The 115,343-nt window shown below is 52.8% G+C and carries 68 protein-coding genes, 1 tRNA gene and 1 other RNA gene (1 of these 70 running past the window's edge); 39 read left to right on the top strand and 31 right to left on the bottom strand.

Annotated features, from left to right (window positions below; translation table 11 throughout):
• Nucleotides 1-6,495, top strand: the 3' portion of a protein-coding gene (locus P8N76_05185; protein MDG2381045.1) for a lamin tail domain-containing protein. Its footprint begins 45 nt before the window's first position; 6,495 of the gene's 6,540 nt are visible here — the last part of the coding sequence; its start codon lies off the left edge, out of view; the stop codon is at nucleotides 6,493-6,495.
• 134 nt (nucleotides 6,496-6,629) lie between these two features.
• On the opposite strand, the gene P8N76_05180 is transcribed toward P8N76_05185, so the two are convergent.
• From P8N76_05180 to P8N76_05165, 4 genes are all read right to left on the bottom strand, one after another.
• Nucleotides 6,630-8,318, bottom strand: a complete 1,689-nt coding sequence (locus tag P8N76_05180; protein ID MDG2381044.1) for a fatty acid CoA ligase family protein — start codon at nucleotides 8,316-8,318, stop codon at nucleotides 6,630-6,632.
• Between the two features lie 15 nt (nucleotides 8,319-8,333).
• Nucleotides 8,334-8,924 (bottom strand): DJ-1/PfpI family protein, encoded by a 591-nt coding sequence (locus P8N76_05175; protein ID MDG2381043.1) that lies wholly within the window; start codon nucleotides 8,922-8,924, stop codon nucleotides 8,334-8,336.
• 143 nt (nucleotides 8,925-9,067) lie between these two features.
• The gene (locus P8N76_05170; GenBank protein MDG2381042.1) at nucleotides 9,068-10,291 is read right to left on the bottom strand and encodes a DUF1444 family protein; all 1,224 of its coding nucleotides are present in this window, start codon (nucleotides 10,289-10,291) and stop codon (nucleotides 9,068-9,070) included.
• 12 nt (nucleotides 10,292-10,303) lie between these two features.
• Entirely contained in the window at nucleotides 10,304-12,646 is a 2,343-nt protein-coding gene (locus tag P8N76_05165; GenBank protein MDG2381041.1) for a DUF1343 domain-containing protein, read from the bottom strand.
• A gap of 217 nt (nucleotides 12,647-12,863) precedes the next feature.
• On the opposite strand from P8N76_05165, the gene murQ reads away from it, so the two are divergent.
• The 3 genes from murQ to P8N76_05150 are packed head-to-tail and all read left to right on the top strand — an operon-like array spanning nucleotide 12,864 to nucleotide 15,752.
• On the top strand, nucleotides 12,864-13,754 hold the full coding sequence (gene murQ / locus P8N76_05160) for an N-acetylmuramic acid 6-phosphate etherase (GenBank protein MDG2381040.1): 891 nt from the start codon (nucleotides 12,864-12,866) through the stop codon (nucleotides 13,752-13,754).
• A 33-nt stretch (nucleotides 13,755-13,787) separates the two neighbouring features.
• Nucleotides 13,788-14,720: a BadF/BadG/BcrA/BcrD ATPase family protein gene (locus P8N76_05155; protein ID MDG2381039.1), complete on the top strand. Its 933-nt coding sequence runs from the start codon at nucleotides 13,788-13,790 to the stop codon at nucleotides 14,718-14,720.
• Nucleotides 14,721-14,723: 3 nt separating this feature from the next.
• On the top strand, nucleotides 14,724-15,752 hold the full coding sequence (locus P8N76_05150) for a sugar nucleotide-binding protein (GenBank protein MDG2381038.1): 1,029 nt from the start codon (nucleotides 14,724-14,726) through the stop codon (nucleotides 15,750-15,752).
• Here the strand turns inward: P8N76_05150 and P8N76_05145 are convergent.
• Together P8N76_05145 and P8N76_05140 are read right to left on the bottom strand one after the other, a co-directional pair.
• The gene (locus tag P8N76_05145; GenBank protein ID MDG2381037.1) at nucleotides 15,737-16,867 is read right to left on the bottom strand and encodes an aminopeptidase; all 1,131 of its coding nucleotides are present in this window, start codon (nucleotides 16,865-16,867) and stop codon (nucleotides 15,737-15,739) included. The two genes, P8N76_05150 and P8N76_05145, sit on opposite strands and share 16 nt — an antisense overlap.
• A gap of 12 nt (nucleotides 16,868-16,879) precedes the next feature.
• On the bottom strand, nucleotides 16,880-17,422 hold the full coding sequence (locus P8N76_05140) for an NUDIX hydrolase (GenBank protein ID MDG2381036.1): 543 nt from the start codon (nucleotides 17,420-17,422) through the stop codon (nucleotides 16,880-16,882).
• A gap of 202 nt (nucleotides 17,423-17,624) precedes the next feature.
• Here P8N76_05140 and P8N76_05135 point away from each other — a divergent pair, with 202 nt between their 5' ends.
• Together P8N76_05135 and P8N76_05130 are read left to right on the top strand one after the other, a co-directional pair.
• The gene (locus P8N76_05135; GenBank protein ID MDG2381035.1) at nucleotides 17,625-18,740 is read left to right on the top strand and encodes a site-2 protease family protein; all 1,116 of its coding nucleotides are present in this window, start codon (nucleotides 17,625-17,627) and stop codon (nucleotides 18,738-18,740) included.
• Between the two features lie 14 nt (nucleotides 18,741-18,754).
• Nucleotides 18,755-19,249, top strand: a complete 495-nt coding sequence (locus P8N76_05130; protein ID MDG2381034.1) for a hypothetical protein — start codon at nucleotides 18,755-18,757, stop codon at nucleotides 19,247-19,249.
• 230 nt (nucleotides 19,250-19,479) lie between these two features.
• On the opposite strand, the gene P8N76_05125 is transcribed toward P8N76_05130, so the two are convergent.
• Nucleotides 19,480-20,814 carry a Gfo/Idh/MocA family oxidoreductase gene (locus P8N76_05125; protein MDG2381033.1) on the bottom strand — a complete coding sequence of 445 codons (1,335 nt, stop codon included), beginning with the start codon at nucleotides 20,812-20,814 and terminating at the stop codon, nucleotides 19,480-19,482.
• 249 nt (nucleotides 20,815-21,063) lie between these two features.
• Here P8N76_05125 and P8N76_05120 point away from each other — a divergent pair, with 249 nt between their 5' ends.
• A complete protein-coding gene (locus P8N76_05120) occupies nucleotides 21,064-22,071 on the top strand; it encodes an FAD:protein FMN transferase (protein MDG2381032.1) in 1,008 nt (335 codons plus the stop codon).
• On the opposite strand, the gene P8N76_05115 is transcribed toward P8N76_05120, so the two are convergent.
• The gene (locus tag P8N76_05115; protein MDG2381031.1) at nucleotides 22,054-23,691 is read right to left on the bottom strand and encodes a M20/M25/M40 family metallo-hydrolase; all 1,638 of its coding nucleotides are present in this window, start codon (nucleotides 23,689-23,691) and stop codon (nucleotides 22,054-22,056) included. The two genes, P8N76_05120 and P8N76_05115, sit on opposite strands and share 18 nt — an antisense overlap.
• Nucleotides 23,692-23,807: 116 nt before the next feature.
• Here P8N76_05115 and P8N76_05110 point away from each other — a divergent pair.
• Nucleotides 23,808-23,894, top strand: a tRNA-Ser gene (locus P8N76_05110).
• Between the two features lie 159 nt (nucleotides 23,895-24,053).
• Here P8N76_05110 and P8N76_05105 read toward each other — a convergent pair.
• Nucleotides 24,054-25,640 carry a cytochrome c peroxidase gene (locus P8N76_05105; GenBank protein MDG2381030.1) on the bottom strand — a complete coding sequence of 529 codons (1,587 nt, stop codon included), beginning with the start codon at nucleotides 25,638-25,640 and terminating at the stop codon, nucleotides 24,054-24,056.
• Between the two features lie 498 nt (nucleotides 25,641-26,138).
• On the opposite strand from P8N76_05105, the gene P8N76_05100 reads away from it, so the two are divergent.
• Complete coding sequence (locus P8N76_05100; GenBank protein ID MDG2381029.1) at nucleotides 26,139-27,044, top strand: PilZ domain-containing protein; 906 nt, start codon at nucleotides 26,139-26,141, stop codon at nucleotides 27,042-27,044.
• Between the two features lie 425 nt (nucleotides 27,045-27,469).
• Here the strand turns inward: P8N76_05100 and P8N76_05095 are convergent, their stop codons facing one another.
• From P8N76_05095 to queC, 5 genes are all read right to left on the bottom strand, one after another.
• Nucleotides 27,470-28,000: an adenine phosphoribosyltransferase gene (locus P8N76_05095; protein MDG2381028.1), complete on the bottom strand. Its 531-nt coding sequence runs from the start codon at nucleotides 27,998-28,000 to the stop codon at nucleotides 27,470-27,472.
• 227 nt (nucleotides 28,001-28,227) lie between these two features.
• Complete coding sequence (locus P8N76_05090; GenBank protein MDG2381027.1) at nucleotides 28,228-29,121, bottom strand: RNA polymerase sigma factor RpoD/SigA; 894 nt, start codon at nucleotides 29,119-29,121, stop codon at nucleotides 28,228-28,230.
• 203 nt (nucleotides 29,122-29,324) lie between these two features.
• Nucleotides 29,325-31,346 (bottom strand): 30S ribosomal protein S1, encoded by a 2,022-nt coding sequence (locus P8N76_05085; GenBank protein MDG2381026.1) that lies wholly within the window; start codon nucleotides 31,344-31,346, stop codon nucleotides 29,325-29,327.
• A gap of 291 nt (nucleotides 31,347-31,637) precedes the next feature.
• The gene (locus P8N76_05080) at nucleotides 31,638-32,300 is read right to left on the bottom strand and encodes a lysophospholipid acyltransferase family protein (protein ID MDG2381025.1); all 663 of its coding nucleotides are present in this window, start codon (nucleotides 32,298-32,300) and stop codon (nucleotides 31,638-31,640) included.
• A gap of 19 nt (nucleotides 32,301-32,319) precedes the next feature.
• The gene (queC, locus tag P8N76_05075; protein MDG2381024.1) at nucleotides 32,320-33,015 is read right to left on the bottom strand and encodes a 7-cyano-7-deazaguanine synthase QueC; all 696 of its coding nucleotides are present in this window, start codon (nucleotides 33,013-33,015) and stop codon (nucleotides 32,320-32,322) included.
• A 214-nt stretch (nucleotides 33,016-33,229) separates the two neighbouring features.
• Here queC and P8N76_05070 point away from each other — a divergent pair, with 214 nt between their 5' ends.
• The 8 genes from P8N76_05070 (at nucleotide 33,230) to P8N76_05035 (ending at nucleotide 50,152) form a co-directional block, all read left to right on the top strand.
• Nucleotides 33,230-33,799, top strand: coding sequence for a hypothetical protein (locus tag P8N76_05070; protein MDG2381023.1), 570 nt, complete (start codon nucleotides 33,230-33,232; stop codon nucleotides 33,797-33,799).
• Between the two features lie 172 nt (nucleotides 33,800-33,971).
• Nucleotides 33,972-35,360: an Nramp family divalent metal transporter gene (locus P8N76_05065; protein ID MDG2381022.1), complete on the top strand. Its 1,389-nt coding sequence runs from the start codon at nucleotides 33,972-33,974 to the stop codon at nucleotides 35,358-35,360.
• Between the two features lie 221 nt (nucleotides 35,361-35,581).
• A complete protein-coding gene (locus tag P8N76_05060) occupies nucleotides 35,582-36,859 on the top strand; it encodes a glycosyltransferase (GenBank protein ID MDG2381021.1) in 1,278 nt (425 codons plus the stop codon).
• Between the two features lie 40 nt (nucleotides 36,860-36,899).
• Nucleotides 36,900-37,832, top strand: coding sequence for a methyltransferase domain-containing protein (locus P8N76_05055; GenBank protein MDG2381020.1), 933 nt, complete (start codon nucleotides 36,900-36,902; stop codon nucleotides 37,830-37,832).
• A 127-nt stretch (nucleotides 37,833-37,959) separates the two neighbouring features.
• Nucleotides 37,960-40,761, top strand: a complete 2,802-nt coding sequence (locus P8N76_05050) for a PD-(D/E)XK nuclease family protein (GenBank protein MDG2381019.1) — start codon at nucleotides 37,960-37,962, stop codon at nucleotides 40,759-40,761.
• Nucleotides 40,758-43,949 carry a UvrD-helicase domain-containing protein gene (locus P8N76_05045; GenBank protein MDG2381018.1) on the top strand — a complete coding sequence of 1,064 codons (3,192 nt, stop codon included), beginning with the start codon at nucleotides 40,758-40,760 and terminating at the stop codon, nucleotides 43,947-43,949. Before P8N76_05050 ends, P8N76_05045 begins: the two co-directional genes overlap by 4 nt.
• 113 nt (nucleotides 43,950-44,062) lie before the next feature.
• Nucleotides 44,063-46,390 (top strand): ankyrin repeat domain-containing protein, encoded by a 2,328-nt coding sequence (locus P8N76_05040; protein ID MDG2381017.1) that lies wholly within the window; start codon nucleotides 44,063-44,065, stop codon nucleotides 46,388-46,390.
• A gap of 447 nt (nucleotides 46,391-46,837) precedes the next feature.
• Nucleotides 46,838-50,152, top strand: coding sequence for an Ig-like domain-containing protein (locus tag P8N76_05035; protein ID MDG2381016.1), 3,315 nt, complete (start codon nucleotides 46,838-46,840; stop codon nucleotides 50,150-50,152).
• Here the strand turns inward: P8N76_05035 and P8N76_05030 are convergent.
• Nucleotides 50,149-52,050: an SLC13 family permease gene (locus P8N76_05030; protein ID MDG2381015.1), complete on the bottom strand. Its 1,902-nt coding sequence runs from the start codon at nucleotides 52,048-52,050 to the stop codon at nucleotides 50,149-50,151. The two genes, P8N76_05035 and P8N76_05030, sit on opposite strands and share 4 nt — an antisense overlap.
• Before the next feature lie 172 nt (nucleotides 52,051-52,222).
• Between P8N76_05030 and P8N76_05025 the strand changes: the two genes are divergently transcribed.
• From P8N76_05025 to P8N76_04980, 10 genes are all read left to right on the top strand, one after another.
• The gene (locus P8N76_05025; GenBank protein ID MDG2381014.1) at nucleotides 52,223-52,834 is read left to right on the top strand and encodes a flavin reductase family protein; all 612 of its coding nucleotides are present in this window, start codon (nucleotides 52,223-52,225) and stop codon (nucleotides 52,832-52,834) included.
• A 229-nt stretch (nucleotides 52,835-53,063) separates the two neighbouring features.
• Nucleotides 53,064-54,410, top strand: a complete 1,347-nt coding sequence (gene hflX / locus P8N76_05020) for a GTPase HflX (protein ID MDG2381013.1) — start codon at nucleotides 53,064-53,066, stop codon at nucleotides 54,408-54,410.
• A 7-nt stretch (nucleotides 54,411-54,417) separates the two neighbouring features.
• Nucleotides 54,418-55,209, top strand: coding sequence for an SDR family NAD(P)-dependent oxidoreductase (locus tag P8N76_05015; protein MDG2381012.1), 792 nt, complete (start codon nucleotides 54,418-54,420; stop codon nucleotides 55,207-55,209).
• Between the two features lie 178 nt (nucleotides 55,210-55,387).
• Nucleotides 55,388-56,836: a Gfo/Idh/MocA family oxidoreductase gene (locus P8N76_05010; GenBank protein MDG2381011.1), complete on the top strand. Its 1,449-nt coding sequence runs from the start codon at nucleotides 55,388-55,390 to the stop codon at nucleotides 56,834-56,836.
• Nucleotides 56,837-56,962: 126 nt separating this feature from the next.
• Nucleotides 56,963-57,679 (top strand): RNA pseudouridine synthase, encoded by a 717-nt coding sequence (locus P8N76_05005; protein MDG2381010.1) that lies wholly within the window; start codon nucleotides 56,963-56,965, stop codon nucleotides 57,677-57,679.
• Nucleotides 57,680-58,180: 501 nt separating this feature from the next.
• Complete coding sequence (locus P8N76_05000) at nucleotides 58,181-58,936, top strand: ATP-binding cassette domain-containing protein (protein MDG2381009.1); 756 nt, start codon at nucleotides 58,181-58,183, stop codon at nucleotides 58,934-58,936.
• Nucleotides 58,933-61,167 (top strand): ABC transporter permease subunit, encoded by a 2,235-nt coding sequence (locus P8N76_04995; protein ID MDG2381008.1) that lies wholly within the window; start codon nucleotides 58,933-58,935, stop codon nucleotides 61,165-61,167. The genes P8N76_05000 and P8N76_04995 overlap by 4 nt, the downstream gene beginning before the upstream one ends.
• 405 nt (nucleotides 61,168-61,572) lie before the next feature.
• Nucleotides 61,573-67,212, top strand: a complete 5,640-nt coding sequence (locus P8N76_04990; GenBank protein ID MDG2381007.1) for a lamin tail domain-containing protein — start codon at nucleotides 61,573-61,575, stop codon at nucleotides 67,210-67,212.
• Between the two features lie 318 nt (nucleotides 67,213-67,530).
• On the top strand, nucleotides 67,531-73,968 hold the full coding sequence (locus tag P8N76_04985; GenBank protein ID MDG2381006.1) for a lamin tail domain-containing protein: 6,438 nt from the start codon (nucleotides 67,531-67,533) through the stop codon (nucleotides 73,966-73,968).
• Nucleotides 73,969-74,369: 401 nt separating this feature from the next.
• Nucleotides 74,370-74,768 (top strand): toxin-antitoxin system HicB family antitoxin, encoded by a 399-nt coding sequence (locus tag P8N76_04980; protein MDG2381005.1) that lies wholly within the window; start codon nucleotides 74,370-74,372, stop codon nucleotides 74,766-74,768.
• A gap of 142 nt (nucleotides 74,769-74,910) precedes the next feature.
• On the opposite strand, the gene P8N76_04975 is transcribed toward P8N76_04980, so the two are convergent.
• Nucleotides 74,911-75,852 carry a PEP-CTERM sorting domain-containing protein gene (locus P8N76_04975; GenBank protein ID MDG2381004.1) on the bottom strand — a complete coding sequence of 314 codons (942 nt, stop codon included), beginning with the start codon at nucleotides 75,850-75,852 and terminating at the stop codon, nucleotides 74,911-74,913.
• A 270-nt stretch (nucleotides 75,853-76,122) separates the two neighbouring features.
• On the opposite strand from P8N76_04975, the gene P8N76_04970 reads away from it, so the two are divergent.
• Complete coding sequence (locus tag P8N76_04970) at nucleotides 76,123-76,629, top strand: YfcE family phosphodiesterase (protein ID MDG2381003.1); 507 nt, start codon at nucleotides 76,123-76,125, stop codon at nucleotides 76,627-76,629.
• Nucleotides 76,630-76,639: 10 nt separating this feature from the next.
• Here P8N76_04970 and rnpB read toward each other — a convergent pair.
• An RNA gene (rnpB, locus tag P8N76_04965) (RNase P RNA component class A) lies at nucleotides 76,640-77,025 on the bottom strand.
• A 210-nt stretch (nucleotides 77,026-77,235) separates the two neighbouring features.
• Between rnpB and P8N76_04960 the strand changes: the two genes are divergently transcribed.
• Nucleotides 77,236-78,525, top strand: a complete 1,290-nt coding sequence (locus P8N76_04960; GenBank protein MDG2381002.1) for a hypothetical protein — start codon at nucleotides 77,236-77,238, stop codon at nucleotides 78,523-78,525.
• Between the two features lie 10 nt (nucleotides 78,526-78,535).
• Here the strand turns inward: P8N76_04960 and P8N76_04955 are convergent, their stop codons facing one another.
• The 7 genes from P8N76_04955 to P8N76_04925 all read right to left on the bottom strand — a co-directional run bounded on the left by P8N76_04955 (nucleotide 78,536) and on the right by P8N76_04925 (nucleotide 94,153).
• Nucleotides 78,536-78,937, bottom strand: coding sequence for a DUF423 domain-containing protein (locus P8N76_04955; protein ID MDG2381001.1), 402 nt, complete (start codon nucleotides 78,935-78,937; stop codon nucleotides 78,536-78,538).
• A 26-nt stretch (nucleotides 78,938-78,963) separates the two neighbouring features.
• Nucleotides 78,964-80,049 (bottom strand): membrane dipeptidase, encoded by a 1,086-nt coding sequence (locus tag P8N76_04950; GenBank protein ID MDG2381000.1) that lies wholly within the window; start codon nucleotides 80,047-80,049, stop codon nucleotides 78,964-78,966.
• 2 nt (nucleotides 80,050-80,051) lie between these two features.
• Nucleotides 80,052-82,022, bottom strand: a complete 1,971-nt coding sequence (locus P8N76_04945; GenBank protein MDG2380999.1) for a hypothetical protein — start codon at nucleotides 82,020-82,022, stop codon at nucleotides 80,052-80,054.
• On the bottom strand, nucleotides 82,015-82,308 hold the full coding sequence (locus tag P8N76_04940) for a hypothetical protein (protein ID MDG2380998.1): 294 nt from the start codon (nucleotides 82,306-82,308) through the stop codon (nucleotides 82,015-82,017). Before P8N76_04940 ends, P8N76_04945 begins: the two co-directional genes overlap by 8 nt.
• A 63-nt stretch (nucleotides 82,309-82,371) precedes the next feature.
• Nucleotides 82,372-89,355 (bottom strand): hypothetical protein, encoded by a 6,984-nt coding sequence (locus P8N76_04935; protein MDG2380997.1) that lies wholly within the window; start codon nucleotides 89,353-89,355, stop codon nucleotides 82,372-82,374.
• Nucleotides 89,352-92,750 (bottom strand): hypothetical protein, encoded by a 3,399-nt coding sequence (locus P8N76_04930; GenBank protein ID MDG2380996.1) that lies wholly within the window; start codon nucleotides 92,748-92,750, stop codon nucleotides 89,352-89,354. The genes P8N76_04935 and P8N76_04930 overlap by 4 nt, the downstream gene beginning before the upstream one ends.
• Nucleotides 92,751-93,361: 611 nt before the next feature.
• The gene (locus P8N76_04925) at nucleotides 93,362-94,153 is read right to left on the bottom strand and encodes an inositol monophosphatase family protein (GenBank protein ID MDG2380995.1); all 792 of its coding nucleotides are present in this window, start codon (nucleotides 94,151-94,153) and stop codon (nucleotides 93,362-93,364) included.
• Nucleotides 94,154-94,532: 379 nt separating this feature from the next.
• On the opposite strand from P8N76_04925, the gene P8N76_04920 reads away from it, so the two are divergent.
• The 6 genes from P8N76_04920 (at nucleotide 94,533) to P8N76_04895 (ending at nucleotide 99,179) form a co-directional block, all read left to right on the top strand.
• Nucleotides 94,533-95,279: a hypothetical protein gene (locus tag P8N76_04920; GenBank protein ID MDG2380994.1), complete on the top strand. Its 747-nt coding sequence runs from the start codon at nucleotides 94,533-94,535 to the stop codon at nucleotides 95,277-95,279.
• Between the two features lie 71 nt (nucleotides 95,280-95,350).
• Nucleotides 95,351-96,628 (top strand): glucuronate isomerase, encoded by a 1,278-nt coding sequence (locus P8N76_04915; protein ID MDG2380993.1) that lies wholly within the window; start codon nucleotides 95,351-95,353, stop codon nucleotides 96,626-96,628.
• 362 nt (nucleotides 96,629-96,990) lie between these two features.
• Entirely contained in the window at nucleotides 96,991-97,236 is a 246-nt protein-coding gene (locus P8N76_04910; GenBank protein MDG2380992.1) for a hypothetical protein, read from the top strand.
• A 131-nt stretch (nucleotides 97,237-97,367) separates the two neighbouring features.
• Entirely contained in the window at nucleotides 97,368-97,802 is a 435-nt protein-coding gene (locus P8N76_04905; protein ID MDG2380991.1) for a hypothetical protein, read from the top strand.
• Between the two features lie 368 nt (nucleotides 97,803-98,170).
• Nucleotides 98,171-98,458: a hypothetical protein gene (locus P8N76_04900; GenBank protein MDG2380990.1), complete on the top strand. Its 288-nt coding sequence runs from the start codon at nucleotides 98,171-98,173 to the stop codon at nucleotides 98,456-98,458.
• Between the two features lie 145 nt (nucleotides 98,459-98,603).
• Nucleotides 98,604-99,179, top strand: coding sequence for a sigma-70 family RNA polymerase sigma factor (locus P8N76_04895; GenBank protein MDG2380989.1), 576 nt, complete (start codon nucleotides 98,604-98,606; stop codon nucleotides 99,177-99,179).
• A gap of 154 nt (nucleotides 99,180-99,333) precedes the next feature.
• On the opposite strand, the gene P8N76_04890 is transcribed toward P8N76_04895, so the two are convergent.
• Nucleotides 99,334-99,654 (bottom strand): hypothetical protein, encoded by a 321-nt coding sequence (locus tag P8N76_04890; protein MDG2380988.1) that lies wholly within the window; start codon nucleotides 99,652-99,654, stop codon nucleotides 99,334-99,336.
• Between the two features lie 291 nt (nucleotides 99,655-99,945).
• Here P8N76_04890 and P8N76_04885 point away from each other — a divergent pair, with 291 nt between their 5' ends.
• A complete protein-coding gene (locus P8N76_04885) occupies nucleotides 99,946-100,971 on the top strand; it encodes an alpha/beta fold hydrolase (GenBank protein MDG2380987.1) in 1,026 nt (341 codons plus the stop codon).
• 2 nt (nucleotides 100,972-100,973) lie between these two features.
• On the opposite strand, the gene P8N76_04880 is transcribed toward P8N76_04885, so the two are convergent.
• Entirely contained in the window at nucleotides 100,974-102,218 is a 1,245-nt protein-coding gene (locus P8N76_04880; protein MDG2380986.1) for a PQQ-binding-like beta-propeller repeat protein, read from the bottom strand.
• A 543-nt stretch (nucleotides 102,219-102,761) separates the two neighbouring features.
• On the opposite strand from P8N76_04880, the gene P8N76_04875 reads away from it, so the two are divergent.
• Entirely contained in the window at nucleotides 102,762-103,265 is a 504-nt protein-coding gene (locus P8N76_04875; GenBank protein ID MDG2380985.1) for a hypothetical protein, read from the top strand.
• A 331-nt stretch (nucleotides 103,266-103,596) separates the two neighbouring features.
• Entirely contained in the window at nucleotides 103,597-104,934 is a 1,338-nt protein-coding gene (locus P8N76_04870; GenBank protein ID MDG2380984.1) for a YihY/virulence factor BrkB family protein, read from the top strand.
• Between the two features lie 33 nt (nucleotides 104,935-104,967).
• On the opposite strand, the gene P8N76_04865 is transcribed toward P8N76_04870, so the two are convergent.
• The 4 genes from P8N76_04865 to P8N76_04850 all read right to left on the bottom strand — a co-directional run bounded on the left by P8N76_04865 (nucleotide 104,968) and on the right by P8N76_04850 (nucleotide 112,973).
• Nucleotides 104,968-105,930, bottom strand: coding sequence for a ThuA domain-containing protein (locus P8N76_04865; protein ID MDG2380983.1), 963 nt, complete (start codon nucleotides 105,928-105,930; stop codon nucleotides 104,968-104,970).
• A gap of 200 nt (nucleotides 105,931-106,130) precedes the next feature.
• Nucleotides 106,131-109,487: a c-type cytochrome gene (locus P8N76_04860; protein ID MDG2380982.1), complete on the bottom strand. Its 3,357-nt coding sequence runs from the start codon at nucleotides 109,485-109,487 to the stop codon at nucleotides 106,131-106,133.
• A gap of 466 nt (nucleotides 109,488-109,953) precedes the next feature.
• On the bottom strand, nucleotides 109,954-111,900 hold the full coding sequence (locus P8N76_04855; GenBank protein MDG2380981.1) for a S8 family serine peptidase: 1,947 nt from the start codon (nucleotides 111,898-111,900) through the stop codon (nucleotides 109,954-109,956).
• Nucleotides 111,901-112,154: 254 nt separating this feature from the next.
• Entirely contained in the window at nucleotides 112,155-112,973 is an 819-nt protein-coding gene (locus P8N76_04850; GenBank protein MDG2380980.1) for a class I SAM-dependent methyltransferase, read from the bottom strand.
• Between the two features lie 323 nt (nucleotides 112,974-113,296).
• On the opposite strand from P8N76_04850, the gene P8N76_04845 reads away from it, so the two are divergent.
• Complete coding sequence (locus P8N76_04845) at nucleotides 113,297-114,733, top strand: PEP-CTERM sorting domain-containing protein (GenBank protein MDG2380979.1); 1,437 nt, start codon at nucleotides 113,297-113,299, stop codon at nucleotides 114,731-114,733.
• A 409-nt stretch (nucleotides 114,734-115,142) separates the two neighbouring features.
• On the opposite strand, the gene P8N76_04840 is transcribed toward P8N76_04845, so the two are convergent.
• On the bottom strand, nucleotides 115,143-115,343 hold a 201-nt coding region (locus P8N76_04840; protein ID MDG2380978.1), incomplete at its 5' end, for a hypothetical protein.

Genomic DNA, 115,343 nt, shown 5'->3' with positions numbered 1-115,343 from the left:
ATCGCCGAGGTCATGAGTTCGAACGATGAGACGCTCAAGGACGAAGATGGCTCCACGCCCGACTGGCTTGAGATTTACAACAACGGGCAACAAACTGTCGATCTGTTGGGCTGGCATTTGACGGACCAGATCAATGATCGCACTAAGTGGACGATGCCTGCTGCGGAATTGGAGCCGGGTGAATCGATTGTTGTGTTCGCGTCTGGCAAAGATCGGGCGGATCCCGCGGGTGAACTGCACACGAACTTCAAGCTCGGCGACAACGAGTATCTGGCCTTGTTTGAACCCGATGGCCGTACTGCGTCGGACGAGTACAACACGCTGCCGGATCAGTACACCGACATTTCTTACGGGATTGAGCAGGGAGTCGAGTTGCGAGATTTCGTCGCCGAAGGTTCAGGGATTTCGGTTTTGTTTCCAGGATCTGCTGGTGAAGACGTACCAACTGCGACCTGGACGGGAGCCGATTTTGATGATGCAGCCTGGGATACACTCAATTCGGGGATTGGTTTTGATGACGATCCGACCGATGGCGATTTCAGTTCGCTGATCCATGCCAATGGGGATGCGAGCGCGATGCAGGGAAAGACCGCATCCGCTTATCTTCGCAGCGAGTTTGAGATTCCCGGCGACGTGTTGCCGACCTACAAGTCACTCGATTTTACGATCAATTACGATGACGCTTTTGTCGCCTTCTTGAATGGTGAGGAGATTGCTCGGGTCAACGGTCCCGATTCATTGGCATGGGATTCGGTCGCGACAGCCGAGCACGGTGGCATTGCGGAAGCGATTGACTACTCCGATTTTACAAACGCAGATAGTCGAGATGATTTCACCCTGTTAGGCGACGCCAAATGGGCGGGCGATGTTTTACGGTTGACGGAATCCGTTGCCGATCAGACTTCCGCGGCTTGGTTGACCAACACGGTGAGTTTTGGGCCTGATTACACCTTTTCTGCCTCCATGACCTACGACATTCATTCGCCCAACGGCGATTTTGCCGATGCGGATGGGATTGGAGCGGAAGGTTTAGTGTTTGTGCTTCAGTCCAATGACAACAATGTGTTGGGAAGTGCCGGAGGAGGGTTGGGCCTTGATAATACCGGATCGACCTTCCTGGCAATTGAGTTGGACAGTAACGCAAATGGTTCGTTTGATGAAGGTATCGCCCTGGCGAGTCACATCGGGATCAATACGAATGTAGCTGGCAGCGTGGAACGCAAAGGGATCCCTCGATTCAACGGCAATGCAATCTTCCCCAACATTCCGGGGCCTGGTGTCAACCTGATCAGCTTGTGGGTCGATTACTCGGGAGAAACTAACCAGCTGGACGTTTACATGTCCACCGATGGTGCGAAACCTGCCGAGGCGACCATCTCGACGTCGGCCATTAAGATGGCCGAACTTTTCGGGGGGGCAACGGAGCTCTTCGCTGGCTGGACATCGGCGACAAGTGGCGCGACCAATGCCCACGATGTCTTAGATTGGGATATCATCACTGGCATTGGTGAAATTGGTCGAGAGTCAGAATCGTTTGACATCACCGCGCATCTGGAATCGCTGAAAACCGGCACGAATGTGTTGGCGATTCAAGGCCTCAACATTAATGCGGCTGATGAAGACTTCCTTATGGTGCCTCGCTTGACTGCTGAAGAAGTCGTGGCTGGCGAACGGCTCTACTTCATTGAGCCCACTCCGGGTGCCTTTAACGGTGACGGAGGAGCCCCACCGGCAGGGGACGTCATGTTCTCTCACAACAGTCAGGCGTTTGTTGATTCCTTTGATGTCGAGATCAGAACGGATTCAACGACTGCGGCCATTCGATACACGCTGGACGGCACCCTGCCTGATGAGACTTCCACGTTGTACGAAGGTGCGATTAAAGTTGACGAGCCGACGAGGCTTCGTGCTCGTGCTTTTGAAGGTAATCGTAGTGCCGGTCCGGTAAATACGGTCGGGTATATCCAGCTTGATAATAGCCTCGCGAAATTCGAGAACAATGAAGTCTTCACTTCTAACTTGCCTTTGATCGTCTTTGACTCCTTCGGGGATCGTGCGGTGGATTCCGATTCGAATCGATTGGTTCCGACCGTTGGTTTGTTTATCGATCCGGGCGAAGATGGGCGAGCCAGTTTGTTGGATGAGGCTGAATATGCTGGCCGAACGGGCGTTCGCATTCGTGGACAAAGTTCCCAAGGTTGGGCCAAAAAACAGTATGCTGTCGAGATTTGGGAAGAGGAAACGGACGATTCCGAACGGCAGTACGCTTACGCCGTTTCCGATCGAGATGTCTCGATCTTTGGCCTGCCGGCCGAGTCGGACTGGGTCTTGAACGGTCCTTATTCTGACAAAACGCAGTTGAATAATTTCCTGACCTTCAATTGGTACCGTGACTTGGGACTCTACGCACCGCGTACGCGGTTAGTGGAAGTCTTTGTCAATGCTGACCGCGATCCGAGTAAATTGAATTTCTCGAAGGATTATCGCGGCACCTATGTGCTCTCGGAAAAAATCAAAACTGGCGACGATCGGGTCGACATCTCCGATGCGGACTCTACCGCAACTGCTGAGGATCCCGCGATCACAGGCGGTTACATCTGGAAGAAAGATAAGTCGGGGGCGAATGACAGGCCGTTCAGAACCAGTCGAAACCAAGAGTTACGAATGGTAGAGCCGGGCGATAAGCCACGTCGAGCCGAGGATGGTCCTCAATATGTGACGGATGTCCAAAAAGATTGGCTCAAATCACACATCAACGAATTCGAAGCGGCCCTTTATGGCGCTGACTTTGCAGATCCGCAGGCCGGCTATGCAAAATACATCGACGTCGATTCATGGGCCGATACTTGGCTGATGGTCGAGATGACGAAGAATATCGATGGTTTCCGGCTCAGTACCTACTATCACAAAGATGTGGGTGGCAAGATCAAGCAAGGTCCAGCTTGGGATTACAATCTCTCACTTGGTAACGGTAACTATCTGAATGGTGCGAATCCGGAGGGTTGGTACCACAGCGGCATCAGCCAAGATCAATATCCTTACTGGGACCGCTTGTTTGAAGATCCCAATTTTGAGCAAGCCGTTTCCGATCGCTGGAATGAGTTGCGAAAAGATGAGCTCTCGACTGAAAAGTTGATGGCTGACATTGATGCAGCCGTCCAGCAACTGTCCGATGGAAATCCAAGGCTCGCGAATCCTGCTGCCAATGAGCCTTCGAATCCGATTTCTCGAAACTATGATCGTTGGACATCCGGCGGTTATGGCCTGAATCGATATCACTGGCCCAATTGCTTCTTCGGTCAAGGGGGCTGCCCTCGGTCGCCATTGCCTCGATCGATGTCTTCAAACGGTCAGCCGAATAGTTACGATGACTACATCTACATCATGGAGTGGTTCCTGCAGAATCGCGTTGAATGGATGGACAGTCAGTTCCCGGCACCCGTGGATATTTCACCGGTAGGCGGAGTTGTCGAGGAGGGAACGCTTGTCACCATGACGGCGCCCGCTAAATACGAGATTGCTTACACGCTAGATGGAACTGATCCCCGGCAGCCGGTGATTGTCGAAGATGAAATTTCCTTGTTGGATACCGGAAAGCCAGTTCAGTTTCATGTGCCAAGTGATGGCACGCTAATCGATAAATGCGATGATGGAAACTTTTTGCAAACGGCGGACGTTTGTTTCATCAATCGTGCGTACACAGCTGGTGCCAACGGTGAAACTTGGACAGACGTTACGTTGCCTGTTGGTTTCGACACGCAAGGAGATTACGACGCACTGATTGCGACAGATGTCGAAGGTCAAATGCTGAACAAGAACGCATCGGCTTACATTCGTGTGCCCCTTGATTTTGATCAAGCCACGAAGGACGCTGCGGATGGATACAAGCTAAGCGTGAGTTATGACGATGCATTTGTGGCCTACGTTTGGTGGCAGTCTTTGAAGACACCTGTGGAACTTGCTCGTTCTGCAAACGTTCCCGGCGAGGCGAAATCGAGACCGATTAATGCGTTGGCCTACAATGAGTCGGCGACAGAAACGAATCCGGATGAATTGGCGACGAATTATCTCGAATACGATATCTCGAAAATCCGGAGTTACTTGAGCACGAATAGTCAGAATTACATCGTGTTCCAGGTTCTGAATGAGAATGTCGCCAGTGACGACTTCCTGTTCGACGCCAAGGTCTCGGCGATTACGAGTCGCGTGATTGTTTCGCCTAGCGTAAAGATTTATGACGGTCCGATCTCAATCGGTGCGAACACACAGATCATCGCACGCGGGTTTGATTCGCAGCAGCAAGAATGGACCGGGGCAACCACCGCCAATTTCCTTGTGGATTCTCCGCAGATCGCAGTGACGGAGCTCAACTACAATCCGCACGATCCGACTGCGGGTGAATTGCAAGTGAATGCCGAACTCAATAACGACGATTTTGAGTTTGTTGAAATTCAAAACGTTGGTCCGGAGCCGGTTAATCTGTTGGGAAGCTATTTTGACGGTTTCCAGTTCACCTTTGGTGATGTGGAATTGGCCGCGGGTGGCCGTGGTGTGATCGTCAAGAACCAAGCCGCATTCCAACTGCGTTATGGAAGTGACCTGCCGATTCTCGGGGAATTCCTCGATGGGGGTCTCAGCAATAATGGTGAACGAATCCAACTGTTGGATGCTGCTGGCGGAACGCTCGTCGATCTTAGCTACGACAACAACAGTCTGTGGCCGGAAAGTGCCGATGGTCGAGGGGGAACGCTGAACCTGGTCAATCCGGCTTTCACGCCAGGTGAAGATGCCAGCAAGTATTACCATTGGAAAGGCAGCACCGAATTTGGTGGGTCACCCGGAAACGCGGCCGCTGCTCCGATCGGCGTTGTGATCAACGAAGTGTTGGCCAATTCCAATGCACCCGTTCCACAGTCGGATTCGATCGAATTATTCAATCCAACAAGTGAACCGATCAATATCGGCGGCTGGTATCTGAGTGATTCGGTCGGCGAATCAACGAAGTATCGTATCCCGGCTAACACGGTAATTGGTGCGGGAGATTATGTCGTTTTTGACGAAACACAATTCAACGCAAATCCCGAGGATCCCAATAGTTTTGCACTCAGCAGTCTCAATGGAGATGACGTCTGGCTGACCATTGCCAACGAAGATGGTCAAATTGAGTCGTTCGTCGATGATGTTCACTTCCGCGCTTCATTGCTCGGTGAATCCTTTGGGCGAGTTCCCAACGGGGAGGGGCGATTGACGCCCATGCAACAACTGTCGCTCGGCGCCGTCAATGGAGATGCTCGCGTTGGCCCCGTTGTGATTACGGAAATCAATTACGCTCCAGGTGAACCGACGGCTGCTGCCCTCGCCATCGATCCTTCGCTGGATTCGGCGGATCTCGAATTCATTGAAATCCACAATTCTGCTCTGCAAGTCATCGATTTGACTGACTGGAGAGTTCGGGGTGGGATTGATTTCAACTTCGATCCAAACGAATCGCTCAACAGCGGTGAAACGATCGTGCTGACAGGATTCGATCCAGAAAACGCCGGAAACGCATCGCGGCTTGCGGCTTTCCGTTCGCATTACGGCTTGGGTGAACAAGTTCGGATTCTTGGTGGCTATGGTCAACAGTTGAGCGGTTTGGGCGAACGAATTACCTTACTCAGTACGGACATTTCCCTGATCGACGAACCGATCCAGTTGCCGCGTGTGCAAGAAGACGAAGTGGTCTACGACAACCAACAGCCCTGGCCAACGCAAGCAAATGGTGACGGTGCGTCAATTCATCGTCGGGCTGCGGATGCCTACGGCAATAACGCCGCATCCTGGTTCGCGACAGGCCCGACCCCAGGTGTCGTTGAATTTGGCAATCCGCCCGGTGATTTCAACCAAGATGGTCAGGTAAATGAAGCTGATATCAATTTGTTCTTTGGAGAGTTGAATTCAGCCAATCCTGATCTGACCTATGACCTCAACGGTGATGGATTTGTCAATAACGAAGATCGTAATGAGTTAATCGAGTCGGCGATCGGTACGTCTTACGGAGACGCAAATCTTGATGGTCTCTTTGATTCCGGTGACTTAGTTGTCGTATTCCAAATTGGCGAATACGAAGATCAAATCGACGGAAATTCGACTTGGGGTGATGGCGATTGGAACGGTGACGGTGAGTTCTTATCGGGTGACCTCGTGCTCGCCTTCCAGCGTGGGACTTACGCAGCCGCCGTGCCAAACGCGGCCGCCATTGTCCAGCCCAACCTGTCACCAATTATTTCCGCGTTAGAAGCGGATGTCGCGTTGGCGAAACGTCAAGGAGAAACGGTGACGACCCAGCGCACCAAATTGACGCGATTGGTTGCATCCGAGGATGTGGAGGTCGTGCTCGAAGATTTTGATTTTGCCACGCGATCTTTTGATGAAAGAGATCGTGCGTTGGAAGCAGGATCAACGGGTGATGAAGCAGTTGATGATGATCTGCTCGATCTGCTGACGGCCGAATAGTCGAGCGGGCGGAACGTCGAAAAACGAGTTGTTGTGTGAGGCCGGGGGACTCTTCTTTCCGGTCCACACCAACTCGTTTTGTTGCGGCGCACGGATGGTTTGCCTGCAGGCGACAACGCCAGGAGGCTAAAGCGTTATGCGTCCAATTCTTTCGCGGCCCATACGGACAGCTGTTCGCGAAAGATCTTTGCGTTATGGCGAATGTCGACCGGTAAGGCGGCTCGTAGCAAAATGTGATCGAGTCGGATGTTGGACGTGAGTTCGTTCTTTTGTCCGAGTTCGTGCAATTCTTGTCTGAGCTGTTGCTGGGCAGACTCATCGTTCGAAAGTTGGTCCGGCCAGGGCTCGGCAATGAGCACGGGGTGCTGGCGAGGGGCTTGCCCCAGACCGACGAGTGCTGAGCGATAGATGGCCGGGTGCTGATTGAAAATCGCTTCACAGCGAATTGTAAACATGGTTCCGCGTTCTGTGACCAGGCGATGCGCCTTGCGTCCACAAAACCAAAAGCGATCAAGTTCGTCGAGGTAGCCGACATCTCCCATTCGATGCCAAATCGTTTCATCGTTGATCTTTGCCAGTAGATTACTCTCGGTTCGTGTCACATATTCGGTTGTGACGACTGGACCTTGCACGATCAGTTCGCCGATTTCGCCTTGGGGTAATTCTTCGACTTCATCGATCGCCTGGATGGGATCGTCGTGAATGCGAATTACTTTCCATTTGATTTTCGAGAAACGTCGGCCTACACAGGTGCCCGCTCCTACTGCCGTTTGCTCGGCGGTTGACTCTAACACTTCGGTTCCGGAGATCGTTGCGACGGGTAACGCCTCCGTTGCACCGTAAGGTGTGTGGATGTCTCCGTCGACGGCAATTGCGCCCTTCAGTTTCTGGAGAACGTGATTGGGAACAGGAGCGCCTGCCGATAGGACACGACGTAGCGTGGGCAGCTTGATATCGTTGGCTTCGCAGTGTTTGCCAACCGCGTTCCATAGTGCGGGTGAGCCAAAAGCTTGAGTGATTTTCCAGTCTTGGATTGGTTCTATGATGTTCGCTGGATTTACCTCCGCGGGACGTGTTGGGTCCATGTCGGGAATTACCGTGGTGACTCCCATCACGCTATTAAACAAGGCGAATAAAGGAAAGCCAGGCAGGTCGATTTCGCCCGGTTGGATCTCGTACATGTCCCGCAATTGTTGTACCTGTTGCGAGAAATTCCCATGTCGATAGAGAACTCCTTTGGGAGGACCAGTGCTACCGGTCGTGAAAATAATGGCCGCTGGATCATCGGCATTCACCGCCGGTGGCTGGAACTCCTCGGCCGAGTGGAGTCGCAACTGTTTTAGAGTTGGGCCTCCCCAGCACCAGCGTCGCCCGACGGTGACATTGAGTCGGGCGTTTGGGAAGTTGCGACGGTAGAGGATGCGAGCGGCTTGAGCGATTGAAATGCCGACGAACCCATCTGGCTCCGCATCTGACAAACATTGGATCAGATGATTTCGTCCCATGCCGGGATCGATTAAAACCACGGTTGCTGCAGCTTTGAACAATGCGAACGTCAAGGAGATGAAATCGAGACCCGGTCGGACCATCAGCACGATACGCTGTGCCGGCTGCAGGCCCAAAGACTGCAAGGCGGCAGCGATCCGATCACTATCCTCGTTCAATTGCTGAAATGTCAGTTCGTCGTAACAGCGACGGCCCTGATTGACCCGTTTATTCGGTGCCGCAACGGCGATTTGATGAGGGCGATCAGCGGCTATCACCGAAAGTTGTTGACCAATGTTTTTGCTCAGCTGGATTGCGGAAGCTGATGGCGTTTGCATCGACATCGATTTCCCCTAATCAACACTCACGGGAGTACCCAATACGCGCAGGAATTCACGGATCCAAGCTGGATGAGCGGGCCAAGCCGCAGCGGTGACCAGCTGGCCATCAACGTGAGCGCTATCAAATGACTCGGAAGGAGGCACATATTGGCCACCTACGGCAGTGATTTCAGGCTGGACGGAGGGATAGGCGGAGCAGGACTTGCCTTGCAGCACACCGGCGGCCGTGAGGATTTGGGCTCCGTGGCAGATGGCAGCGATCGGTTTGTCCTGTTCTGCGAAGTGCTGCACGATCTTTAAGACGCGATCGTCTAAACGGAGGTACTCGGGTGCCCGACCGCCAGGGAGTAACAATGCGTCAAAATCGCTGGGATTTATCTCATCGAAACTGGCGTTCAGGACAAAGTTATGTCCTCGTTTTTCACTGTAGGTTTGATCGCCTTCGAAATCGTGAATCGACGTGGGCACGTAATCTCCGGCTTGCTTGCCCGGGCAGACAACGACGGGGTCATGTCCGACCATCAGTAGCATCTGAAACGGGACCATGACTTCATAGTCCTCGACATAGTCTCCCACAAGACACAGAATGCGTTGCTTGGCCATGGTTGGGGTCCTCTGGCTCGGTCTGCCACCGTTCGTTTCGGGTGACCATCGTTGCAGTTAGAGTGGTTCGAGGGGCAACCTAGGGTGCCTCGAAACAAGAGACCTAGACTATCGCATAATTAGCACGTCAGGAAAATAACCCGTCAGTTGGGATCGATCTCTGATAATTCTTGCGCGCTTGGGAAATTGCGAACTCGGTAGCGAGGTGGAAAAACATCTTCAGAAACAAGTCGATCACCAAATGCTGTTTGGACGGTGCTCCAACTGGCATTTGGGAGATCGGTTGATCGTCTTGGTTGATTGGAATCAGAGGCGTTGAAGAAAATACGATCTGTTTTGGGTAACAGGCATTCTCGGTCTTGTGACCACACGCAGTAGCTAATGAGTTGTTGGGGCCGTTGGCCTTGCGTGATGCAAAAGTCGCTGATTTCGACATCGTCGTACCGACTTTCACACCAAGCTTGCAGAATTGGCTGTTGATTGGCGTAGTCTCGCGCGATCGATTCTACGTGTAACGCCGTCAATTGTTCTGCGGCGGGGTGCGAAGCAGGCGGGAGCCAGGGCGTCCATTCATCGTCGTGTAGTCGAAAGGCGATTCCGCAGAGCGGACGTGGTTTCTTGAGGTATTCACGGCTCAGATTTGCCAGCAATTGTAAGCCTGCCTTTGATTTGCTTCCCGTTATCAGCAGTGAATCACGGTTAGGCACCATTGCCACGGGATCCCCCATTACATCGAGCTCACGAATCAAATCGGCAACGAGCATGCGACTGGCATCGTAGTGATCTTCGGTGGCAGAGACGTAGATCTCGCCCTCGACAGTGGCAAAAGCTGCTTCTAACTCTGCTAGGTTATTTTGCGCCGTTTCGATTGCCTCGTAATATGAAACCCCCCAAGCTTCAAGCTGGCTGCGCTGCAACATCAGCATTGCTTCTGGTAGATCATAGACCAAGCCCACTGCCAAATGTTCGGCGATGGGCGAATGGGGCCAGGCAAAATTCTGATCGCCATCTACCCAATTTTGTAGTTCGGTAAGGCTGTAGTACGATCGGTTTCTCAGCGACAGCAACAGGTCGGGGCTTGCCGAGTCGAAATCACTGGGAGGCCTTTTATGGGACACCAACAAGGATCGCACCGCGTTTTGTAAAAAAACACGACGACTGCGTACTGGCCTTGTTAAAAATTCGTCGTACAGATTTGAGAGGTTAACGTTGCCGACGTTTTTTTTGCGGTGACTGAACGTGAGCTGAAAGGCTTGTGAGTCATAAGTTGCCTCGCGTGTATCGCCTGCTGAAACGAGATCGCGCATCACGATTCGCGCAAACTTGTCTCGGCTGGGTGCGATCAACAGATAATCAAAAAACTTCATCGGAATCGATACTCAATCGTAGAGTAAAAATTTTGCTCGTCGGTGACGGAATTCGTTTAACTCGTCCTGGAACGAGGCTCGAATGGCGGTTCGTGAACCGCCTGCGTGAAGGAGTTTCATCACTTTGGCGTCCGCAAGAAGTCGATCATAGGAGTCCGATTTCCATTGTTGTGGGTACATTGCACGCAGACAGATTGCAATTTGAAAGCCTACATCAAGTGGGTTAATTTGTGAACGGTCGGTAATCAGCAGTTGTACACCTTGGCACTTTTTCCCTTGATGCACACTTGATTCCGGTTGAAACCGAACTGGTGTGAAACGAACGCCGGTCAGCTTTGCTGAATTCAATTTCGCGGCCAGTTTGTGCCCATTGATCCATGGGGCGCCAATTCGTTCAAACGGTGTATCCGTCCCGCGACCGACCGATAAGTTAGTGGTTTCTAACAGCCCGACTCCTGGATAGAGAATCGCCTGATTGAGATTGCGCATGTTGGGGGATGGATTGACCCAGCTTAAACCCGTTTCATCGAAATAGGTCGATCGTTGCCAATTTTTCAATTTGATGACGGTTAAATCAAGGTCCAGATTGAGTTCTGCCTTGAACAGAGTTGCAATTTCGCCGATTGTCATTCCATGCCGGACGGGCAGCAGGTGGAAGCCGACGAACGATTCTCGCCCTTGATCTAGAACGGGTCCATCGACGGTGATGCCGTCGATAGGATTGGGTCGATCGAGCACAATAAAACGTTTGCCATGCTCGGCAGCGGCTTGCATTGCCAAGCCCATCGTAGAGATGTAAGTGTAGAATCGCGTGCCAATGTCTTGGATGTCAAAGACTAACGTATCGATCTCTTGCAGTTGTTGTGCGGTAGGTTGACGAGTTTTTCCATAGAGGCTGAAAATCTTCAGGCCCGTCGATTCTTCGGTGGAGTCGGCGATGTTGGTCACATCCAAACTTCCCGCGAAACCATGTTCGGGACTGAAGAGAGCATTGAGCTGAACGTGCGGGAACTCGCGCAAACGCTGCAGGTTTTGGCGTCCCGCTTGATCGATGCCCGTATGGTTGGTGATGAGACCAATGCGTTGATTGGTTAACGCCGAGCATGAGGAGGCACACAGTTGATCAAGGCCCGTTGATATTGGAGAGACGGTCTGCTTTTCGGCAGCGGGGCGCCGCAGTAAAGTGTCATCGATGGCGGCCGATGCCACGGTGGCAATGCGTCCCGCAAGGGAATTGATATTGCCTTTCCCATTGGGATGTACCCGGTTACTGAGGAAGATGAAAAATAAATCCAGTTCCGGGTCGATCCAAAGCACCGTTCCGGTGAATCCGCCGTGCCCGAAGGCGCGCGGCGAAAATAGCTCAGAGCGATTCGATGAATAAACGCTCAGCTTGTCCCAACCCAAGGCTCGCTGATTTCCCGATACAGAGCGACCTGCTGTCATCGTGGAAACCGTTAATGGGCTTAAGATGCGCACGTCATGATATTGTCCCGATCGCAGCATCATCTGGGCGTAGACGGCCAAATCTTGGGCGGTGGAAAACAAGCCCGCATGGCCCGCAATACCACCGAGTTCAAAGGCGCGAGGATCGTGGACTTCGCCTTGCATCCATTCGTTTGCTCGGATTTCGGTCGGTGCGGCCCGTTTTCGCTGGGACTCAGTTGGAATAAATCCCGTATCGGTCATATTCAAGGGGCCGAATAGATTCTTTTGCGTGAATTGGTCGATGTTCTCACCCGTCGTGCGTCGGACCATTTCGGCGAGCACAATGAAACCGACATCGGTGTAAACAAATCGGGTGCCAGGCTCGACGAACGTTTTCAAGTCATTGATTCGTTGAAAGGCCAGTTGAGGGCCGTCCAGGTAATCCTTCAGTGCGTTGTCCGGGATCAGTCCACCATGGTGAGTCAGGAGTTGTGTGATCGTGATGTCCTGTTTCCCATTGGCAGCGAAGTCGGGCAGGTAATCGGAAACTCGGTTGCGGAGTCGAAGTTGACCGCGTTCCACCAGCATCATGACACTGGTGGCGGTTGCCACGGGTTTCGTGATCGAGGCCATGTCAAACACCGTGTCGATCGTCATTGGGCTGGTTTCTGGCTCGAGATGTCGATTCCCGTAAGCACGTTGGAAGGCAATCTTGCCATGGCGGCCGATCAGGATCACGCAGCCTGGCATTTTCTTGGCTGCCAAGCCCTCGGCAACGAGTGCATCAATTCGAGCTAAATCACTCGAACGCATGCCCACCATCTCGGGGACCACTTGAGTCAGTTTGGGGGGAGCCGCAAATCCGAGATTGGTCGATACCACCAACAGACTGAGGAGACCGGCGACGATCATTTTGGCAAACCACATGAAAATTCCTCGGTAGGCAAATGATTTAATGCAAGAAGGATGCTCTCTATTGTGATTCAGAATTAGGCGATGTGCCATCCGACTTTGTCTTTTACGGCGGGACTCCGGGTCGATTTCCATGGCCGATGATTGTTCAGCGGTCCCTGATTTTGTCGCTTTCGCCCCCAGTTTGTTCGGGTCGGTTGTTCAAACGCGATGAAACGATCAAAATCAAGGGATGCTCGAAAAACTTACCACCGAAGGAAGAAATCCGGCCGCTCAGCGAATCGATGAGTTGACGTCGCTCGAAATTGCCCAACTGATGAACCGTGAGGATCGTCAGATCACGGTGGCAATTGAAAATGAATTACCATCCATCGCAGCTGCGATCGACGTGATTGCAGATTGCCTGCAACGTGGCGGGCGATTGATTTACATTGGTGCTGGCACAAGTGGCAGGTTGGGCGTGCTCGACGCTTCCGAATGTCCTCCAACATTCAACACGGACCCTGAACAGGTCGTAGGAGTCATTGCAGGAGGATATGGAGCGTTGACCCGATCGATCGAAGGCGCGGAGGATCATCCCGAATCTGCCGTTGCGGATCTTCAGGAAATCGGATTCTCGCCGGCAGATTGCCTGGTGGGGATTGCAACAAGTGGGCGAACCCCTTACGTCGTCGCCGCTTTGACTCATGCCCAAGAATTGGGAGCTGCGGCGATCGGAATTGCCTGCAATGCCGATTCTCAGTTGTCTTCGGTTTCAGACATTACGATCACGCCCGTTGTCGGACCGGAGGTAATTAGCGGGTCCACGCGATTAAAGGCAGGCACCGCGACCAAACTCGTCCTCAATACTCTGACCACGGCCGCGATGGTCCGATTGGGAAAGACCTACGGGGATTTGATGGTCGATTTGCGAGCTACCAATCAAAAGTTGAAAGTGCGTTCGAGGCGCATTGTTCGTGAATTGACCGATCTGAGTGAAGCGGCGGTCGATTCGTTGTTGGATGACTGTGAAGGTGAAGTCAAGACGGCAATCGTCGTCAACCGACTTGGGATTTCGCCTGCGGAAGCTCGAACCCGCTTGCAGAAATGTCAGGGGCATTTACGAACGGCGATCGAAGGTTGAATCGGCTGATCGGTGGAACGAGAGTGTTCGCACATGCAAAGAAAATTATTGTTCGGCATCGACGGTGGAGGTAGCAAAACCACCGCCTGCTTGGCAGAAAGCTCGCAGACCGGACCGATCATTTTATCTCGTGCGACGACAGGTTCATCGAACCTCGTTGTTGAGGGTGCAGAGCTGGCCTTGGGAAATCTCGAGGCCGCGATGCGAGAGGCCTTCCTGAGCTCGGCGATCGACTGGCAGCCCGTGTCCAGCATCTGTTTTGCCCTAGCGGGCAGTGATCGACCTGGAGTGCGACAGACGGTTGCGGGCTGGGCGAAGTCCTGTCGGTTGGCGGAGCATATTTTGATTGTGAATGATGCCGAACCGTTGCTGCAAGAGTTCGCGGGGGAGATTGGCCAAGTTGCATTGATTTGTGGTACTGGCTCTTTCGCCTACGGGCGGTCTGTCGATGGTCGAATTGCTCGTGCTGGTGGATGGGGGCCTGTTATCGGTGATCAAGGTAGTGGCTACTGGTTGGGGGTTGAATTGCTTCGCAGTGTGTCATTGGTCTTCGACAAACAGCGTCAACCGTCAATGTTGATTGACCGTGCCCTTGATTTTCTCCGGCTGTCCGATCCTCGCGAGTTGCCGCAGATTGCGGCTAAGCGAGGTCGATCGTTCATTGCATCGCTGTCAAAGTTAGTCGAAGCTGCCGCAGTTGATGGTGATCCGTTGGCGATTCAGCTTTGCCACATGGCGGCCGGTGACCTTTATCGACTTGTCCAATCGGTCGCATCGCAATTGCAGTTTGCGACCGCTGGTTTCGACTTGATTCTTTCCGGTGGGCTGCTTCAAAATCCATCGGTTGTTGCTCGCATGCTTGATGAAGCATTGGCCGAAGCGAATGTTTTTCCACGTGCGATTCATCGGTCATGTGATCCCATACTCGGTGCGGTACGGTTGGCCTATTTGAAGATGAGTGAGTAATCGATGATTTGTGAAATTGAGCAACTTCCCGATCCACCACTGCCTTTGTTGATCACGGGAGTTGCGGGGGTGGCTGGTTACGCAGCATTGCATTATTTTCGAGCGCGGTATCCTGGCCAGGTGATTGGAATGCGCCCCGTTCGTAACTGGCGTTTAAAGGGAGATGGTGTCGTCGGCTGCGACGTGGAAAATCAAGCGATGCTGCAACAGCTCTTCGATCGTCATCAATTTGCTTCAGTACTCGATTGTGCAGGCAGTTGCGCGTTGAAGGCTTGCGAGTTGGACCCCGCGATGGCGTGGCGGATCAATGTGCAGGGCGTTCGTGAATTATTGAAGGTGATGCAGGGAAGTTCGACGAGGCTGGTTCATCTTTCCATCGATCTGGTTTACTCCGGTGTGGGCTCGGGGCGGCACGTGGAAACCGACGCAACGGATCCGGTGAGCGTATTTGGTAAAACCATGTCGATCGCCGAAAGCCTAGTTCAACTCGCGCGTCCCGAGGCGTGTCAAGTTCGGATTTCGTTGCCGATGGGGATTAGTTTTAACGGGCACGCCGGCGCGATTGATTGGATTCAATCACGTTACAAACAGCAAAAGCCGGCGACGCTATACTTTGATGAAGTTCGCACACCGACCTATACGGATTGTCTCAATCGAGTACTGCAGATCATGTTGGCTAACCGTGAAAGCGGCCTGTTTCACGCGGGAGGGCCACGGGCACTTAGTCTGTACCAAATCGCACAAATCGTAAATCGTGTCGGAGGGTACGACCCGCGAAATGTGATGGGTTGTTTGCGAAGCGAGGCGGGGCCGATCCCTCCTCGAGCTGGGGATGTTTCAATGGACTCAACACGCCTCGAACAAATGCTTGGCTTCGCGCCGTTCGATCCTTGGCCATTTCACTCGAAATTTGTTCCCACCCATCCTGAGTGGCATTGGGATCGGTCCGAGTCGATCAAAGGCTCGCCGGAGCTGCTCAGGGAGGTCCTTTATAAGAACCCCCGATTGTCAACAGCTCATGCCAAGGGTTGAGGGAATGCGGGGTTCAGGAACTTGCCGTTTTCGCTGATCAGTTCGCCATCGACAAAAATTTTTCCGCCTTGCCGCAGATCACAGACCATATCCCAATGCAGGCCGGATTGATTCTTACCACCTGACTCTGGGTAGGATGAACCAACGGCAGCGTGGAACGTGCCACCGATCTTTTCGTCGAAGAGCGTGTTCTTCGTGTACTCGGTGATCGAATAATTCGTGCCGATCGCGATCTCTCCCAACACACGTGCACCCGCATCTTGATCAAGCATGGCGTGGAGAAATTCCTCGCCTTTGGAAGCCGTCGCTTCTACCACTTTGCCATGCTTGAAGGTAAAGCAGATGTCATTGACCTCCCGTCCGCCATGAACGGCGGGAAAGCTGTAACGAACGACTCCCTCGGTGGCGTCTTCAACCGGGCCGGTAAATACTTCTCCGTCCGGAAAGTTTTCGTGTCCATCACAATTCAGCCAACGGCGTCCACTCACATCGAGCTTTAGGTCGGTTCCCTGTGGAGTTACAAATCGTAATTCTTTCTTGCCATTCAAGAATTCGACAAGATGCTGTTGCTGTTCACTAATCGCTCGCCAAGCCTCTGCTGGCCGATCGCGATCCAAGAGGCCGGCGTGAAACACGAAATTTTCATAGCTGGCGAGGGACATTTCCGCATCTTGGGCGGAAGAATTGCAAGGGAATTGAGTGCCGACCCAACGAAGTTGCCCATCGGCAGCCCGTTTCAGATAGGTGTCTAAGTAGCGCTTTCGAGCTTGGCTGACTTTGGCCTGACGTTCCGGAGAAACTTCCGTCAATGCTTTTGAATTCGTTTGACCCCAGATCGCGATCAAGACATCGATGTTTTCAATTTGAAATTGGGCAACGGGATCTTCGAAAGTGAGCTGCTGCTCAGAACCCTCGGTCAAAAGGATTTCTTTGCATTCTTCTGGTTGCATCGAAATGACTGGATGGCCGCCAACAGAGACGACTTGGCGATAAATGGCTGAAACCAATGGGCTGGTGAGTGGTGGGCCCGAGATCAAAACCAAATCACCTTTTTTGACTTCCGTTGAATAGCCGACAAGCACATCTGCCAAGTTATCAATACGTGGATCTCGCATGTCCTCTTCCTTTTATTCCCATGATAGATGCCGTGTTTCGTCTGATTGAAATTGCTGGCACCAAAGTAAACCCACGATTGTTTTGGCATCACAGATTTCACCGGAGGTGATCATCGAGATTGCCGCCGGCAGTGGCAGCACCAGGTTGTCGATTTCTTCGCCAGCTTCACGATTCGGCTGACCCTCCACCAAATCATCGGCGACAAACAGATGCATCAACTCGTCCAGGATACCTGGAGCTGCATAGAAGCGGGTTAGCTGTTGGATCGCACCTGCCGTATATCCCGTCTCTTCTGTGAGTTCCCTTTTAGCGCAGGCAAGTGGTTTCTCATTGGTCTCCAGTGTGCCTGCCGGTAACTCGATGAGAGGCTGGTCAACGGAGATCCGGAAATTTTTGATCAAGCAGATCTGACCGTCTGGCAACCGCGGAATGATGACGACCGAGCCCGGATGCCGAATGACTTCACGTTGGTGGAGCGATCCGTTTGCCAGCATACGCTGGCAGCGAGCCACCTGGAATCGATCGGCCGTTAACAGGATCTCGTCAGCAGACACGCAGTAACGCTTTCTTGACGTGTAAATGGGATTTCTTGCTCTCAGCACGATGCGAAAAACCGCTTGGCAAGAAATTTGGAAAAACTTTGAAACATCCTAGGGCAACTTGTCGTAGTTGAACAGGCACGCGGCTGTTTATCCGTCACGAAAAGATTGATCCCCCCGTTTTTCGTTGATACGCTAGAGGGTGAAGCCTGTCTTGATGAAACTTCTCACTACTCGCTCCAGCGAATGGCTTTTCCAGTGGATAAATGTCCCGATGAATGATCAAGGCATCTGGAGTCTCAGAATTGGTCGTTGGAGGGGCATCAACGTTCGTCTGCACATGTTTTTTGTGCTGTTTGCGGCTTTCACTTGCTATCTAAGTTGGCTTGACGCGACACTTGGCAAAGCGGATGGTCTGATCTGGAATGGCCCTCTGCTCTTGATTGTATTGTTAGTCAGTGTGATTGCTCACGAAGTTTGCCATATTGCGGTTGCGAACCGACTTGGAGGTCAGGCCGATGAAGTTGTGCTGGGGCCGTTGGGCGGATTAGGTCCAGCACCTTGGTTGCCTAGCCCTCACAGTGAACTTGTATCCGTGGCGGCGGGGCCCCTCGTCAACCTAGGGATCTGCTTGGTCGCGGCGGTTTTACTGGCGTTGCGAGGTCATCTCGAGCTGGTTGGTTTGATGTATCCGCTCGCGCCACAGGCACTTGAGGTCGGCGATACGTTAAGTGTCGTTTTGAAGATGATTTTTTGGGTCAATTGGCTGCTGGTTCTTGTGAATCTTATCCCTGCTTTTCCGTTTGATGGTGGGCAGGCGTTGAAAGCTGCTCTCTTCTGCAGGCGGCCTGACATGGATCCGCAGACGGCCTGCTTGACAGTCTCCCGTGTGGCTAAGCTAATCGCGTTGGGATTACTTATTACCGCATGGTTTGTACGAAATGAAAATCCCAATAACGTCGTGCAAACTTGGTTTGCTCTCGTTCTCCTGGCAATCTTTGTTTATTTCAGCGCTCGCAAAGCTGAGGAACTTTCGGAGCCGGTCTTGACCGACAACCGGCTGTCAGATTACGAATTTTCATCGGACTTTAGTAACTTTGAAGCGACTGCCCCCAACTGTTCGACACAGACAAACACCAGTCCTCTTGTTTCTTGGTGGCAACGTCGGAAAGAGCAACGTCAGTCGCGAAAGCTACAGCAAGACTTCATCGAAGATGGGAAGGTCGACCTGATCTTGTCACGGCTTCACAAATCCGGATACGATAAATTGACAGTCGAGGAACAGGCTATTTTGGAGCGTGCCAGCACACGCTATCGTAATCGTCTTGAATAAAAGCGAGTGCGGATTTGGCGCGACATTCGAACGATCGGGAGGATCTCCTACGAGAAGCCGTCAGGCTCGTCCATCGTGTTGAGTTTCGACCGCTGTCGTTCTCGGATTCGATCGTGATTGGATTTCGCGAAAACGGTGCCGCGAGTCTATTCGTGGGCCAAGACGAAACCTACCAATTTAACTCCGATCTGCAATTGCGCCGCGCCCATTGGCAGGGGGAGTTGATTAAGGCGAGTCGAGGCCGTTTGGTTGGCTTGAATCGGGAGCATCGCTCGAACGAAACTCGCCTATTGCGACATGAATTTAACGCTCAGGAGACGTCTGAGTTGCTAGGAAGATTGCGTTCAAGAATTGAAGAGCTGAGGAAGTCAATTGAAATGGGGCAGTTCGATCTAGTTGGTGAAGTCAGTGCCGATGATCGGTCTGTGATCGAAATGTCGCATCAGTGGCTGGCAAGTTTGGCCAATGCTGATTCCATTGAAATCGCCGACCGCCCCAACGTCAACTGATTGGAACTCGCTCCAAGCGGGCGATAAGGATTCTGTTTGACCACGTTCGCTCGCTCGCTGATTTGAGTCGTTCCAGGCGACGTTTCAGCCTATGCAGAATAGTCGCTTCCGAGGGGACAGGGGGAAGTTATATGCTGAAAAAAATAGCTTGTCCGATGACCGTAAAAAAAAATGGCAGCGCGGGTAATCCGCAACTGCCACCTGTTGATTGTTTGGTAGCCGATCGGGGGCTACACGGTTTTCGTGGTTCCCGGCATCGGAATTGGGTAGTTCATGTCTTCATCGGGAAGAACGGGAGGAGTATCGTCATTGCTGGTGAATTCATCAACAGGCGCGATGACTAGCTCGGAATTCAACGCTTTATCCCAGTCGATGTTTTTGCCGGAGTACGTGGCCATTCTTCCAAAAATGGAAGTCATGGAGCTGAGCGCACCATATTCGCCTTCGTTGGGACGTTCACCCTTTCGAAGTGAAGCGAACAAGTCGTGATGTTCCTGTTGATGACCACCGCCACCGCCACGACCGTAGCTCCAAGTCACGTTGCCATTCGGGTCGTAGATCGTTGCGCCACCGATATTGACGGACCCCTTTGTGCCGTGAGCATGTTCCGACACGCTGCTCCATGTGTCGCGGATATGGCGACACTGGCTAAAGCATTTTGAATCATCGCCATAGGTGAATTCAACCACGTGATGATCGAAGATTTGTCCATGATCTTTCCCGGTACGTACCTGACGTCCGCCTTGGCCTTGAGCCGTTTTGGGATATCCCTTCATCAGCCAATTGATCACGTCCAGATTGTGGATGTGTTGCTCAGTAATGTGATCACCGCAGAGCCAGTTGAAGTAGTACCAGTTGCGCATCTGGTATTCCATCTCCGTTTGGCCTTCACGTCGGGGACGAACCCAGACACCGCCGCCATTCCAGTAGGCACGTGTGAGGATGATGTCGCCGATGGCTCCATCTTGCAAGCGTTTGATGGTTTCCACATAGCGAGGTTCATGGCGCCGTTGGAGACCCACGGCCATGGCGAGATTTTTCTCTTTGGCTTTGGCAGCTGTCGCGAGGACGCGGCGCACTCCGGGTGCGTCAACAGCTACCGGCTTTTCCATGAAAACGTGTTTGTTTGCATTGATGGCTGCTTCGGCATGTTGTGGTCGAAATCCGGGAGGTGTCGCCAGAATGACCAGATCAATGTCCGAATCCAGAACGTGCTTGAACGCATCGAATCCAACAAACTGGCGATCCTGCGGTACATCGACCTTGTCACTATGTTGTCCCTTGAGCCCTCGAAGGCTTTGTTGCAGACGGTCGCTGAACGCATCACCCATTGCGACGAGTCGTGTTGGACCTTCGGTGTTCATCGCTTGACTCGCCGCGCCTGTTCCCCGACCACCGCAGCCGACGAGGCCAATTCGAATTTCATCACTCCCGAAAGCGTGAGCGGATCGACTGAAGGCGAGCTGTCCAGCAACTGCCCCGCCAGCGACAAATAGCGAAGAGTTCTTAATGAAACTGCGTCGAGAAGTGTTGTTGGTCGTGTCTTGTTCAGGCTTCTTCGTCATCTGGTTCTCCTGGCTATTCTCGGAGCTATTCTCGGGACCGAGTAGGCGGTGTGGTTGATTGAGGCAGGCGTCGTACCAAAATGTCCAGCCTTCATGATACCCATCTCAAAGCCTCTGCTCAAATCGTTCAGCGAGGGCAAATTTGGTAACTGCGACGGTTCTCGGTTAAAATAAAAGCGGAACCCGGGCCATTCCTTCTCATGTTACGCGTTTAAATCTATGTGGTTTCCGACACGAATTTTCAAATTTTTGCTTCTTCCGCTTGGTTTGGCCGCATTACCGCTCAAGGCCGAAGAGGTGCGGTTTCAGCGTTCCGATCAGCAAATGGGAACGCGATTCTCGATTTTGTTGTATGCCAAAAGCGAGCAACAGGCAAAAAGTGCGACGGATGCTGCGTTTGCTCGAATTCGCCAGCTGAATGAGATTCTCAGTGATTATCGTCCAGATAGCGAATTGAGCCAATTGTCGCGATCGGGAGTGGCAAAAAAAACGGTAACGGTGAGTGAAGACCTTTGGGCCGTATTGTCGCGTGGCCAGCAACTTACTCGCTTAACCGACGGTGCCTTTGATATGACACTTGGTCCCGTCACCACCTTGTGGCGAGCGGCACGTCAAAAGCGAGCTTTCCCGGACCAACGGCTGCTTGATCAGGCTCGGCAAGCAATTGGAGCACAGCACTTGGTGCTCTCCCCTGCAAATCGCTCGATTTGCTTCCAGCAACCAAATATGCGTCTGGATCTCGGGGGAATCGCAAAAGGTTTCGCACTTGATCAGGCGATGATCGCCATAAAAGGTGAAGGGATTACACGGGCTTTGATCGACGGTGGGGGCGATCTGTTAGTTAGCGCTCCGCCTCCCAACTCAAAGGGGTGGCGAATCGGTCTCACGGGTCTGCAGGATCAGCAGTCGCCAAGCAAATTTGTTTGGTTGGCAAATCGGGCGATTGCTACTTCGGGTGACTTGAGACAGTACGTCGAGATAAACGGCGTGCGATATTCGCATTTAATCGATCCGAAGACGGGAGTTGGCTTAACAAACAGCAGTTTGGTGACCGTGATCGCACCGACGGCAATCGACGCGGATGCCGTTGCATCCGCCGTTTCTGTGCTGGGGCCGATTGATGGTTTTAAGCTCTTGAAATCTCAAGACGGCCAAGAGGGGCGGATTGTTTATCGTCAGGATGGCGTTCCTCGCCTGCTGATGACGTCACAATTTGCGACGCTCGTCGATTCTCGACCTTTAATTGAGGCTGACTGATGCTGGGGAATTCGTGCCGTCCGACGCAGGTTCAGACGACGGGTTTTTGATGGATACCGATTGGAATTGGCCATCACGTTCGATGAGTACGGTGATGGGAAAAGGCGATTCTGAGATTAGCCGACGAAATTCTACGGGATTCTTGAACTTGATCTGGTTGATTTCGTGGATTCGATCACGGACGCGGAGCCCGGCGAGAGCCGCCGGCGAGTGTGCTACGATTCTGACGAGATTGACGGTGCCGATTTCTGCCGGATTGTCACGCCATGTGATCCCGACTCGCGTCGGCTGACCCTCCAAATCGACTGCGATCGGTAAGGGCTCCTGCTGATTTGCACGTTGGACCGTAAAGCTGGAAGCCGTCGGGGCTCGAACTACTAATTGTTGGAGTGATTCGGTACTGTCGATGGGAACACCGTTCAGCTCGAGTAACCGATCGCCTGGCTGAATGCCCGCACGGCTTGCCGCCGATCCGGCTCGTACTCGCGTGACTTGCAAACCATTCTCAACCGATTCAGCGTTCCAGATAACGCCCAGACGAGGTGACGGGGCAGGGAGTGAACGCTCGAAAGCCAGTCGTTCGCTCGGGCCTTCGGATTCGCTTGCCGCACGGAAATCACCTAGTCGATCGTCGTTGCCCAGTTGGTGCAATGTATTGAAGACCAGCTTGGACACTTCGCGCACACCGTCTGTGTTGATCAAATGAGCATCGTCGCTGGGACGATGGTAAAAATCATGCAGTCCGGTGTGGTACATCAAGATCGGGATTTGCCGCTTGAAAAACGAGTAATGATCGCTATTTTGTTTGACCTCCCAGAAGAAGTCGAGATTTAAGTCACTGCCCGTATTCGCTTCGGTGATCAAAGTTCGGAATCCAGGCATTGATCGATAACCGAATACTTCGACGCGGCCGTTCCGTAGGTGTCCGACCATGTCGATGTTGATTGCGACCTTAATTTGAGTAAGCGGAACCGTGGGGTGGGTAACCCAGTGTTCCGATCCCAGCAATCCCTTCTCTTCTCCATCCCAGAAGGCAAAGATCATCGTTCGTTTGCATCTCAATTGAGCTGCGGAAAAGGCATTGATCACTTCCAGCAGGGTCGAAACCCCGCTGGCGTTGTCGTCGGCTCCATTGTGGATTCGTCCGAAGGGTCCATAGCTGTCTTTGGGAGTCCCGTAGCCGACGTGATCGTAATGTGCCCCAATCAGGATGAATTCGTTTCGAAGTTTCGGATCGCTTCCTTCAATTTTTCCCAGCAGATTGCGGTATCCTGCACCAAAGGACTGGAAATAACGGCCGTCACGTCCGGCCGGTTCCAGATCTTGTTTGAGATATTTCATCAGGTAATTAGCGGCCGCCCGCCCGCCGCGACTGCCCGCCTCACGACCTTCGAATGTGTCATCTGACAACACATCGATGTGAGATTTGAGCTCATTGGCCGTGATGCTGTTGCGGGCTGAGTTGAGTAGGGATTCATGAGCTGTCAGGCTGTTTACCGTGGCAAGCAGGCTCAGAAAGCTCAAGATCGGTAGGAACCAACCGGGAGACCGATCGCAGGAAGCAGGGCGAGAACGTCGAGCCTGACGGATGGGGGGGGCTTCGGATTTTTTATGCGTCATCAGTGTGTGTGATATGCCTTGCAGCAACCCGTGGAATCAATAAGAATAGGGACGTTGGGCCACGTGACCTGTTCATTCCTTGGTCGCCGGCACGCCCATCCATCGGGCGAGCTCACGGAGAGGTGGCTGAGTGGTCGAAAGCGCCGGTTTGCTAAATCGGTGACCCGGTAACGGGTCCGCAGGTTCGAATCCTGTCCTCTCCGCTCAAGACTTTGAGCCCGAGATTGCCATCGGCATTCTCGGTCGCTCAACTTTTGTATCTGGCCTGACCTGCCGAAGCTGCGACTTTCTCCAGTTGTAACAGCCCGATCTATCATGTGGATTTGCCAGTAGGGGTGCTTTGGTATTATCCGCTGTGCGTTTTAAAGGGATTCCAGGAAGGCCACGAGATCTGAGATCTGCTTCTCAGTCCATGCTGTGTCGTGGGGATGGTGATGCAGCGCAAAGAGCTCTCGAAGGCTGGTCGCTCGTCCATCATGAAGTAATTGCCGACGTTGGCTGACTCCGAGTAAAGTCGGGGGGTTAAACTGGTCCACCCCCAGTTCATCTCGAATTCCTACGGAGTAAGTTTCCGGTGAGGTGTAAGTGGGGGGGCGATGGCACCGATCGCACTGTTTTTCAACGAATAACTGTTTTCCTCGCCGTTCTGCAGCCAGATTGATTCGACGGCGAGCGGCTGAAATTGAATCGGCAGGTCGCAGATTCTGAACAAAATCGGTGATTGCCAAGACGTCATCTTCCCGTAGCGGTTGTTTGTCGCCGGCGCGCATGGTTTGGTAGAGCGATTTGCGGATTTGAGCCGAGAGACTTTGTTCGGATCCCCGCCAAGACCAGGGCGCGGTGACCCCCGTGCCCAGCAAGGAAGGAATTCGCTTCGGAGCTCCGATCGTATCATCGCCAAAATTGTCATTCACGAAATCACTGCTGTGACCATCTGGATGACAGCTATGGCAACTCAGCCAGCCATCCAAGGACAAGGTCGAGTCGTAGAAACGCATCTCGCCGACTTCACTGGGTGCCAACGCGGGCGTGGGGCCAAGCGATGTGGTTGTCACTCTTTCGAAAGGCTTCAGGCGAATTTTGCTAATTTGGTCGTCAAATTGACTGGCCGCGTAGACAAACTTTTTTCCAGGCGAAAAGCTGAGTTTGAATGGGCCTTGGCCCAAATTGACACGCTTAAATTCGAGCTCATGAGCACGTCTCAGAGCCAGCTGACCTGTGCCGTTTAACGCGACGATGACGTCCCCATCGGCGGTAACCAGTATCTCTCCGGGGTCACCCGCTCCGTGCCCTTCGCGACCAATCGGAAAGAGACTCCCGTGCAGCCTATTTCCGCTTGTTCCTTCAAACGCCAACAAGCGGGAGAGCGGCAGTGTTCGGAGTAGGTTAGAAACGACTGTGCCCCAAAAAATATGATCACGTGTCGTCGGAACAAATTCATTGATTAGCTGATGTGCCACCAATAAATGGTCGCCGTCGGAGCTGATCGTCAGTCCTCGGATGTTGTGACCTGGGATTTTGACCACTCCCCGCAACGCCGGCTGCGACAAATCAATGATTGCCAGGTAGGGTCCAAATGAGTCTGACACCAACAAATACTTGCCGTTGGGTGTCAAGCATTGCAGTCGTGGTGCAAAAGGTAAGTCGATGTTTTGAATGCGTTTGCAATCTGCAGGCTCTGTGTTGCCACTGAGCTTCCACACACTGATTTGCTTGGCCCAAAGCGACGCGACCGAAAAGCGTTCGTTATCGATTCGCTGGACAGAGACCGGCATCGAAGCGACTGGGTGTCGGTTCAGCGGAACGGGGATGCCGTTTGCCGATTTCACTAGGACAACTTCGTGTCGTTGGGAATCAATCGCGGCGATCAACGATCGGTGTGGGAAACGGGTGAAATCGGCCAGTTTTGCGGCGACTGCTACTTCTTGACTCACACGTAGGTCGATCATCGAAATCGTCGATATCGTTCCACTGTCTCGATTCGCGATCCATAGCTGATCGCCCACGCAGTCAATTGCGATAGGCCGCCGCAGCCGTGTTTTCGGCTGGAACGCTGAGGCTCTTCGTTCCGTTTGGTCGTCGGCCTTTGTGCACGCGCCAGCGATCAACGCACAACAGATGGCGATGAATCCGATCGGACCGTCCGATCGTCGAGCGAATTGCGGAAAGCGTAATGGCATAGGAAGGTCACTCAGCTACGGACCTTTGATGCTAACACAAATCGACCTGATGGGTTGGATTTCCATTTGCCTCGGACAACCCATATGGCCCCTATATTCGGTGAACAGCAGCTAGGCGGCGAAAAAATATCTGTCGTTCCACCCCATTCTCGACTCAATCGCTTCCGACGAAGGCGTACTCAGTTTCCCAGAATGCTATGTATTCTATGACGGACAAGTTGGCGACCCATGGCGTTTCGATTCGATCGATTACGCCGGAGAAAAAAAATGGCCCAGGCATTAGCATCTGAACCACGACGCTGTGACACGCGATATTTGATTTCGAACTTGGAGGCAACTCGCGTCACTGTCACGATCACCAACGATCAGGGAGAGGAGCAGCATCTTGGACAGCTCGCGGACCTGTCCGCTCAAGGTGTGCGTTTTTCGCTTGGTGTGCGCTTGCCTGAAGGAGTTCGTATCCGCTTCTGCCTGGAAGTCGAAAAGACTCAATTGAAAATGCACTTTACTGGTGTTGTGCGATGGGCCCAACCCCAGGACAAAGATTCTTGGTGGATCGGGTGTCGGTTGTTTGAAATGGTCCCCCAAGAGGTGATCGGAAACCTGGCGATTGCCGGTTTGCTTGATCGGAGACGCGATCCACGTTATCAGATTGCTCATCGCGCGATTGCCAAATGGGAATTGACCAATGCACAAAAAGATGTGGAGATCGTCAATTACTCGAAAGGCGGATTCTGCCTCCGGTGTACAGATGCAAGACATTTTCCGACTGATCGGTTGATGCTATTGCTTTCCAATGACGATCAAACGATTGAGGTGTCGGCCCGAGTGATGTGGCGACGCCATTTGGATCAGGGCTACGCAGTTGGCTGTAGTTTTACGAGACTGGATTCTTTCGTGAAATTCCGCAATGTTGTCGAGCCAGAACGTGCGCTTGAGTGGGCACGGCGATTTCGTAATGCAAAGTCTATGTCCTTGTCTCGATGGTGCATCATTGCAGTGGTTGTCTTGACGGCAGTTTCTGCACTCGATCTTATTCAGGACTACCAAGTGGCTCGTCGAACCAATCAACAGACTGTCACGGAAGGCTTCTTCGAGATGATACAGGCCAGTTTTGCGGGGAAACCGGTGGGAGACGCAGTTGCTCCGGCTGATCGCGGAGATCAGCTCTGACCGCCCTCTGCGGTTCTCAGATCCTCGTAGCTCGTGATGTTGGTCTCTAAGCCGACGAGTCACTCGGTTGCGAATTGCACTTTGGTCTTGTGTTATTTAGGCAACCAAGTTATTACATTGGCGTGGAGTTTTTTGTTTCCGTGACGCAATCCGCATCCGCTGGGATGGAAACAGCGCGTAAGTGGGCTAAGGAGGGTAGTATGTCGCTTCAGGTATTTGTTGCCTTGATCAGTTTGGCGGTGGTTGTTCTGATCGCCGCAGGCGTTTTTGAACAACGAGATGACGCAACTCGCTAGGCGGCTCGCGCCTTGTCGAAGCCTGTTTCGCGTCTGCAGATCTCGTTGATGCGACGCCCAGGAATTCTGCACGCACGCAAAGCGGACGCGGTAATGGCCAGCAGGTGCGACGTTTGGCCAGGCGGCTCGCTAGTAGGTGATAAGGGTGAAAGCGTCGTGTGGAGCGATTCGTTCCCGGCCACCGAGATCTGCTAATTCAATCAAGAACGCACAGCTAACCACCTCGGCTCCGTTTTTTTCCACGAGCTTGCAGCAAGCATCAATGGTGCCGCCGGTGGCCAGCAGATCATCCACGATCAAGACCCGTTGCCCGGCTTCGAGCCCATCAACGTGAATCTCCAGCTTGTCCGAGCCGTATTCCAGCTCATATTCGAATGCGTGGGTCTGAAAGGGGAGTTTGCCGGGTTTGCGAACGGGGACAAAGCCCACATTCAGGGCCATGGCGAGCGGTGTGGCAAAAATGAAGCCCCTTGCTTCCGCAGCCACGATGGTGTCGATCTGGTGATCCCGATATTGTTCGGCGAATCGATCGATTGATTCAGCAAAAGCGTCAGGTGCTAGAAGGAGCGGGGTGATATCCCGAAACAAAATTCCTGGCTTGGGAAAATCGGGGATATCGCGAATGTACGATTTTAGGTCGAGCTGACTTGTTTCGGTCATGATCTGCTCTCAATGGGGGGGAGGGCCTCTGTAGCGCCGACGCATTCAGCCAGGAGGCGAAGCAGAACAGGCGGTCATGCACTATTTTGAGAGCCTAGTCGTCACGTCAACGTGACCGGCGGAACGCGATCCGAATGGATGATGCGTTCCAGATTTTTTGGGCTCACTCGCTCTGGAGACAAGAGGATATCTCGCGAGTGACGCGGTGGCAAGGGTCAGAGCCGAGTTCAGGCTTGAGGGGCCGTGTCGTGTCGTTCCAGCGGATCTTTGAGGCCATCGGAGAGTTTTCCGAGTGCTTCTGTCTCAATTTGTCTTACCCGCTCGCGAGTCAGTCCCAATTGCTCGCCAATTTCCTTCAATGTATGTGGTTCCAAGTCGTCCAATCCGAAACGCATGCGAAGGACGGTTGCTTCGCGAGGGTCCATGTGTTCCATCATGTGTAGAACATGATTCAGGATGTCATGTTCCAGCAGTTCGTCTTCGGGTGTCTTGGTTCGCTCATCCATCACCATTTCGCCAAGCGACCAACCTGCTTCGGACTGGTCTGTTTGAGGCGTCGAATTGTAGATGTTGATCGCTTTCTTGATGATCGGAAGCTTCTTTTTCGGGAGTCCCAAAACGCGTGCGATTTCTTCCACCGTGGGTGTGCGGCCCAGTTCCTCTGCAAGGCGGGCGTTTGCCCGACGCCATTTGGATAGCAATTCCACCATGTAGGCGGGGATTCGGATCGTCTTGGCCGAATTGATCAGAGCACGTTTGATCGATTGCTTAATCCAATAGCTCGCGTAGGTGCTGAAGCGAGTTCCCATTTCCGGGTCGAAACCCTCCACGGCTCGTAATAGGCCGAGATTGCCTTCTTCGATCAGGTCTTGGAGCCCTAGCCCTTTACCCGTGTAGCCTCGGGCGATGTTGACGACCAATCTCAGGTTAGCACGCACCATGCGATCTCGGGCACGAATGTCACCGGCACCAATCTGGCGGGCGAGTTCACGCTCCTGCTGGGCAGTCAGCAGAGCCGTTTCGTTGATTTCACGCAGATAGGTTTCTAGCGGAGTTTGAACGCTCGCATCGGAAGTTGGGATGCGGGACGTCTCTGTCGTGGTTGAGCGAGATTGTGTCATTTGCGTGCCAGGATGGTCGGGTTTAGTACCAGGGAGGAGGATAAACCTACACATCGACGATCAGGGGCGATTTCTGAAGGAGCTGGCAACCGAGAGGATGTAAAGCGGATTTGTTTTTCGTTCCGAGAATACCAAAGAAAACGACCCCAACGTTAGCAACGCGCGGGGTCGTTTGAGAATGTCGTATTTGCGTCCGACGGTACTTACTCAGCCGGTTCTGACGGTTTTTCCGGCTCCTCGGCCGGTTCGGCTTCGGCGGCCGGTTCGGCTTCGGCGGCCGGTTCGGCTTCGGCGGCCGGTTCGGCTTCGGCGGCCGGTTCGGCTTCGGCGGCCGGTTCGGCTTCGGCGGCTGGTTCGGCTTCGGCGGCCGGTTCGGCTTCGGCGGCCGGTTCGGCTTCGGCGGCTGGCTCCTCGACAGTCGACGCTTTGGCGGCTGGCTCCTCAGCAGGTCCCGTTTTGATTAACGGTCCCGACTCTCCTAAACCGCCCTTGAGATCCTTCGGGGGTTGAGCTTGAGTCGAACGATCTTCTGAGCCACCTTCACCTGCGGCCGCTTCGTCTTCCTCGGCCCAGTCGACCCGTTTGCGTGACAGCCCGATTTTCCGGTCATCCGTGTCGACTCGCAGGATTTTGACCTCGATTTCATCGCCGACTTTGACGATTTCTTCGGGGTTTTCAACCTTGTGGTCGGCCAATTCTGAGATGTGGAGTAGGCCTTCGAGCCCATCCTCGAGACCGACAAACACGCCGAAGTTTGTGATTTTGGTTACTTTCCCCTTCACCAATTCACCGGGCTGGTAACGATTCGGGATGTCGTTGACCCATGGATCTTCGTCCAGCTGCTTAAGTCCAAGCGCGATGCGTCGACGATCTTGATCGACCGAGAGCACGCGGCATTCGATCTCCTGGCCTTTTTCCAGCATTTCGTTGGGATGGCTAATTTTCCGCGTCCATGACATGTCAGAGACATGCAGCAGGCCATCGATACCTTCTTCGAGTTCGATAAAGGCACCGTAGTTGGTCAAGTTGCGAACTCGACCTTTGACCAGCGTACCTTCTGGGTAACGATCGGAAACATCTTCCCAAGGATTCTTTTGGGTTTGCTTCATACCCAGCGAAATCTCTTGTTTTTCCCGATCTATACCGAGCACGACCACTTCGATTTCATCACCGATTTGGACGAGTTCATTGGGGTGGCTGATCCGCTTGGTCCAGGACATCTCACTGATGTGGACGAGTCCTTCGATGCCTTCTTCTAGTTTGACGAAGGCTCCGTAGGACATCACGTTTACGACCTTGCCCATGACTTTCCCATTGACTTGGTACTTGTCCTCGACATTGTCCCACGGGCTGGGCGTCATCTGCTTCATGCCCAGGGCGATTTTTTCTTTTTCGTAATCGATATTAAGGATCATCACTTCGATTTCTTGATCAATATTGACCAATTCCGAGGGATGTCCGATTCGACCATGACTCATGTCGGTAATGTGCAACAGGCCGTCGATCCCACCGAGGTCGACGAACGCACCGAATTCGGCGATGTTCTTGACCACGCCTTTTCGCACTTGGCCGACTTCCAATTCGCGAAGCAATTGTTCGCGATCTTCTTGTCTCTGTTTTTCGATCAAAGACCGACGGCTAACGACGATGTTTCGTCGTGCTTCGTCGATTTTGAGAACTTCGCATTGCACGACTCGACCGATATATTCGCCAATGTCATGCGGACGTCGAATATCGACTTGACTCGCAGGGAGAAAAACATTGACTCCAATGTCGACAAGCAACCCGCCTTTAATTTTTCGAGTGCATGTGCCGGTGACGACCTGACCTTCCTCGATCGTCTTCATCATCTCTTGCCAGGCGAGAATCTTTTCCGCCTTACGCTTGCTGAGGCTGATCATGCCGTAGGGATCTTCAGTGGTTCCCGTGGCGTCTTCTACCTCTTCTACAAGTACCTTAATCGTGCTGCCTACTCCAGGCTGCTCTTCTTCTTCTTCCCATTCCGATAATGGAATAGTTCCTTCACTCTTAAATCCGACGTCGACCAGCACTCGGTCATCATCGACGCGGATGACCCGCCCTTCGACAATGCTGTTCACGTTGATATCGGCTTCGGATTCGACAGTCGTCAAACCCGTTTCTTCGGCGCCAGCCAAAGCCGCATCAATCGCGCTGATAAACTCCTGATCATTCTCCAAGCTACGAATTAAATTACGGTCGACCATCAGGTACCTAGTTTCGTCCATCGAGTGTGCAGAGGATGACGGGCTCAGCCCAAGAGCATCTAAAACTCGATGACACAAAGGAAAAGAGGAAGCCCGGCTGCAGCCCACCACACGGTAGACAGGAACGAATAGGCCCGGCGAAACCCGCAAGACTATCAGATCCTGTTTCAACCGGCAACCTCGGCAGCCCATTCGAGCCTCGGGTTGACTGGCTCGCCATACTTCCGCAGGTTGCCACTCCAGCGGGGTGCCCGACCGCCATGTTGCAGCTGAGCAAGCTGTCCGCAAAAGTCACTGGTAACTCTGGAATTCCCCTGTTTGTCGATTCTGTGCTTGTTGAAAGCAGTTCGATATTCGTGTTTGGAGACATTTCACTAGCTGATCGTCCGACAATTTAGCGATTTCCTCGGGGGAGATTGGCGATCCGAATTGGATGTGGATTTGCGAACGGCCCGGTAACCTTTGCCCACGCGGCCAAGCTTCGAAAGCGCCAGCGATCGCGACGGGAAGCAAGGCAACCGTCCCGCGGCGGGCGAGCGAGCAGAAGCCCGGCTTGAGCGGTCCGATTTGGCCGCTGAGAGTGCGGGTGCCCTCGGGGAAAATCAGCACCATCTCCTCCCGTTTCAGCCGCTTCAGCGTTTCCTTGATACCGGATAACCCAAAGCCGTCACGTTGAATCGGGATGGCGTCGTACCAACGGATCAGCCAACCGAGCATTTTCGAGTCAAACAGCGTGTCGCGAGCGAGATAGTTGAGACGCCGATCGCAGGCCAGGCCGATCAGGACCGGATCCAAATAGCTTTGATGGTTCGAGCAGACCAAGACACCACCGCTCATCGGGATCTGATCACGTCCCTCACAGCGAAGTTGGAACCAAATCACGCCTGCCAGTCTGGCTGAAAGCTGGGTCAATTTGTAGGTGATTCGCTGCAGGAAGGATTTTGATTGGGCCATCTGTCGTTACCGATGCGGTCTAGCGATTGGCGTAGCGAATTGGGTCGGGAATGCCGTTGGTCTCAAAGCCTCGCAGCCGCAGCAGGCAAGCGTCACACGAGCCACAGGCGGCTCGATCGGGGCCCGGATCGTAACAGCTTGTCGTCTGGCCGTAATCAACGCCTAATTCTAGCCCTCGCTGAATGATTTCGGCTTTTGTCATCTGCAGTAGAGGGGCGTGCAGTTCGACCCCGTGACCTTCCACGCCGGCCTTGGTGGCCAAGTTTGCCATGGTTTGAAAGGCGAGGATGTACTCCGGGCGACAGTCTGGATAGCCGCTGTAATCGAGTGCATTGACGCCGATGAAGATATCTCTGGCTGGTAAAGTTTCTGCAAACGCAAGCGCGAATGAGAGAAAAATCGTGTTTCTCGCAGGAACATAGGTGATCGGAATTGTGGCATCGATTTGTTCTGCTGTTTCCCGCTTCGGGACTTCTAAATCGGAAGTTAACGCTGAGCCTCCGAAGGCTCGTAAATCGAATTCGATGAGCGAGTGGTCCTTGATCTGCGCCGCTTGGGCGATTTTTTTGGCGGCCTCGATTTCGTACTCGTGCCGCTGACCGTAGCGAAAGGTGATTGCACACGGCTCAAATCCCTGGTGTCGGGCGATTGCCAACACGGTTGTGGAATCGAGTCCCCCACTCAGGAGGACGACCGCCTTGCGGGTGGCGTTCATGGTTGATGCCTCAAACGGACGATGGATGAAAGCAGGCTAGCAGAATCGGATTGTAAGCGGCCTGAGCAAGGTCGCCCAGGCCATCCATTTTTCCAGAAAGCTGCCTGACCTGAAGATTCGGCAAAGTCGACTTAAAGGTTCTCGTTCGTCACAGCCGAAACCGGATCTAGATCAATCGACTAATGGATTGGCGCGATCGATTGGAAGGGATCCCATGTTACGTTTGCTTACCGTCTTTAGCTGTCTTTCGCTGATTAGCACGCTGGGTTGTTCGATGTGTGCCAGCTCGCACGATTGCAAGTTTGCGGCTTATGGAGGCCTACGAGAGCGGGCCGATCAGGTGCACGGGCGCGTGGGGTCGATCCTCGATCCGGCCAGTGAATTGCCCCGTAAGCCGAAGGAAATTGCCAACGAACCGACATTGGCGGATTTGATTAAACCGCTCGATCAGGATGATGCAGACGCTGATAGTCAAATCGAGGCCGAAGTTGATGTGTCACCGATGAACTTCACCGATGTGATCGCATCGGATGATCCGGCCGCCGAATTTCAACCCTTCGGCGACGATGCAGACGAAGTCTCGGTCGCCGAATCGGATGAGAGCCGGCCTCGCTTGGTCTCAATTCTGGATGCGGATCCGCTGCAAGATTCATCCGCCGATTCTAAGGCGATCGTTGATGAAGAAAGTCATTCGTCACTTCGCTTAAGCGATGCGAATGGCAACGAGCTACCACTTGAATCCGAGGACCTGAGTGAGCAACCTTCAGCTTTGTCAGCTCGCTGATCTTATTTATCAGTTGTCGGTTTTCGTTTTGCAGTCGAGCAGGCAGTCGAGTAGATAGAGACAGCGATACTCGAATGTTCGTCTAAAGTTTGCGATTCACGCCAAAGTCGTATACGCTTTCTCCGACGCGTGGCGAAGATTATCGGTGGCTTCAGGCGATAGGGGTGTTGTGATGGCTCAACAGAATCCGGATTCAAGTGCAGAAGGCGGCCCGGTAGGACCCCATGATGCGCCAACCACTTTCGGTGGAATTCTCAAGCAAGTTGGCCCCGGATTGATCGTTACGGCTTCGATTGTCGGTTCCGGCGAACTGATCGTTACGACGAAGTTGGGTGCCGATGTGGGCTTCGTTTTGCTGTGGTTCATCATCTTCGGTTGCATCATCAAAGTCTTTGTGCAAGTTGAGTTGGGACGCTATGCGATTTCGCATGGCCGAACCACTTTACAGTCGCTTAATCAGGTGCCCGGGCCACGCTACATCGTGAGCTGGGTGGTTTGGGCCTGGTTACTGATGTATCTCGGCACCTTTATCCAACTTGCCGGAATCGTTGGGGTGATCGGCGGTGTGCTACAGCTTGGCGGGCTGAACTTGTCCGATACGGCTTGCGCTGCGTTGATCACTATGAGTTGTGCGGTGTTATTGGTGATCGGGCGATACCGGCTGATCGAGACCGTTTCGACAACCATGGTGGCTCTGTTTACGCTGTTTACAATTTGCGCAGTGGGTGCCCTTTACTGGACTGATCTGGCGGTGACGTCTGCAGACCTTGCCGAGGGGTTTCGCTTTCGGCTGACAGACGATTTTACCGTCGCATTTGCCGCATTTGGAATCATCGGCGTGGGTGCATCGGAGTTGATCTACTACCCGTATTGGTGTCTCGAAAAGGGTTACGGCAAGTCAGTAGGGCCGAATGATGGATCCGCAGCTTGGGTCGAGCGGGCAAGAGGATGGATGCGAGTGCTGCTTGCCGATGCTTGGCTTTCTATGATCGTTTACACCGGTGCCACGGTCGCATTTTACATTCTGGGGGCAGCCGTTCTGCACGGAAAAGGTATCGAAGTCACCAAAAAAGACTTAGTGCCAAGTCTTTCCGAAATGTACACCGAATCCTTCGGACCGGTTGGATTGTGGACGTTCATTGTCGGGGCCTTTGTCGTGCTGTATTCCACTGTTTTTATTGCCACCGCGTCCAATGGTCGTCTACTGGCGGATGCACTTGGCCTCTTTCGCTTGGTGCAATCCAAAGATCAAAAGCAACACGATCTGTTGATTCGTATCTCCTGTGTTGCTTTGCCGATTGTTTACTTTGGATTGTACTGGAGTTTCAGTGATCCGCTTGCTTTGGTCATTGTTGGAGCGCTCGGGCAGGCAATTATGTTACCCCTGTTGTGTATCGCAGCACTCTGGTTTCATCATACGGGTTCAAAATCTGCATTACGTTCAAACCCCATGTGGACGGTTTGTCTGTGGGGCGCGTCCTTAGCGATGGTTATCGCCGGTGGATATCAGTTAATTGAGGTGTTAAGGAAGTATCTTTTCGAGAGCGGTGTGGTGCAGTAGCTACGAGTTTCGGTTCTCATCTTGACGTGCCTGGTGACCTTCTGGGGTTGCGCGGGAGTGTTACAATGCAAATAAACACCCGTCCGAGCAAGCTTTCCCGAGCTATGCTTTTGCTGGCAAAACCGGATCAAAGGCAATCCGCCCGACGTTGCAATTCGCTTGACCGGAACAATCCGCTTGAGCTGTTAGCCGCTTGAGCTGTTAGAAAGATCAGTGAATTCGTGAGTTCATCGCGCGAGCCAACGCCCAGTCAAGTGGACGTCCCGGCGGGAAGTCCGCAATCGGTTCTTCGTCAGCCGCGACGCGGTCAGTATCCCGCTGTGCCACCGGCCGAGTTTGCGGATCGGCCGATTCGGGTCGCAATTGTCTATGCGGTCCTCTACCGATTTCGCATGCCCATTTTTCGCCGTCTGTCGTCCGATGACGGATTGCGAGTGAAGATTCTGGTTGGACAAGGTGTACCCGGAACCAAGTTCTCCAACGCCCCTGATGCATCCGGAGTCGATGCGGAAATCCTCTGGACACTGCAAAAGCAAGTGGTCAGCACAGGGCGCAGCGTCACGATGATGTTCAACCCCACTTTGCCATTCCGCCTCTGGCGATTTCGTCCTGATGTGTTGCTGATCCAGGGGGGGATGTTACCGAACAATTGGCTAACCTGGGCCTACTCGAAATTGACGGGAACACCGGTTGTCTGGTGGAGCCTTGGGGAAGTCAGGGAACGCAAGTTTAATGGCCTTTCCGGGAAATATCGGAAATGGGTTCGAGCGGTTGAAAAGACCAGTGATGCGTTTGCCGGCTACTCATCGCCTGCGGTTGATTATTTCTTGAGTCAGGGCTATCCCGAAGATCGATGCTTTAATCTGGTGAATGTCGTCGACACGGATCTTGTTGCCGAGCAAATGCACGCGACCCAGGATCAGGTGCCCGCGCTTCGCAAGCAGCTGGGGTTGGAGGGCCAGCAGGTGATCCTGTTTGTTGGCTCTCTGATCGAGACCAAAGGAATCGATACGCTGCTGCGAGCTTTCGCGCGACTTGACAGTGCTGCCGATTCGGCCAAGCTGCTGATCGTTGGTGATGGACCGGAACGTGAAAATGCAGAGCGTTTGGCCGTTGAACTGGAAATCACCGAACGGGTGATTTTTGTCGGCGCTGTCTACGAAGGCGTGTCAACTTACTTTCAACTCGGAGATTTGCTCGTACTGCCGGGGACGGGAGGGCTCGCGATTTCCGAAGGCATGGCTCATGGTCTCCCGGTCATCTGCTCGATCGGTGATGGTGTTGAGCTGGATTTGATTGATGACGGTGAAAACGGTTTTTGCGTTCCGCCCAAAGACGTGGATGTCTTGGCAGAAAAAATAGCCCATTCCCTTGAATCGCCAGAACGGTTGCAGGAAATGGGTGAGCATTCGCTCAAGATCATTCGGGAACGCGCGAATATTGACCGATATTTGAATGAAATGCGCGCGGCAATTTTTCGGGCTCTCGAGCGACGTTAGGGACCTTATGGCAACACCAGCGGACAGTTTGCTGCCTTCGATGAAATGCCCAGCCTGTGGTAAGCAGGACTGGCGACCGCTCGTTGCCACAACCGGTGGTGACTACGTCTATTGTCGACATTGTCGCTATCACATTCGGTTGGATGATGGCGAAGAAGCACGCTCTGACAAATTTGAACAGGAACAACAGGATTTCTATGGGGACGATTCGTTCTGTATGACGGAACTGTTCGCTGAATGCCAAGAATGGCGAGTTGCCTGGCGGATGCGAGTCGTCCAAAAGTATTTGAGCTCGGGCAGCTTGCTTGAGGTCGGGCCTGGTAATGGGCAGGCACTCAATCGGTTCGCTGAGCTTGGCTATCAGGTGACGGGGGTTGAGCACTCGTCGACAATGGCTCAGCTGATCCGCGATCGCTACGGAATTGACATTCGCGTGGGGGCCTTTGAAGACCAACCGTTTGACGATGAATTGTTTGATGCGTTCCTTTCTTTTCACGTCATCGAACACGTGACTCAGGTTGAAGCTCATCTACAGAAGGCCGCATCGGTGATTCGTCCCGGTGGTTTCGCGATGATTGCCACACCCAATGCTGACAGTTGGGAGCATCGATCGACCGGAACGCTGTCGCCCAATTTTTCCCCCGCCCATCTGCAATTGTTTTCCAAACAAAGCATGAAACGTCTGTTGGAAGATTCGGGCTGGCAGTTGGTTGAAATTATTACGCCTTGTTATACCGATGCTTGGTTGCGGGTTGCCTCATCCGTACTCAGGCGAATGCGAGGCAAGCAGACGGCCGCCGGTGAAATGGTCATGGCGAGCAACACGCCGTTCCGTCGTCGGTTGATCAAAGCACTTCGTTTTGTCGATTGGCCTCTGCGTACGGTTCAATGCGGTCTTGGAGGCGGTAATGAATTGTTCGTGGTCGCGAAACGAACCGAGGAACTGATTTTGCCTCCCGCTGTTGGTTCCTAGCGATCTCCGTTGCAGTCCCATCAATTCAAGTCGATCGTCGCTTTTCACGCGGATTTGTCGGACCCTAGCCCCTTCTGTTATCGTGTAGCGATTCACAGGAACGGATCGTCGCACGGTGGAAGGATCGATGGGCATAAAACGAGTTTTTCTTGATTGGCGGCGAGCGGCTCTTCCCGCGGCCGTCAACTATCTGGCGGATCGAATCGACGGTGAGGGCTGTTGGGATTTGAGTTCCGTCGTGATGGTCTTGCCGGGAGCGAGGGCAGGGCGGCGACTTCGTGAGGTTTTCGCGGCGGAAACCGACTCCCGAGGTTGCGTTTTTTTTCCACCGCAGATCACGACGGTTGGGAAATTACCCGAATTGCTCTACGCACGAAAAAAACCTTTTGCCACAGATTTGGTGCAAAAGCTGGCGTGGGCCTCCGCGTTGAAGAACGCAGGCCGGGAGACGTTGAGCCCGTTTTTGAATGACATTCCCGAGGCGAGCGACGACCCTCGCTGGTTGGAGACAGGGGCTCTGCTCTGGAATTTGCATCGTGAGTTAGCGAGCGACTCGCTGGATTTCAAACATGTTGTCGCCAACATGGCGGAAGCAGCAGGTGATCGCGAGAAACGACGCTGGCAATCCTTAGCTCAACTGCAGGAGCAATATCTGGCCATCGTCGATGGTTTGGGATTGTGGGATCGTCAGACGGCACGGCTGTTTGCCATCGAGCATCAAGAGTGCCAGACCGCCGGTGAGATTCTCTTGTTGGCGACAGCCGACATGAACCGTGCGATGCGTCTCATGCTGGATCAGGTGAGTGATCAAGTTACGGCTTTGGTGCACGCTGATCAAAACCATTCCCAGCGGTTCGATTCACATGGCTGTTTGGTGCCCGCGGCATGGCAGGATTTTCAGATCCCTTTGCAGGAATCACAAGTGCTCCAAGTTGAATCTCCGGTGGATCAGGGTCGGGCTGTTGTCGATCGTTTGGTCCATTTAAAAGGTCGTTTTGCGGCTGCCGAAATCACCGTTGGCGTACCGGATGAAAAGATGTTGCCTTTGATTCAACAGCAGCTGCAGCATGCCGGACTGGCCGCCCGTTGGGGACCAGGTCGGTCGATTGAATGTGCACCGCCACTTCGTTTATTGCGGATCCTCATCGATTATCTGCAGAAACCAAGCTTTGCCTGTTTCAGCGAACTGGTGCGCCATCCCGACATGGAACATTGGCTTGTCACTCGCTGTCAGGTGTCGGATGACTTCATGACAAGATTGGATAAATATCAGAACCAGTATTTGCCCCTGCGGTCACCGGAAACCTGGTACGAAACAAACGAAATTGCGGATGTCATCGAGGCTGTTGACGGGCTGTTATTTGGACTCAATACGCCCCCTCGAGCACCAGCTGCCTGGAGCAGTCCAGTGTTGGAAATCCTGAAAAGCTTGTACGACGAGCGTGCGTTTGATCCTGGAAATGAACAGGATCGAATCGTCTTGAGCGGCTGTGAAGCGATTCGCGATGCGTTGCTACAGCTTGAGCATATTCCCGCTGCTTTGGCGGTGGAAGTTAGTTGCGATCAAGCACTGTTGATGGCAGTTGATTCGATGGAGAATTTCCAACTCCCTGCGCCGATCGATAGTAAGGCGATCGAGATGTTGGGATGGTTAGAGTTGCCGTTGGACGACGCGCCAGTGTTGATGATCACGGGGATGAACGAAGGGAATGTGCCGACTTCAAGTAACGGTGATTTGTTTCTCCCCAACTCCCTCCGATCTGATTTAGGGTTAAATGACAATCTGCGCCGCTATGTGCGAGATGCTTATGCGTTGACCGTGTTGGCACATTCCCGTCGCGAGCTGTGCTTGATTTTAGGCCGTCGTGACTGGCAAGGGGATCCGCTCTCGCCAAGCCGATTGTTGTTTGCAACCGATACGGACACGATTGTGACTCGTGCCTTGCGCTTCTTCGCTGAAGTTGATGAAGATGCTGACTTGATTGCCGTATCACCAAACCGCGTGGAACGCGAGCACCATCAGTTTTTTGTTCCCGTGCCAAACGCTTCATCGCCAGTGGAATCGGTTCGTGTCACTGATTTTCGTGCCTATTTGGCCTGCCCCTACCGATTTTATCTGGAGCGGATTCTAAGGCTGCGATCATCGGCTGATGGGCTGCGTGAATTAGACGGTGCGGCATTTGGAAAGGTCTTGCATGAAGTCCTCGATCGATTTGGTTCTGGCGCAAAAAAAGATTCTCAAGCGAAGGACATCATTGCTGAAGATCTAATGCAACATCTCTCAAATGTTTCGGCAGAAATGTTCGGCAGTCATCCCTCAACGGCCGTTCAGGTGCAAATTGTTCAGATGCGGCAACGGTTGGAGGCCTTTGCTGAGCGACAGGCGGAGTGGCGAGCAAAGGGCTGGCAGATCTGCATGACAGAAGATGATGTGCAGACGACCTGGGGACCACTCGGTGATGGGATTGAGCTGCGCGGTCGCATTGATCGCATTGACCAAAACGAGCGAACGGGCGAATGGGTGGTGCTTGATTACAAGTCGGGAGACCAAGGAGACACGCCACGCAAGAGCCATCTCGGGAAGAAAAAGGGGGTCGCGGTCGCCGTGGAGGATTGGATCGATCTTCAGTTGCCCCTCTATCGTCATCTGGCGCCGAGTCTTGGTTATGAAGGCCCCTTTCAACTGGGGTACGTGTCCTTGCCGAGAGAAATTGGCAAAACGGGTTTCCAGCTTGCCGATTGGAATTCTGCGGAACTGGCTCTCGCCGATCAGGCGGCTGTCAAAGTCGTGCAGCAAATTCGAGCCGGTGTGTTTTGGCCGCCCACTGTTCCGCCACCTGCCTTTAGTGAGCCATTTGCAGCGATCTGTCAGGATCAGGTCTTTGACCGGCAGTTGGAAAAGGCTGCGTCCACGCGGGGGCAATCATGAATTCATCGATAAAAGAACAGCTGGATCATCCGGCCCTCGAAAATGTTGTGATTCGTGCTTCCGCAGGAACCGGCAAGACTTTTCAACTTTCGAATCGTTATCTGCAGTTGGTGCTTGCAGGCCATCCTGTCGATCGTATCCTCGCGACGACCTTCACCCGCAAGGCAGCTGGTGAAATTCTTCAACGAGTCATGTTGCGGCTCGCCAACGCCGCATCTGACGAAGGAAAGTGCAGAGAACTCGCCGCACAACTCGGCTGGCAGCAGTTAACAACCCAGCAGTGCCGATCCGTATTGCGACGCATTACTCAGCAGCTTCATCGTTTGCGAATTGCAACTCTCGACGCTTTTTTCTTGCAGGCGACACAGGCTTTGAGCCTTGAGTTGGGATTGCCTCCGGATTGGCAAATTATTGATGAGTCGGAACAGCAACAGATGAGCGATGAAGCGATTGCAAATCTGCTGTTGGATGAACAGACCGACACGGTTGTGCAGTTAATGCATTGGTTGACGAAAGGGGAAGCTCGCCGAGGTGTTCACGATCTCGTCCGGGATACGGTGTCGAACGTATACGAACTGTTCTTGGAAACAACGCCGGCTTGCTGGAGCGGGGTGCAGAGACAAACTGTCTTGGAAGAGCGGCTATTGGAGGAGACGATCCAGGACGTTTTGTCTGTCGAAATGAAGCCGTCTGTCAAGAAAGCGGTGGAACGTGATTTGACGAATTTTGCCAATCAAGATTGGGATGGATTCATCAAGAAAGGTGTCGCTGCAAAAGTGGCGAAGGGGGAAACAAAGTTCAATCGAACGGAATTGCCTCCTGAATTAGTGCAGCCCTATCAACGGCTGGTGAATCACGCGGTTGCCGAACTTTGCAATCGGATTGTTTCGCAAACAGAAAGCACCTATGAACTTCTTCAGCGTTATCACCAGCAATACGAGACGCTCAAATTTAACCGGCGATCACTTCTGTTCGGCGATCTCTCCCGCTGCCTGGCCGATTTTCAACGCACCGGTCAAATGGGCAATTTGGCTTTCCGGCTGGATGGTTCGATTGAGAGCTTATTGTTGGATGAATTTCAGGATACCTCCCTGTATCAGTGGGAAGTGATTCGACCCTTTGCCGCTCACGCGGCCAGTGCCGATTCTTCTGACCGCTCGTTCCTCTGTGTCGGAGATCAAAAACAGGCGATTTACGGTTGGAGAGGTGGCGATGCGGAGCTGTTAGATGCGGTGAACGAGGAACTCACCCATACGACCCGTGGTGAGCCGCTCAATGTAAGCCGTCGCTCTTCGCGGGAAGTGATCTCTGTTGTCAATCGGATCAACCAAAATATTGACGCGCATACAAATTTGCTTTCAGGACGAGCCGCAGTGGAGGGTTGGTGTGAGTCATTCCCCGAGCATAAAACGGTTAAGGAAATGGAGGGGCGGGTCGTGGCGCGGACTGCGCCAGCAGCGGAGGATTCCGAGAAACAACGCGATATCACTTTGCAATATGCGGCAGCACGCGTGAAAGAAGTGGCCAATCAGGCTCCCACAGCTTCCATTGCTATCCTGGTAAGAGCCAATGAAAGCGTGGGGAAGTTGATTTACGAATTGCATCGACTGGGCGTCCCCGCGAGTGAAGAGGGTGGGAATCCGCTTGTTGACTCGGCCGCGGTTCAACTGATTCTGTCTTTGATGCGATTGGGCGATCATCCTTCGGATTCGATCGCTCGATTTCACTTGAGCCAGTCACCATGGGGCCGGCGTTTGGGTCTGGAGAACTATCGCGACACAGAGCAAGCCATTCGCTTTTCGCGTACCGTTCGTCGCGAACTGGCAGAAAACGGATTCGGCAATGCCGTGCAACGGTGGGCCGAACAGTTGCAACCGTGGTGCAATCGACGCGAGTGGCGACGGTTGATGCAATTGGTGGAATTGGCTTGTGTCTATCAGGATCAATTGGAGACTCCACGTGTTATTGGACAGCAACTACAGCATCGATCAGCGAATCGATGTGACGGTTTTGTGGAATGGATCGAGAGCCAGAAAGTTGCCGACCCATCGGAGGATCGCGTGCGAGTGATGACGGTGCATCAGTCGAAAGGTCTGCAGTTTGATTACGTTGTTTTGCCCGACTTAGATCGTTTGCTGACGCCGACAACTCCTCGTTGTGTGGTTCAGCGACCGAAAGCGACCGAAAATATCAATCTCGTTTGTCGTTATGCAAATGCCGATCTTCGTCGTCATTTTTCTGCGAATGTCCAACAGATGTTTGATGATTTCTTCACCCAGTCGACGCGAGAACAATTGTGTGTGATGTATGTGGCGCTCACACGGGCCGTTCATGGTTTGGAACTGATCATTGCCCCGTCCGCCGCGAACGAAAAAACAATTCCCGCTACCTCTGCCGGCCTGATCCGTGCCGCAGTGAACAAGCAAGAGCCCTTGTCGCCCGAAACGCCGTTTCTTGAAAAGGGAAACGAGGCGTGGTGGAAAGAACTGTCAGCAACATCGGCAGTCGCACAGCCCGTGGAGCAAATCGTTGATTGTGTGCAACTCGCGCCCCGAGTCACGGCCATGCATCGTGGATTCGAGGTGGCGCAACCATCCAGTCTGGAAGGTGGAGGGTTTGTTCGCTTGGGGAATCGATTGAGTTTGCCGAGTGCAAGCGCGATGCAATTCGGATCACTGATTCATCTGTTTTTTGAACAGGTCCGCTGGATTGATCAAGATCTTCCCGAGCAACAGGCTCTTGCAGAACTGGCGCGTCAAAATGATGTGGATGAGTCTCACATTGAAAAAGCTTTGAATAGCTTTAGGGAAATGATTGCACAGCCTCAGGTGACGCGCCTGCTCTCTTCCTCCAGTTACGCGGATCAACTCGCTGCCGGGAGCGGGCGACGTTTGGAGGTGAAGAGTGAGCAAACGTTGAGCGTTTCCTTGGGAGATACCATTCTCTCGGGAGCGATTGATCGACTAGTCATCACCTTTGAACGAAATCGACCTGTTGCGGCTGACGTGATTGATTATAAAACGGATGCAGTCAAGAGCGCTCAAGAAATGCAGCAACGTGTCGACTACTACCGACCTCAACTGCAAGCTTATGGAGCGGGCGTCCAGCGTATGTTGCGTCTGCCTCCAGAAAAAGTCACTGCCCGTCTGCTGTTTTTAGCGCCGGATAAGGTTGTTACCATTCGTTAGCAAGTAACAACAGCGATTTTGTTCGTGAATTGGCATCTGGCTGCTAGGGCTGATACGCTGTTAACAGTGACTGGAATCAGTAAATGGAATCCGCATACCAGTGAGAACTTGTGATGGAGTGTGCACAATCGAGTGGTCTATGGCGATCGGTGACCTGGTTGGTTTTGCTTGCGAACGTTTCGATCGGTGTGGCAGACGACCGAATGACGACACATGCTTTTTTTGTCGCAATTCGAAATGGCGATCTCGGTGTCATGACATCGTTGCTGCGGCAAGGTACGCCAGCGAACCTTGTGTTGGATGATGAAACGACCGCACTCATGGTTGCGGCCCGTGATGGTACCGCACCGATGGTGGCGCGGTTGTTGGCGCATGGGGCCAACGCAAATAGTATCAATCGAGAAGGCGTGACTGCCTTACTTTGGGCTGCGGGAGATGTGCGAAAAGTCAGGAAGTTGATTGCTCATGGGGCCGATGTCAATGCTCCGTCTTCACTCGGCAACATTCCGCTACACGTTGCTGCTGGGCACAATGGAAACGTTGAAGCGGTCCGGATCTTACTTCGTCACGGCGCGAATGCTGCTACCAAAAATCGGAACAATGCCACGCCGCTCCGCTTCGCCGTTTTGGTGGGTGATCTAGAAATCGTGAAAGTGTTGTTGGATTGGGACGCCGAACAGAAGCGATTAGGAAAGCAACTCAGCACGCTTGATTTATCCTTGTTGGAACTCTCGACCCAGTACGGACACGAGCAGCTGTCTGAATTCTTGTTGAAACAACTCGCCGTTGAGACGAAGAGTGAACTTGCTTTGGGCAAATCGCTCAATAACGCGCTGTTGGCACAAAAACCAGCGCTTGCCCTGCGTCTCATTGAGCACGGTGCCGATTTAGAACATCGAACCTCCACCGGAAAAGTTCCCTCAATCGTCTTGTCGGCCTACTCCGAATGTGGTGATACGTCTGTTCCCCGAGCCTTGATTGAGCGTGGTGTCGATGTGACGGCACGAAATGAGGCGGATGAAACTGCACTGACATGGGCTCGCCGGCGTGGTGATTCGTCGGTGATCGCCTTATTGACCGATGCGGGGGTGCAGGAGTCGCCAGATCAGGAAAGAACGATTCCGAATCGATCGTTGCGCCGGCAGGACGCTGATTGGCAGCAGCGACTGAGCCAAGCGACTCGCAAGAGTTTAGCGTTGTTGCAGTTGAGTTCTGACGGATTTCTCGACGAACGCAAAAACTGTATTTCCTGTCATCACCAGAATCTACCGAGTGTGGCGCTGGGATGGGCTGCTGATCGAGGCATTGAGCTCGATCGAAAATCGATCGATCGAATGGTCGAGCGACAAATAAAAAAATGGAAACAGTTTTCCGAGCGTGCCTATCAGATGGATCGACCTGTACCGGTGGCCCCACGATTTCTTGGTTATGGGCTTTGGGGATTGGCGTCGCTAGGTTATCGGGCTGACTCGGTGACGGATGCTGCGGTGTGGTACTTGGCCGGGCTTCAACATCCCGATGGTCATTGGTCTGCTGGGATGTTACGACCGCCGCTAGGTGGTGCGGATGTTGTCGCGACCGCGATTTCGATGCGTTCACTGCAGCTCTATCCGATGCGTGGGAAAATGTCAGAAAATCGGGCGAGCATCAAGCGGGCCTCGCAATGGTTAGCGGCAAGTGAACCTCGCTACCACCAGGAAGTTGTTTTTCGCATGCTTGGACTTGCTTGGTCGGGCGTGCCCGCTCGACGACTGTCTGCATCGGTTAATAAGCTTTTGCAACAACAACGAGAGGATGGCGGCTGGTCGCAACTTCCCGATCTTCCGAGTGATGCGTGGGCGACAGGTCAATCTTTGGTCGCTTTGCATGTGGCGGGCAGATTGGATACTGAACATCCGGCTTACCAACGGGGACTCGAGTATCTGCTCCGGACTCAGTTTGATGATGGCTCTTGGTTTGTAAAAGCTCGTGCTTGGCCGTTTCAGTCTTATTTCGAGAGTGGATTTCCATTCGAGAATGATCAGTGGATCTCCGCGCCCGCGACCGCTTGGTCCGCGATGGCGATGACCCTGGCGATGACACCTGTTTCTCAAGCAACGGCCAATTCGGACCTCAGTCCCACTGAAGCAAAGATCAGCGTCGAGTTCGTTTCGGACATCAAACCTTTGCTTGACCGTTCCTGTGTTGGTTGTCATCGTGGCGGTGACGCCAAATCTGGATTTCGAGTTACGGATCGCGAATCGCTCCTGCAAGGCGGGGAGAGCGGGGAAATGGCGATCGTTGTTGGGAAAAGTTCTCAAAGCGCGTTGATTCGTATGGTGACGGGCGAGGGGGAAGAATCAGTCATGCCACCCCTGTCAAAACGAACAAAATATCCTGCGCTGAATCCGGGAGAAATCGCCAAATTACGAGCTTGGATTGACGCGGGTGCCCGTTGGTGATTATGCGGTTTGCCAGCGATAACCGCGGATCCATGGGGGCATCGACGGAGACGATGTCTTCCGGCTGAATCGGCGAGCAGCCTACATTCATTCCAAACCGGATAAACGGCGATCAGGTTGCCTATCGACGGGCCGTGTGCGCACTAGACTTGTCGTAGACGGCCCAAATGTCCGATCAATTCTTGCAAGAGGTAAATGTACCGGCTTTGAAATAGAAAATGATGTGCAACCTTGTTTGCGATCTTGATGGTTTCACTTTGCCGATGCCGCACCAGATTGACTTCAGAGAGCAGCACCTGCGACATGTATTTTGACTTTCTCGCCTTGCGCCAACGAATCCTGGCACGATTTCGACGAAGAACGAACGCTCTGAAGGCATCACCTGACCGATTCGGTTGTGATGTTGCGACTCTGGAGTCTCGGACGTTGTTCAGCGGAACACCCTTGATGCTTGATGGCATCGAACTGGATTCGTTCGAAGACGCGCCCGATCAACAGATCGATCTCAATGCTTATTTTTCTGCAGACCAGTCGAGTGGTCAGGCTGATTACTCGTTGGAATCACAATCGGGCGACATGCTGATTGACGAAATCGTGATCGATGAGGAGGGATGGCTCAAGCTTAGTTTTGCGGATAATCAGCATGGGCAAGCCGGGCTCATACTGCAGTCGCTTGATTCAGTCGGAAACATCGAAAAGCTGCCGGTTTTGATCAATTTAGAATCGACGAACGATGCGCCGACGACGACCGGCATCTTGGATATATCCGTGGCTCCGGATGTCAGTCAGACGGTGATCAATTTGCACGCAGCGTTTGATGATGTTGAGGATGGAAGCAGCGGACTGACGTATCAGGTCACTGCAAATTCCAATGCTGATCTTTTCGACGCGATTCGCATTAATCAAGAACAAGGAAGTCTGATTCTTGAGCATGCCAGCGGGCAAACTGGCTTCGCTGATGTGACGGTGGTCGCAACCGATTCGGGTGGCCTTTCCGTTGGCATGGCAACGAGCGAAGATTTCGCGGTCTACAACAAGATATTCGGGCGCAACGGCACAAGTCCTGATACGACAGAGCTCGGTTTGAAACCGATCGATTTATGGACTGGATGGCGATTCTGGGAACGCGTGAATGGCGCCTATGCGACCGACGAATTGTCGACTGAAAAGTTTACCCGCTTTCTCACCAATCCGGAATACACCGATCCGACACATCAACATGTCTTCAATATCGAGACTTCGGATCACGTGAATACAGCTGAAGGTCGCGACAATTTTGCTGAGCTGCTCGGATTCGCCAAGGAGGTAAATCCTGATTTAGAGATTGGTGTCTATCGAATTATGCCCGAACGAATTTGGACAGCCCCGGTGGTCGTCCAACGTGGCATGGATGAGGCAGCAAAGGGATTATCAACCTTCGCATCGCAGAATTATGGCTATTTTGAGCAATCCATTCAGAATTGGCATGCACGCAATGAATTGTTTCGAACGGAGCCGGTTAGTGCGGAGTTTGGTGGTGGAACGGTTGCCGAATTGATCGATACCGTGAATCCATCGCTCTACACGCTTTCTCTCGACTTCATGGAGTACTTTCGCGGAGCTGAATTGGATGCGGTCTCAAATACGTTAGTTGTTGATGCAAAGGGGCCGACCTTTGATGACGTCGAGAGAGTTAAACTCGAGATCGCGGTCGATGCGGAATTGAACAACGGTCTCGAAACGGGTATCGAATACTACGTGATCAATGTCGATGGCCGCAGCTTTCAGCTTTCAACAACTCCCGATGGGAATCCGATTGATTTTGACGATGATTTTTCTGGCCGAATTTATGCGGCTGCGACGGGAGATTTGCAATATACGTTTCACGACTCAAATGTTCGTTACTGGCATACCTATGCTGAGACCAACATTGCGGAAGCCCGCAAGTTTGGCAAGCCGGTCAATGCGTGGATTTCGCCAAGTGTTTCGGGGCTGGGAATTGAACAGTTCAGTTATGATTTCTTTCGATGGCAGCTCGAGGTCTTACGTCCACTGGTTGACGGTGTCACGGTTTATCAATGGCCCTCATTCGAAGGATCCTTTTACGTTCAGCAGGCGTGGTGGCAGGCGTTGGATGACTTCATGGACACAACCGATCAGTCGGCGAATGAATTCCGAATTACCGTCGCGGAAACACCACTTGAAAATCAGGCTCCTGTGGCTCGAGTTGATTCGCTGGCCGCTGTCGAAGATAGCCCTATTTCATGGCAGGTTAACGAACTACTCCGGAATGATCTTGACGCGGAGTCCGATCAACTGGAACTGGCCAACTTCTCTCAACCCGAACATGGAACTCTTGTGCGGCAAGCGAACGGTTCGCTGCTTTATCAGGCGGATGATAACTACTTTGGACAAGATATGTTTTGGTATCGAGCGACCGATGGCAACGGGGTCTCGAACGCCGCTTGGGCGCGGATTGATGTGCGATCTGTCAATGACCGTCCTGTCGCCATCGCCGACCAGCTGACGACAGGACAGTCCGAGACGCTGTTTCTTGGCCCCTACCGCCTGCTCCCCAACGATTTCGATGTCGACGGTGATACCCTCCAAGTTCGCTTGTCGGAGGGACCGTCCCACGGCACGTTAAAGCAAAACGCCAAGGGCTTCCTGATCTACACTCCCGATGCGGAGTTTGTTGGTAGAGATGAGTTTCAGTACCAAGTTTCGGATGGAATCGCCTTGTCGTCATCGGCAACAGTGATCGTTGATGTGACGGCAGATAACAGTGCTCCCGTTGCGGTGAGCGATCGAATCGTGATTGAGGAAGATCAACCGATGTTCTTTCAGCCTGATCGATTGCTGAGCAACGATCAGGACTCGGACGGTGATCCGTTGACGATACAAATTGCCAGCCTTCCTGCCCATGGGACTGTGACCCATCGGGACGATGGGAGATGGCTGTATACTCCGGAAGGAGACTATCACGGTACAGACGAATTTTACTATCGGGCGTTGGATGGGAAATCGAAATCGAATCTCGCCAAAGTTTCACTCGTGGTACAGCCAATTAACGACAATCCAATCGCGGTGTCTGATGAATTGACTACAACGGAAGATACACGGCTTATCTTTGCTGATCATCGCTTACTTGCGAACGATTTGGATGTCGACAGTCAATCACTTCGCGTCGTCCTGGTTGACTCACCTACGCATGGTGTATTACGACGTAATCTGAACGAGGCGTTCGTCTATACGCCTGCCTTGAATTTCCACGGACTCGATCAATTCACTTATCGTATATCCGATGGTGAAGGTCAGTCGAATCCGGTTGCCGTTCAAATTCAAGTGGTTTCAGAAAACGACGCTCCCATCGCAAGCGTTGATGACTACCAAGTGTCAGCCGATCAAATTTTGACGGTAGGTGCGAACACAGGAGCGCTCAGCAACGATCGCGACCCCGAGAATGACTCGTTGTCGGCTCGGTTGTATCATGGTCCGAGCCATGGCAAGGTGACGCTTGACTCAACCGGTTCCTTTTCTTACGAGCCCGATGCGGGTTTTCAGGGGATCGATACGTTTCGTTATGTGGCCTTCGATAGAAGCGGTGGCGGATCGATAGGGGCTGTTCGGATTCGTGTTACGGCGGCAGAGAGCGTGGAAGTCGATGACTCTCCGCTGGAAGAAATCTCGGCCGTTTCGCAGGGAACGGGCTCTCGATTCAATCAACGAATCGAAGCTTTGCTGCGACAGATGTCGCTGCCCTCATCGCGTTCAGGACGCTAGAAGGGCCAAATCCAAGGGATCAAAATGATCGCGGTCATTGACACGAGAATCGCGATGGGCGCCCCTACGGTGAGATAGTCTTTGGGGCGATACCCGCCCGGTCCCATCACCATCAAATTAGTTTGGTATCCAATGGGTGTCAAAAAAGATAGTGATGCGGCCAATGCGATGGCCATCACAAATGGTCTGGGGTTGATCTGTGCATTCGCCGCGATCCCGACAGCAAGAGGGAGAAGGATTGTGGCGACTGCATTATTGGTGATCAATTCGGTAAAGAGCATCGCCATCACGTAGATGACGATTAACAGGATCATCGGATGGTCGCCTACGCCGGAGACAATAAGCTGTGAAATGACATTCGCAGCACCACTTTTCTCCAACGCTTTCCCCAGGCCAAGTGCTCCCACAATCGTGAGTAGCACTTGGAGGTTTAATGATGCGCGTGCGTCGGCGACCGACAAGCATCGCGTGGCGATCATCAGCCCCGCAATCGTGATGCCGACAATGGCCGGAAAGGCACTGTCGTTCGCCATGGGAAGGATGGCTTGTACCGATTTCAGATTGGCGAGAATCAACCAAGCGATGAGGATAATTCCCAGGATGCCTGCTGTTAAGGTGCGATCGTGTCTCCGTGGTGAATACTCATCGACCGCACTCACGAGATAAAAGTGAGGGTTGTTACGGTGTTGAGCAACAAAGTCGTCGCGAGTTTGCAGCAGAATCGTGTCGCCGGGAGCAAGCTTGATGTCGCCGATTTTTTGACCCACATGGGCTCCGTCCCGATGCACGGCCACGACTGCTGCGTTGTAACGACGACGAAAGTTGGCTGCTTTCACCGTTGTTCCGATCAGCGGCGATGACCGTGACAAGACGGCTTCGGTCATGTTTCGACGATGGTCGCGCACCAACTGACTTCCGTAAATGGGCTCTGTGGCGGGTACTAAGCCCGGGAATTTTTCCAGGTCGACGATGGTACTCACGACACCGACAAAGACGAGACGATCTCCCGCCCGAAGGACGTCTTCTGGAGCCACCGGTGTGACGATGTCACCGTCGCGATCGATCTCGATTAAAAACAAACCGGGAAGTTCGCGAAGGCCAGCAGACTCAACCGAGCGTCCAATCATACGGCAATCTGATTGAACAAGCATTTCAACGACATACTCACGTCGGTTTTCGGATAGTTGTTCAATCATGTCGGTTCGATTGGGAAGCAATCTTCGTCCGACCAAAAAAAGAATTCCAGTTCCCATCAATGCACAAGGCAGTCCGACGCGACCGATTTCGAACAAGCTCATCGGCGCTACGCCCTCGATGAATGCCGCCTGGTATCGCGCTTGCTCAACGCTCAAATCTTGGGCTGTCGACAAAAACTCGTTCTGGCGTGTCGTGTATTGTTTTTCCAACAGACTATTAACAATCAGAGTGGTGCTGGTTCCGATCAGCGAGCAAACGCCACCTAGGATGGCCAAGTAGCTGACTGGCATCATCAATCGTGATGGTGAGATGTTCCGACGTCGGCACCATTCAATCACGACGGGGACCATCATCGCGACCAAAGCTGTGTTCAACAAGAAAGCGGACGTTGATAACAAGGCGATCGCCAGACGACGCATGGCCTGTGTTTCGGTTTTGGCCGATCCGAGCAGGGTTTGTCCTATCCAGTCCAAGACACCCGTCGACCGGAGGCCTGCGGCAACTGCCAGCAGGGCTCCGATTGCAATTACCGCTGGATTCGCAAAACCAGCGAGCGCTTCAGTGGGAGTAATGACGCCGCTGAGTGTGACCCCGATCAAAGCACCGAGGAAGAGAACGTCCACGGGGGCTCCGCGCCGAATCTGCAGCACGGTAAATACCACAAACGTGATGAAAATCGCGATCCACGCGTCCAATGGCATCGTCAGCTTTGTACCGTTTGTCTAGGGTTTCGAATCAGGACGATCCGCCTCAAACTCGCATTCTTGTGAAAGCGAACACCGCACATGATGTGCGAGACTTGCATTTGGTACAACAGCGACTTAATCGGTGTTTTCTTGAGATCAGCGAGAACTTAGAAACGGGAATGCTACGATGAGCGGGGATTCTAGCAGCGCTGTGGCTGATGTTTTGGCCAAGATTAGTCGTGAATTGTGGCTGGTTACGGCCGCCCATCAAGGCCAGCAAGGGGGGTTAGTCGCAACCTGGGTGACTCAGGCGTCGTTAGATGCGAATCCGGCCGTTTTTGTGGTAAGTCTGGCCGCCAATCACTTTACCCGTGAACTGGTGGACGCCAGCGAATCTTTGGGACTGCATCTCATCAGTCAACGCCAATCAAGACTTGCCCATCAATTTGCTGCTCAAACTGGACGCGATGTCGATAAATTTGCCGGTGTCGATTGGGTGGCCGGAACGACTGGGACGCCCCGCCTCACTGGCGTCGTGGCTTGGTTGGAATGCCAGGTGATTGCGCGCCTTTCGACAGGGGATCGGCTCTTTTATTGGGTGAAAGTGATTGACGGACGCTTGGAAAGCGAGGAAGCTCCGCTTACCGATGATGCTTGGATTTCTTCGCTTTCGGAGGTCGAACGGGCCGAATTGGGACGCGATCGACGACGAGATATTGAACTCCAGCGTCCCTTGTTCGACGCTTGGGTGAAACGGTTGCCCGGCGATCTGCAACCTGGCAATCGCGATGCCAAGTGAACCTCTTGCCGACTCCGATGTCGATTTTGAGACCGGTTGAGGGAACAATAAGTCGCCAGTCTCCTTGTAAAATCCCGAAATCCCCCAGAAAGCCCCCGGGACGACTTAGGTTTCGACTGATTCCCGGTTAAACTGGTAAAGGAGCCTTTCTGTTCAGGCGAGGGTCTGATTAGAGTACGGGCTCTGCTTGAAAAACGTTGTTCCAATGCCTTGGAGGATCTCTCAAAACGTGACAGACATTGATCGTACCCAAAGCCTCGTCAGCGAGTCCGCTGTACTCGTGGGCGTGATCCTCCCAGAGAATGAGCATCTTGCGGATGATCTTGAGGAACTACAAGGGTTAGCCAATGCTGCCGGTTGCTCTGTGGCCGGCCTTCTCACCCAACGGAAAGACCGGCCCGATAGTACCTTTTACTTGGGGAAGGGGAAGGCCGAGGAGTTGCGAGTTCTGGTCGAGTCGACCGATGCCGACGTGATCATTTTTGACAATGATCTCACCCCGGCCCAAACGCGATCGTTGGAAAAGGCAACGAATACGAAGGTCATCGATCGTACCGAATTAATTCTCGACATCTTCGCATCTCATGCGCGTACTTACGAATCGAGGCTGGCAGTCGAGTTAGCCCAATTGGAGTATTCGTTACCTCGGCTCAAGCGAATGTGGACTCATCTATCTCGTTTGAATATGGGCGTCGGCATGCGCGGCCCAGGTGAAAAACAATTGGAGGTGGACCGTCGGCTTGTTGAGAAACGGATTCACGATTTGCGAAGTGATCTGAAAAAGATTGAGCGTCGACGCGAACGGCAAGTGGCCGGGCGTAGTGATCATATGACCGTTTCTTTGGTGGGTTACACTAACGCGGGCAAGAGCACCTTGATGAATACGTTGACCGGGGCAGGCGTGTTGGCCGCGGACCAACTCTTTGCAACACTTGATACGCGCACCCGTCGTTGGCAGTTGCCGCATTGGGGGCCCGTCTTGTTGAGCGATACGGTTGGCTTTATTCGAAATTTGCCCCATCGTTTGATCGCCAGCTTTAAAGCGACGTTGGAAGAAGCTCGCCAGACCGATCTTCTCTTGCATGTTTGTGATGCGTCAAACAATTCGGTTCTCGATCAAGTTTCTGCTGTCTATGGTGTCCTCGAAGATTTGGACATCGAAGAAAAGAACACCCTGTTGGTCGTTAATAAGATTGATTCAACTTCCTCGCGTGTTGCGGTAGAGGGGATTTTGCGTCGCTACCCGAACGCGATTCCCGTGAGTGCCAAAACTGGCGAAGGGCTTGAGCTATTAGCTCACAAAGTCAGCGACGCGTTGAGTTATGCGTTTTGCGACGTTGATGTTGAGATGAATGTTGACAATGGAAAACTGATGGCTTATCTCGCAGCGAACGGCGAGATCCTTTCTCGTAGCTATGTCGATAATCGAGTTTCAATTCATTGCCGGATGCCGAAGAAGCATTTGGGACGAATTCGAGATTCGAGTGTAGAGATTCGCGCCCATCAAGCGGCTTCGGTGAATCCGCCCGATGAACAGGACAGTGTAGGGGACTCGACCATCGAGGATGTGGCCTAGGAGCGGTATGCGACGAAAGTTAGACGGAGCTCGAGTGCTTCTGACAGGCGCCTCAAGCGGAATCGGACGAGCGTTGGCGAGAGAGCTTGCGGAGCAACGGGCGGATTTGCTGATTACGGCTCGTCGAGGAGATCGCCTGGAAACACTGGCTACCGACCTCCGCTCCCAGGGCCTTCGCGTCTCCGTCGTCGTAGGTGACATCGTTCTGTCTACCACGCGTGACGAGTTAGTGCGAACAGCGGTTAGTGAATTCGATGGTTTGGATATCCTGATCAATAACTCGGGTGTCGGCACTTATGGTGCCTTCTCGACGTCCGACGAAAATCGATTGCGTCGTTTGATGGAGGTGAATTTTTTTGCCCCCGCCGAACTAATACGCGCGACGCTTCCCCTGTTGAAGGACGGTCGAGACCCGTTAATTGTTAATGTGGGTTCTGTCCTGGGCCATTTTGCTGTCCCAAACAAAAGTGAATATTGTGCGAGCAAGTTCGCGATGCATGGCTTCTCCGATTCATTGCGATGCGAACTGGTTTCGAAAAACATTGGTCTCTTGCTGGTAAGTCCAAGCACTACCAAAAGCGAGTTCTTCGATAGCTTGATCGATCCTCAGGTAGCTCCCACGGTGAGTCCGTTTCAGATGACTCCTGAGGCAGTGGCGAGTCGAATTGTTTCCGCCATGCGATCGCGACGGCGCGAGATTGTGCTTTCGGTCGGCGGTAAAATGCTTGTGGCCGTCGATCGACTTGTACCCTGGCTTACGAATTGGATTTTTGCCCGATTCGGCGGGAGGAAGTTTTAGCACGAACTTCAACTCCTCGGTGCAACTTTTCTTCTGCGACTTTTCTTTCAAAGTGCATCGGGATTTCGAATGTGATACAATTTCGACATGCAAGTTCCCCCCAAGGCGCGTTAGGCGTCAGGAGCGGGTAAGTGTCCTGCTAATCCCTGAAAAAACGACTAAAAGAGGAATGCCCTCCATGAACGTTCGTAACCGGCGCCAATTTCTTGAAGATTCCATGTTTGCCACCGCAGCGGCTGTTGCGACTGGAGCGACGACCGGCTTACGGGCCGAAGAGAAGCCGAAAAATACGAGTCCAAATGACAAGTTGAACGTGGCTGTTGTCGGAGTGAATGGTCGAGGTAAATCTCATCTTGGCGCATTTGTGGGACGCAGTGATGCGAACATTACACACATTTGCGACGCGGATGCTGCCGTGGGCCAGCGGCAGGTCGAGAAAGTTGCGGAGCGTCAACAACATGCACCAAAGTTTTCCCAAGATATTCGGAAAATGTTGGAAGACGATTCGATCGACATTGTCACCGTTGCTACACCCAATCATTGGCACGCATTAGCGTCGATTTGGGCCATGCAGGCCGGTAAGGATGTGTATGTTGAAAAACCGGTAAGCCACAACGTCTTCGAGGGGCGTGTGATAGTTGACGTAGCTCGAAAGGAAAATAAAATCTGCCAGACGGGCACTCAGTGCCGTTCTAACCCCGGCATGATCGCCGCCATGGACTTTGTTCATCAGGGCGGGATCGGCACGGTAAAGGTCGCTCGCGGCCTATGTTACAAACGCAGAGGATCGATTGGGAAGCGTGGTGAATACGCTTCACCCGAATCAGTGGACTACGACGTCTGGCTTGGCCCTGCTCAACAGCAAGCCGTGACCCGACCCCGATTTCATTACGATTGGCATTGGCAATCGCCGTTTGGAAATGGCGATCTTGGAAATCAAGGTATCCATCAAATGGATTTGGCCCGTTGGGGATTGGGCGTAGATCAGCTGAGCGATTCGGTCATTAGCTATGGTGGCCGATTCGGATACGAAGATGCCGGCGACGTCGCCAACACACAAGTTGTGTTACACGCGTATGGCGATAAATCGCTTGTGTTTGAAGTGCGCGGACTCGAAACCTCGGACTATAAGGGTGCCCGAGTTGGTGTCATCTTTGAAGGCGAGGATGGTTATGTCGTGATGACGAGTTACAGTTCGGGAGCCGCATTCGACTTGGATGGTAACAAGATTCGTGAGTTCAACGGTGGGGCTGATCACTATGCCAACTTTGTGGCTGCTGTACGAAGTCGTGATCATCGTGATTTGAACGCTGATATCCTTGAAGGGCATCTTTCGAGTGCACTTTGCCACCTCGGGAATATCTCCTATCAATTAGGAGATCCGATTCAAGTCGGTGAGCTGGAGGATCGCTTGCAAGCTTTGGAGGTCGCAGACAATGCCCAGCAAACTTTGAATCGAACACTGGAACATCTGCAGCGAAACAAGGTCGATTATGCTGCAACCCCATTCCATTTGGGACAGCATTTGCCCTTCGATCCGGCGACAGAGACCTTTGTCGATCATCCCGAAGCAGATGCGATGTTGACTCGTGAGTATCGCGAACCGTTTGTCGTTCGCCCTGTCTAGGGACGTGTTGAAACCCAATGCCGTGCTGTTGCTGTTCCGTAAGGGACACATCACGCACGGCATTTTTTGTGCGAAGGGAAGTGTGCAATCGAAGATCGTGCCAATGAGATGGAGCCCGCCGGCAGCGTGAATGTGATCTGGGAGCAGCATCCCTGTCTGGTGCTCAACAAGCCGGCTGGGGTTCTGACTCAATCACCGCCTGAAATTGATAGCCTGGATAAACGCTTACGCGCCTTCTTGAAACAACGCGAAAGCCATCCGGGAAATCCCTATGTCGGAGTGCCCCATCGACTTGATCGGCCAACTTCCGGTGCCATCGTTTTTGCGAGGCATGTTCGCGCTACGAGACGATTGTCAGAGCAATTTTCCGGTCGAATGGTTGAAAAGGTCTACTGGGCGTTGGTGCAAGGCCAAGTCTCTCCAGTCAGCGGCCAATGGTGCGATAAGATGCGAAAGATTCCCAATCAACCAAAAGCCGAATTAGTTGATTGCAACCATCCCGACGGCCGCTCGGCCGTGCTGAACTATGAAGTCATCAAGCACGATGAATTTGGCAGTTGGTTACAGATTCGGCTGGACACGGGACGTATGCACCAAATTCGCTTGCAGTGCGCTGCTCGCGGCCATCCAGTACTCGGGGATATCGACTACGGGGCGACGATTGAATTTGGGCCTGCCGTCGACCATTGGCGCAGCCGGTGGATTGCTCTTCACGCACGTCGCATCGGTTTTCGGCATCCGAAAACCCGTGAGCCAGTTGAGGTCGTCGCGCCGCTTTGGCCCGCTTGGTTAACGCTGCGAGATCCATCGTATTGGCAAGTCGTCGCTTCGAGAAACGTGTAGTTTGTTTGTTCACGCCAACGGGAAACGAAGCGGAATCACGTCGCTTCGAGGAAGACTTTTAACGTTGAGATTGGTTGTGTGGATTGCAAGGAATATTTTCTTGGAATATATCGGTCGTGCTCCGCGAGTGAAGCGACTGACCGGTGGTGGTGGGGCTTTGACGAGATCGCTTGACTACGTTTTAATTCAGGGAGACCGCAGCGAATAGAAGCAAAGGGTTGTCCTGCGATCCGCACGACCCGTTCGTCTAGGTCTTGCAGACTCATCGAGGGGAACGAACAGGAGAAGTTGTGTCAATCCGACAGTGTTTGGACTCCACTCGGGATAGTCACTGTTGCTTTCTGGCAACCTGGGATCGACTTGTCGAATGAGCTAAGCTGAATGGGCAGAGAAGTCTTGTCATGACAAGCCGTGTGCAGGGGCTGCCGTTCACGTCGAATATCTTTGGCTGTGATGTTGTTTCGATGTGATGATTCGCGATGATCAATTAGGCCATTAACTATGATTCATGTCCGTGAGCTTACGAAGGCCTATGCCGATTTGCGTCGCGGCAAAGTTCTGGCACTATCGGGGCTGACATTAGATGCCTATCCCGGACAGGTTTATGGTCTGTTGGGGCCGAATGGAGCCGGAAAGACGACCGCGCTACGCATTCTCAGTACGGTACTTCGCCCCAGCAGCGGATCCGCCTCAATCAACGGTTATCACGTGGTTAACCGACCGTCGATGGTTCGACGGCAGATCGGCTTTGTGTCGGCGAATACGGCCGTTTATGACCGGATGACCGCAGCAGAAATGGTGGAGTACTTTGGCAAACTTCACGGCTTGGAACGTGATGTCTTAGCGGAACGGACTGAGAGTCTCTTTCAGCGATTGCAGATGAATGAAATTCGTGATGTACTTGGCGCAAAGATGTCGACCGGGATGAAGCAGAAGGTTTCCATTGCACGGGCCTTGATTCACGATCCGCCTGTTTTGATCTTTGATGAGGCGACTGTGGGGCTTGATGTCTTGGTGGCAAGATCTCTCTTGCAGACGATTGCAGAACTTCGCGACATGGGGAAATGCATTATTTTTTCCACCCACATTATGAGTGAAGTGGAACGACTCTGTGATCGCATCGCGATCATTTATCGAGGGCATATCCTCTCAGAGGGGACCTTGCCTGAATTACGGCAAACGCATGGTGAGGACGATTTGGAAGAATTGTTTTTTCAGCTGATTTCGCGCCACGACGAACAACGGACGGCTCCATGAAGTGGTACAACGTTAAGTTGATTCTTCAACGCGAATTGCGCGATCAGCTCCGTGATCGACGGACGATCTTTATGATTGCCGTTTTGCCGTTGCTGCTCTATCCCTTGATCGGAGTGTCATTTCTCCAGGTTGCTCAGTTTGTTCAGGAAAGTCCAGTTCGAGTTTTGTTGATCGGCAGAGATGATCTTCCAGCCGAACCGCGATTTGTCGTAGGGACCGATGAAAATGAACAAGGGTTGCAAATCGCGCCCGAATTGTTTTCCAGTCCTGAGCGAGCGCGGTTGGTGGTGCTGACGGCCGACTCTGGACTCTCGGTAAGCCGAGAAAACATTGAAAGGCTGGCGCGAGATGCACTGCGTAGCAATGAATATGATGTGGTGGTTTATATTCCACCAAGCTTTGCAAAACAGATTGATGATCATCTGTTGAGTGATCGCGACACGGGGCCGGTACCCAGCCCGATGGTATGTTTTTCTGGTGCAAAAGATCGCTCTCGGGCCGCCTATGATCGTGTGGGCATGTTGCTCGATCGTTGGCGAGATCAGATGATCGAGCTGGCCTTGTCAGACCGCCAGATTCCCGAATCCATCGCCGAACCTTTTCAAATTACGAATCGAGATGTGTCGCAGTCGACCAGCTTGCGGGCGGCCATGTGGTCGAAGATTCTTCCGTTCGTTTTAATCGTTTGGGCGCTGACTGGTGCTTTCTATCCTGCGATTGACATTTGTGCCGGTGAAAAAGAACGGGGAACGTTAGAGACTTTACTTTCGAGTCCTGCGGAACGTCGTGAGATCGTTTGGGGGAAACTGCTGACGGTGGTGATCTTTAGCATCGCAACATCGCTGTTGAACCTGATCAGTTTGACGGTCACCGGAGCGGTGATCATCGCGAGAATTAATCCGATACAAAGCGATGGAGGTGCCTCGATATTAGGCCCGCCTCCGTTGAGTACGATGGGCTGGCTATTTCTCGCTTTGCTACCACTGGCTGCGCTGTTTAGCGCCTTGGCGCTTGCTTTTGCTACGATGGCGCGGAGCAGCAAAGAGGGACAGTATTATCTAATGCCGCTGCTGCTGGTTACGATGCCACTGGCAGTGATTCCTGTGATGCCGAGTACAGAAATCAATCTTGGCAACAGTTTGATTCCGATTACCGGCGTGATGCTCCTGTTGCGCTGCCTGATCGAAGGCGACTACGCATCAGCGATTCGATATGCTTTACCTGTAATCGGTGTCACGGCTTTATGTTGTCGACTCGCTGTGGGGTGGGCTGTTCATCAATTCAATGATGAATCGGTTTTGTTTGACGAGTCTGAGCGATTCGACTTGAAACTGTTGCTTTACCACTTTGTGCGAGACCGATCCAATACGCCGACTTGTGCCGAAGCCTTCATGTGTGGCGTAATTCTGTTGTTGCTGCAATTTTTTGTGCGGCTTGTCGCGCCGGCACCCATTTCTTGGTCCTCGTTCGTGGTCTCCACTGCGATCGTTCAGTTGGCCTTGATTGTCGCTCCTGTACTCTTGATGACCACAATGCTTACGTCCAGTCCTGTAAGTACTTTACTGCTGCGGATACCTCGCTTCAGTGTGGTCTTTGCTGCGGTATTGCTGGCGGTGTTCTTACACCCGGCCGCGGTGGGTATGCGGGAATTGGTTCAGTGGCTATACCCGATCAGCCCCGAAACATTGGAGCAACTATCGGGCTTTGCGAAAATCGCCGAAGGCGTCCCCATGTGGCAAATGATCGCGCTGTTGGCATTCATGCCGGCAATTTGCGAAGAACTTGCATTTCGAGGCTTCATTCTGTCGGGCATGCGGCACATCGGCAGTAAGGGAACGGCGATTCTATTGAGCAGCGCCTTCTTTGGCATTGTCCATGGGATGCTGCAACAATCGTTGAATGCCTTCGTGCTTGGCTTGTTGCTCGGATACATTGCGGTGCACACCGGAAGTATTCTGCCTTGTATGATCTTTCATGGTTGCCACAATGGCTTGCAGCTATTTTCTGCGAGCTTCATGAATGGCGACTTTGTCGAGAGCCATCCGCGAATGGAACAGTTTTTGGTCGAATCAGTCCAAATGCCGGGTAGCTACGTCTATCGAGTTCCGATACTCATTCTTAGTATTCTTGCCAGCGGTAGCCTACTCTGCTGGTTTAGGAGTCTGCCTTACACGAGGTCCGCTGAAGAACAACTACAGGATACGCTCGATAAACAAGGTGCAAACGCCTAGCCTGGTGATCGAGCGTTTGGCAGATCCTCTCGCCTTTGTCTCGACGTCGAAATGGGTTGCGTTCGTACTGAGTCGGGCAATCGCTTCGGCGGTTAGAGGGGCCGCAGGATTCGTGGCTGAGAGTGGGCTATCGAATTTTTCGGGCATTTCGCCCCGTCTGGGGTCCCGGTGACACTGTTTCTTAGCGCGTTTTTGCAGCTAAAACCGCTTGACGCTTTTCCGCGCTGGCCGTTTTGAGTTCTCTCGTCTTGACACAAAGCTGCCGAATTGTGCAAGTTCTGTCAAATATGGAGCCGTCTGCTAGAACAAAATAGATGTATTTCGCCGCGATCCTGCTTATCGTGAGAAGGCCGGATTGGTGTCGCGTGCGAACGATGCCAGCGTCGATTCAGCTCGAAAGTGATCATGCGAAAGCGTCGAATCAAGCTCTGTCATTTTGAGTCGTTAGAGACGCGCAGGCTGTTAGCCTTCGATGCATTGGTGATCAGCGAATTCATGGCCGCCAATAGTTCGACGTTGGTGGACGAAGACGGTGAGTACAGCGATTGGCTGGAGATTCACAACCCGACTGCGGAAGGAGTTCAGCTGAATGGTTGGACCTTGACCGATGACGCCGATGATTTGGACAAGTGGCCGCTCCCGCCGTTGGAGCTTGCGGCTGGAGACTACCAAGTCGTGTTCGCATCGGGGAAGGATCGTGTGAACGGAACTGGTGAACTTCACACGAACTTTCGTTTGAGAAACGCGGGGGAGTATTTGGCACTCGTTGGTCCAGAGGGCATTTCTCAGGAGTTCAGTCCGGTATACCCACGTCAGTCATCTGATGTTGCCTTTGGTCTCGTTGTTGACCAAACCCAATTGATTGGTCCAGATTCTTCTTTTCGATTTACCATCCCTTCCGCCGACAATGACGAAACGGGAAATAGCTGGACCACCGTTGATTTTGATGAAGCGGATTGGACCCAGGCAACCGGAAGCTTGGGATACGAATTGCGGAAAGGCTTGCCAAATGTCGGTTTTGAAGCGGGCGATTTTCAAAATTGGCAGGTTCGAGGAGAGACCGACGTGGTCACGGCTTCGGTTGGTTCGCAACCAACTCAGGGTGGGCAGCAGGCAATCTTGCGCACCTCACAAGACGCTCCAACCCGTTTTAGCTTGGAGAATTTCTTGGGGCTTGGACGTTTTGCTCTCGACAAAGTTGGCAATGGTTCCGTGACCCGTGGGTCGGTGTTGAAGCGTGAATTGGAAGTGGAAGCGGGTAGTCGAATTGAGTTTGATTGGAATTTTCTTACGAATGAGCCAAGGACAAACGGCTTTGATGACTTTGCCTTCGTTTCAATCGCGCCAGATGTCGGTGTGATTGAACTTGCTGGTGTTGCTGATGTCGAGCAGCCATCCGGCACCTCTTTCGCCCGGGAATCGGGCTATCGGAAGTTTTCTCATACGTTTGAGAGCGGGGGTTCGTACACCCTTGGTATTGGTGCGGTTAACTCGGAAAGTCGATTCAATGATTCGGGCTTGTTGATTGATAATCTGTTGGTTGATGGTGTTGGCTCATTGTCGGATACGTTCTCAGGACTGATTGATAATGATCTAACCGCCGAGCTGACGGGGCAGGCGGCGTCGATTTGGATTCGTCAAGAATTTGATCTGTTGGATCCTGGGGCATTTTCCGGCATTGTGGTAGACACGCGGTACGATGACGGTCTAGTGGTCCATTTGAATGGTCAAGAAGTCATCAGACGAAATGTGCCCACGGAGGTGCGATGGAATTCACTCGCAGTGACACCTCGGCCAGATTCGCAAGCAATTGAATCGGAATTTATTGCCATTCCGGTAGATTTGTTGCGGGCGGGCAAGAACGTTTTGTCCTATCAAGGGCTCAAAGCAACTGCCGACGATGAGAGTTTTCTGTTGCAAATGGGGCTGGTGGCGACGAGTGAACTGGATCCGACACCGGCCTATTTGCCGACAGCGTCGCCCGGCAGTCCCAATTTGACAACACCGTTTCGTGTGGTTGAGGGGGTTCAATTCAGCGAGGTTCACGGTTTTTATGACGAGTCTTTCGACCTGACTTTGACCACGTCGACTGCTGACGCCAAAATTGTGTATACGTCCGACGGATCGGTACCCACACTCACCCATGGAACGGTCTACGACTCACCTTTGACTGTCGATTCTGGTACCGTGCTTCGGGCCGCAGCTTTTCGTGAAGGATTCGAGTCGAGTTCGGTGAGCACTCGTTCTTTTCTGTTCGTTGAAGATGTACTAACTCAGAGTCGCGCAAGCGCAAGAAGGAAAGGTTTTCCAAGCGAGGTGGGCCAATGGGATGCGGATTATGCGATGGATCCGCGGATCATTGGCCAAAACGGCTCCGACCGGTATGGATCACGCTATGCCGATACGATTCGCAATGATCTCAAGTCGGTGCCGACGCTTTCAATTGTGATGGAAATGGATGACCTATTCGGCAATCGTGGAATCTATTCCAATCCCACCGAACGGGGCGTTGAGTGGGAGCGTCCCACCTCCGTGGAATTGATTGAGCACGACGGTGGGGCTGGATTTCAGGTTGACGCAGGCCTTCGCATTCAGGGCGGAATTTCGCGTTTCATTTCCAGTAAAAGCTCCCTCCGACTACTCTTTAAAGAGGAGTATGGTGCGTCCAAGCTCGAGTACCCATTTTTTGGCTCCGAAAATGCCTCCACGTTTGACTCGATTTCCCTTCGATCAAGTAGTGGCGAGTATCTTGTTGGGATCCATTACATCCGGGACGAATTCCTGCGACGTTCCCAGTTGCAAACGGGTAATTTGTCTTCGCATGGAACTTACATGCACCTGTTCATTAATGGACTGTATTGGGGGATGTACAATCCGGTCGAGCGTATTGACGGTCAATTCGCCGCAAATTACTTCGGCGGCGAAAAGGAAGACTACGATGTTTTGAATGCGGGAGATTTGGGACAGGAAGGTGTCAGCGCTGTGATCGGCAGCCTGGATGCCTGGAACAGGCTGATTGACTTATCGCGCGATGTTGCTCGGGCTGGCAATCAACAGGACAAGACGGCTGCCTATTTGCGTCTCCAAGGGCGGAACTTAGACGGTTCCCGCAATGATGATTGGGAAGTCTTCTTGGATGTCGAGAATTACATCGACTACCTGATCACAAATGTCTATGCCAAGAATGGCGATTGGCCGATTCGAAACTACTACATGTCACGGCGTTTGGGACCCGATAGCACAGGTTTCCAGTTCTACGTCTGGGATGCTGAGTTCACGCTCGATCAAGGACAAAAAGAATCGATTGCCGAGGTCGGTAATGAAGGGCCGGGAGCGATCTATCAGCTCTTGAAAGAGAGTGAAGCGTTTCGAGTAAATTTCAGTGATCGGGTGCAAAAGCACTTTACGGCAGGTGGTGCCTACTTTGTCGACCCGGCTAACGCCGAGTACGATCCCGAGTATCCTGAGAAAAATGTACCGGCTGCTCTCTATGCGGATCTTGTCGAAGAAGTGAAATCACCATTGGTTGCCGAATCGGCTCGATGGGGAGACGGACGTGGACAACCGATTGGTACGCTATTTACGCGTGATGAGCGTTGGTTACCCGTGGTGAATTCGAATCTCGATTCGTTTTTTTTCGTTCGCTCTCGGTCGTTACTAGGCGACTTGCGCCGAAATGGATTCTATCGTGACGCACCTGAATTCAGTTTGCCAAGCGGGGCAATCGAAGCTGGCCAGCGTATCGAGATGTCGGCGACGACCGGCAATATCTACTATACCTTGGACGGTAGTGATCCTCGTAATCCTGATGGTTCAATCTCCCCAACCGCGTTGGCAGGAGATGCCGTCGAGATCCAGCAACGAACGACGCTCAAGACGCGTCGTCTAGCAGCGGATAAGTGGTCGGCCATCGGTGTGGCGGAATATTTCACCGACACACTTCCTGCCAATGCAACTAATCTTAAAGTGGCCGAAGTCAATTACAACCCGCACGACGCTTTGCTGCCATTTGGCGAATTGGATGTCGACAACGATGAATTTGAATTCATCGAGCTAGTGAACATCGCCGATCGTCCGATCGATTTGACGGGAGTACAATTCTCGCGTGTCGGTGGCGAGGGAATTGATTTCAAATTTGGGTCCCAACTGCTTGCTCCCAACCAACGGATGGCGGTGGTCAGGAATCGTGAAGCCTTCGCTTCGCGATTCGGAGACGACCTGTTACTCGCTCGTGGGCTTGGTGATGATGCTAGCCAATGGGTTTATAAGGGGAAACTGGGCAACGGTGGTGAGTTGATTTCATTATTCGATGTTTTGGAGAAGCCGATTGCAAAACTCCAGTACGACGATTCGGATGCGTGGCCTGAGCGAGCTGATGGGGCGGGCAGTTCGTTGGAAGTGATTGATTTGATGGGGGGGGCTGGGGATCCAAGCAACTACCGTAGCAGCAGTGAGATCGGAGGTTCACCGGGCGTGGCTGGGCTTGGTGCTGATAATCGAATCGTCATCAATGAACTCCTCGCAAATTCTGATGAACCGACTCTCGATCGAATTGAATTGTTGAACACGACGCCCAATGATCTCGATCTAGGTGGCTGGTACTTAACCGATACGCAAGACAATCTGACTCGCTATCAAATTCCTCAGGGATTCAGTATCGCAGAACATGAATTTGTAGCGTTAGCACAAAGTGAATTTGGTTTTGGACTGAATGCGGTTCGCGGTGATGATCTCTTCCTTGTCGAATCTGCTTCGACGGGAAAGCCGATCCGATTTGTGGATCGAGTTAAATTTGGGGCCACCGATCCGGGGGTCACACTGGGGCGTTGGCCCGATGCGGACGGCCGACTTTTCCCGATGGAAATCGCCACCTTGGGTGCTGAGAATTCCGGGCCGAAGTTACCGCCGATTGTAATTACCGAAGTTGCTTACGATCCGCAAGATCCCGATGATGATGGGCCCTTCACGGCAGCCGACTTCGAATACCTGGAAATTTACAATCGATCTGCTGCAGTTATCGATCTCGGGGATTACTCACTTGACGGATCTGTCCAATTCTCGTTGCCTCTTGGTGTCCCGTTGCAACCCGGCGAGGCGGTGGTCGTTGTGAAGTTCGATCCACAGTTGGACGCCGAGCGAGAAATAATATTTCGATTGGCGTATAGCGTCGACTCGTCAGCGAACTTGCTGGGGCCGATGACGGGCGAGCTCGGAGATGAGACCGGCATCGTTCGTATTGAACGAGAGTCGATTGACGGTCGTGAGGATCCTGATCGATCCCAAGTTTTGGTTGATCGCGTTCCGTATCGGAATTCGGAGGATTGGCCCAGCGATTTGAATGGCACGCGGCAGGCATTAACACGTCGTGCCCCGGATGCCTTCGGTGATTTTGCAACGAGTTGGAAGTCACAAAAGCGAACCCCAGGTAAGACGGACTTCAACCCATTTTCACCGGGTGATCTCAATGGTGACGGACTCGTGAACGTCGTCGATATTGATGAGCTATGCTCCGCTGTTCGGGCGAATTCTGGAAATCCAAAATTCGATCTAAATCGCGATGGAATGACGGATGATTCCGATTACCAATTCTTGATCCGAGACATTCTCGGTGTGGTTCCGGGTGATGCCAACCTGGATGGAATCTTCAACAGCGGTGACTTGGTACTTGTCTTCCAAGCGAATGAATATGAAGACGTTTTGTTCGACAACTCTTCGTGGGGTGAGGGCGATTGGAATTGTGACGGAGAATTCGATACGGCGGATATTGTTGTCGCTTTCCAAACCGGTGAATATGCAGGGTTAAGTGCTGGCATCGCGGCCATTCCAATCCGGCTGCCGGTCTGGCAATCGGATCCGACGGAGCGAGAACGAAACGGGAAGAATCGGCTGCGAATGCCGAAGTTGGATTCTCCCAGCAAACCGTTGTTGCCTGAGCGTGACAGGCAGGAGAACGAAAACTTTCAAGTTTTTGAGAAACGTTCACAACGGCTGAGGAATGCGCTGCTGAAACCAGCGATAATTGATCGTTTTTTTGAACAAATGTAGGCCGCGAATCAATGGGCCGTTTGGCAATGCGTTTGGCCTCCGAATTTGTTTTTTCTCTTGAACATTGTTCAGAATCCTTGCCGAAAAATCGCGTCTTGGAATATACTCAAAATGAGCGTCCTACTCGGGGCATATCGAGGCCGTTGAGCTTTCGTTCGGTGGTTGACGATTATGGGGCGCTTTTCGTATTTCTTTTTGACTCTCGCAATGGAGCGGTCGTAGATCGCGTGGGTTCACGTAATGCGGACGAGGCTCACTCTTTGAGTCGCAGAGCGTTTTCGGTGCACTCGTTCTCGCTCCATGCGGCAGGAACAGCGAATGATGGTAAAAAGCGAACGATCACGTTTTCAGAGTTTGTCTGGATTCGAGCAGCTTGAATCGCGCCAATTGTTGGCGGCTGATTTGGTGATATCCGAATTCCTGGCGGTCAACGATTCCGGCTTGGTCGATCAGGATGGGGACTTTAGCGATTGGATTGAAATACACAATGCCTCCTCGGAGCCTGTTTCGTTGCAAGGTTGGCATCTGACGGATGATTCCCTGGACCTCACTCGCTGGCAGTTTCCGAGTGTAGATCTGGACGGAGGAGAGTATCAGCTCGTTCGTGCATCTGGAAAAAACCGGTCCGATCCGTCGGCCGAATTGCACGCTAATTTCAAGTTGAGTGGAGACGGGGAATTTCTTGCGTTGGTGCGACCGGATGGTTCAACGATTGAAGATTCGTTTGCGCCTGAGTTTCCCGGCCAAGTCAGCAATGTTTCCTATGGCGTCTCAACCGATCTGTCAGAAGCTGGCTACTTTACCGTGGTGACTCCCGGGGCCGCTAATTTGCAAGCTCCGATAGATGATCCGTTGCGGACGCTGATCATTAATGAGGTCATGTACCACCCTCGTAGTGAACGTGACGAAGAAGAGTTCATCGAAGTGCTCAATCGAGGAATTGAACCCGTTGATTTAGCCGGTTGGCGGTTGTCGGGTGGCATTGATTTCGACTTTCCCGAGCTAACGCTGGGGACGGGAGAATTCCTGGTCATTGCCGCGGACCCAGCGGCGTTTCAGGCCATCTACAGTGATCAAATCCAGGTAGTCGGTCCCTGGGTGGGCCGGCTGAGTAATCGTTCAGATACGATTAACTTGCGGGACGCTGCTGACGAACGAATTGACCGAGTCGTTTATGCAGACGAAGGAGACTGGGCGGTCAGAGGCCGGGGGCCAAATGACCTCGGTTCACAAGGTTGGGTTTGGCTCGATGATCACGATGGCGGTGGAAAATCATTAGAACGCAAAAGCAGTGAGGTCTCCGCTGAATTTGGTCAGAATTGGGCCGCCAGTTCCATGGTAGCCGGAACGCCCGGTGCTGCGAATTCCGTGGTTTCAGCGGATTTGGCTCCCTTGATTCTCGAGACGCAACATTCCCCAGCGATTCCCCATTCGACCGATGTTGTGGTGATTACGACGCAGATTGTCGACGAGAGACTCAATCCGATCCAGGTGACGCTGAATTGGCGCATCGATGGGCAACCAGAATTCAATTCCACGTCGATGATAGACGATGGGAACGCGGGTGATGAAATCGCTGGTGATCGCAATTATTTGGCGACGATTCCCGCCCAAGGCGATCTAGCGGTTGTCGAGTTTTTTGTGCAAGCGACAGACGAGGCAGGCAATTCACGCAGTTGGCCCGCACCGACGGCCGAGTCCGGGCAAATGACAAATGCGTTGTACCAGGTCATCGATGCTTTTGATCCAACGATCGCTTGGGGACCTGCAAGTCATCCGCAGTACTTTGAAATCATGACTGCCGCCGAGCGTCAGGAGTTCACGGACATCAAACGTCGAAGTGATGCGGAGATGAATGCGACGTTCATTAGTGTTGATCAGGCAGGGATCAATGTGCGCTACAACACAGGAATTCGAATTCGCGGGAGTGGGAGTCGTAACGCGAATCCGCCGAACAATCGAATCAATATTCCGTCTGACAATCCCTGGCAGGGAGTGACGGCGATCAATCTTAACGTCGACCATCCTGAAGATCAGATTGCCGGAAGTGCTTTGTTTCGAATGGCCGCTTTGCCTACATTCGACGCGAAGCCGGTGCAAATGTTTAGCAATGGCGTCAATCTTTTCGGCGAAAGATTCTATGCTCATATTGAGCCTTTAAACGGTGATTTTGCCGAGAAACATTTTCCACTCGATGACGGCGGAAATATTTACAAAGGTCGACGTCCTAACGAATCCCCCGCGGGCGGTCGCGGCGCAGGCTTAGTTTACTACGAAGATCCGGTAGCCTACGTCAGCTATATCAAGTTGACGAATGAGAGTGAGGCCGATTGGTCAGACGTGATTCATTTGACCCATGTCTTGAACAATGCGCCCGATGAAACCTACCTCGAACAAGTTGCAGAAGTGGTCGACATCGATCAGTGGTTACGCTATTTCGGGCTTCATGCGCTGCTGGGTAATACCGAAGGCGGATTAGTCAATGGCGATCGGGCCGGCGACGACTATGCGATGTACCGCGGTGTTGAGGATTCCCGCTTCGTCATGCTTTCTCATGACCTCGATTCACTGTTTTCGGGAGTGACCCGTGGTATCTTCAATGCCACGAACGTGCCCGCGTTGCGCCGGCTGATACTGCACCCTGAGATTCGCCCTCGTTATTATGAGCATTTGCACGATTTGATCGACAACGTCTTGCTGACGGATGATGCGAGAACCGTTGTTGAATCCGTTTTGCGCGATGTGCAGACAGCCGAGCAAATCGACAATATCTTTAGCTACTTGCAGGCACGTGCGGCTTACGTCAAGTCGATTACGCCTGTCGGTATTGCGATCGAACATCATCTGGACGATCAAAGCGGGGTGTTACGGAGCGATCGTGATTCGACTGAGTTACACGGTCAGGTTAACTATCGAGCCAATTCTCTCACGGTGAACGGCCAAGCGGCTTCGTTGAGCGCTAATAGCAGTTGGGAAATTGGTAGTTACACCAGAACAGCCGTTAGGACGGGAGCTACCTGGAGTTATCTGGATGGTGGAAAAACGCCTTCCACCGACTGGAATCAGCTTGGATTCTCTCTTACGGAAGATTGGGGGGAGGGGCGTGCGCAGCTTGGTTATGGCGATAAAGATGAACGAACTGTACTCGACGATGGGGATGATCCCGATGCGAAGCCCATTACCTATTATTTTCGACATGAATTCGATCTGGCAGATGCGTCCAGCTATTTGACCTTGAGTATGCGTTTGCTGCGAGATGATGGGGCGGTTGTTTATATTAACGGGGAAGAAGTTGCTCGCAGCAATCTCCCCGCAGGTGAGATCGCTACTGATACGCTGGCGTTGAGCAATATTCGAAATGGATCGGCGGAACGAACTTATCATTCCTTTCCACTCGATCCCGCAATTCTGCAGGACGGCAAGAATCTCGTCGCCGTTGAAGTTCATCAATTTGCTCCTGATGACGCGGACCTGAGTTTTGACTTCTCGTTAGCCGGACGATACCAGCGACCTGCGGGCATTCCACTCAATCCCGGTATCAACCGCTTGGTGGTGCAGGCGACAAGTGGTGCGGATGGGGCAGGCGAAATTGTTGCCAAAGATTTTATCGACGTTTGGTACGATGACGGTAGTGTGCAGGAAATTAGGAACGATCTGCCGGTCGGCGAGACGGTTTGGACAGCAGCCGAGGGGCCTTATCAGATTAGGGGCGAGTTATCGGTTCCTGCTGATGCCGTACTGAGGATTGAACCCGGCACGTCTGTCTTTTTCGAACCTGACGCTCGGTTGACTGTTCGAGGCAGATTGATCGCTGCCGGGACAGCCGATCAGCGTATCCGTTTTACCACGGTCCCCGGGCAGCCATTTGTGCCGGACTTGGAAGGTTTGCCTGAAGGACCGGCCAGGTGGGCAGGAATCCAATTTCGAGGATCCAAGTCGCCGGAAAATACCATTGCGTTTGCCGATCTTGAATACGCTCAGGACAGTAATGGTTCGATTGGCGTCATCAACAGTCAACTGGTCGTTGATGATGTGAGCTTTGCCGGGACGCATTTGCGCATGATCTATGGGAACAATGCGTCTCTCGTTGTACGGAACTCCGTTTTTCCCGACATGTTTGCAGCGAATGAAGATCCAGCCCAGCTGAGGCTCGACAACGTGTCGGAGCACATCAAGCTGAGTGGTCGAACGCCTGAGGGTGGGCTATTGCTGATTCAGAACAATCAGTTTGGCACGAATAAGGGCCACAACGATGTGATCGATGCGGACAGCAATCGAGTGGCTAACGGGCCTATTCTGCAGATCCTTGACAATGTCTTTCAAGGAGCAGGTGACGAATTACTCGATTTAGGCGGTGACGTTTATGTTGCAGGCAATCTGTTCAAGCATGTGTCCAAGGATGATTCGACGAGTGATCGCGGATATGCGAATGCTATTTCTACCGGAGATGCTGGTGCCAATACGACTTTGGTGGTCGCGCGAAATGTGTTTTATGACGTCGATCACGGGATCAATCTGAAAAATAATGCGGCGACGATCTTTGAGAACAACACCGTTGTGCAAGTGCACCCTGATTTTGAAGATCGTTTTGGCAATCCGAGCGTCAATGCGGCAATCAACCTTTTCGTCGATGAGCCGGGGGCGAAGCCTGGCAAAGGCGCCTTTGTTGCTGGAAATATCTTTGCGGATCTGCCACGCGTCTTTGGCAACGTCGATTTGCCGGCAGGACAGATTACCGGTTTGCAACTTGAGAATAATTTGTTGAGCCCGGAGGTCGCACTCGTTGCTGTGGCTGATCGTTCGAGCAATACGATCAACTTGGGAAGTGGGAATCAGGTGGGTGACCCGCGCCTTACCGATCCCTTGGGAGGCGATTTTTCCCTCGGGCTCGGTTCCGTGGCTATTGCTCAGATTCAAGGATACGATTTCGGCGCTGGCGTTGCTGAAGGTGCCTGGATTAGTGGTGAACCGACGTCGCCAACGGTCGAGCGAGATGTGGTGCTGACCGTCGGGGGGCCGGGGATTTTTGCCTATCAGTATCGATTGAACGGTGGGGCTTGGTCGGACACCCTTTCGATTGGGAACGGTTACGATCCGAATGGTACCATTCGAACCGACCAAATCGAATTGGCGGGGCTTTCCGATGGAGAGTACACGGTTGAGCTGTTGGGGCGTGATTTTGCTGGCAATTGGCAGACGGTTCCCACCACGTCACAAACTTGGACTGTAAAAGGACAAGCTGACAACCTGATAATCAGCGAACTGCTGGCGGTGAATCAAGAGACACTTGTCAATTTTGGTGCCCAACCTGATTTGGTTGAACTGCACAATGCTGGAAACGAGACGGTCAATTTGCGCGGTATGAGCCTTTCAGACGATCCGTCGGATCCGACGAAATTCGTATTCACCGACGACTTGTTGATTCAGCCCGGTGGATATCTGTCGCTCATTGCCGATGATGCCAATACCCCCGGATTGCATCTGGGCTTTTCCTTGCGACGAGAGGGAGAGGGCGTTTTTCTCTACGAAGCCGTTGGCGAGCAAGCAGGAAATCTTGTCGATTCGGTGGAATTCGGTTTGCAGATTCCTGATTACTCGATCGGCCGCGTGGGGATCGATCGGGACTGGGCTTTGACTGTTCCGACTTTGGGAGCTCCCAATCAAAGGGCGTTCGTCGGCGATGCCAAATCCGTGGTTATCAATGAATGGCTCGCGGAAAGTAGCGAACAGTCAGACTTTGTAGAGCTCTATAACTCAGATCCCTTGCCTGTCGAGCTGAGCCACTACTATTTCAGCGATGTGGTGGATGGGACACCTCAACGTCATCAATTCGCAGCGCTCAGTTTCATCGAAGGAAATGGGTTTACCGTGCTTCGAGCCGACGGTGATCCCAAGGAGGGTGCCAATCAGTTGGACTTTAAGTTGTCGTCCGACCAGGAGAGTTTGGGACTCGTCGATGCGGAACTCAAGCCGATCGATATTGTCGTCTATCAGCCTCAAACGCCCGGCTTGTCCCAGGGGCGATTAACGGATGGAGGCGTCGATTTCGCCACCTTCGAATTGCCATCCCCTGGCTGGGCAAATGGAGGGGGCTTTCCCGGAGATTTCAATCGAGATGCGATTGTGGATCTGCTCGATGTCGAGCTGATTTGCGCCGCCGTGCAGAACGGTGCGGAGCCGCTTGGGCCCTATGACCTCAATCGAGACTCGCGGGTATCCGATCTGGACCTTCGCTATCTTATTGAAACCGTGTTAAAGACCTCCTTCGGAGATGCGAATCTCGACGGTGTTTTCAATTCGGCCGATTTTGTCACGGTTTTTCAGGTCGGGCACTACGAAGATGGCCTTGTCGGCAACTCAACCTGGGCAACCGGTGACTGGAATTGTGACGGGGAATTCTCGTCAGCCGATTTTGTCACCGCTTTTCGGCGTGGTGCTTATACCGCCTCGGCCGTTCCCGTTGCAGCCGTTCCCCTAAATCGGCAAATCGCTGCCAGTCGCGTCGCTGCCAGTCGCGTCGCTGCCAGTCGACCTGAAAACTGCCGTGAGATCGATCGCTTCTCGTCGATCCAAATTGACGCTGTCCGAGGTCGCTCGGTGGCTGAGCTTTTGCCTGCAGCTACCAACATCGCTTGGTGTGCTGGCAAGCCATCGCAGCAAAGAATCGACCGATTCTTTGCAGGGAACTCTGCTAGCGACTCGGAGCTTCTTGACGAGCAAACGCTCGCTTCCTTGTTGGAAGGACGATTCGCCTAAATCGTCCGAATTGGGAACTGCTCCGCTTCGCAATCGAATTGAGCAGCGCGATTTCTTACTCGTAATCGATAGTACTCGATCGAAAGAATGTCCCATTTCAGCTTGTTTTTGATGAATTTCAGCTTTTTTAAAGAATCTTGCGATTCTTGCGCGGGCAAGCTTGGGAATCGGAATTGGGGCCCTGCCTAAAGATTAGGCAGGGAGGGGACTGCTAGGAAAAGTGGCATGGTTGCTTGGTTTGATAGCATGCTAGTGCTGTCACTGCAAGTGCTTTCACTGATTGCATTTATGTGCTGCTCTTGACTTGGATGCGGCGATTGCGACATAACCGCAATCACGGTGGTCGCGACGTTTGGTTTTGTCCCTGAACAAGGAAGATCTTAGGTAGGAAGGAGCCAATTATGGAACTGGTTCAACAACAAGAAGAAAATCGTGAATCGAAGGTTTATCGAGTTGCCGCCGATCTGTATCGGCAGGATCCAGACTGGGTAACATTCTTTCGTGAAGTCCTGGGTGTCGAAGGCGTCGTCCGACGAGTCTTCGCAAGTCCTTTGGATTTGGCGAAATTTGAGCAGACGCAAGAGTACACAGAGATTCAGCAGATGGTGGCGAAGCTCCGTGAGCGAGCTAGTGAGCCGGCTGATGCCCGAGAACCCACTCGAGTGATCACCGTCCGCTTGCCGAAGAGTTTGCACGAATCGCTGCGTACGGAGGCTCACGAACGTAAGACGAGCATGAATAAGCTTTGTATCTCGAAGCTATTGCAGATGGTCGATGAGGGGCTGATCCCGAACGACTGATGATGGCTCGCAAGAGTTAGATTTTCAAGGCGGTCCCGCTATTTGGGACCGCTTTTTGTACGTCACGGCAGTTCTCAATCGAAATTGTCCAAACCGCCTTCGTTTCGCGACCGGCGGTGTTGGTTATTTTCGGGTGGGATGCTCAATTCTTCTTTCGAAGGCCGAGCAGGCCGAGCAGGCCGATAAGTGACAGGAGGGCCGAGGAGGGCTCTGGAACCTGAGTGATTGTCAGGTTGTCGTAGATTCCAAAGCTGAATTCAGGCTTGGTTGAAACGGAAGTAAATAGATCTGCGAAGGTTACTGCGACATGTCCATCGAGATTGGATAGCAGGCCTGCGCTCGATTCAATGGTGCCGATTTCAAAGTCGTCAATCGAGAATTTGGCCGTTTGCGGACAGCCAAATCCGCCGCAGGGGACGTTTCGAACGTTGATTTCCATGGTGTGCCAGGCGTAGCCTAGCGTGCCATTCGGGGCGGTGACGATCGTATTGGTCGGGTTAAACACGCTGGAGTCGTTTTGTGCTTCGGGCGTTGTTTGGCCGGGAAACTTGGCCTGCAAAGCGGGATCAAGCGAGTTATCTTGTGACGAAATGGCATAAGCGCCGCTATCCATCGCCAGTTCATTGGTGTCGCGGTATAGCCGATAATCGCGACTGGAATCGCCGTCGGTGTCGCCCAGCAGTCCGCCTCCACTGAAGGCTTCGCCCGCGTTGGGGTTAAAGCCGACGAATCCGCCGCCAAATTCGGTCGTTCCACCGCTGGAGTTGAAGTTCAGATAGAAATCGAATCGCACGTCGTAATCGCCGACCATGCTGATGTCTTTGGGGGAAGCAGAGATGCTGGCAACAGCCCCTTCGCTGATGTTAGCTGCCATCCATAGCCCGGTGGTGCCTCCGCCATTGGGTGGTGCCGGAATCCCGTATTTGCTGTAATCGAAGCCAAACTGATGCGAGGTGTCAGGGGATCCAACAATCGTCCAGCCCGCTGCGTTGTCCATGTCGGGAGTGTACTGTTCGGCTTTGCCACTCGATGCTGCGATCGAGCTGATGCAAAGAGCGAGCATCACGAAAAGTTTGATCTTCATGTTTTTCCCTTGCTGAGTTAGAAACAAAAAAACGCCTCTCGCTGTTACCGAGGTGATGATCGCTCGGTAGCAGCGGCAGGCGTCGAATTGTCGAGGGTCAGTGGCGTTGCCTTGTTGACGCGTCAAGAAAGGTTGGCGTTAGGTAAGAGCGATTGAGCTTTGCAGCGCTGGGTTCACTGCAGCGTGACTACGCAAACTACCCAGGATGAAATGACCTGTCAAACATGAATTGGCCCCGTGTTCAAACATTTGAACGGAAAACCTGTCGAGATGCGAATTGGAATCTTTGCGGACGCGCATGATCATTTGCAGAACATTCGGTTGGCGGTCCAGCGCTTTAATGATTGGGATTGCGATTGGGTTGTCTTCGCCGGAGATTTGGTCTCGACCTTTGCCGTTCCTCCCTTGCGCCGGCTGAAGTGTCGGATGGTATTTTCTTACGGTGACAACGAGGGAAATAAAGTGGGCATCCGGGGGGGGATGAGCGTGATTGGTGAGGTTGCCGAGCCTCCGTTCTGTTTTCAGGTAGAAGACGGCACCCGATTGTTGGTGACGCATCAGTTCGAGCTGGTGCGGGGACTGACGGATGGTTCTGACGTAATCATCTACGCCCACACGCATCGAGCTCGGATTCATCATGATCAACAGGGGCGTCTCTTGATCAATCCGGGCGAAGCCAGTGGATGGTCATTTGGTCAATCAACAATTGCTCTATTGGAGACCGATCGCATGGAAGCGCAATTGATTAAGCTGCAGGCGAACGGTGAGTTCGTCTGACCCAAAAAACCCCCAGAGTGGACCTGTAAGCCGGGTTCTGTTGTCGCTTATCGCGACCGGTGATCATTTATCTGGGATGCCGATTGCTCGACACCTCGCGCAGCCTACCCGAGAGTGATTGCGGACCGGACCGGTTCGCGGGCACGACGGGCGCACCCTACTCTCTGCTTGGCCTTGCTCCAGGTGGGGTTTACCTAGCCGAACGAGTCACCCCGTTCGCTGGTGAGCTCTTACCTCACCGTTTCACCCTTACCCGGCGAGCCGGGCGGTTTACTTTCTGTTGCACTTTCCCTGGCCTCACGGCCGGTCGGTGTTACCGACCACCTTTGTCCTACGGAGCCCGGACTTTCCTCCCATTCACGTCGAACGTGAATCAGCGATCACCCGGTCCACTTTGGGGCTGGCCTAAGCCTAGACTGCTCGTCGATTGAGTGAAAGCCCGTCGCTTTGGATGAAAGCAGCTCCATTTGATCAAATCACGCTTGTCTGACAAGCTTGAATGGTAAACTAAGGTCGTTCGCTTTGGTGGGCTGAGATGGTGCTCCGTTGGTTTCGGAACGATGGAGTGGGCCACTGCCTATCCCAACTGCTTTTGAGGCTCAAACGATGCTTTCACTCAATCGATGCTTGCTACTCGCTTGCTTGCTCAATCTGTTATGGCTGGTTGCCCAGGGAACGGCTGATCCATTCCAGGTTGGCGCAGCCAAAGCTCAGATCACACCGAACCCTTTGTTGCCCGTTTCGGGGGGGATGGGGCCGCCTGCGCCCGCCAGGCAAAAACGGGGCGAATTGATGGCGCGAGCGATGGTCGTCAGGAAGGGCACGACCACAGTCGCGATTGTGAGTGTTGATTTGCTCGGATTTCCAAGCGTGTTGTGTGATCGAGTCAGGGCGAAGGTGGCCCAGATTCCACCCGAGCAGATTCTGATTGGAGCAACCCATACACACAGCGCTCCAGATGCGTATGCTTTTCCCGACGGTCAAGGGGGCCATACGGCGGATCTGAAATATCTTGATTTTGTTTGCGAGCAAACCGCAGCGGCGATTCGCCAGGCTTTTGAGTCGCTCCAACCCGCTGCCTTAAGAATTGGAACCGCCAAGACGACGCGCCGAATTGCTTACAACTACTATGCACCCGATTTGTACGATCGTGAGATGAGCGTCATTCAGGCAGTGGATTCAGCCGGTCGGGGAATAGCAACGCTGGTTAACTTTGCGGTGCATCCGGAAGTTTTGGGTAATCGGCTTGGAATTGTCAGTCCCGATTTGGTCGGTCCGATGTGCGACCGATTGGAGCAAGATTATGGGGGTACCGCATTGTTCATGAATGGGGCCATCGGTGGCATGGTGACCGCGGATAATCGGGATCTTGAGCGAATAAAAGATGCGCGGCGCGGATACTGGCACGATCTGCGGACTTGGGATGAGTGCTTGCGGATCGGAAATGCGATGGCCGCTGAAGCGAGGGAGATCCTCGAGCAAACCAAGCTTCAGCAGGATCCTCCGCTGGCGTGCAAGACTGTGAAGGTCAAGTTGCCGGTTGAGTCCGACGTGATTTGGGCTGTTGTCGAAAATTCACCACTCAACTACCCTCGCAATTCCGATCGAACGGTGACGACTCAGATTAATCTGGTCACTTTGGGGGACGCTCAATTGTTGACCATTCCTGGAGAGGCGATGCCGAATATCGGGCTTTATTTGAAGCGTAAGATGAAGGCCAAGCATCGACTTTTGTTAGGACTAACAAACGATGCCTTCGGTTACATCTTGACCGAGGTCGACTTCAATAGCTTTGATCGTTACGACTATGTTTCGGCAACGTCGCTTGGAGAAATGACCGGGGAGATCTTGATCGAGAAGTGGCGCGAGTTACTCGAGCAAGCGAATGCTCCTTGATGCGTGCGAGCTATTCCGATCTCGCAATGCTAATTGCGAACAGTACCCAGCCTGTGATGAAGCAGAGACCGCCGATCGGCACCACCATCACTGCGATTGAGTTGGACGTAAGCGACCAGATATAGAGACCGCCAGAAAAAAGGGCGATCCCCAATAGAAAAGCGTAGCAGGAAGCTGTGCCCGTGCGTGTTCCCGCTTGCACTTGTAGAACACCAATCGCCAGGATCGCGAGAGTGTGATACATCTGATAACGGACGCCAGTATTTAAATTCGCTTCACGTTTTGCGATTGCTGCGACTTCTAAACCTTGTTTGCCCAGGTACTTTGGCAAGGCGTGAGCACCAAATGCACCAATGGCAACACCGATGGCTGCCAAGACGGCTGATAGGATAAGCAGAGACTTGCCGGACATCAACGCGGGTTCCTGTTCTCGATGTTTCAGTTTTGTGGAAGGTGTTGTTCGAAGAAGCTCAGCCAATTCTTACCGAAAATTGCATCGATCGCTGCAGCACTGTAGCCTCGCTTCGCAAAGATGTCTGCCAGATTCTGCAGGTCAGCATAGCAGTCTAAACCCACAGGCGTCTGCTCGGTACCATACCCTCCGTCGAGATCCGTACCGAGCGCGACCTGTTGGTGATTTCCGGCTAATTGGCAGATGTAATCGACGTGATCTGCGGCTGACTCCATTGAAACAACGGCCCGATCTGTCACGCCTCGTTCCCAGCCAGGGTAGAGCATCCAGGCATCAAAGGCGATTCCGAGAATGCCGGAACGCTCAAGGAGCAGTCGAATTTGATCGTCGCTGAACTGGCGAATGCCGGGCACCACGCTTCGGCAGTTTTGATGGCTGGCCAGAATGGGCCCTGCAAAGTGGTCTAACGCCTGGAAAAAACTGCGGTCGCACAAGTGTGTCGTATCGAGAATCATCCCCAGTCGTTCGAATTCGGACAGCAGGGCGACGCCATCCGGCGTGACAGGTCCATCGTCGCCGGTGCCAGCCGCGTATTTGCTGCTGCCATAGTGCACCAAGCTCGCACACCGCAATCCAGCGTCAAACCATTCGGCGGCCTGCTGGGGGTGGCAGATCGCGTCGCAGCCTTCCATGGCGGGAATGATGCCGATCGGCATCGATTGCCAGTCTGGCGAGGATTCCCATTCGGCCCAGTGTTTTTGGAGTGCGAGTGCGTTGGTCAGGATTCGAACTTCATCCGTTTGCGCCAAGACGCGGTAATACGCGAGTTGGCTGTGTGCGAATCCATAGGCGTTGGCATGATTGGGGAAATCCAGGCTGCTGCCTTGCACCGTCACGGAGCTACCATAGGGCACGCGGGCCATCATGGTTGCCAAGCAAACAGCCGTGCCAGCACGTCGAAGTTCTGGCAGGCTGATGGTGGCACGTCCACGCGAAGGATGGTCGTCCACTTGATCCGTTGCGTTCAGTTCCGTCAGCGGAAGACTGAGATCCCGTTTCCACGAAAGGGCATTCCAAGCAAGGTCGAGGTGGGAATCAAAAATTAGACGCATCGTTAATCCACATTGAAGAATTTTTCGATCACTTCATCCCGAGGTGGCTTGGTGATGAGAGAAACGACAATTATGCTGATGGCCGAAAAGGCGAGATCCCAGATGAAGGGTTCTAACTGCAATCGATCCATGCCTCGCAGGAGGGCGAAGAACGCCAACGCAATGGGTTGAAGCCAGCTCCAGAGTTGGGGAACTAACTCTTGCCAACCGGAGCCTTCATCCACAAGTCCAAGGATGAGCACGAAGTGGGTCAGGGAGCCAACTGCCATGCCGGTGACGGCAGCAGGCGCCGTCATTCGCCGCCAATAGAGCGCGAATGCCATGGGTACCAAAAAGGATGCAGCCAGGCCGGCACTGGCGATCACAATAATGTCCTGAAGGTATTGGGGTGGGTAAAGGGCCGCTAGTGTGGCCAACACACCGATCACGATTGTGCCGCCGTAGGTGACTCGTTTTAGCTGCGTCTCGTGTGCGTTTGGGTTAATGTAACGCTGGTAAATATCCCGGACGATCGATGACGAAACGACAAGCAAGAAGCTGTCTACGCTGGACATGACCGCTGCAAAAGGGGCTGCCAGCAAGATACCGGCCAGCCAGGGGAAGCCTGCCATCTCGGTTGAACGGACAGCCATTTCAGGCATGATCCTATCCGCATTTAACTCCATGCCGGGAATCAGCACCTTGGCACAGCAGAAAATGATTACGAGCGAAAAATAGATCACCGAAAAATAGATAGAGACGGTGACGATCGACATTTTCAGAGTGCGCGTATTACGAAATGCCATTAGTCGCACCATGTTGCTGGGTTGCCCCGATCCGCCAAAAGGCCAGAAGGCGAAAAAACTGAAAGCCATGCCTAAAGCCAGAAAGCCATGCATCGATTTCGGAGACGGGCCGGGCGGACGAAGGTACACTCCTTCAACGTCATGTCCGTAAGCATAAGGTTCGCGATCAGTGATTTTGACGCGAATGTCGTGGCGAATCAGACTGGGGTCGACTCGCTGGCGTTCTGCATCGGTTTGCAGAATTAAAATCTGCGTTGTCTTGTTTGCATTTGCATGCACTTCCACTCGCTTCCCCGTGCGAATCAGATCCCCTGCCGAGGTCTCGATCCAGGTGCCCCTCGGGATCGCGTTGGAGGAATAGTTTTCGTCGGGAAGGATTTCAGCCGTAGCAAAAACGGGAGGCTTGCATTGGCCCAGTTGACGCGTTGCATTTGTTAAGCCGCCGGTGAAATATAAGGCTAGAATCAGCATAATGATCACGCCTCCAAACATGATGATACCTTGCATCACGTCAGTCCAAACGACGGCGCGAAAACCACCATACACGACATAAAAAATGACGGCTGCCGAGAAGACTGTTAGGCACAATACATAATCGGGCTCTGTCCCTGACAGAAATGGAACTTGGCTGGTTACCTGTTCCGTCCAACCAACCGCCACTTGATAAAGTGGCACATCCTCGAACAGGCTGACCAGGATTTCACTGCCGGCTTTAAATTGCGCTAACAGATAGTAAAACATAAAGATAATGATCAGCAACGTTCCGACGATTCCCGCGATGGGACTCTCGAATCGATCACCCAGTACCTCAGGAATGGTGACCGCTTCCACGCGTCGGCTGATTTGATTAAGTCGTTTGCCGAGTAAGCCCATTGCTACGATCGGTACGAGCATGTAGCCGGCAATCCACAACGCCAACACCCAGCCATGGGTATAGATCAAGGCAGGAAATCCGACAAAGGTTCCTCCCGATGCGCTTGTTGCGGCGAACGTTAATGCGAAAGCCCAAACGCCCAGGTTACGGCTCCCGAGAAAATATTCCGAGATAAATCCGCCGGTTGGGGCCGCGCGACTCGACAGCCAAGCGATGATCATCACGAGGACGAGGTAGATTGAAAAGGTCACCAACGCGACATTCGAATCGGTCGCACCTGTCGTGGCGAATATCGTCAGCATCGGTTCAGCCATCCTGGCCTCCCGCTGACTTGTCGTCGTCTCGCATGTAGACGAGGCTAAACCAAATGGTGAACCCGTTCGAGACGAGCCAGGGGAGGGCAATTCCCCAGATGATCCAGCGAGGGAAACCGAAAATCGTCTTGGTGGGTAGCACCGACCCGTCCGCCGGAGCGTAGGCGTTCCAGCCACAATAGCCGATCACCCACGCACATACGACAAGCCAGGCGAGGAGTATGACCAGCGTCTCACGGCGTGCTGATCGGAACGCATTTGAGAGGGCTTTGCGTGACACTCGCATATGTTAGTCGGTTGTCGCCACAGATGCAAAGCCGGGCCATCCCACTTTTCGGGAATGGGCGGGTCAGCCCAGATGCTTTTCTTGGATTCGAGTCGACGGCCAGCGAAGCAGCCGCATGGCGATTAGACTTGCGGCAACAATGAACCAGCCAACGACACTGGGCTGTAACCATAGCCACCAAGCCAAGCCTGCCAGCACACCAAAAAAATAGATCCAACGCACATCTTCCAAGTAGGAGTGGTGAATTCGGGGGAGAAAGCCAAAACCGATAAGCCCCAGCAGACAGATAATCGCAATGCGAGTTTGGGGTGATTGGTGGTCATGCGGTGAATAGTTGAAACGGAGCGAATTCGACGCTCCCTCGATAGTTGCGAAGCGTTCTCTCGTACGGTAAGGGTTGGCTATGTTCCAGACTTCAATGGAATCAATTACGTCCATGCGATTTGCCAGTTGTTCGCTTGTTTCGGCCACCTCGAGGACTTCGGTCGCATCGAGCTGTCGTTGTTGGATCTTGTTCAGGTCGGTTGGTCTCAGTTCCCCTTGCTTGGCTTGTATCAGCTGGAGTCGCCGCAAGGAAGCACCGTAACGTTCACCCCATGCGGTGTACCATTGAGTGAGCTCGTCTGGCGTGAAATCCGTAGCTACTTGGCTGGCCACATCAATCATCTCCGCCAGATGGCTCAATCGCTTGAGCTGCATGGTTGGGCGACTCAGTGCATGTTTTTGGTCGATGAACCGAACGATTTCACCGGGAGGTGTCGCTTGCAGTGTCCACAAGGTTTGCCGGACTTCGATCTCAGTGTTTTCGTCTTCACCGCGAACACGACAGAGCGTTGGGGCGTGGACCGTCCGGTCCTTGGTCGGTGGATGGGGTTGAATCTTACCGGTGAACACGACCCAAATCCGCTGTGGCAATTCACTCGACATTAATTCAACGAGTACACCTGCGTCCGTCGTATTCGAGGGCAAGTCGATGAACACGTCTTCGGCCGAGACGCTGACGATCTTAAGTTGATCGGGAGATCGAACGAGGCATTGCCGGATGCCTCCCGGTTGCAGATCGAAAATGGCCTGTCCCCAATATTGATCATTTTCGGTGATCGTTGCCCGCACGTCGGTTAAGTGAACCTTGGGTGCGCTCACCTCGGTTCTCGCCGGTAAACGGGTTGCTTGGAATTCATCTTGAGTGATTTGGTAGCCAACGTAATTGGCGGGTTGATCCAAGTCTGCCATGACGTTGGCGGAAATCTCTTGGGCTTCCAGATTGGTCGTCGACCACAGAACGCTTTGGTCATCAACTCGCGTTGGTAAATACAAGGTCCGATTGATTGCGCCGTCTTCGAGCAGACGGATATTTGGAATCTTGAGTGGCTGGCCAGGGGTGGTTGGGATGGCACCTGCGAGCGTCATTTGATCGAAGTTTTCGGTTGGCCACAGTGTTACCCGAGCCATGCCCGACCGTGGCGATTTTTTCAATTCGACTTTGACGCCCAGGTCGGGATTATCAAATACGCTGGTCCATGCTGCTGGAATCTCAAATCGTAAGGCATCAAGATATCCTTGATCGACCTGGCAGGACACTTTGACTTCATGTTGCCAAGCTCCATCTTTCCGCGTGACGATGTTTGTCAATTCGGCCTTCAGCTGTTGTTCGTTTTCTCGGACCTGGATTTTGGGTGCGACCTCTTCGCCTGCTAAGCTTAAGTTCGTGTACCAGCGGGAGAGTCCCAGCTGATCCGTGATCAGAGGAGAAATCGTCGGCGGTTCTGCTGAGCTGTCTGTGTCCGGTAGAGACACGAGCACGTCGCTACGACGGAAGACGAGGAGCTGCTTGCTGTTGAGCACGCAGCCCAATAGATTGATGGGAGGCAGATCACGCAGTCCAAGTGTCTGATTCGTTTGGCGGCCAATGATTGCGAGCTGGTAGTCGCTGCTAATCGTCGGATCAAGAAACACTGTCATCTCTTGCGGGCTGTTCTTCGCCCAACGCAATTTTTGCCGCTTATTTCCCTCAATTTGCGTCACCGATTGGACTTCAATATCTTTTGCCAATTGAATCTGTTGTTGGAACTGCGGGCCGTTGATTGTGGTGATATCGGCCAGAAAGACTACGTCCGTTGCATCGGCAGCGAGTCCATATCCGATTTGAGTGTTCGCTTCGGTCGTCGGTTCGATCAGCTTTGTACTGCAGGACCAGTTGGGATTGTTTTCATCCAATCGGAAAGCGAAATTGGGTGGCGTTTCGGCGCCCCATCGGATTGAAAATGGGCTTGTCTGCAGTCGATCGGTGCCCCCTGAAATAATGGGCTTTCCTGCCAGCCTGGCGTCGAAGCTGACGCCCAGGTCGTGCGGAATACGTTTTGCTCCGAGAATGCGAAATTTTGGAAGATCCAGCCGTCCCATCCCCGGCCAACCGGCCAAGATGAAGTTGAGCTGAATGCTTTGGGGGGCTTCGTCTTCGCGATCGATGGCGAATTCCAAGACTCGAATTCCATCCTTAGCGGCCGAATTGTAGGCGAGGGGCTGATCGGATTTGATCGGATCGAGTCGCAGCCGTGCATCCACTTCGACTTGGAGGAGGTTGGAGGGCCAAAGCCGAGTGTCCACTATTAGGCGGGTGTCCCACGTTACCTGATCGGGTTTGATCATCAGCCAGCTGATTTGCTCAATCATCGGATTCACCGAAGATGGCTCGGCAGCCCAACGGAATTGGAGTCTTTTTGCGGAGCCAAATTCGATTTGCCAGTCTCCTGTGGATTCGTCGCGGGAGGTCTCTCCGATGGCCGAATCCGATTGCAGGAAAGTCAGATCTTCCGGAGCACTAAGACGCAGCGTCGAATTCATGGCGCGAGGAATTGGCAGATCCACGGAAGTGGTTGGTCCCGAATTGGGGATGCGAAATGTCATGGAAAGCTGGTGCACTCCCGCGTCTCGGATGGGCAATATCACAGCTGACTGAGCCCTGTTCCATTCCAGTTGAATCGGACGACCGTTTAACCGTCCCTCTCTTTCCAATAGGGCGGCGCTTTCTGCGGGCAGTTGGAGGCCGATGGTCGATCCGGCTGCGGTCACAAGTAAGCGGTATTCGGCCAGCACCGTATCAACCAGCGGCTCCGTAGCTCCGTTTAAACGCATCAGGTTCGCACGGTAGACAGCTGACTGAACAAGCAGCGGGTCCAAGTTCGAGATCGTGTTTGCCGACTGCAATTGGTTGTGCAGTGTTTTGGGAATCAGGATGTAATCTCCTGTCGGTTTACCCGCACGGTCGGAGGGTACGAATAGTTGGTAAGTCTTACTTGCTCGGACCTTGTCTCCCTCAGTTTCCTGGCCTTCGGCTGTTTGAGATATGAAACCAGCGGCTCCGGTCGCGATGACCAACAAGATACCTATCGCGATCGTGTTTGTTTTTTGACGGCTTGGTGTGAGTGATGAGAGTTTGCGTTGGCGAGCAGTACCGATCGCGGGTGTCAAGAAGAAACCGGTCAGAGTACCCCAGAACGCACCCAAGCCAATCCAATGGAGCGGAGTCGGTAACAGAAATACCAGCATGGTGGAAATCAACAGCGTCGTGATGGCCAGTTTGGTATCGACGCTTCGGATCCACCACGCGAATGCCACCGCCATAATGAACGCCAAGCATGCGGCGATCACGAAGCTACTTCGGTGGTAAATGATCTGAGTTTGTGTCCGGGTGGGGTTGATTCGTCGAAGTTGCCAACCGCCGGCGACAAAAGGGGCATCACTGCGAACGATGGGGACCCAGGGTTCTGGAGGATCGAGCCAATCTTTGGGCCGACTGAGTTCTATCCAAGGCATGCTTTGTGCGGTTGGCGATTTTTCCGGAATCCTCAGATTTGATTCGAGAATCACTGGGCAACTGGTGCGGCGGAGTTGGGTGGGGAATTCGGAAAGAAATTCCGCAGAGGTAAGAATTACACTGTTGTTCGTTTGCAAGAGCAGCAGCTTCGCGGTTTGCAAACGGCGGATGCCTCGCTCGTATGCGGTTGCTGCGTTGCCGGCAGGCACTGGTTGGTTCGGAGCGATGCCGTTCGCAACTAAGCGAGTTGCATCGATCCACTGAGAAGTCTTGTCAGACTCTGCAACAGCATCTTCCCAGGTCAAGGTCGAGGTCGCTCCTATTTGTTCGATCCATCGAATGGCGACAGGGCTGAGCTCTGTCTTGCGAGTGGCGGAATTCCATAGTTCCGCCCAAGAGCGACGGGCGAATAAATTGAATGGTGGCTGATGAGACGCACGCAGAAAGGGCCCAAATAGCCGCGATAAACAGGTCTCCATTAGCGACTCATGCGACCCGATTGGCGCGGGGGCCACATATTCCGGCGGCGTCCACAATTGCCACCGTTTTGCGAGTATCGGTACGTCCAATTTGGGCGGCGAGAGGCGGATTTGTTGCCACCGTCCTAACGGCGAACCGATCTCTTCATATTCCAATTGAACGGTCAAGAAACGTCGATTTGGCGGTAGGGGAATCGCCAATTCTCTGTCACTGGTGGGGGGGAATGCAAGCTTGCGACCATCCACATAAACATGTCGGATGCCGACCGCGTCAGGGAGCGTAACATTCAATTCGGAAGCTGCCTGGTTTTCGAGTGCCACCGAGAACTGGTGACGGGAAATTCCTGTTCGGTCAATTTGAGTGCTGTGGGTCGTTTGCCGGGCAAACGCCCGATGAGAGCTTTCGTCGGACAGCGCGATCGAGACCTGAGGCGGATCTTCAGCGAAGATATCGGCGAGTGGATTGTAACGGTACGAGCGTCGTTGACGCGAAAGTTGACGGTAATCTTGCCTTTGAATTGGCGTTGGGGTTAGCAGGTCGGAACCGTCAAAAGACAGTAGAATCTGCCCCGGCGCTTCAATGCGTATGACCCCTTGCTGGGTGGTGGCACCGGCGACGCGTACTAGCGGTAGATTCAACTTGCCGTCGGGAGAGGTGGGGAATTCTCGCTCACCGATCACGACGATTTGCTCGTCGGACGGTTCCGGCCATTCGACATTCCACGTTTCGCCGTGTTCATCTGTCTTCTGTTGACTTGACAGCGTTCGTTGCGGGTCGAGTGCTGGAAACCAACGAATGGGAGCTTCTGCCGGTGAAGCAAAGTGAAGCTTTAGGACTGCAAGCGGCGGAGTGGTGCGATCGATTTGGATGCGAATTCGTTCTCGTACCGAGCGGTTTGTGACCTGTGATGTGATCTCTAAGTCGGCGTGAAAAGGGCGTTTGTTCTGCGCGAGTGGATTGAAGCTGATCGAAAGATCCTGGTGATTGTCGTTCAATAACATGATGGCGGATTCTTCGTTTGCTTCGACCAGGCCGGCTTCGATCGCGTCAAGATCATCCAAGGTTAGCCAAGTTACACGCCGGTCTCGGTCGTATTGAACCAACAAGTCATCACTGGTTTGCATCGTTAGGAAGCGGCGTCGAGCCTGTTGTTGAGGCAATTCAATCGGACGGAAGTCTGTTTCCGAGAATGTTTGGTCCGTTGCATTTAAACGTCGACGAGCTCGGATTCGAATGATCGAGTCCGATTTCAAGGTAATCGGTTTCCGCAAGTCGATGTTCAGAGGCTCTTGTTGGGAGGAAGACGCGGTTGGAATTCTCCAGTCGTGAATGGAGTCGGGCTGGTCGGAATCGACGGAATCGACGGTCCAGCCAGGCTGGACAATTGTTTTAAACTTGAAAATGTCGGAGGAGGCTGAACGTAATCTCAACGCGACATCGGCGATCGCTTCATTGGCCGTTACTTCGATTGATGTGCCTTGATCGAAAATGATTTGTTGGGGAGCATGAGCAAACTGCACCATGATCTTAGCTGACGGCTCAACGAAACAAATGTTGACCAGTTCCCGATCACCTTCGGCTTCGACCTGAGAAGGTTGAAACTGATGGGCGTTCTCAAGCTGCATATCTTCCAAGACAAGAGGCCGTTGAATACGGATTCTGACCAATTCCTGTTGCCATTGTGTCTCGCTCACTTCGACACGCGGGAGCGAACGCAGCTTGCCAATCGTTTGCTCTTGGTAAGGAGCGAAGCAGGTCAACGACAGCACTTGGTTCAAACCCTGGAGGGGCGGGTCAAGCGTTAATAATACGGTGGTCGGCTCGCTCTTACCGCCGGCTGCCACGGTCCAAGAAACGGGCTGCTTTCCCGATCGCACTCGGGTTAGTTGAAGATCCGCAGTTAGTTTCAGCTGTAATTCGTGAATAGGTGTTTCTTCGGAGTCGAGGTGTAGCTCTGCATTAAGCTCAATGCCTTGTTCGGAAATCGTGTAGCGGTTGGCTTGCCGTATCAGCGGCAAGGGTTTGGGCGCTTCATTGGACCGTAGACGCAACACGATTTCGGCGTGTCCTCCGCCGTTCACTTGCCAAAGAACTGTTCCATTTGACCTGGTCTCTGTCAATTGAGAGACAACACCCACGTCCGTTTGCAGCGAGTGAGAACTGGGAAGCGTCAAACGCAATCGATTAATCGGACATCGAGGCAGTTGAAGTCGGAAAATCGTCTCACCGTTCTCGATTTCGGTTGGAGCCAGCGTCCAGTCAAAATGCAGTGTATCCGACGTCCCGACGTTAACGCTCAGACGACCGTCAGCTTGGATTCCCAATTCGGCCGCTCGGTCCGGCTCTCGATGCCATGTTGGCTTCCTGATTGCCAGATTCAACGGCTCGAGTGAAAGGCTCGTTAGTCTTGATGGGTTGGCTGAGATGTTGAGGTTGGCTGTTCCATTGATCAGGAAATTGCCGTCAAACGTTGCTTGGTAATCGGCGCGTACGATGGAAACTCCCGCTGCGATACTTTGAGGAGTGCCAATGTCGGCCTGGATCCAGGCATCGAACTGATCTCGCTTTACGGCACGTAATTCGTCCTTCGTCAACTGCAGGATCTGCTCAATCGGCGCGAAGATCAGGCGATAGGAGAGCTCCGCCGGTTCATTGTTCGGTGCCGCGGCCAAGATGCCACTCAGCAGCAGCAAACTTGTGAGCGCGAGGCTGGTTCGCGTCATCGGGGCTCTCAGGAAATAGCGACTCATGCTTTGGAGTCCGGAGTGATAGCGGGTATCGATTCCATCGGTGCAGCTTGGGTTGATGAATTGCTGCCGGCTTCTCGCCAGGTGATTTGCACTTTGCTGCGAGAATCCGAAGTGCGTTCGTCGTTTTCAGTGGCATAATGGCGACTTGAGAATCGTCGTGTCATGCCGGCGATCAACAGGCTAATAACCACGAGCACCGCACCCAGGAGGCTTGCCTGTGCCAACAACAACGATGCACTTGGGATAAGCCAAGCTCCGGTTAACAACAGGAGTGCGAGGAGTAGTAAAATGGCCGGATGTCGGATTGTGGGGATATAGATTAACGCCAGTCCGAAGGAAAAGATGATCGCGCAGGATGTGTAAACCAGTGTCCGGCGATTACTAGTTCGCACCGATATTTGTTCGACACGATCAAAGGAACTGAACAAATATTGGTTCAACGACTCAGGCAAATTTGGTTGGGTGCTGCCACCGGTCCAGCTTTCCAAGTAAGGTTGAGTCATGCTGCCAGTGCGATGCCAGAACCAGCCTTTTCGTTGCCAACGATTCGCCGAGGTGAGCTGCGGATCGGCGAGCAAGAGATGCTCGTTCTTGGGCAGAAGCAGCTGCCAGAACCAACGACGTGCTGGCAGTGCGTCTCGGAAACGAGGAATCAAGAACGTCATTGCTCCAATCGACGGTCGCGAATCATAACGTAAAGCGAGCTCAATAGTGTGTTCGCCACCGGTCCTTCGGGCGACACGAATCTCCAGTCCCTGATCCGAGAGAATGGGGGTGGTTTCCAATCCATCGACAATCAGGCTTTGGACCTCAGCACTCTGGGGTAAATCGAGGTAAACTCGATCGGATCCGGATGCAATCTGATAGACCGCTCGGTCAAGTCGCGAATTATTGGCGAGCCAAGATTGCATCCAGGCACGTTGCACGATGGTGGCGCCCGGCGTCGTCTCTTCACCCATGTCTTCCTGACGTTTGGTTGCTCGGACGGGGATCGATTGCGCCTTGCGATTGGAGGAGAGTGAGATACCGGCAAGTGAGTCATTGGAGAGAGATTGTTCGACGCGATCCCAGGCCGTGTTGGCCGCGAGTTCGAGCTGCATTGGCCCCATCGGGTTCAGACTCGCTGTGTTGCCCAACAATTGACCATCGTTTGGGTTTGCGAGGGGGACGTCGGTGTAACCGTTGTTCGGTCGCGGACTGAGGATCCAAGGGAAACCCAGTTGTAGATCAATGGGGCCAAGGCGAGGTGGATCGAGAGAGAGGGCGAGCGACACATTACCTTCGTCGTTTTCGAGATCGTTCGTTGTATTTAAGAATTGGTCAGGCGTGAATGGTTCGCCATCCAGTCTCAGATCGATGCGGTTTCGGTAGCGAGGATTCATGACGAGTTCATACAGATTACGCGACAGTGTCAGGGTCAGCCGCGTGGCAGGCTCATAAAGCACGTTGTAGGTGAAGCGTTGGGAGACCTCCACGTTCTCGGCAGAAACTTCCACCACTGTATCGGTGCGGACGCTGGTCTCCTGGTCTCGAATCTCGTAGTCGATCACCACATCACTTGGCGAACGATCGTTGCGAAAGCGAAATGCTGCAGCCGGTTGCACCGGATTCAGTGTCTGCGTGGTGATGAACTCTGGCGGGACCGATTCTTGCGTGAGCCCAACCATTTCGTCTAGTCGGTAATTCAACACCACGGGCGCGTCGCCTGTGACAATGAGAATACCGGGAGTGATCGTATCGTAGTTGGGCCAGGGAAGCGGAAATCTTAAGGTCCCCGCCGATTCAGTGACCGGTCGATGGAGATTGAGGACGAGTTCAAACTCGCCAGTGCGAGGTTGCGTGAGCCTTAATTTAATGTTGGATTCCGCGTTGTCTTGGAAGTGATCATTTTCAACCGTTGTGGACGGTCCGACGTCGCCGAGGCTCCAACCGTTCAGACCGAAGTCTAAAAAGGAAACTCGCGCACCGCGGATCTTGTATTGTAATATGACTTCTAAAGAAATCCGTTCCTCTCCTATCTTCATTCGGTAGGTGGGTTCTACGTTGACTCGCGTACTTTGTGGCTTGATTTCGACATCTAACCGGCACGGTTGTCGAAAATATTCAAAGGTGGCTAACTGCTTTCTCTCTTGTGTGTCATCCGTTTCTTCGGCGGCCTGGACACGGCGCACCGATGGACCAAGATACCAATAGACGAGCCAATCTTCGCTTGAAATCAACGAGACGCGTCCCGACTGACGCAGAGCTCCGATTACTTCGAAATTAGCGACATTGGCCAAGTCGGAATTTTCCTTGTTCGAGGCCGCTTCACCGGTGGTTTGCGTTGCAAACTGGAGCTGAATTTCCGGACTTGGATTGTCCAACGTCACTTGGACTGTTCGGCGGGTATCATCCGCGTTCGGCGCCGGCCGATTTAGTTCGCTGATTTGATAACCCTGTCCCCCTTCTGAGACAATGGTGGTGAAGGGCGGAAGTCGAATCGCAAATGCTTCAATGTCATTGCTGTAGCTGCGGACATCTAACGAGACGGTACTGCGAATCGCGCCAGGACCGTCGATGGAGACTTGAATGTCTCCGCGGGCATCCAGGTATGCCATCTTGGGGCTTGGTAACTCGATGCCATCACGCCAGACAATAATGACTTGGTTACGCAAGTCGTTTGCTGAAATCGTCGACCTCGACTCGGCACTCGGTGAAATGGTGAGTTCTTTGCCATTTTCAATATCGGCAGAGATTCGTTCGCCGGGTACATCCAACACGATCTTCGAAATATTCGCCGTTGGTGGAAAGAAACGGATCTGTGTTGCTAAAGCGGCTCGCGATAAATTCGTGGCAAATTGGAGCGAGATTTTATGCTTTCCGTTGGACTGATGACGAATCCATGCTTGGTATCCGTCTGTTGCGTCGTACGTCAGAAAAACCTGACCGTCGCCCTGGTAATCGGGAGAGTCGAGCAGGGAGCTTTCGTGCATCCTCAGTGGCACGGAGATCCATCGTTCTTGCTTGTCATCTTCGAGGCGTAGTGTGGTAATCTCCAAGCTGACGTTCAGTAAGGCGCGATCCGAATCCGCCCGCCCTTTTATCTCAAACCGGTCCACCTGGTAACTCGGTGGTTGAAGTCGCGGGTTATTTTCGAGGTTGCCATCGAGCAATTGTTGGATCCGTTCCAACGGTACATTGATCAACGGAACTCGATTCCCATCGACGTCTTCTGCGTAGATGAGTCGCGGAGCGCGTTCCACCAAGCGTAGATCGGCGGCGCTGGGCCCCTCGGTCGCGGTTGCTGGTGGAAGCGGGGCGCCAGTTTCTGATTGTTGTCCGTGGGTGGTTGTGCTGGGCAACGATGCAGCCAATAAAAGGCTGATCATTGTCAGCTTTCTGGCGGTCTGCGTCATTCGTTCGTTCCGTTGCCTCATCACGCGACCTTGTCTCCGTTGAATTCGCCAGCTCTTGACAACTGCTCGGCGTTGCTGTCATCCGGGCGGCTTCGTCATGGTCAGCTCGTTCGCCGTCAGCTCGTTCGCCGTCAGCTTGTTCGCCGTCAGCTTGTTCGCATTGGAACGTGAGCATCGATGCTCACGAAATCGTCCTCGTGTCGTCCTGCCGTAGCTCTCACAACGGATTCGTTAGTTTAATCTCGGCGTATTGTGTTCCTTGATCGGCGACACTTGTACCGTGTTTCTGCTGGGCTCTTACCGCTCCTTCGGGCGACATGGAGGCGTTGCCATCGGGGTTCGAAAGAACTCATTACGTCAGCACGCACTCTCTGTAGGAAATCGATGTTTGACGAGCCGAAATGCCGGCAGGTCCGCTGGGACAAACCGGGCCAATTCGGATCGATAACCCATTCGACCAACTCAATGCATCACGATTGAGGGCCGATCGCAGCCAGCTTCTATTCTAACTACAGAATGGCCCCAAGTGCATCGATTCAACCATCACATTCGACTCCATTTGCTCGTCAAACTCTTTTACCTGCACGAGATTCGGAGCTTCGGGAGACGGATTAATCTGAGTTGACAGCTCGCTCGAGCACTTGGAACAGGCTGGCATGGAGTTCGGGCGTGCTGGTGGTGATGAATTTTGGCTCTTCCAGATCGAAAGGCTGCCCATTGATGGAGGTGGTAAAGCCTTGCGCTTCTTCGATCATCAAAAGACCGGCCGCGACGTCCCACTTTTTGACGGAAGTTGCCCAGTAACCATCGAGAGATCCGGCCGCGACGTAGCAAAGGTTTAACGCGGCCGATCCCAGGCGTCTTAATGCTTGACAATGTGCGAGTGCTGCAATGAATCGCTTGATCTCGGCTGAATCATCGGCCACATTCGCCGAAAAACTGGCGGCGATTAACGCGGAATTGAGTTCGGTAATGCGACTTGTTTGGAGGCGAATTCCATTTCGAAATGCCCCCTGGCCTTGGATTGCTGTGTATAAATCTTGACGTACTGGATCGTAAATCGCTCCCAAAATTGTCTCGTTTTTCCTCACAAGCGCAATCGACACGCAGTAATTATCCAATCCGTGCACGTAGTTGGTGGTGCCGTCGAGTGGATCCACGACCCAGCAATAATCGGAAGAGTTTGCCGTGTTTTCCTCTCCTGTTGACTCTTCACCTAGGAACTGAAAATCTGGGTAGGCCGTTGCCAGGCAAGCCTGAATCGCGTTTTGCGAAGCGAGGTCGGCCTCGGTCACCAAATCACGTGGCGCTTTTTCACGAGCATGAATGGATTTCTGCATCTTGAGGAGCACTGCCCCTCCAAGTCGAACGGCTTGTTCGCAAGCCTCTAGCATTTCGAGCATAGTTTTTTCTTTCCTTTACTTTGAAAAGGCGATTTTAATCGACGGCTACAAAACGGCAATCCAAGCGGCTAGGCGTGTTGCGGAGAACAACAACCAGAGTTGACGCTCAGGCCAGACCATGAGTGATGTGGTTAGCGATCTGAGCATATTCAACATTTTTTCACATGTAGAGACTGGACATGCGTCGCAAAGTTGATATCATCATGTCTGGAAGGAGAGAGTTTCAACAGCTTCCTCTTTATCGGATTTGGCTTTATATTTTTTTATCCGCCTTCGGGCAATGTTTGGCCTCTTCTCTGTTCCGGCCCCGCCGTCTGCTCCGCAAGCGGCGGGGTTTTTTTATTCGCCGTAAAGAACTCGCCGTCAGGAAGAGCGACGAATGAACGACACACGGCTGTGGCGTGTTGACGGTTATCAAGCCCAGTTGCACTCTAGCAATCTTGCCTGTGCAATCGATGTTCAACAACTTCAGCACGGCTTACAGCAGCTTCGGTTGCACGGCCAAATGCTGTCGCACTTCTGTTTGCTGAAACTCTCACTCCCCGATCTTGTCGATCCGATCCCTGATCAGGCGATCGACGAAGTTTATGTTCGTGGCAATGACTTGATCGCTTCCTATCTTCCCGTTTCTCCGAGTCAATACGCGCCGCAAGTGTATTGGCGCGCTCAAACAAGCGGGAGTTGTCATGGGGTGGAGATCATGATTTCGATGCAGACCGACACGCTGGAGAGTCGGCCTTTGATTCAGTCGTCATCGGTGGTTGCTGGCAACCAAGTTTGGTGTTTGGAACAGAGCACGAAATCGCTGGTTGAAATGCAAGTTTCCGATCAGACGACTGTCCTGTCGCCGACTAAGTCAGCCCCACTTCTGCTGCTGCGCGCCGAGGGGGAATCATTTAGTTACCTTGAGATGGCCTATCCGACCGATCCATTTGAGTTTTGGGTGAAACAAGGTAACCAGAATGAGTTGGAATTAGGGTTTTGTTTGCTGCAGGAGCACCTGGAGAAAGGCGTGATTCGTCGTTTTCGAGTTGCTGCATGGTTTGTTCCGCGTGAGAACGATCTTGAAATAGCGACGAAGCTTTATCGCCGATTATTGCTGGCGGATCCCCCGCTGACAACTTAGAAGGATGCACGTTAAACTGCATCCAGCGGTATCTGCACAATCGACTGCATTTCTACTCGAAGGCTAATTCTATGTCGTTGGAGCTTCGCAAACGTATCTACCAGGAATTGAGTTCATTCGAATTCATCGACCCTCACACGCATATTAATGCCTGCCAGCCTGCGTCGACGTCCCTCGCAGACATTCTGGGGTATCACTACTACACCGAACTGGCCCATTCGGCGGGGATGCGGCGAGAGGCGATCGAAGAACCGGACTTAGATCCAAAAGAAAAAGTAGCGCGTCTCGTCGCGAACCTGGACCCGATTCAGAACACGATTCAGTACAGCTGGTTCGTGGAAATGGCCCAGGTGTTTTTCGACTTTAAGGACGAGTTGATTACGTCGGAAAACTGGGAGACACTCTACGACACAGCGAGCGAACTGATGAGTCAGCCAGACTGGTCCGTTCAAGTTTTGCGGAAGAGCCAGTTAAAAGGCGTGTTTCTCACCAACGATTTTGATGATCCCTTGGAGGGATTCGATCCCAGGATTTATATCCCTTGCTTACGAACAGATGATTTAGTTTTTCATGTAGGAAATCCGCAAGTGCGTGACCGGTTGGTCAAGTCTACAGGGCAGGAAGGGGCAAGTGCCGAATCGATGCGGGCAGCTGTTGCCCAATTGTTTCGGCGCTTCAACGCGAAGCAAGCGCGTGCCTGCGCTATTTCATTGCCGCCTTGGTTTGCACCAGAGCCTGTCTCAGACGCTGCAGCAGACAGTGCACTCGCTGAAGTCGGTGCGAAGAACCTGGCCGCCAGTGATGATGCCAAACGGACGGCTTCGAATTTTGTCTTCTGGACACTCGCGGAGCATTGTCGGGAGTTCAGCCTACCGTTCGATTTAATGATTGGCGTGAACCGAGGTGTTTATGCGTCTGGTGTTTTCCAAGGACAGGATTTGTATGACAGCCGAGTCTCTTTGATTCAATATCAAAGCCTTTTCAATGCGTTTCCCGAGGTCACCTTTCCAGTTTCGGTGCTTGCGAGTGTTACCAATCAGGAGTTGGCCAGCTATGCCTGGATTTTTCCCAATGTGGTTACCAATGGCCACTGGTGGTATTCGAATACCCCAGCTTTTATCGAACATGACGCGGCCGCCCGGCTGGAAGCGGTGCCACAAACTAAGCAGATCGGTTATTACAGTGACATGTACAAGCTGGAATTTGCCTTGCCAAAGTTCAATATGTACAAGCGGATTCTGGCGAAGATTCTCGCCGAGCGTTATGTAATCGATCGACAATGGTCTGAGACGCGGGCCATCGAATTGGGCACAACCGTCTTGCGTGACAATACCGATCGCATTTTTTGAATGAAAAATCTACCGGTTGTCGATTGAACGGGTTGCCCGCTCCAGGACGTCGATTTGTTTCAGCACAGGATGGCTTTTCTCAACCCACTTGCGATTGCTTCAGCTTGAACCAGGGTGAATAACTTGCTCGCACTGAAAATGTCTTCTCGGGTTGGGTAGCAAACAATCTCCAGCGGCGGATTGTCGGATTTCTTTTCCTGCTTCGCCCGATTTAGCAAGCGTGTAGGTCAGCGGTTGCCCCAATTTTCGGTTCTAAGCGGTTGGTAACACCATGAAGATGGCTATCCGCGCCTTGGTCGAAGGATACTGCTTGATCATGGCTTTGAACGCTTCCGCAATCACCATTCAAATCGATTATCGCTATGACAGGGTTCTTTTCGATCGATTCTGTCGCTCGAAACACTTTGGAAACGGCCGCGTTGATTTACGAACCGTTGCTTGCTGACTCACTCGAAGCGATTGTGCCTACCGGTGGAGAGACGTGGACCGCAGAATTCGATGATCCATCGACTGGCTTTGTGACCTCTTTAGTCGATCTTAACGTACCCGAGGACACCCTCATGGTGTTCGTTGGAGCAAGAAATCTGCCAGCTGCGTCCCTTGGCTGAGCCGGTCCCGGAAGTTTTGCTTCGTGCGGATCCTGCTGAATGGAACACGACGGTCGCCACTCGTGGCCAGGGCGACGTTTGCGGTCCAACGGCGGATGATTTTTCGCTCTGGGGTGGCACGATTGCGATCGATGATTTGGTTTCCTGGAATCTCGATTATGCCGTCCAGCCCCCAAGCTGGTGAAAACGATCTGTTTACTGTGTTGCTTCACGAATCGGGATACGTATTCGGTATCGGCACTGCCGACAGCTGGTTCAATCAGGTGGTCGCAGGCAGCTTTACTGGCCCAATGGCAACCGCCGAATATCTGACTGCGGTGCCGTTGGAAAGCGATGAGTCGCAGTGGCAGGATGGGATCAACCGTCAACGGCTTGGGACAGGCACAATCCAAGAGGTGCTCTTCGATCCAACGGTGATGGTCGGCTCTCAAAAAATGCTGACCGACCTGGATTTGGCCGGGTTGGACGATTTCGGCTGGCAGGTCGTCCCCGAACCCAATGGTGGTCTGCTGGCGGCCATCGCAGCATTCGGTTGGCTGCGAAAACGCAGCAGTTTTGCCTGGTAGACCGCCTGAAAACTTGCTGATCCCGTTAGTTGCTCCCATTGTATGGGGTGTCATTTGAGCTCCCGGATGATTGGTTCCCATGGGTTGTAAGTGGAAAAACTTCAGAAAAGCCGGCGAAGACGTGAACTTCGTGTCGAATTCGACGTCTATAGGTTTATCGACGAGCTTTTTAATAGTTCGGCGGCTTTGGGGTGATTAGATTATTTGCCCCGCTTGGCGAGTCGTGTTAAGCTCGGGGGATCCCGCGTTTGTCGATGCGGGTTTTGGAGATTGTCGAGTTGGAATGTGGGAGCTAAGCTGCTCGTCTTACTCGCCTTCTATTTTGATTTTCGTTTTCTCTCACTGCGCTGAGCGCAAGGAGAACAATCATGCAACGCATTACTACAGCCACGATGACCGAAATCTTTACGGGTGTCCGCCAGGATCTCGTCGGTGTGTCAGCTACGGTACGCGTCCGCCGTTGTTTCCTTGGGCTCCGTCTCCTTGCGGAATCGGCGACACACGAATTGAAACGTGTGGCATGGCTGCCGATCTTCGAGTTGCGTCAGCCTGTCCTGGTGCCAGTCTGTCGAGGCTCGCACGCGAGGCATGCGCTTCACCCGCGCTGGAATCCGATGCGACCCATGCATTCGCATGGAATTGCCGAAAGAGGCTAACTCAACGCGAGTTAGTGCCAAATCTTTCGAGAAGTCGCTTCGGTTACCGCTCCGCTTGAACCTGCGTGCATGCATGTCTGGTTTTAAGTCGAAAGCGGTTTTTTGCTTGGGACGAAATTAATCTCTCGGTGGGAGAATTCCAATCATGTCAGATTCTAGTGACGAACCAATTCAAAACTTAACCGTGTCAGCGCTTGTGATTTCCGCTCAGCGAGGCGATCGAGGCGCCATGGGCGAACTATTCATTCGCTATCGACGTCATGTCCTTGCCATCGCCCAACGGCGATTGGGGGACGAAAATGAAGCTCAAGAGCTTTGTCAGGAGGTTTTCTTGCAGGCGATTCAGAAGTTGGCCCAGCTGCGGCAACCGGAGTGTTTTGGCGGCTGGCTGCGAAGTATTGCCCAACGTATGGCCATCAATAGGGCGGTCCGTCGACCTCCGGTGATCCCGACTGAGCCTCAAACGCTTGAGGCAACTTGTGTCGAAGCACAAACGCCCTATGCGACACTCGTCGAGGGTGAGCGAGCGTCACATGTCCACCGTGGTTTGCGGCGACTCAGAGAGATGGATCGTGATACGCTTGAGGCCTTCTACATGCGAGGCAAGTCACTGATCGAGATGAGTGATCACTTTGACGCGCCTGTCGGAACGATCAAACGCCGTTTGCATGTTGCACGAAAACGTTTGGCCAAGGAAGTGGATCCTTGGGTGAGCGTCTAGTTCGCTGCCGCCGCTTGCCTCCTCAGCGATTGGCTGAGGAGGCATTGCGCGGTCTGACGGGTTGGTCTTGAGAGCGGAGAGCGTCCCCATTGCGATGAAGTCGCCGTTCGTGCCACTTCGATCAAGCCCGCCGCAGAAAGGTTGTGGTTAAGCTTCAACTATTTTTGGCGAACAATCTGGAAAACAGTCGCTTGAGAGCTCCTGATTGACCGGAAGCCCCAGGAACGGACGGGTCCAGCCGGAGGTTGGAATCGGCCGGCGCATCGTCAACCGAGATCTCGACGGCCTGGGCTACCTCCACCGCCGATTCAAGGCCCATGGAGTCGCGGGAGTCTTGATCTTCTCGCCACTGGGTGGCAAAGTTGGCCTCCCAATCTTGTTCGGCGAACTCCCAGCCCACATCGCGTCCTTCTTTTTCACTCAGGAAATACTTGTGTCGTTCGATTTCCGCAAGCTCCTCAGCATTTCTGTGCATCAATCCGTCTCCAGCAGTGTTGCGAATGTCTCTGGTAAATTAAGGTCTGCGAAGGCAGGCCTGGAAGGGGGAATTACCCTTGTTTCCCTACTTTCAGTTAGGGCAATCCTGGTTTAACTACTGCTTCCGTTCAGCGAATCGAAGGGAGAAAAGAGGGACTTGTTGGCTGAAACTCGCGCAGGTCGTTTCGGATCTGTCCCAGTTTACGGATTGGTCGATGGTCGTAAAGATCCTATCTTACTGTTGGTGCTGCTTCTGAAATAGCGGCTGTTTTCCAGGTGTTACTAAATCATGCCAAAAGTCGCCGTTCCTGCCGCCGTTCCTGCCGCCGTTCCTGCCTTTGTGCCGCATCCCCTGTTCCGAGGAGGACATCTTCAAACATTGGCTGGGGCCTACCTCTGGCGGCGGTCGCCAGACGCTGCCACGCAACACCGCGTAGAGCTACCTGACGGTGACCAATTGGTGGTGCATGATAATCGACCGGACCCATGGAAAACGGGGGATCGTGTCGTCTTGCTTCTTCATGGTTTGGCTGGCTGCCATGACAGTGGCTACATGAGTCGGATCGCGAGCAAACTTTGCCTGCGTGGATTTCGCGTGTTTCGCCTTGATCAACGCGGATGTGGCGCGGGCGCTACGCTTGCCACCCAAACATTTCATGCGGGTCGCAGTGACGACGTACGACAGACATTGCTCCAGCTTCAACAGCTTTGTGGGCCGTCCCCGGTAACTGTGGTCGGATTTTCTCTCGGTGCGGCGATTTTGTTAAAGATGCTTGTGGAATTGAAAGAGGGTCGAGTGGGTGGAATCGATTCAGCGATTGCTGTTGCGCCTCCGATTGACCTCATGCGGTGTAGTCAGAACATTGGCCGCGGTTGGAATCGCATTTATGATTTGTCATTTGTGCGTAGTTTAATGCGTTATGTTAAGAATCGGCAAGTTGGGGATCCGGCATTTGAGCTTTTTCGTCAGGGGTTCCGCCCTCGCACGCTGTACGAGTTTGATGCAATGTTCACGGCTCCGCTCGGGGGATTCGTCGACGTTAAAGATTATTACACGCGTTGTAGCACCTACCAACAGCTGAGCCAGGTGACGATCCCAACGCGACTTTTGACTGCCGCTGATGATCCGCTAGTTCCGATCGAATCATTTGGTGTGACGGAGTTACCAACCGCTGTTCAGTTAATGGTAACGAAGGATGGTGGCCATTTGGGGTACGTCGGCACCCGCGATTCATCCACCGACGCGGATTGGCATTGGATGGATTGGCGAATTGTGGATTGGGTTATCGATTTCGACCGAGTGAAAGCCAAATGAGCTTAGTCGCTGACGCAGTACATTGCTCGATCGGATCGTAATATCAGCCGGTTTTTATAGGGTGCAATTGAGGCTCGAAACATTTCGCCTCGTGCGGATTCGAGTTCGTTTGTATTGACGATGTTCAGTTTTGAGTCGGGTTGGATCACAAAGCATTTTCCGTTTTCATTGAGAACGAGAAATTTTCCATCGACTACGATGGGGGAAGCAGCGTAAATGCCTCCCAAGCGTTCTCTCCACAATTCTGCACCGGTTTCCAGCTCGTAACTGGTTGCAATTCCACGGAGACCTACCGTGAAAATCTTTCCAGCTGAGACGGTGGGCGAGGGCAAGTCTCGACCGCTACGTCGAGTGTGCCATGCTAGATGTGTTTTCGTGACGTCCCCCGTTCCGCCGGGTTGAACCGCGTAGATGTCGCCAGGTTTTCCATTGAGAACGATTAGCAGGCCTTTGATGAAAACCGGAGTCGGCGCACCGCGCCCGTTAAAGCTTTGACAAAACCACCGTTCTATTCCGGTTTCAGGATCATAGCCACGAATTCCCCGATGCCCATTCAAGATTAGCTCGTGTCGATCGCCGACTTGAATTACGAAAGGTGTGCTCCAGCCACGGAAGTCGTCTCGCTTGGTTTTCCAAACAGTTTTTCCCGTCTGTTTGTCGAATGCGATTAGAAATGCGTCTTGGTCTGCATCACAGTTTTGAATGACTAGCCCGTCAACGATCGTTGGGGAAGCCGCCGTGCCCCACGGACCTTGGAAGCGACTCAGGTGGGTGCGTGACCAGAGTGGCGTACCGTCGAGATCGAAGCAGTGAATGCCCGCTCGTCCGAAGCATGCAACAACTCGTGTACCGTCCGTTACGCAACTGGCCGAGGCATAGGTGTTCATGCGGTGTTGTTTCGCCGGATCGGCACAGGTGATGACTTGGGTCCAGATGATTTTTCCAGACTCAGCATCGAGGCAGTGTACGCTGCGCTGTTTGCCGGTTGTGGTTGCGGATGTGACAAAGAGTCGCTGACCCCAAACGATGGGAGTGGATTGTCCGATGCCGGGCAGCCTCGTTCGCCAGACAATGGAGTCGTCCGACCAACGTGTTGGCAACTCACTCTGGTCGATTGTCTGACCATCAAAAGTTGATCCTCGCCACTGAGGCCAGTGCTCCGTTGCTGAAACCGCAGTTTCCAAGTGAGTCACCGCGAGGCTGAACAAGCAGACGAGCCTCATAATCATGAGAAAACGAAAGAGCATCGAGGATCTCCGCTGTGATGATGCGATGGAACCGGTTCGGATCGAAATAGATGGAGAAAACGAGTCACCGCTGGCCTATCTGGACTGCAGAACTCTACACTGAATTCTAGTTCATTTGTCGATAGCGGGTGCAGGAACATTCATCCAGAACACTCTGGCAGTGCCAGATTTCGCTTGGTTGTGTCGCGTTGCGACGCTCGATAACGGAGTTTCGTCGTAAGGAAACGGCTACTCGATGCATCTCGTTTTGTTCTATTTCGTGATTCGCCGCGACCCGTGGGTGAAAATTGGGAGGTTTGGCAGGTTGTTGGTCTTGCTTGTCACGAGTCAAAATGAATTGATAGGATGAAGTTTTGGGTGCGGCGCATCACATCAGAAGGAGTGGGCTCTGAGTGAATAACGATTCCCATTTTGCGCCATGTGCGAAGCGTTGCGAGGCGATGAGTCTAACGGAGGTTCTGAGCGACAACCGATCGTAAGAAGGTATCAACGACAATGAATCCCTACCTCACGGGTCCACCACCGAAGTGGTGGAAGCCTAAAATGAGTCCATGGTTTGTGCGATTGTCGCGACCATTTCGGCGTCGGATGCAATTCATGCAGCAACGTCTGGTGAATGTTGTGGGGCAAGGAACGCTTCCTGAGAGGATTGGATTGTTGACCGAGGATGTGCTAGGTCATATCGAAATACGTTATCACTGTCATTCTGGGGATTCGACCTTACCAGAGCGAATCAGAGAAGTGCGGAGGCGAATTCTTGATCGTTTTGAAGCGATCAAAATGTCGACGCACGATTCGGTAGAACTGGGACAGCTCGATGATGATTTGGATGACCTGTGTTTTGTCAGCCAAGTGTTTAGCTATCCGGGCGATGAGGTGCCCCAATTGCCTACCGTGGAACGCATGGCGGACACGCTCGGTAAATTTGAAGAGGATTTGATTCAGCCAACCGCAACAATTCGTGGCACTCGTCGCGTGACGATCGCCTTTGATGATCCGATCCGAGTGGAGGGGGCAAACGTTCCAAGGCGGCTGCTGCTGAGTTGACGGACCTGTTGGAATTAAAAGTTCAGGCTCTACTCAACCAGGATCCATAATGCTCGGTGCTGAATGTATCGGTGCTGATCAAGGCGGTCATGCAGGACGGTGGGGCTAGGGAGCGACCCTTTTCATGGTCATGAGGTGGGCGAGAGCAAAAACGGTTCAATCGACTCAAATCAGAACATAGACTAGCGATGGAGAGTATTTTCCCGATTGGTGGATCGCCGCTCGGTTTTCACCGAAGTCGGTCTTCGCAGAAATCAGCTCAGACTTAATAATCTGTAGTGGCGTCGATCGGCGTTGTGGTAGAAGTCCAATTTATCGAGAGGGATTCGGAATGCGGAAATTCATCAACCTGATGATCGAGCGATTGAGGCAAGCGATCAGTCAGCCTCGTGATGAATTGGATCGTTGGCAGCGGACGGCTCGTTACCTGTATGATCTTGGTCGCTGTGGATTGTTGCAGCTGAATTACGATCGAGCTCCGCAAATGGCGGGTGAACTAGCTTTTCGAACTCTCTTCAGTCTGCTGCCGGTGATGGTGGTGGCAACCGTTGTAGTCAAAGCCATGGGAATGGAAAGTTGGTTTGTTGAACCACTAAACCATCTGCTCGCTGCAGCCGGGTTGACGGATGTCCGCGTCGTGCCTCGGTTGGGAACAGGTGTTGCATCCGAAAATCTTGACGTTTGGCTTCAACAACGCTTTCAAGAGGCGAGTCAAGTCAATGTTGCGGCGATTGGATGGGTGGGAGTACTGGTGACCATCTATGCGGCAATTGGCTTGGTTGTTTCCGTTGAAAATAGTTTTAATACCATCTACCGCGTCCAGCGTGGACGTCCCTGGACGCGGCGCGTGCCGATGTATTGGTTCATGTTGACCGTTGGTCCACTCGTGTTGGTGTTAGGGGCTTACTTGAACAATCGAATTGATGCGTCTTTCGCGCGGATTGAAGTTTGGGGTTGGGTGTCATCGCTGACGAGCCTGATTTGGAGCCTGTTCATTCTATGGATCGTGATGTTGCTTGTTTATTTGGCGCTCCCCAACACTCAGGTGAAATTCAAGGCTGCGTTCATGGGAGCCTTAGTAGCTGCCGTGCTGCTTGAGATTGGGAAGCGAACTTTCGGTGCGTATCTGCAGAATGCGCTTTCCATTAGTCAGTTGTACGGTTCGTTGGGGCTGGTGCCCCTTTTCATGTTCTGGGTTTATTTGATGTGGCTCGTCGTTCTTTTTGGTCTCGAAGTATCGGCAATCACGCAGGCGATGCATGGCGGGCGTTTTGCCGTTCACGGACCACTTTCATCATTTGCGATGGTGGTCGAGCCGACCACCGTGGTCTTGCTGACTGAAACCGTGGCCCGCAAGTTTGAGGCCGGGGAGAGTTCCACCGTGGATGATCTCGTTGATGCAACCTCGTTGCCGAAGGGGTTGGTCGAAGAAATGGCCGAGCAATTGACCAAAAGGCGAATTCTCCATGAGGTGGCTGGCAGCAAGCCTGCCTACGCCCTCGCGAGGGCGCCCGATCAAGTTTCTGCGGCAGAGCTGATTCAGGTGGGGTATGAAATGGTCGATCAGCAAATGGTGAATCGATCCGCATTGACCGATCGGTTGCGTTTGGCGCAGAAACAAATCGTCCAAAAGGAAACGTTAGCCAGTTTGTTGGCGGCTGACACCTAGGTCGACCTCGGGGCCCGTCCCAGCGCGGACCCTCTATTTGTCTCGTCCGAGCCAGCGAATTGCATTTTCCACAATCTGTCGTGGAATGGCTTCGGTGTAGACCGCATGGGTTTCGTGTCCAGGACGAAAATAGAATACTTCGCCTTGGCCCACTTTCCAGACGGACCCGCTACGGAAGAATTGACCCGCCTCCCATCGTTCTTCGAAGATGACTTGGTCGGGAGTCGGTACGTGAAACGGTTCGTCATACATTTCGGTATGTTTCAACGTGAATTTTGTGGGAATCCCAGCCGCAATTGGGTGATTCGGTAATCGTGTCGTGATCTGGCTACTCAAACCGTGATTCTTGTAGGCGGGAAAGCAGCAGTTGGGTCTCGTCATGCGAATGATGGTCGAGCCATCTTCTTTTGTGGTCGAGTTCACTTGGGGTGTCAATGAGGCCGAACGCGGGGGCGCTTTGCGCTCGATCTGGCCGATAAATTTTATTTGAGCATCGTTGCGTTCTGAAACGGGTAAAGCTTGGATCGCGTCCTGTTTTGCTCGCTCGTGCATCGCCCAGACAAATGGCGTCGCCCAATGAGCTGAATGCAAAGCGAGCAGGCCGAGCTTTCCCTGCTTGATGCGATCGACAATCGGTTTTGCTTCATCGACCGAAACTTCACCGTTGCGGACGTGCCCCCACCAAACAAGCACATCACACTGATCTAAGACCTCTTTGCTGAGTCCCTTCTCGGGATGGTCAATTGTGACTAATTGAACGTCGAGGCCTGGGCGACGGATGAGATAATCGCGAAGGTATTCACCCAAGAAAATCTGATAAGCACGTTTTTGGGAGGGTTGTTGCTCGTCCCAGATGACGACTTGAATCGAACGATTCTCCGTTTCTTCGGCTGTGCATGTCACGTTCCAGGCGACCGATACACTGAGATAGAGTGCGCCCACCATAAGAACTCTGGATACTTGCTGATACGCTTGTCGGCTCAGAGTTCTAGTCATGATTGGCACGCACCTTTGGGGGGAAGTGGAATTGCTGTATGTTTCGAATTGAATCTCGGTTCGCGGCCCGTTTTCACATGGTTTGCCAAGACCTGCGAAAGCTTAACGGCTTGCCCGAGCGACTGCAAATCAAAGTCGAATCGGTTCATTGTGGCAGTGGGAATTCCAGTGAAAGTGCGGCCGTCATTCGTCGCTTCCGATCAGGGCAGGGGTTGGGAGGATCGCAAGTAAGCAAACAGATCACGGACTTGCTGGTCTGTCAGTGGGGTGAGAGTGTCGGTGGGCATTAGTGAGCGAGCTGATTTGAACAGATCGTCCACCTCGGATCGTGGGATGACTTGTTTTTGCCCCTGATGGTTTTTGATCACGAGGACTTGATTATCTTGATCCACCATCAGTCCGTTGATCGTGCGACCATCTGTTGTCAGGATGACGTGACTTTCAAATCCTTCTCGCAACGCAAGACTTGGATTGACGATGTTTACGATCATTTGTCTCAGATCTAAACGGTCATGCTGGGTCAAATTGGGTCCGATGTCCCCGCCATCTTCAAAAAGTCGATGACATTTTCCGCAATGTTTGATGAAGAGAGGTTTCCCGTGGTTCGGTACCCCAGATCCGGTTTTGATCAGATGAGTGATCTGTTCGATTTGTGTTCTCATTTCATCCGTGGTGGCTCCAGGGATGTTTCCCCAGATGTTGCGCAGGCGTTGCTGTAGATTTTTATTTCGATGCAGCCAGAGATTTCCAATGGTTGCTGCCGGCACGTTTGCGGATGCAATCCGCTTGGCTTCTACTTCAGTTATCAATCGTTCCGCCCAATGCTCCCGACTCGCTAAAGTGGTAAGCGCCGTTTTCTGCAGCGGTGAGGGAAATTCGGGGTACAGGTGCAAGATGGATGTCGCGATCGTGCTTTCATCAAACGCCTGGAGGGCAGCCAAAATCGCATTCCGCACGTTGTTGTCGGAGTCGTGGGCAAGGCGATCGAGTAAGATTTGTTGAGCCGGCTTTCGGCGTAACTCTCCCAGCACATTAATCAATTGGACACGTAACCCGCTGGGGGAATTTTCGTCCTGTATTTGAGCGAGTGCCTCTTGAAATGCGGATCTGTCTCCTTGGCGAAGGCGGAGTTCCAGCGAACCGCCTCCGGCCGCAATAATGGCCTTGGAAAGATCGGGGGGAATGCCCTGCAAGTCGCGACCCTGGTACGCCTGTTCGAACCCATCTAGCAGTGATTTTGCATGTTCAGGCGACGGTGCTGCACGCAATAACGCAGCGCAACGCTGCAGCGAATCACGCGTTCCTTCTTGTGCGTAGCGACGCATGATTTTCGAGATTACATCTCTGCTGACGACGGGTAAATCCCAGACTTCGGCATGGTTGAACAGCTTGGCGATCTCGGCTGAATCGGCTTTGTCTTCGATTGCCCACCAGATAAGCAACGGTTGTTGCGGATCATCAAGATCTTCTGACCGTGTCAGCAGTTGACGTACAATCGCCAGGCAGGAATCTGCAGGAAGCCGGCGCGCGGAACAGGCAAGCTGGCAACGCACGTGTAAGCTGGGGTCGTGCTGGGCAAGTCGGATGAGTTGTTTGACCAGAGCCGGGGAAATCTGGCCATCATCGCAAACAAGTCGAGTTGCCCACAGTCGTACATAGGGGTCCTCATGTTGCATCGCCTCAATGGCCAGTTCATCACTTAATCCTGCAGTGAGATTAATGGCCCAAAGTGACTCCAGAGCCAATTGGCCGGTGTGGTTGCGCAATCTGGAAATGAGTTGCGGGATCAGAGAGATATCTTTTCGATCACCGAACAAACGCAAGGCCGTTTGACGATACCAGCGATTGGGATGCTCCTGCCAGCTCATTAATTGGGCGTTTGAAACGGTCGCGTCAAAATGTACCGGTGAGTATTCCGAAGCGGAACGAATACGATAAATGCGTCCACTTGTTCGATCAACCCGCCCTTGGTAATGACTTGCGTGATCGATTCGTTGCTCATAGAAGTCAGCGACGTAGACACAGCCGTCGGGACCGACCTGGATATCGATCGGCCGGCACCAGGAATCACTGCTTTCAAAAAGATAGCCTTGGTCTTTCGTTTGGAAAGTGGATCCGCGTTCGCCGACTTGGCTTTTAACAACACGTCCGTGAAGAGGAGAGACTGCGAACAGTTGTCCTTGATAGTTAGCCGGCAAGGCTGTCGATTCATAAATGACAAAAGCGTGAGAGAATCTTGGAGCTTTATGGTGTTGCATGGGGCCGAGATAGCCGAACGTGTAAGGATTGGAAAGCTGACCGTGTTTTCCGAACCCCTTTTGCAAGTAACCTCCCTGAGGGTAATGAAATCCTCGTGTGTTTTGGCCATTGTGCCCTGAAAAAATTCGTCCTTTGCGATCGATTTCGACTCCAAATGCGTTGCCGCCACCCTCGGCAAACACTTCGTAACGACGTAGTTCCGGGTGATAACGCCAAATTAATTGTCCCATGGAATTTGTCGCGGGATCTTCACTTCCGTAACGCTTGACTCGTCCCGAGACGGTGCTGCCTTGTGCCGCGTAGAGCCAGCCATCCGGACCCCATCTTAGATTGTTCACCAACGAATGCGAATCCTCCAAACCGAATCCTTCCAAGCAGACTTCGGGCGCACCGTCGGGTAAATCATCTTGGTTACTATCTGCATAAAACAACAGGTAAGGTGGATTCAGCACCCAAACGCCACCACGTCCGATGGCGAAGGAAGTGACCATATTCAACCCGTCAATGAACGTCTTACTCGAGTCAAAGACACCGTCCCCCGTCGTGTCTTCATGGATCGTGATTTTGTCTCGCCCTTTTTCGTGATGAGGCGGCGGCAAAGGCATCTTGTCGTAGACGGTTCTCAGGAATTTGTCACGGCTGACCATCCGTAAACCAGCCGGATCGGGATACTGGAGATACTGATTGACCCAGAGCCGCCCTCGTTGATCCCATTTGAATGACAAGGGTTGGAGGACTTCGGGTTCGCTGAGGGCTAAGTCAACTTCCAGATCGGTGGGATGGCTGATCTTCGCAAGACTTTTTGATGGATCGAGGGCGCCTACCTCGTCGTCGAGACGTCGCAGTTGTGCTGTCACGTCAGCAGCATTCTCTGGTTTTGAGAAAATCGCTTGTGGGGCGATTTGCCGCCGGGCGGATATCTGACTCCAGCGGGCATCGTCTCCTGTTTTTGATTCCCAGTTGCCGACGAGGCGAATTGCTTGGTTACCAGCAAACAAAACCGGAGCTGCCACGTTGAAACCTGATCGCGATTGATTTTGGTGGACGCGAATCCCGATCACATTGCCTTGCCCAAACGATAGAAGTCGGCGGGGAACTGCGAATCGTTCGGAACGTCCTAGGCCACTACGATATTCGGGAGGAAAGCTGCCTAATCGACCGATTGATTCCCCATTGACGAAGATTTCTCGTGCATCATCGACCGATTCTACAAACAACTGGATTGGTCGATCTGCCCAGGCCGCAGGCAATTTTACAACGCAGCGACACCAGTGCGTTTGCCCGGATCCACTCGACATCGACTTCCAAACGTGCGGAACTTTGGACAGCTGCCAATCTTCCGCCTGGCCGGAAGATGTAAGGCTGACCACAGAGATTAAAACGAAAATTGAGAATCGAACCATAATCAGCATCACTTGAAAAACAGTGTATCGATGAGTCGACTATTAAAATACACTGTCAGGCGTTGGTTCTCATCTATTTTATTAACGTCGAGTCAGAATTACATGAGCCTTTGTGAGCGATGTTCGCATCTTCGCGCGGTAGTTTCTGGGACCGGAAGCCGATTTCTACTCTGTCGGCTGGCTTTTTCGGACGATCGTTTCGCGAAGTATCCCCCCCAGCCTGTTTTGGATTGTACGGGCTTCACGGCGGAATCTGAGGGCGGAGCGACTGACGATGCTTCCTCACCATCGAATCATTCGTGATGACATTATCGAAATCGCGACCGTTGACTTGTGCCAGTGGTTTGTCGCTGGTAACGATTCAATGAAGGCCTCGAATAGGTTTGCGGAGAACCTGGCAGACACAGGCTGCGGCGATGCAAAGCAAAATCACTGAATTGGGTTCGGGAACCGAGTGAGTGGCGAGTCGCGGTCCTGTCTCATACCCGCCGTGTTGAAAAGCGGCTACGAAGTCGGCCGTGTCGAACTCGGCGTCTCCATTCCAGTCACCCGTTTGCCAAGTCGAGTTGTTGAGCAGGCCATCCTCAAATTCCCCACTCTGGGATACGAGAACCAGATCGGAAGTGTCGAAGACTTGATTTAGATTTGCGTCCCCAAAGTAAGTCCCAGCAAGCTCTTCTACCCAAACCCGTCGGTCGCGTTGATCAACCATGCCATCCTGATTCAGATCATAAAAAGGGTCGTTTGAATTCGAACTGACTTGCTCAGTTAATTGATCGATGTCATGGGCAAGTAACCGTCCGTCTGCATCGAAATCACCCGGCAAACCGGTGACTCGCCAGGCGAGACTGTATTCTTCGTCAATTCCTGTGTCCGGTTTTTCTTTGCGAGTGACTCGAATCTGGTAGCGACCAGGTTCGTCAACCGTCCAATGGATATGCTCAACGTTGTCAACCATGCTGATGGATTGCGCGATGAGATTGTTATCGCGAAATAGCTGAAGGTCGAGATTGTCCAAAGCATCGCTGGGCTGGAACGAAACGTTGCCCCGTGGAGGTTTGATCCGTTCAACGTGTCGAAGCCAGGTCAGGGTCGTTGTCAAACGGGTTGCTTCACCCGGATTGATGTCAAGCTCGTACGCTTCGTGTCCTTCACCGCTGACAGTGCTTGAGTTCCAACCGGTGAGCTCTACCATGCCTGGCGATTGACGTCCACTTCGGTACTGGTGTGCGGCAGCCAGTGCGTCCACTCGGCCTGCCCCCGTCTCCGGATTCAGGGGCGAATGGGTCTCCCATACGCCGTCGGTTACTGTTGCTTGACCGGGGGCCCATGGCTCGATCGCTCGATTTCTCACATTCTTATCAGCACTGTTTAGCAGGTTCGCTTTCAGAACTGCTGGCGATGTGCTCAATGAGTTAGCTTTTCCGTAGTCCGTCAATTGGGTTAATACACCAGCCACATGCGGGGTGGCAAAACTACAGCCGGTCCAACTGCTGAAGGACTCCGAGTCACTCGTAGTTGTCGTGATGCCTTTGCCTGGTGCAACGATGTCGGGTTTCATGCGGTTATCAGAGGTGGGGCCGAATGCGCTATCGTGATGGACCTGATCGTAATCATTGCGCGGCTGTCCTACGGTATGTCCTACGATGATACCGTTGAAGCTTCCTGCGGGTGAACGTGGCGTGGTTTTTCCGTTCGCTCCATCGTGGATATTGCCAACACAAATGGCAGAGCTAACCGCGTGATCTTTCGAATACGCTGCCCAATCAAGTATCCTATCCATTCGAGGATCTCCACTTGAACTCCAGCTCGAGGTGCCAAATAGGTTCAAACTTAGGTTCAAAATGTCTGCGTTGTTATTAATTGCCCAAGCAGCTGCGTTTTCCACCCATTGTGCACTGGAAAATCGATTGCGAGCGTCGAGTGCGCGCGCGTTTAAGAAGCGTGCATCCGGTGCGAGTCCGGTGTATTTTGGGTCGCGCGAGAGGATGATACCTGCCACTGCCGTGCCATGCGAGTGGACACCATGACCCGTGTTATCGGGTTCCGTCGTCACGAAATTTTTTTCGGCGACGAGACGTTGTCGCCCCAGGCTATCCGGCTGAGTGAACGCTGCATTGGTGTCGTCAATTCCGGAATCAATCACCCCAACCACGACATTCGTGCCGTCGCCAAGTAATTCCCGACTCGCCTGTCCGTTGATTGCGATTACCGATTCATCTAAACCACTCGAGATTTGACAAATGGTTAGGCTCAACCCAATCGCAAAAACAAAAATCAATCGTTGCCATAGCATGGTTGATGACATACGGCTCCCCTCGAAATGGCCGTTCAATCCTGCGAATAAATTTCCGCCAGCACGTAGTTTATCGAGTTTTCGCAGGAAAATCGGTCGACTGGTTGAAGATTTTGTGTAATCGGTTGCTTAGACCAATACCGTATTCAGCTTAAGCAACGTTTGACTTTGGTTTCTCGCTGAAAATATCGCCTGCTCGCACATTCCGGGCAGCCGATGATTCGAAAGGAAATTTTTGCCTCACTCTTCGTAGCTTGCTCAGGCGGTTAGAAAGGCTTCGTTGCGTTCAATTGAACGGAAGCGGTGGGATGATGCCAGACAAGCTTGCTGTCAATTTCTATACAAGCACCCCGGAGGTAAGTCACAGCGTCAGATTTGAGAGGCTCTGAGATTTTCGAAAACTCGACTTGAAGCAGGAAGGAGATGAATTCGTCCCGTTCCCTTGTCGCATCCTCGGTAAAGAGTCCCGTTAGGTCCATCCAGGATGATTCGATGTCAAGGATTGGATCCAGTCCTGCCTCACGAAGTCCGTTGACAAGTTCAAAGCTCGAGAAGCCATGGTCCGGACCAATGGGCGTATCGCGATCCAGATAGGGATTGAACAGCTGGAAGAAAGGATATCCACCAATCGGACTCTGCAGAATCGCGATGAGTTTACCATTCGCATTCAGTTGTTTGTCAGCATTCAATAGGCATTGAATGGGGTTCGTTAACCAGTAACAGGAGTGTGACAAAACGATCAGGTCGAAGCGTTCGGTGATCCGAAAGTCAGGGGTGAATTTGGCTTCGATCAATTCACTTTCAACTTCCAGATCAGTTAATGTGTCACGCAGCGAACGAATATGGTCGGCAAAGGGTTCGATCGCGACATATCGCTGGGGCAGGGGAGTACCCCGGGATTGCCAATCGAGGATCACTTTGCCCGTTCCAGCGCCGATGTCCAGGCAGCTGTAGTTTGGCGGGCAACAGCCAGTGACGTTTACCAACTGATCGATGACGGCGTCATATTCATGGGAGCGATTCACAAACACTTCAAATGTTTCCGTGTAGCGTTGTGAATCAAGTGAATGAGCTGGGAATTTCATGGATCTGTCCTAATCTTATCTCTCTTGAGCATTCGAGCCACATCGATCGAAGTGCAAATTTCTGGAATTTCTTTCGACATAATGTCGCGGTGCTTTTCAGTATCGGGGGGCAGGCAGGTTACTGGTTTGTCATCGGATTCACCGCGGACTTGAGTTTGTTGCCTAGTTTAGCGAGTGAGACGATGGCTTTGGGGCGACAATTCTCAGCAGAAGGCGTTTGTTTGTAGGATTTATTTTTACGCAATGGTTCTCATATGAAAATGAGTTGGTACAACTGGCTACAGAAACTGCAGTCCCGATATTTTGTTCGAGAGAGGTTTTCCATGATATGCATCAAACAGTCGTTTTCATTGTTGGTTTTGTTGATGATTAGTACGCCGGTGTTGGCCATCGACATTGTTTGGGATGGAGGAGAAGGTAGTTGGGAAGATTTGAATTGGAATGGCGGCAATGAGATTATCGAACTCACAGGAGTGCTCGATGGATCGGATGGGTGGGGCAGCACGGTCAATGAAGATGAGATGGAGAATATTATCATCAGTGGTGCCGATTCGGTGGTCACTTATCATGCCGATGATTTCCAGAAAGATTTCGAAATGTTCCAAGGAAGCACGTTAACCATTTCGAATGGGGCTGTTTGGACGCAATCCGCCAATGATGATTGGACAGAGAATCGATGGACGGAATTAGATCTTTCCGTACTGACGCTCGATGGCGGTACACTTCGACGTGTCGGCGCGGTTGCTGATGAAGGAGGGGGAGCGCTAATTTTCGGATCATGGCAGGGTAATGATCGGTTTAATGAGCCCGAGTCGGAGCTTGATTATCAGCAGACCCATGTCTTCATTACCAACGGCGGTCGCTTAGAAAATGAGGGTGAATTGTGGTTTGGGGCTTGGGCGGATGTCGCTGCCAATGGGACGGAGGTGATTTTGACGATCGACGACGGAATGATTGATTTGACAGGTGGTGATATGCCAGCTGCTACCGAAGCACCGATCTCAGCTGATCTGGTATTCACAAACCATTACACCGAGGAGGTCGATCAGCCAACCTACGCCATTAATTTCACCGGGCCTGGTTCGATCACCGTCGATGAATCCGGCATCGTATTTGCCTACGTGGATGAGGATGGGGTCTGGGAGGGAATTGATGATCCGATTACGTACGAAGCGCTTTGGGATCGTGGTGTGTTGCAGTCGAATGGAAAGAGTGGGGTTGATGGCGCAGATTTCAGTGCGCATTTTTCAGTGACCGGTCAACTTGGTGCTGACGACTACACTTTGACGTCGAATGCTGGCGTGGTTCCAGGTGACTTTGACAACGATGGTGTTCTAACGGCCGCCGATATGGATCTGTTGACCATTAAGGTACTGTCCGGTGGTGACGATGTAACTTTTGATGTGAACAGCGATGGGGTGGTTAACCAGGACGATCGCATCTTTTGGATTGAAGAGCTTGCCAATAGTTATGTGGGCGATTCGAATCTCGACGGTGTTTTTGACTCGGGAGATTTCGTTGCTGTCTTCACCATTGGTAAATACGAAGATGCGGTAGAAGGTAATTCAACTTGGGGTGACGGTGATTGGAACGGCGATTTGGATTTCAATAGCGGTGACTTTGTGATTGCATTCACGGCAGGAGGATTCGAGCTGCCGCCCAAGGGCGCCGCGGTCAACGCTGTCCCCGAACCCAGTGGCGTGCTATTGAGCTTGATTGGATTGTTTGCCGTGGCTTGGGTGCGCCGTCGGGCTTCATAGCTTATCGCAGCTGTGGGATGAGTGACTTCCCCAGCGCGTGTCATGAATATCGCGCTGGGGCCACGATGCACCGTCGTGGCGTGAAAGCCAGATACCGACCGATGGATCTTCTGCCTATTTGTCACGAAGCCAGGTGGCCACCAGTCCGAACTCTGTTTCTTCGATTGTCGAAGCCTCACATCGTTCGCAAGGTAGTTGGTCATAAACGAATCCTTACGACCGAACACGATTGTCCGCTGATTGCGAAGCGGCGATCCGCAGGTTGGCAGCAACTACCAAAGTATGTTGGTTGAGCTCACGGTCTAAATCCACTATTTCAGGAAGATTGAAAACCCGCTAGACCTACTATACAAGGCTCAAAACGAGGCTCTGCGGGTAGGGCGTCAAAACAACCATTTCAGGTACCATTTCAGTAGGTGGTACCTGAGCGATTCTGTTGGACAGCTTTGCGGAATCCTGCTGTACTGGTGGACGTGCTACACACTTCAACGGGACGAGGGGGAACCGATGAGAACGCTGCTTGCAATCGCCTCCATCCGATGGAGGGGAATAAATTCTGGCGGTTGAGTAATTCAGCTAGCGCGTTAACCAGCTTTATGAGCAACGTGCG

Source organism: Pirellulaceae bacterium (genome assembly GCA_029243025.1).
Lineage (GTDB): Bacteria > Planctomycetota > Planctomycetia > Pirellulales > Pirellulaceae.
Note: the sequence above shows the minus strand (reverse complement) of the source record. Positions and strands in the feature narration are given on the sequence as shown.

Excerpts from the sequence above, each read along its gene's own strand:
- P8N76_04900 (MDG2380990.1), top strand. The coding sequence starts at position 98,171 with ATGCAACGCATTACTACAGCCACGATGACCGAAATCTTTACGGGTGTC.
- P8N76_04885 (MDG2380987.1), top strand. The coding sequence starts at position 99,946 with ATGCCAAAAGTCGCCGTTCCTGCCGCCGTTCCTGCCGCCGTTCCTGCC.
- P8N76_05150 (MDG2381038.1), top strand. The coding sequence starts at position 14,724 with ATGATTTGTGAAATTGAGCAACTTCCCGATCCACCACTGCCTTTGTTG.
- P8N76_05065 (MDG2381022.1), top strand. The coding sequence starts at position 33,972 with ATGGCTCAACAGAATCCGGATTCAAGTGCAGAAGGCGGCCCGGTAGGA.
- P8N76_05000 (MDG2381009.1), top strand. The coding sequence starts at position 58,181 with ATGATTCATGTCCGTGAGCTTACGAAGGCCTATGCCGATTTGCGTCGC.
- P8N76_04960 (MDG2381002.1), top strand. The coding sequence starts at position 77,236 with ATGCTTTCACTCAATCGATGCTTGCTACTCGCTTGCTTGCTCAATCTG.
- P8N76_04935 (MDG2380997.1), bottom strand. The coding sequence starts at position 89,355 with ATGAGTCGCTATTTCCTGAGAGCCCCGATGACGCGAACCAGCCTCGCG.
- P8N76_05050 (MDG2381019.1), top strand. The coding sequence starts at position 37,960 with ATGGGCATAAAACGAGTTTTTCTTGATTGGCGGCGAGCGGCTCTTCCC.
- P8N76_04920 (MDG2380994.1), top strand. The coding sequence starts at position 94,533 with ATGAACGACACACGGCTGTGGCGTGTTGACGGTTATCAAGCCCAGTTG.
- P8N76_04905 (MDG2380991.1), top strand. The coding sequence starts at position 97,368 with ATGATTTGGTTTCCTGGAATCTCGATTATGCCGTCCAGCCCCCAAGCT.
- P8N76_05165 (MDG2381041.1), bottom strand. The coding sequence starts at position 12,646 with ATGTGGTTTGCCAAAATGATCGTCGCCGGTCTCCTCAGTCTGTTGGTG.
- P8N76_04860 (MDG2380982.1), bottom strand. The coding sequence starts at position 109,487 with ATGTCGAGTGGATCCGGGCAAACGCACTGGTGTCGCTGCGTTGTAAAA.
- P8N76_04915 (MDG2380993.1), top strand. The coding sequence starts at position 95,351 with ATGTCGTTGGAGCTTCGCAAACGTATCTACCAGGAATTGAGTTCATTC.
- P8N76_04990 (MDG2381007.1), top strand. The coding sequence starts at position 61,573 with ATGCGAAAGCGTCGAATCAAGCTCTGTCATTTTGAGTCGTTAGAGACG.
- P8N76_04870 (MDG2380984.1), top strand. The coding sequence starts at position 103,597 with ATGCGGAAATTCATCAACCTGATGATCGAGCGATTGAGGCAAGCGATC.
- P8N76_05180 (MDG2381044.1), bottom strand. The coding sequence starts at position 8,318 with ATGCAAACGCCATCAGCTTCCGCAATCCAGCTGAGCAAAAACATTGGT.
- P8N76_04950 (MDG2381000.1), bottom strand. The coding sequence starts at position 80,049 with ATGCGTCTAATTTTTGATTCCCACCTCGACCTTGCTTGGAATGCCCTT.
- P8N76_05070 (MDG2381023.1), top strand. The coding sequence starts at position 33,230 with ATGTTACGTTTGCTTACCGTCTTTAGCTGTCTTTCGCTGATTAGCACG.
- P8N76_04940 (MDG2380998.1), bottom strand. The coding sequence starts at position 82,308 with ATGCGAGTGTCACGCAAAGCCCTCTCAAATGCGTTCCGATCAGCACGC.
- P8N76_04890 (MDG2380988.1), bottom strand. The coding sequence starts at position 99,654 with ATGCACAGAAATGCTGAGGAGCTTGCGGAAATCGAACGACACAAGTAT.
- P8N76_05145 (MDG2381037.1), bottom strand. The coding sequence starts at position 16,867 with ATGCGAGATCCACGTATTGATAACTTGGCAGATGTGCTTGTCGGCTAT.
- P8N76_04880 (MDG2380986.1), bottom strand. The coding sequence starts at position 102,218 with ATGCTCTTTCGTTTTCTCATGATTATGAGGCTCGTCTGCTTGTTCAGC.
- P8N76_05095 (MDG2381028.1), bottom strand. The coding sequence starts at position 28,000 with ATGACCGAAACAAGTCAGCTCGACCTAAAATCGTACATTCGCGATATC.
- P8N76_05090 (MDG2381027.1), bottom strand. The coding sequence starts at position 29,121 with ATGACACAATCTCGCTCAACCACGACAGAGACGTCCCGCATCCCAACT.
- P8N76_05010 (MDG2381011.1), top strand. The coding sequence starts at position 55,388 with ATGAACGTTCGTAACCGGCGCCAATTTCTTGAAGATTCCATGTTTGCC.
- P8N76_05155 (MDG2381039.1), top strand. The coding sequence starts at position 13,788 with ATGCAAAGAAAATTATTGTTCGGCATCGACGGTGGAGGTAGCAAAACC.
- P8N76_05035 (MDG2381016.1), top strand. The coding sequence starts at position 46,838 with ATGCTTGATGGCATCGAACTGGATTCGTTCGAAGACGCGCCCGATCAA.
- P8N76_05100 (MDG2381029.1), top strand. The coding sequence starts at position 26,139 with ATGGCCCAGGCATTAGCATCTGAACCACGACGCTGTGACACGCGATAT.
- P8N76_05175 (MDG2381043.1), bottom strand. The coding sequence starts at position 8,924 with ATGGCCAAGCAACGCATTCTGTGTCTTGTGGGAGACTATGTCGAGGAC.
- P8N76_04895 (MDG2380989.1), top strand. The coding sequence starts at position 98,604 with ATGTCAGATTCTAGTGACGAACCAATTCAAAACTTAACCGTGTCAGCG.
- P8N76_05015 (MDG2381012.1), top strand. The coding sequence starts at position 54,418 with ATGCGACGAAAGTTAGACGGAGCTCGAGTGCTTCTGACAGGCGCCTCA.
- P8N76_05040 (MDG2381017.1), top strand. The coding sequence starts at position 44,063 with ATGGAGTGTGCACAATCGAGTGGTCTATGGCGATCGGTGACCTGGTTG.
- P8N76_05025 (MDG2381014.1), top strand. The coding sequence starts at position 52,223 with ATGAGCGGGGATTCTAGCAGCGCTGTGGCTGATGTTTTGGCCAAGATT.
- P8N76_04980 (MDG2381005.1), top strand. The coding sequence starts at position 74,370 with ATGGAACTGGTTCAACAACAAGAAGAAAATCGTGAATCGAAGGTTTAT.
- P8N76_04975 (MDG2381004.1), bottom strand. The coding sequence starts at position 75,852 with ATGAAGATCAAACTTTTCGTGATGCTCGCTCTTTGCATCAGCTCGATC.
- P8N76_04865 (MDG2380983.1), bottom strand. The coding sequence starts at position 105,930 with ATGACTAGAACTCTGAGCCGACAAGCGTATCAGCAAGTATCCAGAGTT.
- queC (MDG2381024.1), bottom strand. The coding sequence starts at position 33,015 with ATGAACGCCACCCGCAAGGCGGTCGTCCTCCTGAGTGGGGGACTCGAT.
- P8N76_05080 (MDG2381025.1), bottom strand. The coding sequence starts at position 32,300 with ATGGCCCAATCAAAATCCTTCCTGCAGCGAATCACCTACAAATTGACC.
- P8N76_04855 (MDG2380981.1), bottom strand. The coding sequence starts at position 111,900 with ATGTCATCAACCATGCTATGGCAACGATTGATTTTTGTTTTTGCGATT.
- P8N76_04945 (MDG2380999.1), bottom strand. The coding sequence starts at position 82,022 with ATGGCTGAACCGATGCTGACGATATTCGCCACGACAGGTGCGACCGAT.
- murQ (MDG2381040.1), top strand. The coding sequence starts at position 12,864 with ATGCTCGAAAAACTTACCACCGAAGGAAGAAATCCGGCCGCTCAGCGA.
- P8N76_05045 (MDG2381018.1), top strand. The coding sequence starts at position 40,758 with ATGAATTCATCGATAAAAGAACAGCTGGATCATCCGGCCCTCGAAAAT.
- P8N76_05135 (MDG2381035.1), top strand. The coding sequence starts at position 17,625 with ATGAAACTTCTCACTACTCGCTCCAGCGAATGGCTTTTCCAGTGGATA.
- P8N76_04850 (MDG2380980.1), bottom strand. The coding sequence starts at position 112,973 with ATGAAATTCCCAGCTCATTCACTTGATTCACAACGCTACACGGAAACA.
- P8N76_04985 (MDG2381006.1), top strand. The coding sequence starts at position 67,531 with ATGATGGTAAAAAGCGAACGATCACGTTTTCAGAGTTTGTCTGGATTC.
- P8N76_04910 (MDG2380992.1), top strand. The coding sequence starts at position 96,991 with ATGACAGGGTTCTTTTCGATCGATTCTGTCGCTCGAAACACTTTGGAA.
- P8N76_05085 (MDG2381026.1), bottom strand. The coding sequence starts at position 31,346 with ATGGTCGACCGTAATTTAATTCGTAGCTTGGAGAATGATCAGGAGTTT.
- P8N76_04970 (MDG2381003.1), top strand. The coding sequence starts at position 76,123 with ATGCGAATTGGAATCTTTGCGGACGCGCATGATCATTTGCAGAACATT.
- P8N76_05125 (MDG2381033.1), bottom strand. The coding sequence starts at position 20,814 with ATGACGAAGAAGCCTGAACAAGACACGACCAACAACACTTCTCGACGC.
- P8N76_04930 (MDG2380996.1), bottom strand. The coding sequence starts at position 92,750 with ATGACGCAGACCGCCAGAAAGCTGACAATGATCAGCCTTTTATTGGCT.
- P8N76_05055 (MDG2381020.1), top strand. The coding sequence starts at position 36,900 with ATGAAATGCCCAGCCTGTGGTAAGCAGGACTGGCGACCGCTCGTTGCC.
- P8N76_04845 (MDG2380979.1), top strand. The coding sequence starts at position 113,297 with ATGATATGCATCAAACAGTCGTTTTCATTGTTGGTTTTGTTGATGATT.
- P8N76_05170 (MDG2381042.1), bottom strand. The coding sequence starts at position 10,291 with ATGAAGTTTTTTGATTATCTGTTGATCGCACCCAGCCGAGACAAGTTT.
- P8N76_05105 (MDG2381030.1), bottom strand. The coding sequence starts at position 25,640 with ATGATCGACCTACGTGTGAGTCAAGAAGTAGCAGTCGCCGCAAAACTG.
- P8N76_04995 (MDG2381008.1), top strand. The coding sequence starts at position 58,933 with ATGAAGTGGTACAACGTTAAGTTGATTCTTCAACGCGAATTGCGCGAT.
- P8N76_04925 (MDG2380995.1), bottom strand. The coding sequence starts at position 94,153 with ATGCTCGAAATGCTAGAGGCTTGCGAACAAGCCGTTCGACTTGGAGGG.
- P8N76_04875 (MDG2380985.1), top strand. The coding sequence starts at position 102,762 with ATGAGTCCATGGTTTGTGCGATTGTCGCGACCATTTCGGCGTCGGATG.
- P8N76_05115 (MDG2381031.1), bottom strand. The coding sequence starts at position 23,691 with ATGACGCATAAAAAATCCGAAGCCCCCCCCATCCGTCAGGCTCGACGT.
- P8N76_04955 (MDG2381001.1), bottom strand. The coding sequence starts at position 78,937 with ATGTCCGGCAAGTCTCTGCTTATCCTATCAGCCGTCTTGGCAGCCATC.
- P8N76_05030 (MDG2381015.1), bottom strand. The coding sequence starts at position 52,050 with ATGCCATTGGACGCGTGGATCGCGATTTTCATCACGTTTGTGGTATTT.